The sequence below is a fragment of the Arenimonas metalli CF5-1 genome (assembly GCF_000747155.1).
In the GTDB taxonomy this organism is placed as follows: domain Bacteria; phylum Pseudomonadota; class Gammaproteobacteria; order Xanthomonadales; family Xanthomonadaceae; genus Arenimonas; species Arenimonas metalli.
In genome coordinates this window covers 114666-230008 of sequence record NZ_AVCK01000012.1, presented here as the reverse complement: position 1 = coordinate 230008, position 115343 = coordinate 114666, and the positions used below count along the sequence as shown (strand labels likewise).

Genomic DNA, 115343 nt, shown 5'->3' with positions numbered 1-115343 from the left:
GCGGCCGCGCCGCCCTCGGCGCGGATCCACTTCAGCACCAGGCCCAGCACGTACCAGGCGAAGGTGGGCGGCGTGTTGAACATCGAATCGTTGTTGGCCTGGTTGAGCAGCTCGAAGATCGGCGGCAGCGCGCGCCCGTGCTTGCCCAGCAGGTCCTTGCGGATGATGGCGATCGACAGGCCCGAGGGCCCCAGGTTCTTCTGGGCGCCGCCGTAGAGCACGCCGAAGCGGCTGACGTCGATGGGGCGCGAGAGGAAGTTGGAGGACACGTCGGCCACCAGCGGCACGCCGCCGACGTCCGGGATGTCGTGGAACTCCACGCCGTGGATGGTCTCATTCGGCGTGTAGTGCACGAAGGCCGCGCCGGGCGTCAGCTGCCAGCCATCGCGGGCGGGAATGTCGGAATAGCCGCCGGCCTTGCTGCTGGCGGCGATGCTCACCTTCATCGAGGGCTGGGTGTTGTCGACCGCCTTTTCGCCCCAGTGGCCGGTCAGCACGAAGTCGGCGACCTGGTCCGGGCCGGCCAGGTTCAGCGCCAAGAGGGCCGAGAGCGTGGTGGCGCCGCCCTGCAGGAACAGCACGTGATAGTCGTCGGGGATCGCCATCAGCTCGCGCAGGTCGCGCTCGGCGGCGGCGGCGCACTCGACGAAGGCGGCGCCGCGATGGCTGACCTCCATCACCGAGGCCCGCTCCCCCTGCCACTCCATCAATTCGGCCTGGACCTGGCGCAGGACGGGCTCGGGCAGCGCGGCGGGGCCGGCGCTGAAATTGAAGGCGCGTGACATCGGGAACACCTCGGGGGAAGTCGTTGGCAGGCTAGCACGGCGAAACCGCGCCTCGGAAGCAGCTCAGCCGACGATGCGCGCACTCGCCAAGAGCTTTTGCTCGAACTGCTCCGCCGGCAGCGCGCGCGAGAACAGGTAACCCTGCCCGAACTGGCACCCGACCGACTCGAGCAGCGCCCGCTGGCCCTCCGTCTCGATGCCTTCGGCCGTCAGCGCCAGGCCCAGTTCGTCGGCGAAACCGGTGATGGTGCGGACGATGGCGCGGTGCCGGCGGTTGGTCTCGATGTCGCGGATGAACACCTGGTCCATCTTCAGCGCATCGAACGGCGAGGCCGCGAACGACTCCAGCGACGAGTAGCCGGTGCCGAAGTCGTCCACCACCAGCCCGACGCCCAGCGCCTTGAGCGACAGCAGGCGTTCCTCGGCCTGGCCGCGGCCGGCGCGGAAGGCGGTCTCGGTGACCTCGAGCCGCAGCGAGGCCGGCGGCAGCTGGTGCTCCTGGATCAGCCGGAACACCTCCTCGACGATCTCGGGCGACACCATCTGCCGCTCGTCCACGTTGACGTTCATGCTCAGCTGGCCCAGCTCCGGATAGCGCCGGCGCCACTCGCCCAGCTGGCGGCAGGCCTCGCGCAGGGCCCAAGCATCCATGTCGACGATCAGCCCGGTTTCTTCGGCGATCCCGAGGAACTCGGCCGGCGGCAGCAGCCCGCGGGTCGGGTGGCGCCAGCGCACCAGCGCCTCGGCGCCGACCAGGCGGCCGCTGGCCAGTTCGATGATCGGCTGGTAGTGCAGCCGGAACTCGGCGCGCTCGAAGGCCAGCCGGAAGTCGGTCTCGAGCTGCAGCCGCGCCAGCGCCTCCTGGTGCATGCCCTCGTCGAAGATCACGAAGCCGGACTTGCCGGCGGCCTTGGCCCGGTACATCGCGGTGTCGGCGTCGCGCAGCACCTGGTCGGGCGAGGCGTATTCGCGGCGGCCGATCACGATGCCCAGGCTGGCGGCCGAGAACACCTGCTGGCCGCCGATGTCGAAGGGCTGCTCGAACAGCCGCAGCACGCGGCGGGCGATCTCCACCGCGCGGTCGTGGTCGCAGTCGCCGTCCGGCAGCAGGGTGAACTCGTCGCCGCCGTAGCGGGCGATCAGCACGTCCTCGAGCAGGCCGTCCTCGAGCCGGCGCGCGATCTCGCACAGCAGGCGGTCGCCGGCACCATGGCCGAGGCTGTCATTGACCCACTTGAAGCCATCCAGGTCCAGGAACAGCACCGCATAGCGCCGGCGCCGCCGGTCGCTGGCCTGGCTGACCTGCAGCATCGCCTCGGCCAGCCGCTGGTTGAACAGCATGCGGTTGGGCAGGCCGGTCAGCGGGTCGTGGGTGGCGTGGAAGCGCAGGCGCTGCTCGGCCTCGCGCTGCCGGGTGATGTCGAGCACGGTGCCGGTGAGGTGCTCGACGCCATCGAGAAGCACGGGCCCGATGCTCACCCGCACGTGCACGCGCCGGCCATCGCGGTGCAGCAGGCAGGTCTCGAAGTCCGGCGCCACCGCCTGGCCTTCGCGCCGCTGGCGGTCGCGCAGTTCCGATTGCGGCACCGATTCGGGCGCCATGATCTCGCGGTAGTTGCGCCCCTCCAGCGCCCCGTCCTCGAGGCCCAGCATCGCCGACAGCGCCTGGTTGGCGTAGGTGTAGACCTCGTCGCGCATGATGAACACGCCGACCTGGCTGTGCTCGACCAGGGTGCGGTACTTGCCTTCGGAGCGCTGCAGGGCCTGCTGCATCGCGTGGTGCTCGTCGATGTCGAGCACCGAGCCGGTGAAATGCACCGGGTTGCCGGCCTCGTCGCGGATCAGCAGCACGCTGGCGCTGACCCACTTCTCGCCGCCGCCGCGGGTGCGCACCCGGGTTTCGTGGTGGCTGAAGGCGCCGTCGCGCACCGCCCGCGCCACCAGGCCCTCGCGCTCGCCGGGATCGACGTAGACAGCGCCCATATCCGGCACCCGGGCCTTGAGCTGCTCCGGGCTGTCGTAGCCGAGGATGCCGGCCATCACCGGGTTCACCTCCATGATCCGTCCGTCGAGGCTGGTGCGGAACAGGCCGGCCGGCGAGCTTTCGAACAGCTCGCGGTAGCGCCGCTCCGCCTCGGCGATCGCGCGCTGGCGCCGGCGGTCCTCGGTGACGTCGCGCAGCGTGCCGGTGGAGGCGATGTCGCCCTGGTACTCGACGGCGTCGGCGCGCACCTCGCACAGGATGCGTTCGCCCGACTTGCGCCGCAGGTGGATCTCGTAGACCTGCGCGCTGCGCGAGCCGGCCTCGCGCTCGGCCCGGCGGCCCGCCTGCGCGTCCCGGTCGACCGGATCGACCAGGGCCATGTATTCGCCGCCCTGCAGCTCGCCGGCGCCGTAGCCCAGGATCCGTTCCATCGCCCCGTTCGCGAACACGATGCGGCCGCGCTGGATCAGGAACACGCCGTCGCGGCTGTTCTCCACCAGCACCTGGTAAAGCGCCTGCGACTGCCGCAGCGCCTGCTCGGCCTCGACCTGGGAGGTGATGTCCACCAGCGAGCCCTCGAAGAACCGCACGGCGCCGCCGGCGTCGCGGATGGCGCGGGCGTTCTCGCTGATCCAGATGATGCGGCCGTCGCGCCGGTGCACGCGGGCGCGCTGGCGCTCCAGCCGCCCGCCGGCCAGCAGCTGCTGCCGGAAGGCTTCGGCCTGGCCCGGGTCGGCGTAGAGGTGGTCGGTGTCGCGCGAGAGTTCATCGAGCAGCTGGCGTGGCGAGTCGTAGCCCAGCAGGCGCGCCATCGCCGGGTTCACGTCGAGGAAGCCGCCGTTGGGCAGGCTGCGGTAGATGCCCTCGGACGCGGCCAGGTACAGCGAGCGGTAGAGCGCGTTGTCGGGCCCGGGCCCTTCCACCGGCGTGTCCTCGGGCAGCAGGGTCAGCAGGCAGAACAGCACCGGCTCGCCGTCCTCGGTGGCGAACTCGACCGAAAGATGACCCGGGACGATGCGCCCGTCGGCGCGGGCCAGGCGCATGGGCAAGGCCGAGATGCGGCGGTCGGCGCGCAGCAGGCTCCAGAGGCGGGCGCGGAAATCGGGTTCGGGCCACAGGCCCACTTCCACCGGCAGGCGCCCTGTCACCTGGTCGCGACGGTAGCCGGTGCTACGCTCGAAGGCATCGTTCACCGCCAGGAACACGCCGTCCGCGGCCCGCATGACCGCGACCACGCTTTCCGATGAAGCGAACGCGTCGACCAGGCGCATCCTTTTCCCCGGTGGCCCCCTCTGGTCAGGAGTATAGCCACCGAAACCGGCCCGGATGGGCCCCGCTGGAGACCCGCGCGTGAAGACCAAACTGCCCGACCTGCCCGCCCACCTGATCACGCCCGAGCCGGTGTACCGGGCCCGCCGCCAGCTGATGCAGCTGGGCCTGGCCAGCCCGCTGCTCGCACTCGCCGGCTGCGCCGGGGCGGAGGATGCCGGCACTCCTGCGCCGGCCGCGACGGCCGCCGCCGGGGCCAGCGGCGCGGCGCCCGGCAGCGAGGAGCTCACGCGCTTCGAGGACGCGAGCAGCTACAACAACTTCTACGAGTTCGGCACCGGCAAGGCCGACCCGGCGCGCTACGCCGGCACGCTGGAGCCGTCGCCCTGGTCGGTGGTGGTCGGCGGCGAGGCCGAGGTCACCGGCACCTTCCCGCTCGAGGACCTGCTCAAGATCACCGCGGTGCAGGACCGCACCTACCGCCTGCGCTGCGTCGAGGGCTGGTCGATGGTGATCCCGTGGCAGGGCCTGCCGCTGGGCGAGGTGCTCAAGCGCTTCAAGCCCACCTCGCGCGCGAAGTACGTCGCCTTCACCACCCTGGCCGATCCGCGCCAGATGCCGGGCCTGCGCTATCCGTCCATCGACTGGCCCTACCGCGAGGGCCTGCGCATGGACGAGGCCATGCACCCGCTCACCCTGCTGGCCACCGGCATGTACGGCAAGCCGCTGCCGAACCAGAACGGCGCGCCGCTGCGCCTGGTGGTGCCCTGGAAGTACGGCTTCAAGAGCATCAAGTCGATCATCCGCATCGACTTCACCGAGGCGATGCCGCCGACCAGCTGGAACATGCTGCAGCCGGAGGAATACGGCTTCTATTCCAACGTGAACCCCGACGTCGACCACCCGCGCTGGAGCCAGCGCAGCGAGCGCCGGATCGCCGGCACCGCCAGCAAGCTCTTCGCCGAGCGCATCCCCACCCTGCCCTTCAACGGCTACGGCGACCAGGTCGCCGGCCTCTATGCGGGCATGGACCTGCGCCAGTGGTACTAGCGCGCGGCGGCGTCGACTGGCGCTGGGTCGGGCTGAAGGCGCTGGCGCACGCGCTGGCCCTGCTGCCGCTGGCCTGGCTGGTGCGCGGCGTCGTCGGCGACGGCCTGGGCGCCGACCCCGTGGCGGCGCTGACCCACGCCACCGGCGAGTGGGCCCTGCGCCTGCTGCTGCTCGGGCTGGCGCTGACGCCGCTGCGGCGGTTGACCGGGCAGGCCTGGCCGATCCGGTTCCGGCGCCTGGTGGGGCTGTACGCCTTCTTCTATGCCTGCCTGCACCTGGCGGTGTTCCTGGTGCTGGACCTGCAGGGGTTCTGGACCCAGATCTTCGAGGACATCGTCAAGCGGCCCTACATCACCGTGGGTTTCGCGGCCTGGCTGCTGCTGGTGCCGCTGGCGTTCACGTCCACCCGCGGCTGGATGCGGCGGCTGGGACGACGCTGGGCGCAGCTGCACCGGCTGGTCTACGCGATCGGCGTCCTGGCCGTGCTGCATTTCCTCTGGCTGGTGAAGTCGGACCTGCGCGAGCCGCTTGTCTACGCCGCGATCCTGGCCGGCCTGCTCGGCCTCCGGCTCTGGTGGCGGCTGCGCCGCCCGGCGACTCAGGCGCCGGCGCGCGGCGCGTAGACCAGCAGCGCGGTCAGCGCCGCGGCCAGCACGGTGGCCGCGGCGATCAGCCACCACAGCGCGCCGGGATCCTTGCGCGGTGGTTCGATCGCCGCCGGCTCGGGCGCCGGCACCGGGTCACGCGCCACGGGCACCCGCACGGCCTTCATCGTCTGCGTGTGGGTGGTCGTGGCTGGCTTGGCGGCGTCCATCTGGCCGCGCAACGGCAGCCCGGGCGCCTCGAGCTGGAAGCGGTGCTGGTCGATGACCACCTGGTCGCCCGGCGACAGCACGGCGTCAAGCACCGGCACGCCGTTCACCAGGCTGGCGTCGTTACCCATGGCGCGCAGCACCACGCGATCGGCGTGCAGCTCGACCACGGCATGGCGTTCGGCGACACCGGCGTCATCGAGGCGGATGTCGGCCGACGCCGAGCGGCCGATCAGGCGGGGTTCGGTCAGCGTGTAGCTGCGGCCATAGTGCTGGCCCGACAGCCCGCGCAGCACCACGCGGGCGGCGGCGACCCGCTGCGCCTCGCTCATCGCCACCGGCGCGGTGGCCGGGATGCGGCGCTCGATGGCCGGCTCGTCATCGGCGCGCACCACCACCCGCACCTTGTCCAGGCAGACGAGGTCGCCGGGACGCAGCTGGGCCAGGCGGCGCACCGGGCGGGCGTTGAGGTGGACGCCGTGGACGCCGGCGGGCACCCGCAGCCAAAGGCCGCGGCGGTCGCGCTGGAAACTGGCGTGGTGGGGCGCGAGGCCGGCGTCGGGCAGGCAGACCCGGCTGCCGGCGCGGCTGCCCACGATCACTTCCCCCCGAAGGGCCACGTTGGCGTGCTCACCGTTGGGGAACGTCAACTGCATCAGGATCCTCCGGCCGCGAATCTAACATGGCAGGCTGCGGCCTCGCCCTTGGTGGTTACGCCAAAGCAACGCAGAATAGGCCGCCGAGGAGGGCACCCATGTCCAATATCGATATCCGCCGCAGCCATTCGCGTCCGCTCAAGGAAGCCCGCGCCGCCATCGAGCGCGTCGCCGAGCACATCGCCGAGAAGTTCGACGTCGAGTACGGGTGGAACGGCAACACGATGGAGTTCTCGCGCGGCGGCGTCGACGGCCACATCGCCGTCAGCCCCAAGGACATCCACGTCACCGCGACGCTGGGCTTCCTGCTCGGCGCCATCAAGGGCCCGATCGAGCGCGAGATCCAGCGCTACCTCGACGAGGAGTTCGGCTAGCGCCGGTCGCGAACGGGTCCGGGTCGCCGGCGAACAACCGGGCCGAGGCCTGGCGCTCGCGGTGGCCGATGGCCTCGAGGAATTCGCCGGCGCCGTCGAGCGCCTCGAACGCCCCGAAGCCGCGCTCCAGGAACCCCTGCAGCTCCGACAGCCCGGCCGCCCGCGCCGGCAGCCGCGACGCCCGCAGCAGCTTGAACACGCCCCGCTGGTGCACCGCACCGTCCAGGGTCCAGCCCACGCCCAGGATCAGCTCGATCTGCAGCCGCCGCAGCCGCGGCAGGCCGACGGCGCGGTAGGCGACGCCGTAGTCGGCCAGCGTGATCTCGGCCTCCGGCGCCTTGCGGCGCGCCAGCTGCTCGGCCATCCGCAGGTCGAAGGCATGGCTGAGCACGGCCAGCCCGATCGCATCGGCGGCCGCCTCGAGCAAGGTGTCGGGAAGCAGGCGGGACATCAGCGGCATGATCCGCGCCACGTCGCGGTCGCGGGCCGAGAAGTCCTTCTCCCCGTAGAGGTCGCTGAGGAAGAACTCGGCCGCCGGCCGCATCCGCGGGTTGGCCAGGAAATCCTCGAAGCTCGCCGCCAGCCGCCGCGTCTGCCAGGCGCGCAGCCGCGCCAGCACCGGCAGCCGGTTGCGCGGGTCGCGGACCGGGTCGTGCACGTCGCGCTGCCAGGCCAGGCGCCGGGCCAGTTTCTGGCGCAGGGGCGAGGCGCTCACGCTGCGCACCGTGGCCCGTGAAGGCCGGGTAAGGAACTGCGATCGCTCACACTTGTCCGGGGTCTGGGGCGGGCTACAATCGCCGCGCCTTCGTAGGAGTTCCCCCATAGCATGCTAGTTCTGCAGCCCGCCCGGAAGCGCCGCCAGCCCAGCGAGGGCCGGATCGGCCTCGCCATCGCCGGCGGCGGGCCGATCGGCGGCATGTATGAACTGGGCGCGCTGCGCGCCCTGGACGTCGCCATCGAAGGCCTGGACCTGACCAAGCTCGAGGTCTACGTCGGCGTGAGCTCGGGCGCCTTCCTGGCCGCGGGCCTGGCCAACCGGCTCGACACCGCCGAGATGTGCCGCATCTTCATCACCGGCGACAGCGACCAGGTCAAGTTCCGGCCCGAGATGTTCCTGCGCCCGGCGTTCCTGGAATACGCGCGACGCGCGGCCGCCCTGCCCCGGCTCGCCTTCGACTGGTGGAAGGACGTGCTCACCGACCCGACCGGCTCGCACCTGAGCGAGCTGATCAGCCGCTTCGGCGGCGTGATCCCGACCGGGCTGTTCGACAACCGCGGCATTGAGCGCTTCCTGCGCGAAGTCTTCACCATCCGCGGCCGCAGCAATGATTTCCGCGAGCTGGCGGCCAAGCTCTACGTCGTCGCCGTGGACCTCGACAGCGGCGAAGCCGTGCGCTTCGGCAGCCCGGGCTGGGACGACGTCAGCATCTCGCGCGCGGTGCAGGCCAGCTCCGCCCTGCCCGGCCTGTATTCGCCGGTGGACATCCGCGGCCACCATTTCGTCGACGGCGCCCTGCGCCGGACCATGCACGCCTCGGTGGTGCTCGACCACGGCATCGACCTGATGCTGGGCATCAACCCCTTCGTGCCCTTCAACGCCAGCCGCGGCGGCCGCCCGCCGGAAGGCATGGACAAGCTGGCCCAGGGTGGTTTGCCGGTGGTGCTGTCGCAGACCTTCCGTACCATCCTGCAGTCGCGCATGCAGGTCGGCCTGGCCAAGTACGCCCAGCAGTACCCGGATACCGACCAGGTGGTGTTCGAACCGAACGAGGACGACGGCGAGATGTTCTTCACCAACGTCTTCAGCTATTCCTCGCGCCAGCGGGTGTGCGAGCACGCCTTCCACTCCACCCTGGCCGACCTGCGCCGGCGCCGCGAGCAGCTGGGCCCGGTGCTGGCGCGCCACGGCCTGCGCCTGCGGGCCGAGGTGCTGGACGACCCGTCGCTGTCGATCATGGACGGGCTGGGCATCGCCCCGCGCACCACCGACGCCACGGCGCGCCTGCGGGTGGCGCTGGACGACGTCGAATCGATCGTCAAGGCGCGACGCCCCAACCGTCGCCGCGCCGCCGCCGCACGCCGACGCTGAACACTGCGCGCGGCGCGCCGCGCGTTGGTGTGAATGCTCTAGACACGCGGCGCAAATTGGCGCCACTCGGGCGTCGTGCCCAACCCCTTACCGAACGGAGTCACCTCGCGATGGCCAAGCTCAAGAAGACCGTGCGTGCCAGGAAGGCCGCCCCGAAGTCGAACGCCGACCTGCAGGCCAAAGCCGAACAGATGTCGCGCTCGATCGTCGAGTCCGCCCAGCAGATCTGGATGGCCGGCGTCGGCGCCTTCACCCGCGCCCAGGGCGAGGGCTCGAAGTTGTTCGAGGCGCTGGTCAAGGAAGGCATGACCATCGAGAAGACCACCCGCCAGCTGGCCACCGGCCGCGTGGACGCGGTGCGCGACGCCGTCGAGGACCGCGTGGGCGTGGTGCGCGAGCGCGCCGTCGACACCTGGGACCGCCTCGAGTCGGTGTTCGAGACCCGCGTCCAGCGCGCCCTGAACCGCCTCGGCGTGCCGGGCCGCGAGGACCTCACCGAGCTCAACGCCCGCGTGAACGAACTCAACGCCGAGCTGCGCAAGCTGGGCAAGGGCGGCGCTGCGCCGCGCGCCAAGGCGGCCGTCAAGCCGGCCGCGAAGAAGGCCGCGGCGAAGAAGCCCGCCAAGGCCGCGAAGCCCGCCGCGCGCAAGGCCAAGCCGGCCGCCAAGCCGGCCGCGCCCAAGCCGCGCGCCAGCCGCAAGCCGGCGCTGCCGAAGGCCCCGAAGCCGGAAGCGCCGCAGGCCGAGTGACCCGTTTCATGTCCGCCAGCCAGTAACCGGAGTCCGTACGCTCCCTCCCCTTGCGGCTTCCCGGCTGGCGGACATCTTCCCGTGACAGACAAAGGCCCGGCCCACGCCGGGCCTTTGTCGTTGCGGGCCTGCGGCGCACGTTTTCCGCGTTATCCTCTGGCACCCCCCGCAGATTGAGTTCGGAGCCATCGGATGTTTGGTGTCAGCCCCTGGATCGCCGCCGTCGTCACCGCCGCCATCGCGCTGCTGGCCAGCACCTGGTGGTTCGGCATCCATCGCCGCCGGATGGCCGAGAACAGCGCCGGCGTGCAGGCCCTGGCCGGCATGAAATGGCGCGAGTGCGCGGGCCTGGTGCTGCAGGCCATGGCCGAGAAGGGCTATACCGAGCTGCCCTCGAGCCGCCAGCCGGGCGATGGCGGCGCCGAGTTCCTGCTGGTCAAGGAAAACGAGCGCTGCCTGCTGGGCTACAAGCACGGCACCGCCTACCGCCTGGGCGAAGCCAACGTCCGCGACTTCGCCAACGCCGTGCAGCTGCAGGGCGCCACCAGCGGCATGCTGGTCACGCTGGGCAGCGCCGAAGGCTTCGCGCGCGACCTGGCGCGCCGCTACGGCGTCGACCTCGTGGACGGCCGCAGCCTCTGGCCGCAGGTCGAACCCTTCGCGCCGGCGCACCTGGTCGAGGACATCCGGCACCAGGCCGCCGCCGGCATCCGCCGCGGCCAGCAGATGGGCGCGGTGGGCAGCCTGATCCTGGGCATGGTGGTGTTCGGCCTGGCCCAGCTGGGCGTCGACGAGGCGCCGGTGCCGGTCGTGGCGGGCGCCCCGTCCGCTATCCCTGAAAGCATCCAGTCGCCGGCCGCCGCCGGGACGGCGAGCGAGGAGACGGTCGCCGCGGCACCGGCGCCCGCCCCCGCCCCGGTGGCCGAACCCACGTTCCAGGACGAGGCATCGCGCCAGGCCAGCGACGCCATGAAGGAACTCGCGGCCGTCGCCCAGCTCAGCGACGAGGAGCGCGCGCTGCGCCGCAGCCAGGCCGCCAGCCGCGTCGCCGACCTCGACCAGGCCAACCGCGCGCACTGGTCCACGCAGTCCACCATGGTGGTCAGCATGGTGCGCGAGGACGGCATCGACACCGGCATCGTCAACGAGGCCTGCGCGATCCTGGTCGAGTACGAGGAACTGCGCTACACGCGCCTGCAGCTCGAGCCGCCCTCGGACTCGACGGTCCCGGTGCGCTGGAGGCAGTGCCAGTAAAGCCGGCGCCGCAGGCCTCCCCCGCCCGATGGCGAGGGAGGCGCGGGGGTCACCAGTGCACGCCGCGCATCAGCGCCGCGAAGGCCACCTGCTCGTTGGTCGGCTTCTCGTCCTTGAGCGCCTTGCGGTCGCCCTTGGCGGCGGCCGAGTCCGGGAACATCTCGAACGCGGTGTTCATGATCACCTCGTAGGCCTTCGGCGCCACCGCGTTGAGCGTGGCGGCGAAGATGCCCATGCGGGTGGCGACGCGGCTGGGACGCTCGATGATGGCCTTGACCACCAGGTCGGCGGCTTCTTCCGGCGTGAGCGTCGGCACCGAGTCGTACATCTTGGTCGGCGCGATCATCGGCGTCTTCACCAGCGGCATGTTGACCGTGGTGAAGGCGATGTTCTTGCCGCTGAACTCGGCCTGGGCGCAGCGGCTGAAGGCGTCGAGCGCGGCCTTGGACGCCACGTAGGCCGAGAACCGGGCCGAGCTGGCCAGCACGCCGATCGAGCTGATGTTGATGATGTGGCCCTTGCGGCGCTGGGTCATCACCGGCAGGAAGCCCATGATCAGGCGCAGGCAGCCGAAGTAGTTCAGCTGCATGGTGCGCTCGTAGTCGTGGAAGCGGTCGTAGCTGAGCTCGACCGAACGGCGGATCGAGCGGCCGGCGTTGTTGACCAGGATGTCCACGGCCTTGTGCTCGTCGAGCACGGTCTTGACCAGCGCGTCGCAGCTGGCCAGGTCGGTGAGGTCGCAGGTGTAGGCCCAGCACTTGCCGCCGGCGGCGATGATCTCGTCGCGGGTCTTGAACAGCTCTTCCTCGCCGCGCGCGACGATGATGACCTTGGCGCCGGCCTCGGCCACCTTGATGGCGGACGCGCGGCCGATGCCCGAGGAGCCGCCGGTGATCACCACCACCTTGTTGGCGACGTGGCCGCGCAGGGTGCGGTCGACGAACAGGTCCGGGTCGAGGTGGCGCTCCCAGTAGTCCCAGATCCGCCAGGCGTAGCCCTCGAGGTCGGGCACGGCGATCTTGCTGCCCTTGAGCGCGCGTTCGGCCACGCGGGTGTCGAAGCGCGTCGGGTAGGTGATGAAGGCCAGCGTGGCCGGCGGCAGCTTGAGGTCGCGCAGCAGCATGCTGGTGAAGCGCTTGACCGGCGGCAGGTTGGTGACGGCGCTGCGCACCGCGCCCGGCACCACGGCCAGCATGCGGGCGTCGAGGCGCATCGTCATTTCCGGCGCATGCGCCGCGCGGCAGAAGGTGTTCATGAGCTCGCCGAAGCGCATCGGCTCCGGGTCGACCAGGTGGAAGCACTGGCCGTCCAGGCCCTTCTTGTGGGCGATGTGGTCCATTGCGTCGGCGACGAAATCCACCGGCACGACGTTGATGCGGCCGCCCTCGATGCCCAGCGTCGGCACCCACTGCGGCAGCGTCTGGCGCATCTTCTTGATCAGGGTGAACAGGTAGTACGGGCCGTCGATCTTGTCGATCTCGCCGGTCTTGGAATGGCCGATGACCATGGACGGGCGGTAGATGCGGAACGGCACCTTGCATTCCTTGCGCACGATGCCCTCGGACTCGTGCTTGGTGCGCAGATAGGGATCCTTCAGGCCCTCGGCTTCGTCGAACATGTCCTCGCGGAACACGCCCGGGTAGAGGCCGGCCGCGGCGATGGAGCTGGTGTGGTGGAAACAGCCGGCCTTGATGGCGGCCGCGAGTTCGATGGCGTGGCGGGTGCCGTCGATGTTGGCGACCTGCTGCGAGGCCGCGTCGGCGGAAAGGTCGTAGATGGCCGCGAGGTGGAAGAAGTGCTGCACCTTGCCCGCCAGCGCCTTCACCTGCGCCGCGCTCAGCCCCAGCTTCGGTTTGGACAGGTCGCCCGCCACCGGCACGATGCGCTTGCGGTCCCAGCCCATCTTGGCGGCGATGGCCTCGAGCTTCTTCTCCGAGCCCTTGCGGACCAGCACGTGCACGGTGCCCTTGCGCTTGAGCAGGTTGCTGACCAGATAGCGCCCGATGAAACCGGTGGCGCCGGTGACGAAATAGCTCATGACCTCTCCCTGCCCTGTGCCCCGGACCGCCCGGCTGGACGGTCTCCCTTCGCCTAACTTGCCAGACCGCCCGCGCGCCGGCAAACGTCGCGTTGACCGTCCCGGGGGGCCGTGATATCACCCGGGGTTCAACCCGGGGGCAAGAAATGGCAGACCTGAAAGAACAGTTCCAGAAGGCCGCGCAGGACGTGATGAACCTGGCCGAGCGGCCCGACAACGACACCATGCTGCGGCTCTACGGCCTGTACAAGCAGGGCTCGGAAGGCGACGTCAGCGGGCCCAAGCCCGGCTTCTTCGATTTCGTGGGCACCGCCAAGTACGAGGCCTGGGAGAAGCTGGCCGGCACCAAGCCCGAGGACGCGATGAAGAAGTACGTCGACCTCGTGAAGAAACTGCGCGGCTGAGGCCGCCCCATGGCCCGCCAGACCCGCCAGCGGATCCTCGACACCGCCCTGCGCATGTTCAACCAGCAGGGCGAGCCGAACGTCACGACCAACCACATCGCCGACGAGCTGGAGATCAGCCCGGGCAACCTCTACTACCACTTCCGGAACAAGGACGACATCATCGAGCAGCTGTTCCAGCGCTACGAAGAGCGCATGGACACGGCCCTGGTGTCGCCCGACAGCCGGCTGCGGGACCTGGAGGACATCTGGCTTCAGCTGCACCTGGTGTTCGAGTGCATCTGGGAGTACCGGTTCCTGTACCGGGACCTGGTGGACATCCTCAGCCGCAACCGGCGCCTGCGCCTGCGCTTCGCCCGGATCCTGAAGCGGGCGGCCGACGGCGCGTCCTCGGGCATGAAGGGCCTGGTCCAGGCCGGGGTGATGCGGGCCTCGGCCGCCGAGGTCGAGGCCACGGCCACCAACATCCTGGTCATCGCCACCTTCTGGATGAACTACGCCAGCGTCCGCGGCGACAAGGACGAGGACGAGGCCATCCGCAGCGGCATCGTCCAGGTGATGATGCTGCTCTCCCCCCTGCTCCGCGATGCCGAGCGCGTCCACCTCAACACCCTCACCCAGGCCTACCTGCGCTGACCGCCCTTGCGGGATGGCCTGTAGGAGGGCCTTCAGGCCCGAAGCTTTTCGGCCAAGGGCTTCGGGCCTGGAGGCCCTCCTACAGGCAGCCAACGGGTTGTATTGCAAGCGGTTTTCGAGTGGGCTATACTCCCGCTTCTTTATCGCCCCAACCCCATTCCAAGGAACTGCCATGAAAGTGCTCTCGTCCCTGAAGTCGGCGAAGACCCGCCATCGCGACTGCAAGGTCGTGCGCCGCCGCGGCAAGGTCTTCGTGATCTGCAAGTCCAACCCGCGTTTCAAGGCCCGCCAGCGCTGAGCGCAGGCCGCCTGGGTTGATCGAAGCGCCGGCGAAAGCCGGCGTTTTCGTTTCCGGCCCTCGCCGGCGCGCCGCCCGGCCGGGACATGGCGCGCCCGCGCGGGTTTTGCGATGATCCCCGGCCTACCCGTCATCCCGACGACCGTGGAGGTGGACCATGAAGGCCCTGACCCTTTCCCTCGCCCTGACCGCCGGCCTGCTGCTGCAGGCGCCCGCCCAGGCCGACACGCTGCTGGTCGAGCGCGTGCAGGCCGAAGCCAGCCAGTCGATGCCGGCCCGTGGCCAGACCATGGCCCAGGTCGAAGCCAAGTTCGGCGCCCCGCAGCAGAAGCACGCCCCCGTCGCCGGCCCGGGCGACCGCGCCCACAACCCGCCGATCACCCGCTGGGATTACGCCGGCTACTCGGTCTACTTCGAGCACAGCCACGTGGTGGACGCCGTGGCCATCAAGGCGACCCCGACCGAGGCCGGCCCCAAGCCCGTCCAGTAAGCCACGATGCCGAACAACCTGCGCTTCCCGGCGGAATGGGAACCCCAATCCGCCGTCCTGCTCGCTTGGCCGCATGAAGGCACCGACTGGGCGCCTCGCCTGGAAGGCGTCGAGCGGACCTACGTCGCCCTGGTCGCGGCGATCGCCCGCTTCCAGCCCGCCCTGGTCTGCGTCGCCGACGCCGCCCTGAAGGCGCGTGCCGGCGCGCTGCTGGAGGCCGCCGGCGTCGACCTGGGCCGCGTGCGCTTCTTCGAAGTGCCGTACGACGACACCTGGCTGCGCGACTCGGGCCCGATCACGCTGCGCGAGGGCGGCGGCTTCCGCCTGCTCGACTTCCACTTCACCGCCTGGGGCGGCAAGTTCGAAGCCGGCCTCGACGACCAGCTGGTCGGCAAGCTGCACGCCTCGGGCCTGCTGGCGCCGGCGCGGCACCAGCGCATCGATTTCGCGCTGGAAGGCGGCGGCATCGAGACCGACGGCGCCGGCACCCTGCTCAGCACCTGGACCTGCCTGCACGAGCGCCACCCGGACAAGTCGCGCGCCGAGATCACCGCCACGCTCGAGAAGGCGCTGGTGCAGGAGCGCACGCTGTGGCTCTTCCACGGCTACCTCGAGGGCGACGACACCGACGCCCACATCGACACCCTCGCCCGCTTCGCCGGCCCCGAGGCCATCGTGTTCCAGGCCTGCGACGACGAAGCGGACACCCATTACGCCCCGCTGCAGGCCATGGCCGCCGAGATCGAAGCGCTGCGCCGGCCGGACGGCAAGCCCTACCGCCTGTTCCCGCTGCCGTGGGCGCGCCCGATTCTGGACGAAGGCCGGCGCCTGGCCGCGTCCTACGCCAACTTCCTGATCATCAATGGCGCCGTGCTGATGCCGGCCTACGGCGATGCCGCCGATGCCGAGGCCGCGGCGGTACTGGCGCGCGCCTTCCCCGGCCGCGAGATCGTCCGCATCGACTGCCGCCCGCTGATCTGGCAGAACGGCAGCCTGCACTGCGTCACCATGCAACTTCCCGAAGGCCTGCTGGCATGAGCAAGAAATCCCTCACCGTCGCCCTGGTGCAGGACCGCGACCAAGGCAGCGTCGAAGCCAACCTCGCCAACATCGAGACCCGCGTCGCCGAAGCGGCCTCGCGTGGGGCCAAGCTGGTGCTGCTGCAAGAACTGCACAACGGCGCCTACTTCTGCCAGCACGAGTCCACCCACGAGTTCGACCGCGCCGAGCCGATCCCGGGCCCGAGCACCGAGCGCCTGGGCGCGCTGGCGAAGAAGCACGGCGTGGTGCTGGTGTCGTCGCTGTTCGAGCGCCGCGCCGCCGGGCTGTACCACAACACCGCGGTCGTCTTCGAAACCGACGGCAGCATCGCCGGCAAGTACCGCAAGATGCACATCCCCGACGACCCGGGCTTCTACGAGAAGTTCTACTTCACGCCGGGCGACCTGGGCTTCGAGCCGATCAACACCTCGGTCGGCCGGCTCGGCGTGCTGGTGTGCTGGGACCAGTGGTATCCGGAGGCCGCGCGCCTGATGGCGCTCGCCGGCGCCGACCTGCTGCTCTACCCCACCGCGATCGGCTGGGACCCGGACGACGCCCAGGACGAAAAGGACCGCCAGCGCGGCGCCTGGCTGCTCAGCCACCGCGGCCATGCGGTCGCCAACGGCCTGCCGGTACTCAGCTGCAACCGCATCGGCCATGAGCCCTCGCCCCTGGCTTCCGAGAAAGCCGTGGGCGCCTCGGGCATCCGCTTCTGGGGCTCGAGCCACGTGCTGGGCCCGCAGGGCGAATTCATCGCCGAAGCCGGCACCGACGACGCCGAAGTACTGCTGGCCGAGGTCGACCTGGGCCGCAGCGAGCAGGTGCGCCGCATCTGGCCCTTCCTGCGCGACCGCCGCATCGATGCCTACCAGGACCTGCTCAGGCGGTACCGCGATTGAACATTTCCACCGAGGCCGGCTACGACGGCCTGCATGACCAGCCGCACGCCATCGTCGAGCGCGAGGGCGTGCGCTACACGCTGCTGGGCACGGCCCACGTCTCGCGCGCCAGCGTCGACGCGGTCGAGGCCGCGCTGGCCACCGGCCGCTACGACACCATCGCGGTGGAGCTGGACGCCCAGCGCCACCGGGCGATGACCGACCCGGACGCGCTGGCCAAGCTCGACCTGTTCCAGATCCTGCGCGAAGGCAAGACCGGCCTGGTCGCGGGCAACCTCGCGCTCGCCGCCTACCAGCGGCGCCTCGCCGAGCAGCTGGGCGTCGAGCCGGGCGCGGAGCTCAAGGCCGCCGCGGTCGGCGCCGAAGCGCGCGGGCTGCGGCTTTCGCTGATCGACCGCGACGTCGGCACCACGCTCAAGCGCGCCTTCGCGGGCCTCGGTTTCTGGGGCCGCACGAAGCTGATCGCGGGCCTGGGCGCCAGCCTGCTGGCCGACGACGAAGTCGAGGCCGGCGAGATCGAGAAACTCAAGCAGGGCGACTACCTGGAATCGAGCTTCGGCGAATTCGCCGCCGGCAGCCCGCCGCTGTATCGCGCGGTGATCGCCGAGCGCGACGTCTACATGGCCAACCGCCTGCGCCAGGTCGGCGCGGAGGGCGCCCGCGACGTCCTGGCCGTGGTCGGCGCCGGCCACCTCAAGGGCCTCGAACAGCATCTGCGCGACGACGTCGCGGCCCCGGCGCCCGTGCTGGCCGAACTGGACGCCGTCCCTGCCGGCAGCAATATCCCGTGGTTCACGATCCTGCTGGTCGTGTTCCTGTTCGGTGGCTTCGCCTGGGGCTTCTGGCAGGGCGGCGCCGAGCTGGGCGGCGAACTGGTGCTGCAGTGGGTGCTGATCACCGGCATCGGCGGTGCGCTGGGTTGCCTTGCCGCCGGCGGCCATCCGCTGAGCATCCTGGCGGCCTTCATCTCGTCGCCGCTGACGCCGCTGCACCCCGCCCTCGCCTCGGGCACCGTCAGCGCCGCGGTCGAGGCCTGGGTGCGCAAGCCGACCTACGCCGACTTCCTGCGGCTGCGCGACGATACCGGCAAGCTGTCGGGCTGGTGGCGCAACCGCGTCGCGCGCGTGCTCGTGAACTTCTTCCTGACCAGCCTAGGCACCGCGATCGGCGTCTGGACCGCGGGCGCCAACATCATCGGCAAGCTGGGCTGAGGCCCGGGCCAGGCGGCCCGGGCACGCCACTCATTCCGCCACTCATTCCGCCGCGCGGCCCAGCCTCAGGCCCGCCAGCGGCGCCTTGGCGCGGCCGCGGCGCAGGGTCTCCGACGTCCACTCGCGCATGTCGTCCATCACCGCATAGATGGTCGGCAGGAACAGCAGGCTGACGAGGGTGGAGAACACCAGGCCACCGGCGATCGCGCGCGCCATCGGGTAGTAGGCCGGGCCGTCTCCACCAAGCTGGGTGCCGCCCATGCACAGCGGCAGCATCGCCAGCACCGTGGTGCAGGTGGTCATCAGGATCGGGCGCAGGCGCTCCTTGCAGCCGTGCACCAGCGCATCGGTGCGACTCAGGCCCGAGCGCCGCTGCGCGTTGATGTGCTCGAACAGCACGATGCCGTTGTTCACCACCACGCCCATCAGCACCAGGCACCCGATGAAGGCCATGATGGTGAAGGTGGTGCCGGTGAAGGCGAAAAGCCAGAACACGCCCAGCGCCGAGAACAGGATCGAGCTGATGATCGCGGCCGGGAACAGCATCGACTCGAACACCGCCGCCATCACCAGGTAAACCATCACCAGCGCCAGCAGCAGGTTGAAGATCATCTGCTTGCCGGCCTCGTCGTCCTGCTGGAAGGAGCCGCCGAAGCTGTAGCGGTAGCCCGGCGGGAAGGTGGCCGAGGACAGCACCTCCTCCATCGCCTTGCGCGCGTCGGGCACGGTGACGTCCTTGGCCAGGTTGGCCTCCAGGGCCAGCGAGGTCTGGCGGCTTTCGCGGGTGATCTGCGAGGCGCCCTTGCGGACGTTGACGTCCACCACCGAAAGCAGCGGCACGCTGGTGCCGTCGGCGCGGCGCAGGGTCAGCGCCGACATGTCCTCGACCCGGAAGTCTTCGGAGCCGGCGAACCGCACCCAGACCGGCAGCTCGGCGTCGCCGGAGCGGAACTCGCGCAGCGGCGTGCCGCGCAGGGCGATGCCGATGTAGCTGGCCACTTCCTGCGCGCTGAAGCCCAGGCTGGCGGCGCGCTCGCGGTTGACGCTGACCTGCACCTCGCTGTTCTCGTCGCCCGAATCCACGCGGACATCGCGGAATTCCTTGCGCAGCGCCAGCATCGGCACCAGGTTCTCGGCCAGTTCGTTGAGCGTGGCGGAGGAATCGCCCTGCAGGAACACCCGGATACCCTGCTCGTCGCCGCCACCGCCGCCGCCATCGCCGCCGTTGAAGCCGATCTCGGCCCGGGCGGTGCGCGGCAGGTCCTTGCGGATCATCTCCTGCACTTCCTCGGCCGACATCAGGCCCGGCTCCTGCTTGCGCAGCAGCAGCTTGTCCACGAAGCTCGGGTTCGGGTCCACCAGCGTGACCTGCATGCCGGCCCAGCCCCGCTCGCTGAACCACGAATAGAGCTGCTTGATCTGGTACTTCTCGCGGTTGGCGTCCAGGAACTGTTCGACCCGCAGCACCTCTTCCGAGATCTGTTCCAGGCTGTAGGCGCCCTTCCAGTCGAAGTACAGCTCAATGCGGCGGCCGACGTCGTTCTTGAAGAAGTCCATCTTGGTCATGGTCACCGGCACGAAGCTGACCAGCACCAGCAGCATCATCGAAAGCACGGCCTTGGCGCGGTTGGCCAGGGTCCAGCGCAGCAGCGAGGCGTAGCCACGGGTCAGGCGCGGCACGAAGCCGTGCTCGGCGGTCACCGCCGGCGGGGTCTTCAGGCGCGCCGAGATCATCGGGATCAGGCTCACCGCGACGATCCACGACGCCAGCAGCGAGATGGTGATGGTCATCGCCACCTGGCCGAGGTAGATCGAGATGAAATTGCGCTCGCCGAACAGGTTCGGCATGAACACGATGATGCTGGTGAGCGTGCCGGCCGTGATCGCCACCTGCACGCTGCGGGTGCCCTCGATGGCGCAGCGCATCGGGTCGTTCGGGTACTTCTCGCGGTACTGGTAGATGCTCTCAACCACCACCACGGCGTTGTCCACCAGCATGCCGACGCCGATCAGCAGGCCCATCATCGACAGGATGTTGAGGGTCATGCCGAAGAAGTACATCGCGCCCAGCGTCATCACGATGCAGATCGGGATCGCCAGGGTCACCATCAGCGTGGACGGCCAGTGGCGCAGGAAATAGAACAGGATCAGCAGCGACAGCAGCGAGCCGATCAGGCCGGCCTCGACCAGGCCGTTGATCGAGCTGGTCACGCCGACGGCCTGGTCGTCGATGATGTTGAGCTGGATGTCGCGGAACTCCGGCTCCTGGTTGATCAGGGCCAGCTCCGCCATCGCCAGGCGCGAGACATCCACGAGGTTGGCGTTGCGCTCGCGGAAGATGTCCAGGCCCACGGCCGGCCGGCCATCGAGCCGCCGGCCGTAGTCGACTTCCTGCGGCTTCTCGCGGATGACGGCGACGTCGGACAGGCGCAGTCCCTTGTCGTTGAGCACGAGGTCGCGCATCTCGTCCAGGCTGGCCGTTTCGCCGATCGGCTGCACGCGCAGGCGCTGCCGGCCCTCGTTGATCTGGCCGGCCGAGACCGAGAAGTTCACCGCGCGCAGGCGCGCGGCCAGTTCGTTCAAGCCAAGGCCATGGGCGCTGAGGCGGTCGGCCGAGATCGCGATCTCGACCTCGGGCGGCGAGGCGCCGGAGATATCCACGCGGGCGACGCCCGGCACCCGCTCGAGGCGGCGCTGGAACTGCTGCTGGATCAGGGTGTACTCGCCGGTGAAGTCACGGTCACCGGCGAAGCGCACGCGGATCACCGGCTGGTCGCTGGGCGAGAACTTGAAGACGAAGTAGCGCTGCAGGTCCTCCGGCAGCTCGCCGCGGATGGCGTCGAGCCGGTCACGCGCCTCGCTGGCGGTGATCTCGATGTCGCGGTCCCAGTCCGAGAACTGCATCTGCACGCTGGAACCGTCCGGGCGGCTGGTGGACCGCATCCGGGCGATGCCGGTCAGCGTGGCCAGGGCCTCCTCGGCCGGACGCGTGATCGTGCGCTCCACCTCTTCCGGCGTGGACCCCGGGTAAGGCAGGTCCACGAAGATGAAGGGCACGTTGACGTCGGGGAACTGCTCCAGCGGCAGCCGGAAGGCGGCGATCAGTCCGATCACCACCAGCGATACGTAGAACATCACCGCCGTCACCGGACGGCGGAGGCTCAGCTCGGCCAGGCTCATGCCGCGTCTCCCAGGGCCGCCGCCGCGCGCAGGCGCTCGAGCGCGCTGGCCCGCTGGCCACGCTCGACATAGTGCGCGTCGGACTTGCGGTCCATCAGCTTGTACATCACCGGGATCACCACCAGCGTCAGCAGCGTCGACACCGCCAGGCCGCCGATCACCGTGATCGCCATCGGCGCGCGGACCTCGGCGCCTTCGCCGCCGAAGAAGGCCAGCGGCGCGAAGCCGAACAGCGTGGTCGCCGTGGTCATGATGATCGGGCGCAGGCGGGAATACGCGCCGCGCATGATCGCCTCGTCCTTGGCCACGCCTTCCTCGCGCAGCTGGTTGACCTTGTCGATCAGGATGATGGCGTTCTTGACCACGATGCCGCAGAGCAGGATCAGGCCGATGAACACCACCACCGAGACCGGCGAACCGCTGATCCACAGCGCCATCACCGCGCCGACCATGGCCAGCGGGATGGTGAACATGATCACGAACGGATGCAGCAGCGACTCAAACTGCGAGGCCATCACCAGGTAGACCAGGAAGATCGCCAGCGACAGCGCGAAGATCAGCGAGCTGATCGAGGCGTCGAGCTCCTCGCCCTGGCCACCGATGTGCATGCGCACGTCGGCGCCCAGCGGGTCCGCCGCCACCATGTCGCGCACCTGCTGCACGGCCGTGCCGAGGTCGATGTCGCGCAGGTTGGCCGAGACGATGGCCACGCGGATCTGGTCGACGCGGTTGATCTCGCTCGGCCCGATGGTGGCGACGACGTCGGCGACCGCGTCCAGCGTGACCGGACGGTCGCTCTGCGGGTTGACGATGATCTTGCGGATGCTTTCCAGCGACTCGCGGTCGGCTTCCTGCGCCCGCACCAGCACGTCGATCTTGCGGTCGCGGAAGCTGTAGCGCGTCGCCACCTCGCCGCGCACCTTGCGCACGACCTGGTCGGCGATCTGGCGGCTGGTCAGTCCCAGCGCCGCGGCGCGCTCCTGGTCGAAGCGGATCTGGATCTCGGGGAAGCCCTGCTCCACCGTCGACTTCACGTCGGCGAAGCTGTCGTTGCCCTCGAGCATCGCCGCCAGCTTGCGGCCGGCGCGCTCCACCGCCTCCAGGTCCTGCCCGCGCAGCTCGATCTCGAGCGGCGTGGAGAAGCTGAAGAGCTGCGGCCGGCCGAACTTCACCTGCACGTCCGGGAACTGGGCCATCGTGGCGCGCATGCGCTCGGTCTGGCGCTCCTCGGAGGCGCGGCCGAAATCGCCGCCCATCACCACCGTGAGCTTGGCGATGTTCTCGCCCGATTCGGTCGGGTTGGCGTCAAGCCGCGTGCCGCTGCCGCTGACGCCATACAGCGCCTGCACGCCCTCGTCGCCGTCGTGCACCTGCTGGATCTGCTTCACCAGCGCATCGGTGTCGCGCAGCTGGGTGCCGGGCGGCAGCTTGGCCGTCATTTCGAAGCGATCCTGCGCGAACTGCGGGATCAGGTCGGTACCCAGCGTGGAAGCCACGAACAGCGCCAGCACGAAGGCCACGCCCGCGGCGCCCAGCACCGGCAGCGGGTTCGACAGCGCGCTCGGCAACAGCCGGTGGTAGCCGGCCTCGGCCCAATCGTAGGGCTTGAGCACCCAGCCGCCGACGCGGCCCAGCCCCCGCCCGCCCACGCCCAGCACGCGCGCCAGGGTGGCCACCAGCCAAGTCACGGCGAACACCAGCAGTGGAACCAGGAAGGCGAACGGAATGGCGAGCAGCAGCAGCACGAGGCAGAACGCCCACACCGGCGCCAGCACCAGCGCGGCAAGCGCGGCACCGATGCCGCGGCCAGTGCCCCGGCCAAACGCAGCCTGCACGCGACGGAACGGCAGCTTGGCGAAGTCGATCGCCTGCGCCAGCACCTGACGCCAGACCGGGCCGCCCGGACCTTCGCCGCCCGGCGAATCCGCGAAGGCCATCGGCGACTTTGCCTTGAGCGCCGACAGCATCGGGATCAGGGTCAGCGACACCACCAGCGAGATCACCAGCGCGATCGACACCGTGAGCGCCTGGTCCTTGAACAGCTGGCCGGCCACGCCCTGCACGAACACCAGCGGGAAGAACACCGCCACCGTCGTCAGCGTCGAGGCCACCACGGCCATGCTCACTTCCTTGGTGCCGACCACCGCCGCCTCGAGCACGCCCAGCCCGCGTTCGCGCGCCTTGGCGATGCTCTCCAGCACCACGATCGAGTCGTCCACCACCATGCCGGTCGCCAGCGCCAGGCCGGCCAGCGACATGACGTTGAGGTTCAGGCCGAACTGGCCCATGAAGAAGAAGGTCGCGATGATCGAGACCGGCAGCGACAGGCCGATCACGAAGGTGCTCCAGCCGTCGCGCAGGAAGAAGAAGATCAGCAGGATGGCGAACACGCCGCCCATCAGCGCTTCCTTCTTCACTTCCGACAGCGCGGCCTCGATGAAGACCGACTGGTCCTCGATCGTGGTCAGGGTCGCGCCCTGCGGCAGCTGGTCCTTCAGGCGCTCGAGCGCGACCTTGATCGCGTCGGCCACGGCGACGGTGTTGGCGTCGCCCTCCTTGTAGATGGCCAGCTCGACGGCTTCGCCGCCGCCCAGGCGGATGATCGCCTCGCGTTCCTTGTAGCCCTGGCTGACGCTCGCGACGTCGCGCAGGCGCACCGGCACGCCGTCGACGTTGGCCACGAGCAGCTCGCGCATCTGGTCCAGGCCGGTGAACTGGTTCACCGTGCGCACCAGGTAGCGCTGCGAGCCTTCCTCGATGCGGCCGCCGGAGATGTTGACGTTCTCCAGGCGCAGGCGCTCGATGACGGTGTTCACGTCGAGGTTGAGCTGGGCCAGGCGGTCCTGGTCGATCAGCACCTGCACCTCGTCCTCGAGGCCGCCGGCGACCTTGACCGCGGCGACGCCGCCGACCGGCTCCAGACGCTTCTTGAGCTCTTCCTCGGCGTAGCGGCGCAGCCGCATCAGCTCGGCCTGCTCGCTGCCGGCAGGGGCGTCGGTGGCGGCCAGCACGAGGCGCATCACCGGCTCGGTGGACGGGTTGAAGCGCAGCAGCACCGGCTGCTTGGCTTCCAGCGGCAGGCGCAGTACTTCGAGCTTGTCGCGCACCTCGAGGCTGGCCTGGTCCATGTCCGTGCCCCAGGCGAACTCGAGAACCACGTCGCTCTGGCCGGTGCGCGAGACCGAGCGCAGCTTGCGCAGGTTCTTGACCACGCCCACGGCCTCTTCGACCGGTTCGCTGATCAGGGTCTCGATCTCCATCGGCGCCGCACCGGTGTACTCGGTGCGCACCGTCAGGGTCGGGTAGCTGAGGTCGGGCAGCAGGTTGACCTTCAGGCTCGACAGCGCGATCAGGCCGAAGATCACGAAGGTCACGGTGACCATCGCCACCGTCACCCGCCGGCGGGTGGAGAATTCGACCAGGCTCATTCGACGGCAACCTGCGCGACGGCGGTTTCAGTGGAGGCTTCCGGCGACGCCGGGTTGATGATTTCGACCTCGGAGCCATCGCGGATCGCGACCTTGCCGGCGGTGACGACGTCGTCGCCTTCCACCAGGCCCGAGCGCACCTCGGCCACTTCGCCGTTCACGTAGCCCAGCTCGACCGGCACGCGGACGGCCTTGCTCTCGCGCACCACGAACACCGCCGGCTCGCCCTCGTCCTCGAGCAGCGCGACCCGCGGCATGGTCAGCGCATCCACGCGCTCGTCGTAGACCACTTCGATGCGGCCGAACATGCCCGGGCGCAGCGTGCCGCCGCCCTCGAAGGCGCAGACCACGCGGAAGGTGCCGCTGCCGGAATCCACCACCGGGCTGATGCGATCGACCTTGCCCTCGAACACCTGGCCCGGCACCGCATCCACCACCATGCGCAGCGGCATGCCGGGGCGCAGGGTGGCGAGTTCACGCTCGGGCACGTTCAGCACGCCCTCGAGCTGGGAGATGTCCACCACGCGGAAGGCCGGCGCGTTCAGCGCCACCAGGTTGCCGACCTTGACCATGCGCTGGGCGACCACGCCGCTGATCGGCGCGACGATGTTGGTGTGCGAGAGCTCCAGCTGGGCGAGGTCGTAGCTGGCCTTCGCCGACTCGAGGTCGAAGCGGATCTGCTCGACCGATTCGGCGCTGACGAGCTTGGACGCGAGCAGTTCCTGCGCGCGGCGGAAGTTGTTCTCGAGCTTGCGGACGGTGGCGCGCGAGCGCTCCATCTCGAGGCGGGCGCGGTCGGGGTCGATGCGCGCCAGCACCTGGCCGGCCCGCACCTGGTCACCCTCCTCCACCAGCACCTGCAGCACGACGCCCGAGGACTTCGCGACCACCTGGGCTTCGGCCGGCGCCTCGAGGCTGGCGGTGCCGCTGTAGCTGGCCGAGATCACCTGCTTGGTGACGCGGGCCACTTCGACCGGCACGGCCGGCGCCTTTTTCTCGACCGGCTTGCCGTCGGGGCCGGTGGCGGCGGTTTCGGCAGCCTGCCCCTCGGGCGGCTGGCCGCCCCCGCAGCCCGCCAGGGCCAGGGTGATGGCAAGCGCCAGGACGGCGGTCGTACGGGCCAGCGGGAACGTGCGGAGAGTCTTCATTGTCGGGGCTTCTGGCGGGGGTGTTGTAGTTGAATAGAACAGTACAGGACGGGCGTGAAGACCCGCATATGCCGGAAGTCTGGATGCCCACCGGTGACGGTCGCATGCGCGGCGCCCCCCGGCCCCCTGTCTGCCTTGGGATGCACCGGCTATAATTTCGGTTTAGTGCCGCCCGCCCGACCCTTTCGAGCCGGAAAAAAAGACCGATGAAGCGAATCCTGTTGCCCGCCGCCAGCCTCGTGCTTGCCCTCGCCACCGCGCCCGCGTTCGCCAAGGGCGATCCGGAAAAGGGCAAGGCCCTGTTCTATACCTGCACCGGCTGCCACGGCATCGCCGACTACAAGAACGCCTACCCGACCTACCGCGTGCCCAAGGTCGGCGGCCAGAACGAGGCCTACCTGGTCGCGGCGCTGACCGGCTACAAGACCGGCGACCGCGAACACCCGACCATGCAGGCGCAGGCCGAGAGCTTCTCCGACCAGGAGATCGCCGACATCGCCGCCTATCTGTCCAGCCTCAAGCCGGCCAAGTGAGAATCGACCCCATGACCCTGCGCCTGCTCGCCGCCTCCGCCCTCCTCGCCCTCGCCGCCCCGGCCTTCGCCGCCGGCCCGGTCGGCAACATCGCCGCCGGCCAGGAGAAGTCCAAGACCTGCGCGTCCTGCCACGGCGCCACCGGCAACGAAAGCCTCGACGACACCTATCCGAAGCTGGCGGGCCAGCATCCGGAGTACCTCGTGCGCGCCCTGCAGGAATACAAGTCCGGCAAGCGCAAGAACGCGATCATGGCGGGTTTCGCCGGCGCGCTCAGCGACGAGGACATCAACGACCTCGCGGCCTTCTACGGCAGCCAGGCCGGCGACCTGCACGACCTGAGCAAAATCGACGAGCGCTGATCGCTTCGTCCGATTCCAGTAAAAAGCCCGGCGAACGCCGGGCTTTTTCGTTGCGGCCCGCTAGCCGTCCTTCGGTGCCGGCACGTCCGTGGGCTTGGCCAGCGGCTTGCGGCAGTGGAAGTCGTAGAGTTCGCGGGTGCCCTTCCACGCGGCCTGGCTGGTGGCGTTGGTGATCTGGTCCCACCACGCGGCGCACTGCGCGGCTTCCTGTTCGTTGAGCGTCTCCGGGTCGTCGAGTTCGACCACGTAGCCGTCGTTGTTGTGGCGGATGCCGCAGCCGCCGCCCGCCGCCAGGATCGACACCGTGCACACGAGCTTGGAGCCGGGCTTCCCGGGGATGGGGATCTCGACCGTGCCGGTGGTGGCCTCGACCGCCTTTTCCAGCACTTCGGTGAGGATGTCCTTTTCGGGGATCCAGTATTCGTCGAAGCGCGTGGGCTCGTAGACGAGCGCCGGCTGCCGACGCATGAAGCTGCCGGAATCGAGCAGGCCCGGCTGCTGGAAGCTGAACTCGCGGGTGTCGTCGGTGGCGCCACGGAGCTGGTCGCGCAGGTCGTCGGGCAGGTCGAGCGAACCGTCGGGGTTGTACAGCCGCAGCGATCCACCGGCCAGCGGTGCATCGACGGCCTGCATCGCGCCGTCACGGCTCGCGGGCGGCGCCAGGAAGTCATCGGACAGGGCCGGCGCCGAAGCCGGCGCCTGGGCGGCCGGTGCGGATTCCGGCGCCGAGGGAACCGCGGCGGTTTCCGGCACCGGCGCCTGCGCGGGGGATTCCGGCGCAGTCGGGTCTTCCGACTCGGGCGCGGGCAGTTCTCCGAATGCGATGTCCAGCGCGGGCTTCTGGACGCGGATCGGTTCCGGGCGCAACACATCCACGGTCGGTGCGGCGGGCCGATCGATCTCGACCTGGGCGGGTTGGATCACTTCGGCGAACGCGGGTGCGGTGATGTCGACGCGGATCTTTTCCGGCTCGGTCGGCGACGGCTCGCTCACCGGCATCGGCACGCGCGCGATCTCGGTTTCGGGCAGGGGCTCGGGGCTGGGTACCGGCGCCAACGGCAGCTCGCGCAGCGGGATCGGCGCCGGTTCGGGGTCTTCCACCGGGACGAACACGAGCGTCGAGTCGATCGACGGCGCCGGATCCTCGGGCAGGTCGACTTCCTCGGCCGGATCCGGATCGGTGGCGGGCTCGACGATGGGCTCGGGGAGCGGTTCGGGCTCGACCACCGGCTCGGGTTCCGGCTGCGGCTCGGGTTCGGGCTGCGGTTCGGGCTCGGGTTCGGGTTCGGGCTCCGGCAGCGGTTCGGGCTCCGGCAGCGGTTCGGGCTCGGGCTGCGGCTCGGGCTCGGGCTCGGGTTCCGGCTGCGGCTCTGGCTCCGGCTGCGGCGCGGGTTCGGGGGCCCGCACAGGCTCGGGTTCGGGCGCCTCAACGGGCTCTGGTTCGGGCTCTGGCTCCGGCTCCGGCAGGGGCTCGGGCTCCGGTTCGGGGAAGATCAGGATGGTGGTGATCTCGCGCTCGGGCGTCGGGGCGGCGACGAAGCTGCTGCGGTCGAAGACCCAGAACACCACCGCATGGCCGATCGTGACCAGGCCCATCAGCAGCAGGCGCAGGCCAAGCGGCAAGTCCTCCGGTGCGCGCGCCGGCCGCCAGCGGTGGCCGGACTCGTTGAGCGCCTCTGCGGGATCGTAGGTCTCGCGTGGATCGCTCACGGGCACCGCGTCGTCGGGAAGGGCCGGGCGAGAGTAACCGCACCGCCCGGGAAAAATTGGTTAAGCGGCGCGGGCGCGGCGCGGACCATTCAGCCGCGGGCTATGTAGGGCGCGCTGCCGGTGCTGTGGTCGGTGGCATCGCGCACGGCGGTGACCTCGGGGATCTTCGCCTTCATCGACTTCTCGATGCCCTGCTTCAGGGTCACGTCCACCATGCCGCAGCCGTGGCAGCCGCCGCCGAAGCGCAGGTACACCACGCCGTCGGCATCGATCGAATCGAGCGCGACGCGGCCCTTGTGCGAAGCCAGCTGCGGATTGATCTCGGAGTCAATCAGCCACTGCACGCGTTCCACCAGCGAGGCGTCGCCGGCGGGCTGGTCGCCCTTGATGCGCGGCGCCTTGATGGTGAGCTGGCCGCCGGTGGCGCTGGCGACGAAGTCGATGTCGGCCGAATCCAGGAACGGCGCGCTGGGCGCGTCGACGTAAAGCGTGAAGCCGGCGCATTCGATCGACCACTCGTCGCCGAGCAGGTCGCCGTCGTCGCAAAACTCCAGCCGCGCATCGGCGCGGGGCGTGCCCGGGTTGACGGCGGAGAGTCGGATGCCGACGGCGTCGCCGCCCTGGGTCTGGAGCAGGCGCTGGAAATAGGCCTGCGCGGATTCGGTGATGTTGATCATGGCGCGCATTGTAAACCCCCGGCCTATACTTCGGCCCTACCGCCCTGGAACGCAGACATGACCACGATCAGTGAACTCGCCGCCCGCCGCTGCACGCCGCTCAAGGGCGAACAGCACCGCCTGCCGGCCACCGATGTGAAGGCCTTCCTCGCCGCCCTGCCCGGCTGGGAACTGGTGGAGGACGGCGCGGCCATCCGCAAGACCTTCCGCTTCCCGGACTACTACCGGACGATGGCCTTCGTGAACGCGCTCGCCTACGTCGCCCACGCCGAAGACCACCACCCCGACCTGGGCGTGCACTACGACCGTGCGGTGGTGCGCTTCTCCACCCACGACGTGGGCGGGCTGAGCGCAAACGACTTCATCTGCGCCGCCAAGACCGAACAGCTGGCCTGAAGCAAATGAACCAGGTTCATTTGCCCGGGCTGCGCCGCGTCAACCTCGGACCGAACTCGGCCGGGTAAATGAACCTGGTTCATTTGCTTCAGGCGAGGCGGTCCAACACGGCGGTGAGTTCTTCGCTCAGGGGCGCGTTGATCAGGTAGGGCGTCTTGCCCTTGTCGAGGGCGAACTCGATCGAGGCGGCGTGCAGGAACAGGCGCTTGAGGCCCACCTGCTGCGCGAGTCGCTTGTTGGCCTCCGGGTCGCCGTACTTATCGTCGCCGGCGATCGGGTGGCCGAGGTGGGCGGCATGCACGCGGATCTGGTGGGTGCGGCCGGTCTCGATCCGCACCTCGCAATAGCTGTGGCCGCCGCGGCGCTCGAGCACCTTGAAGTGGCTGACCGAGGGCTTGCCCGCCGGGTCCACCCGCACCTGCCGCTCGCCGCCCTGCATCACCGACTTCTGCAGCGGCGCGTCCACGGTCAGCGTGCCGTTCGGGACGCGCCCGACCAGCAGCGCCAGGTAGCGCTTGCCCGGGCCCTCGTCGTCCTCGCCCGCACGCATCAGGGCCTGCAGCTCCAGCAGGGCCGAGCGCTTCTTGGCCACGAGGATCACGCCCGAGGTGTCGCGGTCGAGCCGGTGCACCAGTTCCAGCGGCTCGCCCGGTCGCAGGGCCCGCAGGGATTCGATCAGGCCGTGGCTGATGCCGCTGCCGCCGTGGGTGGCCAGGCCGCTGGGCTTGTTCACGGCCAGCAGGGCCTTGTCCTCGAAGACGATGCTGGCGGCGAGCCGGTCCAGCAGGCCCTTGGGCACGGGCCGGGCCTCCCCAGCCTCGTTCAGCTTCACCGGCGGGATGCGGACCTCGTCCCCTCCGGCCAGGCGGCTGTCGGCCTTGGCCCGCTTGCCGTTGATCCGGACCTGGCCGCTGCGCACCAGCTTGTAGACCAGGCTCCGGGGCGCCCCCTTGAGCTGCAGCAGCAGGAAGTTGTCCAGGCGCTGGCCGTCCCGGTCCTCGGGGACCTTGACCATCTTCACGCCGGTTGAGACTTCATTTGCCGCCATGGGGGTTGCACCTATACAATCGCTTCGCGAGATAACGTCCTGATTTCCCTGGGGTGCCGGCCGAAAGCCGATCCCAGGTGAATCCTGAGGAACCGCTACCACACCCCACGGGGGTGACCATGTTAGCCGGTACCGAAGGCGGACGGATATCGCCGTACACCTTACAAGTGCACGACAGACCGGAAAACGCTCGGCGGTTTCCGGCCCCAATGACCGAACACATGTACAACAAGCGCTCCCGTGGGTACGCCCAAGGTTTAGAAGCGCTGGAAGTTCCTGCCAGGCCTGGGTGCGCGGTGCGCCCCTAGCCGGAAACATCGGGCGCGGACCCCGGCGTTCCTCGCGGTAAGAGCGCGTGAGGACACCAGACAATGAAGCGTATGTTGATCAATGCCACGCAGGCCGAAGAGCTGCGCGTGGCGATCGTCGATGGCCAGAACCTGTACGACATCGACATCGAGCAGCCCTCGAAGGAACAGAAGAAGTCCAACATCTACAAGGGCCGCATCGTCCGCCTGGAGCCCTCCCTCGAGGCCGCCTTCGTCGAGTATGGCGGCGAGCGCCACGGCTTCCTCCCCCTCAAGGAAATCTCCCGGGACTACTTCGTCCCCGGCGTCGACCCGAACAAGGCCGGCCTGAAGGAATTCCTGCGCGAGGGCCAGGAAGTGGTCGTCCAGGTCGACAAGGAAGAGCGCGGCAACAAGGGCGCCGCCCTGACCACGTTCATCTCGCTGGCCGGCCGCTACATGGTGCTGATGCCGAACTCGCCCACCGCCGGCGGCGTCTCGCGCCGGGTCGAGGGTGACGACCGCCAGGCCCTGAAAGAGGCCATGGACGCGCTGACCATCCCCGACGACATGGGCGTGATCATCCGCACCGCCGGCGTCGGCCGCGCGGCCGACGAGCTGCAGTGGGACCTCGACTACCTGCTCCAGGTCTGGAAGTCGATCACCGACGCCGCCCTGGCCAAGCCCTCGCCCTTCCTGATCTACCAGGAATCGCGCCTGATCATCCGCGCCCTGCGCGACTACCTGCGCGCCGACATCGGCGAGATCCTGGTCGACACGCGCGAGATGTACGACGAAGCGCGCGATTTCATGCAGTCGGTGATGCCGCAGAACCTGCGCAAGCTCAAGTTCTACGAAGACCCGACGCCGCTGTTCAACCGCTACCAGATCGAAAGCCAGATCGAAGGCGCCTACGAGCGCCAGGTGCGCCTGCCCTCGGGCGGCAGCATCGTGGTCGACCAGACCGAAGCCCTGACCGCCATCGACGTAAACTCCTCGCGCGCCACCAAGGGCAGCGACATCGAGGAAACCGCGTTCAACACCAACCTCGAGGCCGCCGACGAAGTGGCCCGCCAGATGCGCCTGCGCGACCTCGGTGGCCTGGTGGTGATCGACTTCATCGACATGTCCTCCGGCAAGCACCAGCGCTTGGTCGAGGAGCGCCTGCAGAACGCGCTCAAGCAGGACCGCGCGCGCGTGCAGATCGGCCGCATCTCGCGCTTCGGCCTGCTCGAGATGAGCCGCCAGCGCCTGCGCCCGTCGCTGGGCGAGTCCAGCCAGATCGTCTGCCCCCGCTGCGAGGGCCATGGCCGCATGCGCAGCGTCGAATCGCTGTCGCTGAGCATCCTGCGCCTGGCCGAAGAGCACGCGATGAAGGAGAACACCGGGCAGGTGCTGGTGCAGGCCCCGCCGGAAATCGCCAACTACCTGCTCAACGAGAAGCGCCGCGCCCTGGTCGAGATCGAGACCCGGCACGACGCGCCCGTGGTCGTCGTCGCCGACGACCAGCTCGAGACGCCGCACTTCAACATCAGCCGCCTGCGCGAGAACGAGCTGGGCGAAGAGTCCGGCAAGCCCAGCTACCACCGCACCACCCCGCGCAAGCAGGCGGTGCATTCGCTGACCAAGGCGCACATCAACGTGCCCGACCTGCCGGCCGTGACCGCCGTGCGCCCGCCGAACCCGGCGCCGGTGCGCGAGGAAGCCGAGGTCGAGGTGGCGCCGCCGCCGGTGTTCTCGAACAAGCCGGCCGCGCCCAAGCCGGGCTTCTTCGCCCGCCTGGCCGCGCTGTTCACCGGCGGCGATGCCTCCGGCGAAGAAGCGCCGGCCAAGAAGTCGCGCGAAGAGCGCGGTGACCGCGGCGAGCGCGGCGGCGACCGCGGCCCGCGCGGCGGCAACGACGGCCGTCGCGACCGCAATGGCCGTGGCCGCGACCGCGGCGAGCGCGGTTCCCGCGGCGGCGAGCGCAACGAGCGCCATGACCGCGGCGACAAGGCCAAGGACACCGGCAAGCCGCAGCAGCCGCCGGCCGCCGCCCAGGCGCGCCCGCCCAAGCAGGAGCGCACCGAGGAACAGAAGAAGCAGGACGAACAGCGTCGCCTCGAAGGCCAGCAGCGCCGCGAAGAGAACCAGAAGAAGGAAGCCGAGCGCCGCGAGCAGCAGCGCCAGGAAAACCTGAAGCGCGAAGCCGAGCGTCGCGAAGCCCGCGCCGCCAGGCTGGCCGCGCAGGCCGCCGCCGGCGGTGCCGCCGTGGCCGAGGGTGAAGCCCCGGCCGCTGCCGTGGACGTGGCTGAAGGCCAGGTCGCTGCCGGCGTCGAGAACACCGCCGAAGGCGGCAGCGAGGCCGCGGGCGCCGAGGGCACGGGCCGCCGTCGCCGCGGTCGTCGCGGTGGCCGTCGTCGTCGTCGTCCGGAGGACGCCGCCAACGAGGGCAATGGCCAGGACGCGTCGCAGGACAGCGAATCCGATTTCGATGACGAAGAGCCGGGCCAGTCGTCCGGCAACCGCCCGGCCGCTCCGGCGGCCACGGTAAGCGCCGCCGAATCCGACTTCGACGACCTCGGCCCCGCGCCGACACCCGCCCCGCGTCCGGTGCCGGTTTCGGCGCCCGTGGCGGCGATGGCGGCGGCTCCGGCCGTGGTGCCCGCACCTGCGGTCGTGCCGACGCCGGCCGCCGCGCCTGCACCGATGCCGGAGGCGGCTGAAGCCCGCGCCGAGGCCCCGGTGGCGGCTGCGCCCGAGCCGCGCCCGTTCGTGGAGATCGTCCCGGCCCCGGCGGTGGAAGCCGTCACCGTGGCGTCCCCCTCCGCCAGCGAGCCCACCCCGGCCGTCGAGCCGGCGCCCGTGGTTGCGCCCGTGATCGTTCCGACGCCGGTGGCCCCTGCCGTCGTCGTCGCGGCCGAGCCCGCGCCGTTCGCGCTGTCCACGCCGGCCGCCGCGCCGGTGCAGGCCAGCCTGATCCCGGCCGAGCCGGAAATCGTCGCGCCGGCGGCGCCGGTCAACCCGTTCCTGCGCACGCAGCCGGCGGTGTTCGACGCCCCGCCGGTGGCTGAGGCCAAGCCGATCCTCGCGGCCAACCTGCCCGAGCCGACCGCCGAAGCCGAGCCGGAAGCGGTATCGCCGGAAGCCCCGCCCGCCCCGAACTGGTCGCTGGAAGGCCAGGACGAAACGAAGCCGGGTAATCCGAACTAAGACGAAGGGCGCCGCGAGGCGCCCTTCTTCTTTGGTTCTTCTCCCAACTGAGGGGAGAGAGGCGCACGGCCGACCCGGCAGAATTGTTGTTCTCGAGGCAACAAAACGGGGCCGGCCGTGGCCGAAGTGGATTGTATGTCCCAGCTGGGCGGCTGGGTGGGGTATCGCGTCTGGGACTGGCGCCAGGAGCTTCGGGGTAGCCAGTCCTGGTTGGTGCTGGAGTTGGCGCCGGAAGACGGGGCGGAGCGCTTCTGTTCGGGTTGCGACGCGCCGGTGGCGGCCATCCACGACCGCACGCTGCGCCGGATCCGGGACCTGCCGATGTTCGAGCACGCGGTGGAGCTGTGGGTACCCCGGCTGCGGCTGGCCTGCCCGCGCTGCGGACCGCGGCTGGAGCGGCTGGATTGGCTCGACCCCCATGTCCGGGTGACGCGGCGGCTGGCGCAGAACGTCGCTCGGCTCTGTGCGGGCACGTCGGTAAGGCATGCCGCCCGGTGGTTCGGGCTGGATTGGAAGACGGTCAAGGCGATCGACTTTCGCCACTTGGATCGCACGCTGGGCCCGCCGGACCTGGACGGCGTGCGCCTGCTGGCGATGGACGAGTTTGCGATCCAGAAGGGCCATCGCTACGCGACAGTAGTCGTGGACGCCGAACGCAAGCGGGTCCTGTGGGTGGGTCGCGGTCGTTCGAGAGCTGAAATAAAGCCGTTTTTTGAGCTGCTTGGTCCCGAGCGTTGTGCGCAGGTGCGGGCCGTGGCGATGGACATGAACACGGCGTACGACCTGGAAGTGCGGGCGCACTGCCCGAACGCCGAGGTGGTCTACGACCTGTTCCACGTCGTGGCGAAGTATGGCCGCGAGGTGATCGATCGGGTCCGCGTGGACGAGGCAAACCGGCTGCGGGCCGACAAGCCGGCCCGGCGGGTGGTCAAGACATCGCGCTGGCTGCTGCTTCGCAACCGGGAGAACCTGCCGGCCGATCAGACGGTGCGGCTGGAAGAGCTACTGGCGGCCAACAAGGCGCTGCTGACGGTCTACCTGCTGAAGGATGACCTGAAGGAACTGTGGCGCTACCGCCGCGAGGGCTGGGCATGGAAAGCCTGGAAAAGCTGGAAGCGACGAGCCCTGCGCAGCGGCCTTCAGCCGCTGCGGATGTTCGTACGCCGCCTGGAACCCTACCTGGCCGGCATCCTGGCCCACTGCCGCTGGCCGCTGGGAACGAACCTGGTCGAGGGGATCAACAACAAGATCAAGGTCATCAAGCGCGTGGCCTACGGCTACCGCGATGACGCCTACTTCTTCCTGAAGATCCGGGCGGCCTTCCCCGGACTTGGGTGAAGAACCTCTTCTTTGCGGCCTCAGATCGCGTAGACCGGATCCGAGATGCCGTGCTGCCCCGCCATGCGCGCCAGCGCCACGGTGTCCTTGATGCCCAGCTTTTCGTAAAGCCGGTATTTGTGCGTGGCCACGGTCTTGCCGCTCAGGCTCAGGCGCCGGCCGATTTCCTCCATGCGCATGCCCTGGCACAGCATCCGCGCCACCTCGAGCTCGCGCGGGGACAGCAGGTCGAAGGGCGAGTCGTCGCCACCCAGGCGCGACAGCGCCATCCGCTGCGCCACCTGGCTGGCGAGGTAGCGGCGGCCGCGCGCCACTTCACGGATCGCCCGCAGCAGCTCGTGTGCGTCGCAGGCCTTGCCGAGGTAGCCGCTGGCGCCCGCCTCGATCAGCCGCCGCGGCATCGGCCCGTCCTCCTGCACCGACACGATCAGCACGCGCGAGCCGTACTCGCCGCGGACGATGCGCTCGGTGATGTCCAGGCCGCTGATGCCCGGCAGGTGCAGGTCGCAGATGACGACATGCGGCTTGAGCTTGCGAATGGCGGGCAGGCCCTCCTCGCCGCTGCCGGCCTCGCCCACCACCTGGAAATCAGCCTCGCGTTCCAGGATCAGCCGGTAGCCGGTGCGGACCAGGGCGTGGTCGTCCAGCAGGAATACTCGGATCATCGCGCTCTCCCCAGAGCTTTTGAACCAACCTACGCGGCCCGCCGCGGGCGGCGGCATCGCCATCCGCCACGGACTTCGGTAGGAATTCGCCTCTCGGAATCGAAAATATCGAAGGCACGCGCGGTTTGGAGAAGCCACCGTCATTTCGCCCCGAATCACTAACGACGTAAGGGGCCCGCCCGCAACCGCGGCCGCTATCCTTGCCGCGCACCGGGGAGGTGCACGGGGGAAACCGCATGCCACTGCACCGCCGCTTCGCGCTGCTGCTGCTCGCGCTGTGCCTGCCGCTGGTGCACGCCGTCGCCATGCGCGGCTTCATGCTTGCCGACCTGCACACCGCCGGTGCCGACCGCGCGCTGGTCTGGGTCGAAGGCACGCCCGCGCAGCTCGACGCACTGGCGTCCGTGGTGGACGCGCGCCACGGCCGCGTCCCGGCCGGGCGCGTGCGCCGCGCTTCGGACGACGTCCGCCCGCCGAAACCCTGCGGCCCCGGCGCCCGCGAGTACTCCATCGGCGCCCTGCACGGCGACCAGAACCATCCCGCCCGCCAGCTGCTGGAGAGTCTGGCCGCCGAAGCCGGCGCCACCGTCTGCCGCAGCCGCATGTTCGTCTTCAACGAACTCGACGTGCCGCGCGAACGCAGCCTCGGCGAAACCGCCGCCGCGATGGCGATGCAGTCGCTGCTGTTGCCGGCGGGCTTCGTGATCGCCGGCTACTGGGCCTTCGCGCGCCAGCTGTCGCTGCCCGGACCGAACGCCAGCCCGCTTCCGCTCTGGCGCCAGCTGGCACTCGGCCTCGCGGTGGCGGTGCCCGCGTGGATCGCGCTGAAATTACTGGGTCTGGTGGCGCCGGATGCCGGCATCGACAGCGGCTACACGGTCGCGGCCATCGGCTGGCCGATCGCGATCTCGATCGTGCTGCTCGAACCCTTGATGCAGGAGCTGGCCCTGCGCCTGTGGCTGGTGACGCTGGCCGAGCGCGCACTCGGCACCTGGCCCGCCGTCGCGCTGTCCGGGCTGGTGATCATGCCGATCCACTACACGCTGGACTGGCAGGACACCCTGCCCTCCGCCGTCGTGGGCTGCGCCATCGCCGCGCTCTTCGTGCGCACCCGATCGCTGTGGGCCTGCCTGGCCGCGAATTCACTGCTGGGATTGGCCTTGTTCCTTCCCTGATCCGGCAGTGGCTCGCCGGTTGGGTCAGGAGGGGACGCGACCGATGTGGGCGCCTGACTCCGTTGTAACTGATGCAGGGGACCAACCATCAGTACGGAGTGGTGCCATGGCAAAAATGGCCAGTGGAAAATCGGACTGTGACTGCCCGGGCGGCAGCGCGGAAGGGGAAGGCCGCTTCCAGTTGCTCACGCAATTGGTACGGGTCGACTACGGTGACGGCAGTGCCGTGATCGCGCCGGTGGGCGAAGCGACCATCTCGGCGCGATCGACCGCGGATACCGTCGGCGACATCATCAGCATCGCCTGCAAGCTCTTCCCGAAGCTCTGCGGCGGGGGCGGCGGCGGAGGTGGTGGCGGCGGTAAGCCGGGGTGCTACATCATCATCGGACCGGACGGTACCGAGATCCGGATCTGCCCACCGCCCACCAAGATCGCCTGAAGTAAAAACGCTCCAATGCCACTCCAGCGTGCTCCCATCCAAGGGCCAGGGCGCTGGGGTGGCGGAGAGAGTGGGATTCGAACCCACGGAAGGTTTGACCCTTCGGCGGTTTTCAAGACCGCTGCCTTAAACCACTCGGCCATCTCTCCGGATTTGGAACTTCATGCGCGGAGCATCGGGGTTGGAATCCCTCCCACAAGGTGGGATCAGGGCGGGCACGGGACGCCGCCCTTGGTGCCGCACTTGAGGCGGATGTCCTCGATGATGCCGGGAAGGCGCTCGGCGAGGAAGTCGATGAACACGCGTACCGCCGGCAGCAGGCCGCGGCGGCTGGGGTAGATGGCGTGGCAGATGCCCTGCGGCAGGCTCCACTGCGGCAGCACCACCTCGAGCTCGCCGCGGCGGATGGCTTCGGCGCAGGTGAGTTCGGGCAGCAGCACCACGCCGAGGCCGTCGCGGGCGGCGGCCATCAGCAGCGGGAAATCGTGGGCCATCAGCAGCGGCTGCAGCTCGACCTTCTGCACCTGGCCCTCGGGGCCGTGCAGGGTCCAGCGCTGGCGGCTGTCGTCCTCGCTCATGCTCAGCGTGGTGTGGCCGGCCAGGTCGGCGGGCACTTCGGGGCGGCCGATGCGGTCGAGGTACTTCGGGCTGGCCACCAGCAGCTCGCGCAGCTGGCCGAAGCTGCGCGCCACCATCTCGCCGTCGTCGGTGAGCTGGCTGCGCACGCGGATGGCCACGTCGAAGCCTTCCTGGATCACGTCCACGCGGCGGTTGCTCACGTGCAGCTGCAGGCGCACCTGCGGGTGCTTCTTCATGAAGTCGGGCAGGATCGGGCCCAGCACCTCCTGCGCGATCGACACCGGGCAGCTGACCTTGATGCTGCCGCGCGGCGCGGCGCTGACGCGGTCCACGGCCTCGCGCGCGGCCTGGGCCTCGGCCAGCATCGTCTGGGCGTGGCGGTACACGCTCTGGCCGACGTCGGTGACGGCGAACTTGCGCGTGCTCCGCTGCAGCAGGCGCACGCCGAGCTCGTTCTCGAGCTGGGCGATGCGGCGGCTCAGGCGGCTCTTGGGGATGCCCAGCGCGCGCTCGGCCGCGGCGAAGCCGCCGTGCTCGACCACCATGGCGTAGAACTGCAGGTCGTTGAGATCCGGATGGTTCATGCGCCGATCCTTTCAAGGCCGCCGAGGTAGGGACGCAGCGCGGCCGGCACGGCGATGCTGCCGTCGGCCTGCTGGTGGTTTTCCATCACGGCGATCAGGCAGCGGCCGACGGCCACGCCCGAGCCGTTGAGCGTGTGCACCGGCTCGGGCTTGCCGGTGGCCGGGTTGCGCCAGCGCGCCTGCATGCGCCGGGCCTGGAAATCGCCGCAGTTCGAGCAGCTGCTGATCTCGCGGTAGGTGCCCTGGCTTGGCAGCCACACTTCCAGGTCGTAGGTCTTGGTGGCGCCGAAGCCCATGTCGCCGGTGCACAGCAGCACCTTGCGGTAGGGCAGCTCGAGCTGTTCGAGGACGACTTCCGCGCAGCGGGTCATGCGCTCGTGTTCCTCCGCGGATTCGTGCGGCCGCGCGATGGAGACCAGCTCCACCTTCTCGAACTGGTGCTGGCGGATCATGCCGCGCGTATCGCGGCCATGGCTGCCGGCCTCGGCGCGGAAGCACAGCGAGTGGGCGGCCATGCGCAGCGGCAGGCTGGCGTCGTCCACGATCTCGTCGCGGACGATGTTGGTCAGCGGCACTTCGCTGGTCGGGATCAGGTAACGCCGGCTGTCGCCGAAATCGGTGGCGAACAGGTCCTCTTCGAACTTCGGCAGCTGGCCGGTGCCGCGCAGGCTGTCGGCGTTGACGATCAGCGGGACGTTCACTTCGAGGTAGCCGTGCTGGCGCGTGTGCAGGTCGAGCATGAACTGCGCCAGTGCGCGATGAAGGCGCGCCAGCTCGCCGCGCAGCACGGTGAAGCGGGCGCCGCTGAGCTTGGCGGCGGTGTCGCCGTCGAGCCAGCCGTCGCGGGCGCCGAGCTCGACGTGGTCCTTCACCGGGAAATCGAACTGGCGCGGCTCGCCGTGGCGACGCACTTCCACGTTGTCGTTTTCATCCTTGCCCGCCGGCACGCTGGCGTCGGGCAGGTTGGGCACCGCCATCGCGATCGCGTCGATCTCGGCGCGGATCACTTCCAGGCGCGCCTCGCCGGCCTTGAGCTCGTCGGCAATGCCGGCCACTTCGGCCATCAGCGCGGTGGTGTCCTCGCCCTTCCCCTTCGCCATGCCGATCGCCTTGGACCGGGTGTTGCGCAGGTTCTGCAGCTCCTGCGTGCGGGTCTGGATCTGCTTGCGCTCGGCCTCGAGGCGCTCGAGCGCCGGAACGTCCAGCGCGAACCCGCGGGTGGCCTGCAGGCGCGCGGCGGTCTCGGCGAGCTGGCCGCGCAGGAGGGTCGGGTCGAGCATGGGTCATTCCAAAATTGAAACAGGTGGGCGGATTATCCAACGGGCGCTTCCAGGCGCGCAACGACTTGTCGGGCCGGACGCCCGCGGCGGAATCATCGGGGGAGTGGCCACTCCGCCCCGCTCTTCACGTTCTCTTGATCGCGAGCCAACCGGCCCGCCACCCGCCCAACCCACCCCGGAGCACCCCATGAACAGCCGCGTCGTCCTTCCCCTTGCCCTCGCCAGTGCGATCCTGCTGGGCCTGGGTGCACCCGCCCTGGCCGCCCAGCCCGGTCCGGGCCCGCTACAGCCGGTCGCGGCCGACACCGGCGAGCTCAGCCCCGCCGAGCGCGGCGAACTCACCCGCCAGCTGGTCCTGAAGTGGGGTCATTACGTCGAGCGCGTCCACGGGGTGCCGCTGGCCACCTGGGCCGAGCGCATGGTGCCCAACCTGGTCGTGGCCGATTCCGACAATTTCCGCAACGCGCTCCAGCGCGACACCTTCGAGGGCACGATGGCCGAGCTGGGCGGCGGTGGACAGCTGCTCTCGGATGAACAGGTCATCGAACAGCTCGCCGCGGGCCGGGAGGACGGCACGCTGACCCTCGGCGCCCTCGGCAACGACCTGGTGTACACCCCGGTCGCGCCCTGCCGCATCCTCGACACGCGCAACGTGGCCGCTGGCGCCATCGCGGCAAATTCCACCCGCAACTTCGTCGCGTTCGGCGTCAGCAGCTTCGCCAGCCAGGGCGGCAGCGCCACCAACTGCGGCGTCAATCCGCTGTCCGCCACGGCGGTCGCGATCAACCTGACGGCCGTCAACCCGGGCGCCGCCGGCTACGCCACCGCTTACCCGTTCGGCAGTCCCCAGCCGCTGGCCGCCAGCATCAACTACGCGGCCGGCACGATCGTCAACAACGCGCTGATCGTGCAGACGCCGAACCCGATCTCTTCCTTCGACTTCACCCTCTACACCTTCGCCCAGGCGCACTACGTGGCCGACATCGTCGGCTACTTCGCGCCGCCGGTGGCCACGGCGCTGCAGTGCGTGGAAACCACGAAGACCATCGTGGCGGACATCGGGCCGGGCGGCACCGCGAATGCGAATGCCCCGGCATGCGCGGCGGGCTACACCCAGACCGCGACCAACTGCGAGACCTCGAGCTGGCTGATGCCGATCGTGTTCTCCAACGCCGGCACCTGCTCGGCGCGAAACAACGATGCGTCGCCGCAGGACCTCCGCGCCTCGCGCACCTGCTGCCGCGTGCCGGGCCGCTGATGGTCAATGCGTGAACCAAGGCCCGGGCATCGTCGATGCCCGGCCCTTTCAATTGGCGTCGTCAGGACGCCGCGCCGGTCGCCACGGCGCAGGCACGCATCACGCGGGCCGGATGCCTTCCGCGAGGCGCGCGCCTGCCGCCACCAGCGCCAGGCCCGCGACCAGGGTCAGGCCAAGGTAGGCCACCAGCATTCCGGGGCGTGCGCTGCGGGCGAAGACCAGGCACTCGAGCATCAGGGCGGAATACGTGGTCAGGCCGCCGAGCACGCCCACGACGAGGAAGGCGCGCAGCGCCATCGCACCGGGACCGCGCTCCTCCAGCCACACCAGCAGGAAGCCGGCGGCGAAGCTGCCCAGCAGGTTCACCGCCAGCGTGCCCCAGGGCAGGCCCTCGCCGGCCTGGCGCAGCAGCCAGCCGCCGATGAGGTGGCGACCGCCGGCGCCGAGCGCGCCGCCCGCCATCACCAGCCAGAGCAGGGTCCAGTTCATGGCGGAAGCCTAACCGAAACTTGTAGGCTTCGGCTTTCGATTCCGCCGTGAGATATCCATGCGCTGCCTGCTGCCGCTGCTGCTCGCCGTCGCCCTGCCCGCCTTCGCCGCGGAGCCCCTGGCCACCCTTTCGGAGCAATCCGGCTTCACGCGCACGGGCCGCTACCAGGAGGTGATCGAACTCTGCGATGCGTTTGCCTCGCGGTATCCGAAGGCGGTGCGCTGCCTGGACTTCGGCACCACGCCGCAGGGCCGGCCGATGAAGGCGCTGGTCGCGTCCACGTCTGGCGCGCTCGATGCCGCCGCGGCCCGCAAGCGCGGGCTGCCGGTGGTGCTGGTGCAGGGCGGCATCCACGCCGGCGAGATCGACGGCAAGGACGCCGGCTTCCTGGCGCTGCGCGAAGTGCTGGAAGGCAAGGCCGCCGCGGGCGCGCTCGACCGGCAGGTGCTGGTGTTCGTGCCGGTGTTCAACGTGGATGGCCACGAGCGCTTCGGCGCCTGGAACCGCCCCAACCAGCGCGGCCCGGTGGAGATGGGCTGGCGCACCACCGCCCGCAACCACAACCTCAACCGCGACTACCTCAAGGCCGATTCGCCCGAGATGCAGGCGATGCTCGCCCTCGTCGAGGCCTGGGACCCGCTGGCGGTGGTCGACCTGCACGCCACCAACGGCGCGCAGTTCGAGCACGACATCGCGATCCAGGTTGAGCCGATGCACGCCGGCCCGGCGGCGCTGCGCGCGATCGGCAGGCAGTGGCGCGACGGCGTCATCGCCGACCTGGCCGCCGCGGGCTCGCTGCCGCTGGCCTTCTATCCCTCGTTCGTCACCGACGACGACCCGATGTCGGGATTCAGCGACTCGGTGGCGCCGCCGCGCTTCTCGACCGGCTACTTCTGGCTGCGCAACCGGCTGGCGATGCTGGTGGAAACCCACTCCTGGCGCCCCTACCCCGAGCGCGTTCGCAGCACCCGCAACACGGTGGTCTCGGTGCTCGAACACATCGCCACGCACGGCCCGGCCTGGCAGCGCGCCGTGCGCGAGGCCGACGCGGCCGCCAGCCAGCCCGACGCCGCGCCGGTGCCGCTGGCGTTCGCGGCCACCGACAAGGTGCGCATGATCGACTTCCGCGGGTATGCCTACACGCGCGAACGCTCTGAGGTTTCCGGCGCGCTGATGACCCGCTACGACGAGTCGACGCCGCAGGTGTGGACGGTGCCGATGCGCGACGACGTCCAGCCCGTGCTGACCGTGGCCATGCCCGGCGCCGGCTATGTGGTTCCGCCCGAGCACGCCGAGGCCGTGGGCGCGAAGCTGCGGACGCACGGCGTCGGGTTCCGCCTGTTGCCGGAAGCGCTTGAACTGGAGGTCCAGGCCTTCCGCGCCAGGACCCAGCAGTTCTCCGCCGGCTCGGTCGAAGGCCGGCAGACGCTGGCGGTCACCGGCGCCTGGGCGCCCGAGCGCCGCACGGTCGGCGCCGGCGCGCTGTTCGTGCCGATCCGCCAGCCGAAGTCGCGCCTGCTGATGGCGATGCTGGAGCCACAGGCGCCGGACTCGCTGCTGGCCTGGGGCCACTTCAACAACCACTTCGAGCGCAAGGAATACATGGAGGCCTACGTCGCCGAGGACGTGGCGCGCGCGATGCTGGCGAAGGATCCGGCGCTGCGGGCCGAGTTCGGGCAGCGGCTGGCGGAGGACGCCGCGTTCGCCGCGAGTCCGTCGGCACGCCTGGAGTTCTTCTACCGGCGGCACCCGTCGTGGGACGAGCGCTACGGTCTTTATCCGGTGCTGAGGGTGGACGTCGCGCCGCGCTGAGGCCCGCTGGCGGGCGGGTCGAACCAGGCGGCGGGCATGCGGATGTTGCGCAGGTGCGCCGTGGCGAGGTGCGATTCGTAGACCGGCGCGGCGAAGAAGCTCATCAGCAGGCTGCGGCGGCGACCGCCGGTGACGTTCAGGCTGCCGGCGTGCACGAGGTCGGCGGTGAAGACCAGGATGTCGCCGGCGCGGCCCGACAGCTGGACCGCCCGGGACGTGTCGCTGAAATCGAAGGACGCCAGCGGGTGGCTGCCCGGCACGACGCGGGTCGCTCCGTTGGCCGGGCCGTAGTCGTCCAAAAACACGATGGCGAGCGCCGTGTCGCCCGGCCGCTGCGCCGACAGGTCGCGGTGCAGGCCCTGGTGGCCGCCGCCGGGCAGCGGCTCGCGGCCTTCGACCTGGGCGAGGAAGAAACGTTCGCCGATCAGCGCGCCCACGGCGGCAAGCACCGCGGGCAAGCGGCACACCGCCTGCACGCCGGGCTCGGTGTCCAGCAGCGCATGGCGCCAGTCCGCGCCGCGCGGCACCGGCCAGTCGTGGTTCGGCAGCACGCCGGCATCGAAGGTGGCCTGCAGGCCCGGGATCGCTTCGGCCGGAATGGCGCCGCGCAGCAGTACGAAGCCGTCGCGCTCGAGGGCGTCCCGGTCCCCGAAGGCCGGCACCGGCATGGCGTCGCGCTCAGTCACGCGTTTTCCTGGCCGCGGCGCGGGCCTCGCGCAGCCGGTCGAGCTTGTCCTTGAGCTTGATCTCGAGGCCGCGGTCGACGGGTTCGTAGTACACGCGTTCGCCCATCGCCTCGGGAAACGCGGTCTGGTCGAGGGCGATGCCGTCGGGCGCATCGTGGTCGTACTGGTAGCCGCTGCCGTAGCCGAGCTGCTTCATCAGCTTCGTGGGCGCGTTGCGCAGGTGGATCGGCACCTCCTGCGTGCCGCCCTCGCGCACGTCGGCCTGGGCGGCCTTGAAGGCGACGTAGGCGGCGTTGGATTTCGCGCAGCTGGCGAGGTAGATCACCACCTGCGCCAGCGCCAGGTCGCCTTCGGGGCTGCCGAGGCGCTCGTAGGCGTCCCAGGCCTCGATCGCCATCTGCAGCGCGCGTGGGTCGGCCAGGCCGACGTCCTCGACCGCCATGCGCGTGAGCCGGCGCGCGAGGTAGACCGGGTCGCAGCCGCCGTCGAGCATGCGCGCGAACCAGTACAGCGCGCCGTCCGGGTTCGAGCTGCGCACGGATTTGTGCAGGGCCGAGATCTGGTCGTAGAACTGCTCGCCCTGCTTGTCGAAGCGGCGGGTGCGGTCGGCCAGAACCTGCACCAGGGTGGCTTCGGTGATGCGGCCGCCTTCGTCGGCGGCCAGTTCGGCGGCGATCTCGAGCAGGGTCAGTGCGCGCCGCACGTCGCCATCGGCGGCGCCGGCGATCTCGCGCAGGCGCTCGTCGTCGACTTCGATGCCCTGCCCGCCCAAGCCGCGCGCCTCGTCGGCCAGGGCGCGGCGCAGCGCCTCGGCGATGTCGTCGGGCGAGACCGCCTCGAGCACGTGCACGCGGCAGCGCGAGAGCAGCGCGGAGTTGAGCTCGAAGCTCGGGTTCTCCGTGGTGGCGCCGACGAACAGGATGCTGCCGCGCTCGATGTGCGGCAGGAAGGCGTCCTGCTGGGTCTTGTTGAAGCGGTGCACCTCGTCCACGAACAGGACGGTCCGGCGTCCCTCGTTGAAGCGCTGTTCGGCGGCGGCCAGCACCTCGCGCACCTGCGGAAGGCCAGACAGCACGGCGGAGATCGCGACGAACTCGGCCTCCGCGTAGCGCGCCAGCAGCAGCGCCAGCGTGGTCTTGCCGCAGCCCGGCGGGCCCCAGAGGATCATCGAATGCACGCGCCCCGACTCCACCGCGCGCCGCAGCGCCGAACCCGGCGCCAGCAGCCGGCGCTGGCCCACCATGTCGTCGAGCGAGGCCGGGCGCATGCGCTCGGCCAGCGGCTTCAGGCCCTCGGCGGGCTGGAACAGCGGGTCACTGGCGGGCTTGCCCTTGCGCATGCCGCCATTCTAGCGGGGTCAGGTTCGGAACCTGACCCCGCTGTTCAATCGCGCAGGGGGATGACCTGGGCGGACTCGGCCACTTCGCCGATCTGGTCCACGCCCTCGGGCTTGACGAAGGTGAAGGTGCCGGCGGCGAAGGCCGGATTGCGCTTCCAGGACGAGAAGCCCATGACCGTGCGCTGGCCCAGGCCGTCGAACATCTCCATCCGCGCCAGGCCGGCCGGACCGAAGCCCAGGCGCGCGCGGTCGAACGGCGCCTCGTCGGGCTTGCGCGGCACCAGCTCGAGCCAGGCCAGGCCCTGGCCCTGCCCGCCCTCGGTGACCTTGAACTGGCGCTCCATCTGGCCGATGTCGATCAGCATGGCCAGCGGGCTGTTCTGCTCTTCCAGGCTTTGCTGGCGGACGGTGACCTGCTCCATGTCCGGGTCGTAGATCCAGATGTGGTCGCCATCGGCCACGATCAGCTGCGGGTACGGCTTCACGTACTCCCAGCGGAACTGGCGCGGCGCCTGCAGCTGCACGGTGCCGGAAGAGGTTTCCTTCAGCGTCCCGTCGGCGTCGTACACGCGCTGCTCGAAGCTGGCCGCCAGGCCCTGCACGCCATTGCTGAAGACATCCATCTGCTCGCGCGCGCCGGCGTGGGCGACGCCCGCGGCGAAGGCCAGGAACAGGACGAGGAGCTTGCGCATGGCGGGTTCCACCGGTGGTTTCGTTGGGCAGGAGTCTGGCCGAAGCCGGCTGAACGGCACGAAACGGGGTCAGGTTCCGAACCTGACCCCGCGCTTCAGCGCGGGGGCGGCGGGGCGATGACAGTGCGGTCGCCGTTGTGCTCGGGGCCGGAGACGATGCCGGCGGCCTCCATGGCCTCGATCAGGCGGGCGGCGCGGTTGTAGCCGATCTTCAGGCGGCGCTGCACGCCGGAGATGGAGGCGCGGCGGGTCTCGGTGACCACCTTGACCGCCTCGTCGTACAGCGGGTCGGACTCGTCGCCCGAGCTGCTGGCCTCGGGCAGGCCGCCGGGGCCGACCACGACGCCGTCGCCCATCGTCTGCACTTCCTCCAGCACGCCCTCGATGTAGTCCGGGCCGCCGCCGTTCGCGCGCAGGTGCGCCACCACGCGGTGCACCTCGTCGTCGCTGACGAAGGCGCCGTGCACGCGCTCGGGCATGGCGGTGCCGGGCGGCAGGTAGAGCATGTCGCCGTTGCCCAGCAGCGTTTCCGCGCCGGACTGGTCAAGGATCGTGCGCGAGTCGATCTTGCTCGAGACCTGGAACGCGATGCGGGTCGGGATGTTGGCCTTGATCAGGCCGGTGATCACGTCCACCGAGGGCCGCTGCGTGGCCAGGATCAAATGGATGCCGGCGGCGCGGGCCTTCTGCGCCAGGCGCGCGATCAGCTCCTCCACCTTCTTGCCGACGATCATCATCATGTCGGCGAATTCGTCGATGAACACGACGATGAAGGGCAGCTCCTCCAGCACCCGCGGCGCCTCGCCCAGGTCCGGGTTCGGGCGGAACAGCGGGTCCATCAGCGGCTGGCCGGCGTCGCGCGCGTCCTTGACCTTGCGGTTGAAGCCGGCGAGGTTGCGCACGCCCACGGCGCTCATCAGCTTGTAGCGGCGCTCCATCTCGGCCACGCACCAGCGCAGGCCATTCGCGGCCTCCTTCATGTCGGTGACCACGGGCGCCAGCAGGTGCGGGATGTTCTGGTAGACCGAGAGCTCGAGCATCTTCGGGTCGATCATCAGCATCCGCACTTCCTTGGCGGTGCTCTTGTAGAGCAGGCTCAGCACCATCGCGTTCACGCCCACCGACTTGCCCGAGCCGGTGGTGCCGGCCACCAGCAGGTGCGGCATGCGCGCCAGGTCGACCACGATCGGGCGGCCGGCGATGTCCTTGCCCAGCGCCATTGCCAGCGGCGAGGCGACCTTGTCGTATTCCTTCGAGCGCAGGATCTCGCTGAGGTAGATGGTCTCGCGGTGCGAGTTCGGGATCTCCAGGCCCACCACCGACTTGCCCGGGATCACGTCCACCACGCGCACCGACTTCACGCTCAGGCCGCGGGCGATGTCCTTGTCCAGCGAGCTGATCTGGCTGCCCTTGACGCCCGGCGCCGGTTCCATCTCGAAGCGGGTGATGACCGGGCCCGGGTAGGCGCCGACCACCTGCACTTCCACGCGGAAGTCCTTGAGCTTGAACTCGATCTGGCGCGACAGGGTTTCCAGCGTCTCTTCGGAATAGCCCTTGGGCTGCTCCTTCGGATCGTCCAGCAGCGACAGCGGCGGCAGGCCCTCGCCGCCACCGGCGTTGAACAGCGGGATCTGCTGCTCGCGCTGGGCGCGCTCGGATTTCTCAATGACGGGCTTGGGCGGCGGCTCGATGTAGACCGGCTCGCGCTTGGCGCGCTTGACCGTCTCGACCTTGCGCACCACCTCGCGCTCTTCGCGCATGGCCCGGGCGCGCTGCCACTCGGCCGCCTGGCGGGTGCCCTCGCCCAGGCGCCCGAACAGCTGCAGCACCTTGCCACCGATCCAGTCCATCAACGCAAACCAGCTCAGGCCGGTGGCCAGCGTGACCGACATCAGCACCAGCGCCAGCAGGAACAGGTTGCCGCCCATGCCGCCGAACACGCCGCGCATGGACGAGCCGACGATCTGGCCCAGCAGGCCGCCGGACTCGGCCGGCAGGCTCGGCGCCGAACCGCCCAGGGTATGGGCCAGGCCGCAGGCGCTGACCAGGAAACCGACGATGCCGATCAGCCGCAGCGCCGGCCCGAAATCCACCCGGCCATCGCCGTCGGAATCAAGCCCGAACAGCGCGATCCAGGCGATGCCGCCCAGCACCACCGGGATGGTGTAGGCCACGTAGCCGAAGAACCAGAAGGCCAGGTCCGCCAGGTAGGCGCCGACCAGGCCACCGAAATTGTGCAGCGGCCCGGTGACGCTGCCGGTGCGCGACCAGCCCGGATCGTCGGTGTGGTAGCTGAGCAGGCTCGCCAGCAGGTACAGCAGCAACGGCGAAATGGCGACCAGCGCGAGCTCGCGCCAGAGTTTCTGGCGACGGTCGAGGCCGGCGGTGGTGCTACGGTCTGGGGATCGCGCCACTGAGAGAAAAGACCTCAGGAAATCTTTATAGACGGCTGTTTATACAGTAATTCACGCGAACTGGCCCGTGCCTTCACGGCCCCCTGCCGCAACGCACAGGCCCGGGGCCTTGCCTTGATTTGCCCTGCCCCGGCCGCCAAGCTTACCCACTCCGCGAAACGCCCCGGACGCCTGTCCGCGCCGTCGCCGCGCAGCCCCTTCAACGGACGAAGAATCATACATGACCGCCCCCAAGCACTGCCGCCTGCTCATCCTCGGTTCCGGCCCCGCCGGCTACTCCGCCGCGGTCTACGCCGCCCGCGCCAACCTCAAGCCGGTGCTGGTCACGGGCCTGCAGCAGGGCGGCCAGCTGATGACCACCACCGAGGTCGACAACTGGCCCGGCGACGCCCACGGCCTGATGGGCCCGGACCTGATGGCGCGCATGCAGGCCCATGCCGAGCGCTTCGAGACCGAGATCATCTTCGACCACATCCACACCGTGGAGCTGGGCCGCCGGCCGTTCCGGCTGGTCGGCGACAGCGGCGAGTACACCGCCGACGGCCTGATCATCGCCACGGGCGCCAGCGCCAAGTACCTGGGCCTGCCGTCCGAGCAGCAGTTCATGGGCAAGGGCGTGTCGGCCTGCGCCACCTGCGACGGCTTCTTCTTCCGCGACCAGGACGTGGCGGTGATCGGCGGCGGCAACACCGCGGTCGAGGAGGCGCTGTACCTCTCGAACATCGCCCGCAAGGTCTACCTGGTGCACCGCCGCGACAAGCTGCGCTCGGAGAAGATCCTGCAGGACAAGCTGTTCGCCAAGGCCCAGGCCGGCAAGGTCGAGATCATCTGGGACCATTCGGTGGACGAAGTACTGGGCGACGATTCCGGCGTCACCGGCATGCGCATCCGCTCGACCAAGGACGAGTCCACGCGCGAGATCGCGGTGCAGGGCTTCTTCGTGGCGATCGGCCACACGCCCAACACCTCCCTCTTCGAGGGCCAGCTGGAGATGCGCAACGGTTACCTGACCATCAAGTCGGGCCTGGAGGGCAATGCCACCGCCACCTCGGTGCCGGGCGTGTTCGCCGCCGGCGACGTGGCCGACCAGGTCTACCGCCAGGCCATCACCTCGGCCGGCTTCGGCTGCATGGCCGCCCTCGACGCCGAGAAGTTCCTCGACAAGGAAGGCTGAGCCCCCACCCCGAGGCATCCGTCCTGGACTGAGTGAAAGCGTTTAGACGCGGATTTGCGCGGATGAACGCGGATAGAGCAAGAGACAGGTGGGCAGCGCGCGGGCGCCCGGTCAACGGCGTAGACCGAAGCATCCCTTTGCATTTGCCCTATCCGCGTTCATCCGCGTAAATCCGCGTCTGAAAATCGAGAGACGCCTCGCACGGCGGCATCACGGGGGCGTCGAGTAAGCTGGCGGCATGCCTGAGTTGCGACTGCACGCCACGCTCGACGAGATCCCCGCCGCCGCGTGGGATGCGCTGCATGACCGCCGCAATCCGTTCGTCGAACATGCCTTTCTGTCGGGGATGGAGCGCGAGGGTTGCCTGCGGCCGCGCTGGGGCTGGACGCCGCGGCATGCCTCGCTCTGGCGCGACGGCGAGCTGGTGGCCGCGGCACCGGGCTACCTCAAGACCAATTCGCACGGCGAGTTCGTGTTCGACCATGCCTGGGCCAATGCCTACGCCCGCTTCGGCCGCGAGTACTTCCCGAAGTGGCTGGTGGGCGTGCCCTACTCCCCCGTCACCGGGCCGCGCCTGCTGGCCCGCGAGGACGCCGATCGCCGCGAGCTGCTGGCGGCGATGGCAGCGCGCGCGACGCGCGACGGCCTGTCGTCCATCCACGTCAACTTCCACCGCGCCGAAGAAGCCGCCGCCTTCGACGGCGACTGGCTGGCGCGCGAGGACGTGCAGTTCCACTGGCGCAACCGCGGCTGGCCCGACTTCGACGCCTTCCTGGCCGCGCTGCAGCCCAAGAAGCGCAAGAACCTGCGCCAGGAGCGCGACAAGGTGCGACGCGCCGGCTACGCCTTCCGCACCGTGCACGGCGACGAGGCGACCGATGACGACCTGGCGGCGATGCACTTCTTCTACTGCCGCACCTTCGGCGACTACGGCAACCATCCGGCGCTGACGCTCGACTTCTTCCGCCACCTGGCGAGGACCATGCCGCGCCAGCTGGTGCTGTTCCTGGCCGACCGCGAAGGCGAAGCGGTGGCCGGCGCGCTGTGCCTGCGCGGTGGCGACACGCTCTACGGCCGCTACTGGGGCAGCAGCGAGCCGGTGCCGGCGCCCGGCCTGCATTTCGAGACCTGCTACTACCAGGGCATCGACTACTGCCTGCGCGAGGGCCTGCAGGTGTTCGAGCCCGGGGCCCAGGGCGAGCACAAGGTCGCGCGCGGCTTCCTGCCCGTCGCCACGCACAGCCACCACTGGCTGGCCGATCCGGAATTCTCCCGGGCGATCGGCGAATGGTGCGCACAGGAGCGCGCGGGCACGGCAAGCTATCGGCAGTCCGTCCTGGCGCACAGTCCCTATCGCGATGCCGATCCGCCTGCCGCTGCTGCCTGCTGATCCCGAGGCCCCGTTCCCGCCCGCCGACGCGGCGCACCGGGTGCCGGACGGACTGCTGGCCATGGGCGGCGACCTGTCGCCGCCCCGGCTGCTCAATGCCTACCGGCACGGCATCTTCCCTTGGTTCTCCGAGGGCGAACCGATCCTATGGTGGTGCCCGGACCCGCGCATGGTGTTCGACACCGGCGCGTTCCGCCTGGCCTCCCGCTTCCGGCGCAGCCTGCGCGCCAGCGCCTGGGAGGTCCGCGCCGACACGGCCTTCGATCGCGTGGTGCAGGCCTGCGCCCTGTCTCCCCGACCGGGCCAGGACGGCACCTGGATCACGCAGGACATGATGGACGCCTACGGCGCACTGCACCGGCTCGGCCACGCGCATTCGGTCGAGGTGTTCGACGGGCCGCGGCTGGTCGGCGGCATCTACGGGGTGGGCATCGGCCGGATGTTCTTCGGCGAAAGCATGTTTAGCGGGGTATCGGGCGGGTCCAAGGTCGCGCTGGCCGGGCTGTGCCGGATCCTGGCCAGGGGCGGCTGCCCCCTGCTGGACGCCCAAGTGGAGAACCCGCACCTGGCCTCGCTGGGCGGCCGGCGCCTGCCCCGCCCCGCCTTCCTGGCCGAGGTGGCCCGGCTGGTCGCCGAGCCGCCCCCCGCGGGCCTCTGGGCCCCGGAGAACGCGGTTTTCCCGGCCTCGGCCTTGGCCGGCGTGGCCCGCGATTAACCAAATTTTTGCAAGCCCGGCAAGGGCATGGCAGAATGCGCGGCTTCCAAGGCCGGCTTCCCCGTCCAGCGAAACCAAGAATGTCCAAAGACGATTCCATCGAATTCGAAGGCACGGTGCTCGAGACCCTTCCGAACACCATGTTCCGGGTCAAGCTCGAGAACGGCCACGTCATCACCGCCCACATCTCCGGCCGCATGCGCAAGAACTACATCCGCATCCTGACCGGCGACAAGGTCAAGGTCGAGATGACGCCCTACGACCTGACCAAGGGCCGCATCACCTACCGCATGAAGTAAGCGGTCGGCGGCAAAAGAAACGGCGGCCCTTCGGCCGCCGTTTTCGTTTGCCCGCCTTCTGTAGGAGGGCCTTCAGGCCCGAAGCCTTTCGCCGAAGAGCTTCGGGCCTGAAGGCCCTCCTACAGGGTCAGACGGTGGCGGGCAGGAGCTTCTCGGGCTCGGGCTGGGTGATGACCACCAGGTCGCCGTCCTTGACGTCCACGGTGACCTTGCCGCCGTTGGCCAGCTGGCCGAACAGCAGCTCGTCGGCGAGCGGGCGCTTGATCTTGTCCTGCAGCAGGCGGGCCATCGGGCGGGCACCCATCTGCGGGTCGAAGCCGTGCTCGGCCAGCCACTGCCGCGCCGCCGGCGTGGCCGACAGGCTGACGTGCTTCTCGTGCAGCTGCGCCTCGAGCTCGATCAGGAACTTGTCCACCACGCGCAGGATGTGGTCCATGCCCAGCGCACCGAACTGGATGATGGCGTCCAGGCGGTTGCGGAACTCCGGCGTGAAGGCCTTGCGGATCACTTCCATCGCGTCGCTGGTGTGGTTCTGCTCGACGAAGCCCATGGTGCGGCGCGCCGCCTGCGAGGCACCGGCGTTCGTGGTCATCACCAGCACCACGTTGCGGAAGTTGGCCTCGCGCCCGTTGGTGTCGGTGAGCACGCCGCGGTCCATGACCTGCAGCAGGATGTTGAACACGTCCGGGTGCGCCTTCTCGATCTCGTCGAGCAGCAGCACGCAGTGCGGGGTCTTGACGATCTTCTCGGTCAGCAGGCCGCCCTGGTCGAAGCCGACGTAGCCCGGGGGCGCGCCGATCAGGCGGCTCACCGAATGCGACTCCATGTACTCGGACATGTCGAAGCGCACCAGCTCGATGCCCAGCTGCATCGCCAGCTGCTTGGTGACCTCGGTCTTGCCGACGCCGGTGGGGCCGGCGAACAGGAAGTTGCCGATCGGCTTGTCGGGGTTGGACAGGCCCGAGCGCGCCAGCTTGATCGCCGAGACCAAGGTCTCGATCGACGGATCCTGGCCGAAGATGACCATCTTCAGGTTGCGCTCGAGGTTCTGCAGCACGTCCTTGTCGGAGGCGCTGACCTGCTTGGCCGGGATGCGGGCCATCTTCGAGACGATCAGCTCGATCTCCTCGACGTCCACCACGTGCTTGCGCTTGTCGGCGTCGAGCAGGCGCTGGCGGGCGCCGGCCTCGTCGATCACGTCGATGGCCTTGTCGGGCAGCAGGCGGTCGTTGATGTGCTTCACCGACAGGTCGACCGCGGCCTGGATCGCGTCGGACGCGTACTCCACGTCGTGGTGGGCCTCGAAGCGGGTCTTGAGGCCGTTGAGGATGGCCACGGCCTCGGCAATCGTCGGCTCGACCACGTCGATCTTCTGGAAGCGGCGGGCCAGCGCGCGGTCCTTCTCGAACACGCCGCGGTATTCCTGGAACGTGGTCGAGCCGATGCAGCGCAGCTCGCCGTTCTGCAGCACCGGCTTGATCAGGTTGGAGGCATCCATGGTGCCGCCCGAGGCCGAGCCGGCGCCGATGATGGTGTGGATCTCGTCCACGAACAGGATCGCGCCCGGTTCCTTCTTGATCTGCTGGATGACGGCCTTGAGCCGCTTCTCGAAGTCGCCGCGGTACTTGGTGCCGGCCACCAGCGCGCCCAGGTCGAGCGAATAGATGACGGCGTCCTTGAGCACGGCCGGCACGCGGCCCTCGACGATGCGCCAGGCCAGGCCCTCGGCCAGCGCGGTCTTGCCCACGCCGGCTTCGCCGACGTAGAGCGGGTTGTTCTTGCGGCGGCGGCAGAGCACCTGGATGGTGCGCTCGACTTCTTCCTCGCGGCCGATCAGCGGGTCGATCTTGCCTTCCTTCGCCAGCTCGTTGAGGTTGGCGGCGAATTCCTGCAGCGGGTTGCCCTTGGCTTCGCCGCCCTCCTCGCCCTCGGGCTTGGCTTCCGGCGCCGGCTTTTCCTCGGGGCCGTCGCCGATCTTGGCGATGCCGTGGGAGAGGTAATTGACCACGTCCAGGCGCGTGATTTCCTGCTGGTTGAGGAAATACACGGCGTGGGAATCTTTCTCGCCGAAGATCGCCACCAGCACGTTGGCGCCGGTGACTTCCTTCTTGCCCGACGACTGCACGTGGTAGACGGCGCGCTGCAGCACGCGCTGGAAGCCCAGCGTGGGCTGGGTGTCGCGCGGGTCGTCGGCCGGCAGCACCGGCACGGTGTCGGCGATGATCTGGCGCAGCCCGGTGGCGAGCTTGGGCTGGTCGGCACCGCAGGCCTTGAGCACGCCGGCCGCCGACGGGTTGTCGAGCAGGGCCAGCAGCAGGTGCTCGACCGTCATGAATTCATGGCGGGCTTCGCGGGCCTGCTTGTAGCACTGGCCGATGGTGTACTCGAGGTCCTTGCTGAACATTGGGCGTCTCCGGAACGTTTGCTCCGTTATGGGGCCAGCCTAGGTCTTTTCCATGGTGCACAACAGGGGGTGCTGGTGTTCCCGGGAAAAGTCGTTGACTTGCGTCACCTTCGATTCAGCCACCTCGCGCGTGTAGACACCGCAAACGCCCTTGCCGCGGGTGTGGACCTGGAGCATGACCTGGGTGGCCTTCTCGCGGTTCATGGCAAAGAAGCTCTGCAGGACCTCGACGACGAAGTCCATCGGCGTGAAATCATCGTTCAGCAGCAGCACCTGGTAGAGCGGCGGGCGCAGCACTTCCGGGCGGGAGGCCTCGATGGCCAGGCCGCGTTCGTGTCCGTGTTCGGGATGGGGGTCTTGTGCCATGGCGGCAGTATAAATCGGGGCGGGTGCGCGCGGCGGCAAGGCCTTCACCCGCCGTGGACGCCGCGCGGCCTTTGCGCCGACAATGCGCGGGCCGGACCGCCGGCGCCCAACGTCCGAGGAATGCCCATGTCCCTGCGCGCCGCCTGCCTTGCCGCCGCCCTGCTCGCCCTGCCGCTCGCCGGCCAGGCCTCCGAACCCGACCCGGTGGTGAAGGCCCAGCTCGAGAGCAAGGGCACGCCCTTCGAAGTGGACGAGGACGGCGACTTCCGGATCGTGGTCCGGCTCGAGGACGACCGCACCCAGCTGGTGTGGGTGCGATCGGCGGTCTCGGAAACCGATTTCCACAAGGTGCGCGAGATCTGGTCGCCGGGCTACCAGTCCAGCACCGACCAGTTCCCTTCCTCGGTCGCCAACGACCTGCTCTCGCGCAGCGACGAGCTGATCCTCGGCGCCTGGGTCAAGCAGGACCGGGTGGCCATGTTCGTCACCAAGATCCCGGCCGACGCCAGCGCCGATGCCTTGGACGAAGCGATCGACCTGACCGCGGTCTCGGCCGACGCCACCGAGCTCGACCTCACCGGCAAGGACGAGCTTTGAGCTATCGCAGCGGTCGCTTCTGGCAGCCCGACGTCACCGTCGCCACCGTCGTGGTGCGCGACGGGCGGCTGCTGGTGGTGGAAGAGAGGGTTCGCGGCGAGCGCGTGATCAACCAGCCCGCCGGCCACCTCGAGCCCGACGAGAGCCTGCTCGAGGCCGCGCGCCGCGAGACGCTCGAGGAAACCGGCTGGGACGTCACCCTCACCGCCTTCATCGGTGCCTACCAATGGAAGGCGCCGTCCGACGGCCGCCATTTCCTGCGCATGGCCTTCGCCGCGGAGCCGCTGCGGCACCACCCCGGGCGCGCGCTCGACGACGGCATCCTGCAGGCGCTGTGGCTGACCCCGGCCGAACTGGCCGCGGAATCGGCGCGCCACCGCAGCCCGCTGGTGTGGCAGGTGGTCGAGGATTTCCTGGCCGGCCGCCGCTTCCCGCTGCAGGTCCTGAACCACACCGCATGAGCCCGGCGCGCGTCATCGTCGGCCTGTCCGGCGGCGTCGATTCCTCGGTCGCGGCGCTGCTGCTGCAGCGGCAGGGCGAGTCGATCGCCGGGTTGTTCATGCAGAACTGGGATGACGATGCACAAGGAAGTGCAAGTGTCGCGGGAGGCAGGATGCCGGGAGCGACGGCGACCAGTGATTGTCGCGCGGAGGACGACCGGCGCGATGCGCTGGGCATCGCCGGCCGGCTGGGCATCCCGTTCCATGCCCGCAATTTCGCCAAAGAGTATTGGGCGGGCGTGTTCGAACACTTCCTGGCCGAGTACCGCGCCGGGCGCACGCCCAACCCGGACGTGCTGTGCAATCGAGAGATCAAGTTCAAGACCTTCCTCGACGAAGCCCGGGCCCTGGGCGCGGAAAAGATCGCCACCGGCCACTACGCCCGCGTCGCCCACCGCGACGGCCGCTGGCAGCTGCTGCGCGGCGTCGACCAGGACAAGGACCAGAGCTACTTCCTGCACCAGCTGGGCCAGGATCAGCTGGCCGCGACCCTGTTCCCGGTCGGCGACCTGCCCAAGGCCGAGGTCCGCCGCCTGGCCGCCGAGGCCGGCCTGCCGACCGCGGCCAAGAAGGATTCCACCGGCATCTGCTTCATCGGCGAGCGCGATTTCCGCGAGTTCCTCGGCCAGTACCTGCCGGCGCAGCCGGGCGAGATCCGCAGCGTCGATGGCGAGGTCGTGGGCCGGCATTCCGGCGTCTGGTACTACACGCTGGGCCAGCGCGAGGGGCTGCAGGTCGGCGGCGTGCGCGGCCGGCCGGCCGCGCCCTGGTTCGTGGTCGGCAAGGACGTTGCGCGCAACCTGCTGTTCGTGGACCAGGGCACGGACACCCCCTGGCTGCTGTCGAACCGGCTGTGGACCGAACCGGCGCACTGGATCGCCGGCGCCGCCCCGGGCGAGTGGTTCGCCTGCACCGCCAAGACCCGCTACCGCCAGCCCGACCAGGCCTGCGAGGTCCGGGTGGACGCCGACGGGTCGCTTTCCGTAGCCTTCGCCGTCCCGCAGCGCGCGGTCACGCCGGGCCAATCCCTGGTGCTGTACCGTGGCGAGGAATGCCTCGGCGGTGCGGTGATCGCCCGCACCGATGCCCCCACGATCGAAACGAAGACCCCCGACGCATGAAGGATCGCGCCCTCGCCCTCGCCGGCCTGCTCCAGGCCGTGCAGCTCGTCCAGCAGATGGCCCAGAACGGCCAGGCCGAATCGCAGCCGCTCTCGGCCTGCATCGAAAGCCTGTTCCGGTTCGACGCCGAGTCGCCGGAGGCGGTGTACGACGGCGCGGCCAACCTCGCCCCGGGGCTGCGCCGCCTCATCGGCCAGCTCGAAGGCGGCGCCGGACGCGATCCGGCCCTCACCCGCATGGCGATGACCGTGCTGCACCTCGAGCGCGCCTTCATGCGCCACCCGAACGCGCCGCAGGCGGTGCACGACGGCCTGGAGCAGATCGCCCGCCAGCGCGAGCACTTCGGCCCGACCCACGCCACCGTGCTGGGCCGGCTCGGCGAGCTCTACGCCAAGGAAGTGAGCCCGGTGGGCCCGCGCGTGCTGGTGCAGGGCAACCCGGTCTACCTGGGCCAGCCCGACCTGGTCGGCGAAGTGCGCGCCACCCTGCTCGCCGCGCTGCGCGCCGCGGTGCTGTGGCGGCAGCTCGGCGGCAGCTACTGGGATTTCCTGTTCGGGCGCCGCGCCATGGTGCAGGCGGCCCGCGACTGGCTGGACGGCCCGCGCTGAGCAGGCGCCGCGCGGTCCCCGGAGCGGACGGCGGGGTATGGTTTGGGGCATAATACGGGGCTGACGCGGCTGCCTTGCGCGCCACTCCCAGCCCCTCTTCCAAGCCCCGGAGCCTGTCCATGAGCGACTCCTTCGCCACCCGCGACCAATTGGCCGTCAACGGCACGTCCTACACCTTCTTCAGCCTGGCCAAGCTGGGCCAGCGCTTCGACCTCAAGCGCCTGCCGTACTCGATGAAGATCCTGCTCGAGAACCTGCTGCGCTGCGAGGACGGCGGCATGACCGTCGGCAAGGAGCACATCGAGGCCGTCGCCAACTGGAATGCCAAGGCGGAGCCGGACACCGAGATCGCCTTCATGCCGGCGCGCGTGGTGCTGCAGGACTTCACCGGCGTGCCCTGCGTGGTCGACCTGGCCGCGATGCGCGACGCCGTGGTCAAGCTCGGCGGCAACGCCGACCAGATCAACCCGCTGATCCCGTCCGAGCTGGTCATCGACCACTCGGTGCAGGTGGACGTGTTCGGCAAGCCCGAGGCGCTCGACCTCAACGGCAAGATCGAGTTCGAACGCAACCAGGAGCGCTACAGCTTCCTGCGCTGGGGCCAGAAGGCCTTCGATAACTTCAAGGTGGTGCCGCCCAACACCGGCATCGTCCACCAGGTCAACCTCGAGCACCTGGCGCGCGTGGTGATGGAGCGCGAGATCGACGGCGTGAAGTACGCCTTCCCGGACACCGTGTTCGGCACCGACTCGCACACCACCATGATCAACGGCATCGGCGTGCTGGGCTGGGGCGTCGGCGGCATCGAGGCCGAGGCCGCGATGCTGGGCCAGCCGAGCTCGATGCTGATCCCGCAGGTCGTCGGCTTCCGCCTCACCGGCAAGCTGCCCGAGGGCGCCACCGCCACCGACCTGGTGCTCACCGTCACCCAGATGCTGCGCAAGCACGGCGTGGTCGGCAAGTTCGTCGAGTTCTTCGGCGACGGCCTGGACCACCTGCCGCTGGCCGACCGCGCCACCATCGCCAACATGGCCCCTGAATACGGCGCCACCTGCGGCATCTTCCCGGTCGACGAAGAGTCGCTGAACTACCTGCGCCTCTCCGGCCGCAGCGACGAGCAGGTCGCGCTGGTGAAGGCCTATGCCCAGGCCCAGGGCCTGTGGCGCACGCCGGGCCAGCCGGAAGCCGAGTACAGCGCCGTGCTGCAGCTGGACATGTCCGAAGTGCTGCCCTCCTTGGCCGGCCCGAAGCGTCCGCAGGACCGCGTGCTGCTGAGCGACATGAAGGCCAACTTCAACGCCAACCTCGGCGGCCTCACCGCCAACCGCAAGCCGAAGAACGGCGAAGTCGCGCGCATGGATGCCGAGGGCGGCCACCAGCCGCAGGCCGACCACCTGGCCGCCAAGCCGAAGTCGAAGATCCGCATCAAGGACCAGGACGCGCACCTGACCGATGGCTCGGTGGTCATCGCCGCCATCACCTCCTGCACCAACACCTCCAATCCGGCGGTGATGCTGGGCGCCGGCCTGCTGGCGCGCAACGCCGTGGCCAAGGGCCTGACCGCCGCGCCGTGGGTCAAGACCTCGCTCGGCCCGGGCTCGCTGGTGGTCACCGATTACCTGAAGAAGGCCGGCGTGCTCGGCGACCTCGAGCAGCTGGGCTTCCACGTGGTCGGCTACGGCTGCACCACCTGCATCGGCAACTCCGGCCCGCTGCCCGAGGAAGTCTCCAAGGGCATCGCCGAGAACGACCTGGTGGTCACCTCGGTGCTGTCGGGCAACCGCAACTTCGAAGGCCGCGTGCACGCCGAAGTGAAGATGAACTACCTGGCCTCGCCGCCGCTGGTGGTCGCCTACGCCATCGCCGGCACCACCGACATCGACCTGACCTCCGAGCCGCTGGGCACGGGCAAGGACGGCCAGCCGGTGTTCCTGAGGGACATCTGGCCGACCAACAAGGAAATCGGCGACTTCATCGCCAAGACCGTCGGCCCCGAGATGTTCAAGGCCAACTACGCGAACGTCTTCGGCGGCGACACCCGCTGGAACCAGATCGCCTCGCCGGACGGCGCCAAGTTCGCCTGGGACGACGCCTCCACCTACATCAAGAACCCGCCCTACTTCGACGGCATGAAGATGTCGGTCGGCAGCATCGCCGACATCGAGGGCGCGCGCGTGATGGGCGTGTTCGGCGACTCGATCACCACCGACCACATCAGCCCGGCCGGCAACATCAAGGCCAGCTCGCCCGCGGGCAAGTTCCTGCAGGCGCGCGGCGTGCAGCCGGCCGACTTCAACTCCTACGGTTCGCGCCGCGGCAACGACGACGTGATGGTGCGCGGCACCTTCGCCAACATCCGCATCAAGAACCTGATGCTGGGCGGCGAAGAGGGCGGCAACACCATCCACTACCCGTCGGGCGACAAGCTGGCGATCTACGATGCGGCCATGAAGTACAAGGCCGAGGGCGTGCCGCTGGTGGTGTTCGCGGGCAAGGAATACGGCACCGGCTCGTCGCGCGACTGGGCGGCCAAGGGCACCAACCTGCTGGGCGTGAAGGCGGTCGTGGCCGAGAGCTTCGAGCGCATCCACCGCTCCAACCTGGTCGGCATGGGCGTGCTGCCCTGCCAGTTCCTGGACGGCCAGAACGCGCAGACGCTGGGCCTGAAGGGCGACGAGGTGGTCTCGATCACCGGCCTCGAGGACGGCGCCGCCAAGCTGGCCACCGTCGTGGCCAAGCGCCCGGACGGCACCGAACTGCGCTTCCAGGTGCAGGTGCTGCTGCTGACGCCGAAGGAAGTCGAGTACTTCCGCCACGGCGGCATCCTGCACTACGTGCTGCGCCAGCTGGCGAGCCGCAAGGCCGCCTGATCGCGCATCCTGTAGGAGGGCCTTCAGGCCCGAAGCTCTTCGCCAAGAGCTTCGGGCCTGAAGGCCCTCCTACATTGTTTTGGGGCAGCTACAGCGATTCTTCCCACTCGGCGGAGATGAGCTTCCAGTCGTCGCCCTCGAGCCGCCAGCCGGTGCGCACCTGGTACACCTGGGCGCTGTCGGGCAGGAAGCCGTCGCCGCCGGCGGTGGCCGCGGTGAAGTTCACGCGGGCGCGCTCGCCCACCAGCTCGACCTCCAGCGGGCCGAGTGTCACCCCGACCTCGCGGTTGCGCAGCCAGATCAAGGCCACGTAGCGCCGGAACTGGTCCCGGTCCATGTTGCCCGGCCCGGCGAAATCCTCGGCGAACACCTCCACCAGCGCCTCGGCGTCGCGCGCCTCGGCGGCCGCCTCCATCGAAGCGATCGTGGCCCGCAGCGCCTCCTCCGGCGGGGTCCGGGAACAGCCCGCGGCAAGCACGAACAGCGCCGCGAACAGGCCCGTGACGACGGCGCGAAACCATACGCCCGCCGCCTTGCCTGTGCTTGGGGCGTATGCTCCAATCGAGCGAATACTCCAATCCGGCACCGGGCCCTGCCCTGCGGCCCGGCGCGGATGGCGGACATCATTCAACGGGGGGTTTTTCATGGGTTCCGAGCGTCCTTGGCTGGCGAATTATCCGAAGGGCATCCCGGCGGAAATCGACCTGGAGAAATACCCTTCGATCGTGTCGGTGCTCAACGAAGCCTGCCGCGACTACCGCGCCAACCCTGCGTTCGCCAACTTCGGCAAGGTCATCACCTACGCCGAGGTCGATCGTCTCAGCACCCAGTTCGCAAACTACCTCCTGCACGAGCTGAAGCTCAAGAAGGGCGACCGCGTCGCCCTGATGATGCCGAACGTGCTGCAGTACCCGATCGCGATCTTCGGCGTGCTGCGCGCCGGCCTCACCGTCGTCAACACCAACCCGATGTACACCGCGCGCGAGCTCAAGCACCAGCTCGTGGATTCCGGCGCCAGCGCCATCGTGGTGCTCGAGAACTTCGCGCACGTGGTGGCCGACGTGGTCGCGGAAACCCAGGTGAAGCAGGTGCTGGTGACCGGCGTCGGCGACATGCTGGGCTTCCCGAAGGGTGCCCTGGTCAACTTCGTGCTGCGCCACGTCAAGAAGCAGGTGCCCGAATACGACCTGCCCGGCGCCATCCGCTTCGGCGATGCCGTGGCGATGGGCGCTAAGCACCAGCTGCCCGACATCGACATCCGCGGCCACGACATCGCCTTCCTTCAGTACACCGGCGGCACCACCGGCGTCGCCAAGGGCGCCATGCTGACCCACCGCAACCTGGTGGCGAACATGCAGCAGTCCTCGGTGTGGCTGGGCTCGAACGCCAAGCCCGGGCACGAAGTCATCATCACCGCGCTGCCGCTTTACCATATCTTCGCGCTGACGGCGAACTGCCTGGTCTTCATGAAGTTCGGCGGCCTCAACCACCTGATCACCAACCCGCGCGACATGAAGGGCTTCGTGGCGGAGCTGAGCAAGATCCCGTTCACCGCCATCACCGGCGTCAACACGCTCTTCAACGGCCTGCTCAACACGCCGGGCTTCGACAAGATCGATTTCTCGAACATGCACCTCTCGCTGGGCGGCGGCATGGCCGTGCAGCGCGCGGTGGCCGAGCGCTGGAAGAAGGTCACCGGCATCACCCTGGTCGAGGCCTACGGCCTGACCGAGACCTCGCCCGCGGCCTGCATGAACCCGATGGACCTCGAGGACTTCAACGGCGCCATCGGCCTGCCGATCCCGTCCACCGACGCCTGCGTCAAGGACGATGCCGGCAAGCAGCTGCCGGTCGGCGAAGTCGGCGAGCTCTGCATCCGCGGCCCGCAGGTGATGGCCGGCTACTGGCAGCGCCCCGAGGAAACCGCCAAGGTCATCGATGCCGAAGGCTGGCTGCACACCGGCGACATGGCCAAGATGGACGCGGGCGGCTTCTTCTACATCGTCGACCGCAAGAAGGACATGATCCTGGTCTCGGGCTTCAACGTGTACCCGAACGAGGTCGAGGACGTGATCGCCCTGATGCCCGGCGTGCTGGAAGTGGCCGCCGTCGGCGTGCCCGACGACAAGTCCGGCGAGGCGGTGAAGGTGGTCATCGTCCGGAAGGACCCGGCGCTGACGGCCGACCAGGTGCGGGCCTTCTGCAAGGAAAACCTCACCGGCTACAAGCAGCCGCGCCTGGTCGAGTTCCGGACCGAGCTGCCGAAGTCGAACGTGGGCAAGATCCTGCGCCGCGAGCTGCGCGACGCCCCCAAGCCGGCGGCCTGACCCCCGCCGGGCCGGTGTAAGAAAGCTCTTAGGGCGGCACAACGCCGGCTGAAGTTCGGGTGTAGCATGGCCGGGCCGCCCTTGCGTTTCCGGACGTTAGCGTGTAGGGCGACGCCCCTACCCTTGCCCGGAGAGCCGCCATGTCCATGTCCATCGTCGAGAGCATCAACCGCGACCCCAGCTTCAGCCTGATCGAGCACAAGACGGAAGCCGAGGCCGGCATCGAATGGTGCTACATGCACCAGAACCCGCGCCCGGGCTACCGCCCCTGCTTCTCCGAGCCGCTGCTGGTGGAACTGCGCGAGTGCCAGCGCCAGATCGCCGCGCGCATGGCGAACGAACCCGCGAGCAATGGCGAGATCCGGCACCTGGTCCTGGCCTCGAAGGCCGACGTGTTCAACCTCGGCGGCGACCTCGAGCTGTTCAGCCGCCTGATCCGCACCGGCGACCGCGCCCGCCTGCTGGCCTATGCCCAGCTCTGCGTCTCGGTGGCCTTCCATTTCGCGCGCCTGGCCGACGACCGCGTGCACAGCGTCGCGGTGGTCCAGGGCGACGCCCTCGGCGGCGGCTTCGAGGCGGCCCTGTGCTGCCACACCATCATCGCCGAGGAAGGCACCGGCATGGGCTTCCCGGAAGTCCTGTTCGACCTCTTCCCCGGCATGGGCGCCTACACCTTCCTCTCGCGCCGCGTCACCCCGGCGCAGGCGGAACGCATGATGCTCGACGGCAACATCTACTCGAGCGAAGAGCTCTACCGCATGGGCGTGGTCGACATGCTGGTGCCGCGCGGCGAAGGCCTGCAGGCCGCGCGCGAGCTGGTGCGGCGCCGGCGCCGGATGGGCAATGCGCTGCGCTCGCTCAACACCGTGCGCGCCACCTGCAACCCGGTCAGCCTGGACGAACTGATGAGCGTGACCGCCACCTGGGTCGATGCCGCCATGCGCCTGAGCGAGCGCGGCCTGCAGAACATGGAGCGCCTCGTGCGCGCCCAGAAGCGTCGCGTCGGCGAGGCCCCCGACCTGCGCCAGGTGGTCTGATCCCCGGGATCGCGGTGGCCGCCGTGCAAGGGCGGCGGCCATCGCCTGGCCCGCGTCAGCCGGACTCGTGGTCCGGTGGCCGGGACGCTTCCCCTTGCGGCTGGGCGGCGATGCGCACCAGCTCGCGCCGGACCTGCTCCGCCGTGGCTTCCAGCATCGAACCCAGCATCCCCAGGTAACGCCGCCATTCCTTGGCCAGCACGGCATCGCTGGCGCGCATGATCTCGGTGCTGCGCTCCACCAGCGCCTGGGCCCCGATGTTCTCGGACACGCCCTTGAGCGCATGCGCCGCCTCGCGCACCGCCTCCCACTTCGACGTCGCCGCGCCGCGTTCGGCTTCGGCCAGGCAGCGGCTGGCGTCGCGCAGGCACTGGTCCACGAAGTCGTCGAGGAAATCCTTGCCCAGGCCCATGCCTGCGAGTTCCTCGAGCACGTCGGTGCGCAGCGTGGGCACCAGCCGGTCCTTGCGGACGACCGCGGCCGACTCTTCCTGGCCGCCGCCGGCGATATCGGCCAGCGTCTCGAGCAGGCGCGAAGCCACCACGGGCTTGGTGAGGAAGGAATAGGCGCCGGCCGCTTCGGCGTCGCGCACGGCGTCCACCGTGGCGTCGGCGCTGAGCACCAGGATCGGCGTGCGCGGGCCGCCGGCCTGCATCACCCGCGCCTGCTTGATCATCTCCAGGCCGTCCATCACCGGCATGTGCAGGTCGACGATGGCGGCGTCGATGGTCTCCTCCTCCAGCCGCTCCAGCGCCTGCTCGCCGTTCTCGGCGAACACGGTGGAATGGCCGGCGCGCTCGAGCAGGCGCTGCAGCACGAGCCGGTTGGCCGGCTGGTCGTCGGCGACCAGGATGCGCAGCGGGCGCACGCGGGCGCGGTGGCGCACGAAGGGATCGTCGAAGGCGATGATCTTTCCGCCGCCGGTCGCAGGCACCGCCACCTCCGCCGCCTCCGCGACGCGGAACTCGAGGTCGAGCCAGAAGTGGCTGCCGCCGCCCGGGTTGTCCTCGACCGCGATGGTGCCGCCCAGCAGTTCGGTCAGCGTCTTGGCGATGGTGGTGCCCAGGCCGGTGCCGCCGAAGCGCCGGGTCGGCCCGCCGTCCACCTGCTCGAACGCGGTGAAGATGCGCGCCTTGGCCTCGTCCGGGATGCCGATGCCGGTGTCGCGCACGGAGAAGCGCAGGCCCACCGTTTCGCCCTTGCGCTCGCGCACTTGCACTTCCAGCTGCACGCTGCCGGCTTCGGTGAACTTGATGGCGTTGTGCACCAGGTTGAGCAGGATCTGGCTCAGGTGGCCGACGTCGCCGTGCAGACGGGCCGGCACCGCGTCGGGCAGGTCGATGTTGAACTGCAGGTTCTTGCCCGCCGCCATCGGCTGCAGCATGGTGCGGATCCGGCGCGCCATCTCGCGCGGGGCGAACTCGCTGTCCTGGCGCTTGAGCTTGCCGGCCTCGATGGCCGAGATGTCGAGCACGTCCTCCACCAGCAGCAGCAGCGACTGCGCCGAGGTGTGGATGACATCGGCGCACTCGCGTTGCTCGGGCGCGAGCCGCGTGCTGGAAAGCAGCTCGGCCATGCCGATGATGCCGTTGAGCGGCGACCGGAACTCGTGGCTCATGTTGGCCAGGAAGCGGCTCTTGGCGGCGTTGGCGCGACGCGCTTCCTCGCCGACCCGGCGCAGGTCGCGCAGCAGGCTGATCAGGTAGCCGGGAATGGCGACCAGGCCGACCAGCAGGCCCCAGGCGAGGTAGGGATTCTGCTGCCAGTACGGGGTGAACTGGATGATGCTCAGGAAGGTGAGCGTCGCCAGCCCCATCGCCGCGAACAGGTAGTGGGTGCCGTAGCGCAGGCCGTTGCCCACCGTGACCCACATGATGATCACGTACAGCGGCGCCAGCACCTCGCCCTTGATGATCATCATCGCCGCGAGCGTGCCGTAGTCGGCCAGCATGCCGATCACGCGCCGCGGGTGCGACACCCCGGGCGACACCATGATGGCGATCACCAGGCCGAGGCCCAGCACGGTCTCGGCCAGCAGGATCAGCAAGCTGAGCCGCACCTCGTCCCCGGCGCCGGCGCTGCTGGCGACGCCCGCGAGGTAGAGCAGCAGCATCGCCGCGATGACCAGCCGCACCAGCGCCTGCGCGTGCTCGCTGTCGGGGCGGTTGGCGAAAGCGCGGATCATCGCGTCATGGGGCGGCTGGCCGGACGGGCCGCGCGCTGGCTCAGGCGGCGGCCTGGGCCGGCGCGAAGTAGCGGTGGATTTCCTCGATGCGGTCGCGGCGCGCCAGCACCGCATCCACCACCGCCGGGTCGAACTGCAGGCCGGACTGCGACTTCACGTAGTCGAAGGCGGCGGCCAGGGTCCAGGGCTCCTTGTAGGGACGCGGCGTGGTCAGGGCATCGAACACGTCCACCACCGCGACGATGCGCGCCGGCAGCGGGATGGCTTCGCCCTGCAGGCCGTCGGGATAGCCGGCGCCGTCCCAGCGCTCGTGGTGGTGCTGGGCGATGGCCGCGCCGACCTGCACGAAGCGGCTGCTGGAATCGCTGAGGATCTCGTAGCCCAGGCGCGGGTGCTGCTTGGCCTGCGCGTATTCGGCGGCGTCGAGCTTGCCGGGCTTGAGGAGGATGGCGTCGGACACGCCCAGCTTGCCGATGTCGTGCAGCGGCGCCGCCAGCTCGATCATCTTGACCTCTTCCTCAGGCAGGCCCATGGCCTCGGCGATCAGCGCCGAGATTCGCGCCATCCGCTCGAAGTGGTTGCCCGAGCTGCCGTCGCGGAAGGCGGTGGCCTTGGCAAGGCGGTGCAGGACTTCGCGCTCGCGCTCATCGAGCTCGTGCATGCGCGCCAGCAGCTGGCGCTCGAGCTCGTGCGCGCGCGACTTGAGGTTCTGCTGCTGCTGGCGCAGGGCCAGCAGGTTGCGGCAGCGCGAGCGCAGTTCGCGCGGGCGCACCGGCTTGACCAGGAAATCGATCACGCCGGCCTCGAGCGCGGCGTTGCGGATCGGCTCGTCGCCGACCACGGTGATCAGGATGATCGGCACGTCGCGGTGCGAGAGCGGGCGGCGGAAGCGGCGGGCGAACTCCAGCCCGTCGAGCTTGGGCATGCGGTAGTCGAGCAGCAGCAGGTCGGGCGAGCTGCGCTGCGACCACAGCAGGGCTTCGACCGGGTCGCCGAAGTCGGTGACCTTCACCTCGGGACTGATGTCCTCCAGCAGGTGGCGGAACATGGTCCGCTGGGACGGCTGGTCGTCGACGATCAGTACATTCACTTTGGAGCTCCCGGGTGCGCACACCGTGATTGCCGCGGGGACCCGCGGCTCGACTCCAGCTTACTCCCGGTATTTCAGCCCCGGCAAGGTGTTAGCGGGGCTTCTTTGTCCAGTGCAGCAGGACCCGGATCAGGCCTCGGGCCGCATGTACGGGAACAGAAGGACGTCCCGGATCGAGGCCGAATCGGTGATCAGCATGACCAGGCGGTCGATGCCGATGCCCAGGCCGCCGGTCGGGGCCATGCCGTACTCCAGCGCACGGATGTAGTCGGCGTCGAAGTGCATGGCCTCGTCGTCGCCCCCATCCTTGGCCTCGACCTGGGCCAGGAAGCGCGCCTTCTGGTCCTCGGGGTCGTTGAGCTCGGAGAACCCGTTGGCGATCTCGCGGCCGCCCACGAACAGCTCGAAGCGGTCGGTCAGGCCCGGATCCTTGTCGCTGGCGCGGGCCAGCGGGCTCACTTCGACCGGGTGGTCGGTGATGAAGGTCGGCTGCACCAGGGTGTGCTCGACGGTCTTCTCGAAGATCTCCAGCAGCAGCTTGCCCCAGCCGTAGCTGGCCTTGAACTTGATGCCGAGGCGCTGGCAGTGCGCGCGCATCGCGTCGAGGTCGCGCAGCTCTTCGCGCCTGATCTCCGGGTTGTGCTCGAGCACCGCGTCGGTCATCGACCAGCGGCGGAAGGCCGGGCCGAGGTCGATGGCCATGCCTTCCCATTCCAGCGCCGCGGTGCCGCGCGCCTTCACCGCCACGTCGCGGATCAGGCCCTCGGTGAGGTCCATCACCTCGTGGTAGGTGGCGTAGGCCTCGTACAGCTCCAGCATCGTGAACTCGGGGTTGTGCCGGGTGGACACGCCCTCGTTGCGGAAGTTGCGGTTGATTTCATACACGCGCTCCATGCCGCCGACCACCAGGCGCTTGAGGTAGAGCTCGGGCGCGACGCGCAAGTACAGGTCGAGGCCCAGCGCGTTGTGGTGCGTCGTGAAGGGCTTGGCCGTGGCGCCGCCGGGGATGTAATGCATCATCGGCGTTTCCACTTCGAGGAAGCGGCGGGCATCGAGCCAGGCGCGCATCGCCGAGACGATGCGCGAGCGCTGCACGAACACCTCGCGCGCCTCCGGGTTCATCACCAGGTCGACGTAGCGCATGCGGTAGCGCTGCTCGACATCGGCCAGGCCGTGGAACTTGTCCGGCAGCGGGCGCAGCGACTTGGTCAGCAGGCGCAGCGACGTAGCCTTCACCGACAGCTCGCCGGTGCGGGTGCGGGTGAGGCCACCCTGCACCGCCACGATGTCGCCGACGTCCCAGCCCTTGAAGGCGTCGTAGCTCTCGCCGAGATCGCTGCCCTGCAGGTAGAGCTGGACGCGGCCGCTCATGTCCTGCACCTGGGCGAAGCTGGCCTTGCCCATCACGCGCTTGGCCATCAGGCGGCCGGCGACGGCGACCGTGCGGTCCAGCGCCTCGAGCTTCTCCGCGGTCCATTCGTCCTTGTCGGCGAACTCGGCCTGCAGGTCGCCGGCGTAGTCGGCGCGCTGGAAGTCGTTCGGGAAGGCGATGCCCTGCCCGCGCAGCGCCGTGAGTTTCGCGCGGCGCTCGGCGATCAGGGTGTTTTCGTCGGCGGCGGGCGGGGTGTCGGTCATGGCGGGAGTCATCTGGCTGCGTGGATGGGGTTTTCCGTAGGAGGGCCTTCAGGCCCGAAGCTCTTCGCCGAAAAGCTTCGGGCCTGAAGGCCCTCCTACAAGGGAGCGTCAGGCGTCGGAGCGTTTGGCGCCGACGGCCAGGCCGGCCTTCAGGCTGGCCTCGATGAATTCGTCGAGGTCGCCGTCGAGCACCTTCTGGGTGTCGCTTCGCTCGATGCCCGTGCGCAGGTCCTTGATGCGGCTCTGGTCGAGCACGTAGTTGCGGATCTGGCTGCCCCAGCCGATGTCGGACTTGGTGGCCTCGACCGCGTCGCGCTCGGCGTTGCGCTTCTGGATCTCGAGCTCGTAGAGCTTGGCGGCCAGCATCTGCATCGCCATGTCGCGGTTCTGGTGCTGGCTGCGGCCGTTCTGGCAGGCCACCACGATGCCGGTGGGCACGTGGGTGATGCGCACCGCCGATTCGGTCTTGTTCACGTGCTGGCCGCCGGCGCCGGACGAGCGGTAGACGTCGGTCTTGAGGTCGGCCGGGTTGATGGTGATGTCAATCGAGTCATCGACCACCGGCGACACGAACACCGAGGTGAAGCTGGTGTGGCGGCGGTTGTCGGAATCGAACGGCGACTTGCGCACCAGGCGGTGCACGCCGGTCTCGAGCTTGAGCCAGCCGTAGGCGTACTCGCCCTCGACCTTGAAGGTGGCCGACTTGATGCCGGCGACGTCGCCGCCGCTGACTTCCATCAGCTCGGTCTTCCAGCCGCGGGCTTCGCACCAGCGCAGGTACATGCGCAGCAGGATCTCGGCCCAGTCCTGGGCCTCGGTGCCGCCGGCGCCGGCCTGGATGTCGACGAAGGCGCTGCAGGCATCCATCTTGCCGGAGAACATGCGCCGGAATTCGAGCTGCTCGACTTCCTTCGCGGTCTTCTCGACGTCCTCGACCACGGACGCGACCGTGTCGGCGTCGTCCTCCATCTCGGCCAGGTCCACCAGCTCGGCGCCGCCCACCAGGTTGTCGGTGAGGGTGCGGATGCCGTGCACCACCTTCTCGAGCGCGGCGCGTTCGCGGCCCAGGGCCTGCGCGCGCTCGGCGTCGTTCCAGACGTCGGGGCTTTCCAGCTCCCGGTTTACTTCCTCGAGACGTTCGACCTTCTGGTCGAAGTCAAAGATACCCCCTGAGCGAATCCAGCCGGCCCTTGAGGTCGGCGATTCGCTGGCGGATGGGATTGAGTTCCATGGTGTTCCGCAGTGGCTTGGATCGGCCGGCAATGATACCGCAGCGAACCCCTTGGAAGGGACTCCAGTCCCTCCCACGGGGGTTGGCGGCGCCGGCCTCAGCGGACCTCGGCCCGGAGGCGGAAGCTGCCGCTGCCGCCGCCGAAGGCGGCCGCGACGACCTCGTACTCGCCGGCCTCGAGCTCCAGCTCCAGGCGCGCGTTCGAGCCGCCGCCGCTGTCGTCGTCGCTGGCCAGCTCCTCGCCGTTGCGCTGGATCTTGAGCAGGCTGTCGAGGCCGTCCGACTCCATCGTCAGCACGTAGTTGGCCGTACCGGGCACCGACAGGCGATAGCGGCGCTGCTCGCCCTCCACCAGCGTGCCCTGCTGGGTCGAGCCGGGCGACAGCGCCAGGGACTCGCCGGCGGCGGGTTCGGCCCGCGCCTGCAGCTTGAACACGCCGGTGTTGTCGTCGCCCAGGTCGACCGCGCTCACCGTGTAATTGCCGGCCTCGAGCACCGTCACCAGGCGCGAGTCGGTGTCGTTGCCGCCGTCGTCGTCGCTCAGCTGCACGCCCTCGCCCTCGAGGTCGAGGCGGGTGTCGAAGTCATCGCTGCCCAGCGACAGCACCACGCGCGAGCGCTCGGCCAGCGCCAGCTGGTAGCGGGCCGGCTCGCCCTGCAGCATGCCGGTGACCTCACGGCCGACCGGCAGCTCGCCGCCCGACTGCAGGTCGCCCGGCGGCACGCCGTCGCGCTTGCGCACCGACAGCCGGTACAGGCCGCCGCTGCCGCCGAGGTGGCCCAGCGCCAGCTGGTAGTCGCCGGCGGCCAGGTAGGTGGTGATGCGGGCATCGGTGCCCTCGCCGTCGTCGTCGCTCTCGCGCGAAACGTCCGGGCCCTCGAGGCCCAGGGTGGCGTCGAACTCGCTCGAGCGCAGGTCGATCTGGTAGCGCCCGGCCTCGGTGATCTTCAGCGCCAGCGACTTCTCCCCGCCGAGCAGGCCGGTGACCTCGTCGCCGGCCACCAGCCCGCGGTCTTCGTCCAGCGCCAGCGCCGACAGCGACACGCGGTAGGGGCCGAAGTGGCCGGGCTCACGGCCGCTGAGCGCCAGCAGGTAGCGCCCGTCCTCGGGGCTGACGCGCGAACGGGACTGCACCTGGCGGCCGTCCTGCTCGGTGCAGTTGCCGTCGCCGGCGGACTGCAGCACCGGGCGGCCTTCCGAATCGATCGCGTACAGCGACAGGCGGCCGCAGAACGCGGCGGCGGCCTCGATCACCACGGCCTCGCCGGCCTCCATCTCGAACGCGAACAGCGCGGTGCGGGTGCCGTCGCCATAGTTCACCCGGTCGCCCAGGGTGATCTCGCCGGTGACCGGCTTGCCGATCGCCAGCGAGGCCGGCTTGGGCTCGCCGTTGCCGCCCGAAAGCTGGCAGCCGCCCAGCGAAAGCGCGATGCCGACGGCGATCAGGAAAGAGGTGAGGCGGGTTGCTCGAATCACGGGTTCGTCCGGTGCGGGGGGTGGGCAAAGAGCGTGGCAGTCCGCGTGAATACTGACAAGTGGGATCGGGCTAGGCCGGCAGCCAGTGGCGCACGAGCAGTTGGATGCCGCGGCGGCCACCCCAGTCGTCGAGGTCGAGCTGGTAGGCGGCGTGGATCCGCGCCGGCATCGGCGCGCCGGTCCAGCCGCCAAACTGGATCGCCGACAGCGGTGCCCCGCCCTGCTCCGGCAGCAGGCTGAGCTTGAGATGGCGCGAGGCCACCGGGCGCGCCTGCAGCACCTTGAACACGCCGTCGAACACCGGCTCCGGGAAGCCCTGCCCCCACGGGCCGGCGAGCCGCAGCTGCTCGGCCAGCGGCCGGCCCAATTCGTCCACGCCCAGCTCGCCGTCGCTGTGCAGCTCGGACTGGAGCTGTTCCGGCGTCAGCATCGCCGCGACCTCGCGCTGCAGCGCGTCGCGGAAGCGTTCGAAATGCGCGGCCGGCAGGCTCAGGCCGGCCGCCATCGCGTGCCCGCCGAAGCGGCCGACCAGGCCGGGATGGCGCGCGTCCACCGCGGCCAGCGCGTCGCGGATGTGCAGTCCGGGGATCGAGCGCGCCGAGCCCTTAAGCTCCTCGCTGCCCGGTTCGGCCGGCGCGAACGCGAACACCGGGCGATGCATGCGGTCCTTGAGCCGCGAGGCCACCAGGCCGACCACGCCGGGATGCCAGGCCGGATCGAACAGGCACAGCGCCGCCGGCAGCGCACCGGCATCGAGCGGCACGGTCGCGACCAGCGCCTCGGCCTCGTCCACCATCTGCTGCTGCAACTCCTTGCGCTCGCCGTTGATGCGGTCGAGCACGCTGGCCAGTTCGTGGGCACGGGCCGTGTCGTCGCAGAGCAGGCATTCGATGCCCAGCGCCATGTCCTCGAGCCGGCCCGCGGCGTTGAGCCGCGGCGCGAGGCCGAATCCGATATCACCGGCGGTGAGCTGGGCCAGGTCGCGCCCGGCCAGTTCCGCCAGCGCGCGCAGGCCGGGCTGGCACTGGCCGTTGCGCAGGCGCTTGAGCCCGGCCGACACCAGCAGCCGGTTGTTGTAGTCCAGCGGCACGAGGTCGGCGACGGTGCCGACCGCGACCAGGTCGAGCAGGCAGGACAGGTCCGGGCCCTGCCCTTCGAATGCGCCGCCCGCACGCAGATGGCGGCGCAGCGCCAGCAACAGGTAGAACACCACGCCGACGCCGGCCAGCGCCTTGCTCGGGAACGCGTCGCCGGCGAGGTTGGGATTCACGATCACGTCGGCCGGCGGCAGCGCGTCGCCGGGCAGGTGGTGGTCGGTGACCAGCACCTGCCAGCCGCGCGCCTTGGCCGCGGCGATGCCGGCGTGGCAGGCGATGCCGCTGTCGACCGTGAGCACCAGGTCCGGCGCGACCGCGGCGAGGTCTTCGACCAGCGCCGGCGACAAGCCATAGCCGTGGGTCACGCGATGCGGCACCTGGTAGCTCACCCGGGTGGCGCCGAGCAGGCGCAGGCCGCGCACGGCGACCGCGGTGCCGGTGGCGCCGTCGCAGTCGAAGTCGCCGACCACGACGATGTGGCCATTCCCGGCGATCACTTCCGCCAGCAGCGCCGCGGCGCGATCCACCTGCCCCAGCGCGTCGGGCGGCAGCAGCCGCGCCAGCTTGAGCTCCCCCTCCTCCGGCGTGCGCACGCCGCGCGCGGCGTACACGCGCTGCAGCGCCGGCGCGACCGCGTCCGGCCAGGGGCCGTGGTCGGGGATCGCCCGGCGCAGGATCCGGATCGGCGCCGGCGTCACGCCAGCCGCGCCATCGGACGGCGCCAGAATCGCCAGCGCTGGCCGGCGCGCAGCAAGAAGCCGGCGCCATCGGCGAAGTCCAGCCGCATGGCCTCGCTGCCGAGGCCGGCCAGCGCGGGCTGCAGCCGTGACGCCACCGCGGCCCAGTCGCGCGCGCGGCGCAAATCGAGCAGCTGCGGGCCGTCGCCATTCGCGCCGATGCCGGCCAGCGCGGCCAGCGACAGCAGCTCGGCGTCCTCGCTGGCCACCGCGGCGAAGGGCGTGCGCACGTGGTCGGGCAGCCTGCCGGCGCCCCAGAAGCACAGGCTGTTCACCGGCGGCCTGCCGGCGGCGACGCGCGCCGCATTGACCGGATGGTTGTGCAGCAGTACCTGCGCCTCGTTGAGCAGCGCGCGCCAGCGGCGGCCCTCGGGGCCATCCGGCAGATGCGAGAACAGGTCGTCGCCCAGCACCGCCTCGGGCGGCGAGAACGCGGGGACGCGCGCTTCGATCGGCAGCGCCACGTACCAGCGCGACGGCGTCGGTGCCGACACCTGGAAGCCGGTGTCGCCGAACAGCGGCCGCAGCGGCGCGACGAGCGCGTCGGCCTCGGCCTGCGACAGCCCGAGTTCGCCGATGGCCAGCACGCGTGCGCCGGTCATGTCGGGCCGCACGTGCGCCGGGTCGGCGCGCAGCCACTGGTGCAGCACGGCGTCACCCGCGTCGCGCTGGCGGGTGATCGCGGCCATGGGCCAGCCGCGCGGCAACAGGTCGAAACAGCGCAGCAGTTGGGCGCGCTCCCCCGGCTCGGCGTCGGGCAACGCATCGGCGCGGGCCAGCGCGTTTCCGAAGGCCTCGCCCAGCGGCTGGCCGGCGAAGCGGCGGCGCTCGGGCAGCAGCACCGCCAGCGCCGGCACCGCCCCGGGCATCGCGGGCGCGGCCACGGCCTCAGCCCTCGTAGCGGACGGCGACGATGTCGAAATCGCGGGCGCCCGCGGGCGCCTGGATGGTGACCGTGTCGCCCTCGTGCTTGCCGATCAGCGCGCGCGCCAGCGGCGAGGAAATCGAGATCAGGCCCTGCTTGATGTCGGCTTCCAGGTCACCCACGATCTGGTAGGTCACCTCGTCGCCGCTGTCGCAGTCGGCCAGCTCGACGGTGGCGCCGAACACCACGCGGGTGCCGGCGTTGAGGCTGGCCACGTCGATCAGCTGGCAGTGCGAGAGCACGAACTCCAGCTCCTGGATCCGGCCCTCGATGAAGCCCTGCTGCTCGCGGGCCGCGTGGTACTCGGCGTTCTCCTTGAGGTCGCCGTGGGCGCGGGCCTCGGCGATCGCGGCGATCACCGCCGGGCGCTTCACCGACTTGAGCTCCTCGAGCTCGCCCCGCAGGCGCTGGGCGCCCTTCGTGGTCAGGGGTGCAATCATCCGTGGACTTCCTTGTGCAGTTCCTGCAGCGACCACACGCGCGGGTTGCCGCGGGTGTCGGTGGCGCGGATCAGGGCGCGCGCGCCCGGGATCGTGGTGGAGTAAGTGACGCGGTGCTGCAGCGCCTCGCGCCGGATCGAGAACGAGTCGGCGATCGCCTGCTTGCCCTCGGTGGTGTTGACGATGTAGCAGATCTCGCCGTTCTTGATCAGGTCGACGATGTGCGGGCGGCCCTCGATCACCTTGTTGATGCGCTCGCAGGCGATGCCCTGCTCCTGCAGGAACTTCGCGGTGCCTTCGGTGGCCACCAGCGTGTAGCCGCGCTCGATCAGGTCGTTGGCGACCGGCAGCAGGCGCTTCTTGTCCGGATCACGCACCGAGACGAAGGCCTTGCCCGGCATCGGCGCCTTGATGTTGGCGGCTTCCTCGGCGCGGCCGAAGGCCTCGGCGAAGGTGCGGCCGACGCCCATGACCTCGCCGGTCGAGCGCATCTCGGGGCCGAGGATCGGATCCACGCCCTGGAACTTGGCGAACGGGAAGATGGCTTCCTTCACCGAGAAGTAGTCCGGCACGATTTCCTTCGTGGCGCCCTGCTCGGCCAGCGTCTTGCCGGCCATGCAGCGCGCGGCGATCTTGGCCAGCGGGATGCCGATGGCCTTGGACACGAAAGGCACGGTGCGCGAGGCGCGCGGGTTCACTTCCAGCAGGTAGATGGTCTCGGCGCCGTCGCCGTCGGTCTGGATCGCGAACTGGGTGTTCATCAGGCCGACCACGTTCAGCGCGCGGGCCAGCTGGGCCACCTGCACGCGCAGCTTGTCCTGGGTCGCCTTCGACAGCGTGTACGGCGGCAGCGAGCACGAGGAATCGCCCGAGTGCACGCCGGCCTCCTCGATGTGCTCCATGATGCCGCCGATCAGTACGTTGCCCTCGCGGTCGGCGATGATGTCCACGTCCACCTCGACCGCGTTGTCGAGGAATCGGTCGAGCAGCACCGGCGAATCGTTCGAGACCTGCACCGCCTCGCGGATGTAGCGCGAGAGGTCGGCGTCGGAGTACACCACCTCCATCGCGCGGCCGCCGAGCACGTAGCTCGGGCGCACCACCAGCGGGTAGCCGATTTCGTTGGCCAGGGTGATGGCCTGCTCGGCGTTGCGGGCCGTGCGGTTGGGCGGCTGCACCAGGCCGACCTGCTCGACCAGCTTCTGGAAGCGCTCGCGGTCCTCGGCCAGGTCGATGCTGTCGGGCGAGGTGCCGATGATCGGCACGCCCGCGGCTTCCAGCGCGCGCGAGAGCTTGAGCGGGGTCTGGCCGCCGTACTGCACGATCACGCCCTTGGGCTTCTCGATCTCGACGATCTCGAGCACGTCCTCCAGCGTCACCGGCTCGAAGTACAGGCGGTCGGAGGTGTCGTAGTCGGTGGAAACCGTCTCGGGGTTGCAGTTGACCATGATGGTTTCATAGCCATCCTCGCGCAGCGCCAGCGAGGCGTGCACGCAGCAGTAGTCGAACTCGATGCCCTGGCCGATGCGGTTGGGGCCGCCGCCGAGCACCATGATCTTCTCGCGGCTGGTGGGCAGCGCCTCGCACTCGTCCTCGTAGGTCGAGTACAGGTAGGCGGTGGCGGTGGCGAACTCGGCCGCGCAGCTGTCCACGCGCTTGTAGACCGGGCGCACGCCGAAGGCGCGGCGCAGGGCGCGCACGGCGCTCTCGTCGGTGCCGGCCAGCTGGGCCAGGCGCGCGTCGGAGAAGCCCATGCGCTTGAGCGCGCGCAGGCGGGCGGCGTCGAGCCCGGCCAGGCCCGCGGCGGCGACTTCCTTCTCGGTCGAAATCAGCTCCTCGATCTGGTCGAGGAACCACGGGTCGATGAAGCTCAGGCCGTACACGTCTTCGACGCTGAGGCCGGCGCGGAAGGCCTCGGCGACCTGGAACAGGCGCTCCGGGCCCGGCTCCTTCAGCTCGCGTTTGATGCGCAGCAGGCCATCCTCGCCGTCGCCGGCGCAGCCGGTCGGGTCGAAGCCGACCTTGCCGGTCTCGAGGCCGCGCAGCGCCTTCTGCATGGATTCCTGGAACGTGCGGCCGATCGCCATCACCTCGCCCACCGACTTCATCTGGGTGGTCAGGCGGGCATCGGCGGCCGGGAACTTCTCGAAGGCGAAGCGCGGGATCTTGGTGACCACGTAGTCGATCGCCGGCTCGAACGAGGCCGGGGTGGCACCGCCGGTGATGTCGTTGCGCAGTTCGTCGAGCGTGTAGCCGACCGCCAGCTTGGCGGCGATCTTGGCGATCGGGAAGCCGGTGGCCTTCGAGGCCAGCGCCGAGGAACGCGACACGCGCGGGTTCATCTCGATCACGACCACGCGGCCGTTCTGGGCGTTGATGCCGAACTGCACGTTCGAGCCGCCGGTGTCCACGCCGATCTTGCGCAGCACCGCGATCGAGGCGTCGCGCAGGCGCTGGTACTCCTTGTCGGTGAGCGTCTGCGCCGGGGCGACAGTGATCGAGTCGCCGGTGTGCACGCCCATCGGGTCGAGATTCTCGATCGAGCAGACGATGATGCAGTTGTCGGCGGTGTCGCGCACCACCTCCATCTCGAATTCCTTCCAGCCCAGCACCGACTCCTCCACCAGCACTTCGCCGGTGGGCGAGAGCTCGAGGCCGCGGCTGACGATCTCCACCAGCTCCTCGCGGTTGTAGGCGATGCCGCCGCCGCTGCCGCCGAGCGTGAAGCTGGGGCGGATGATGGTCGGATAGCCGACGGTGGCCTGGATGCGGATGGCTTCGTCGAGCGAGCGCGCGACCTCGGCCTTGGGGCAGTCCAGCCCGATCTCGCGCATGGCGACGCGGAACAGCTCGCGGTCCTCGGCCATGCGGATCGCTTCGCGCTTGGCGCCGATCAGTTCGACGTTGTACTTGTCGAGCACGCCGGCGTCGGCGAGGTCGAGCGCGCAGTTGAGCGCGGTCTGGCCGCCCATGGTCGGCAGCAGCGCGTCCGGCTTTTCCTTGGCGATGATGCGCTCGACCGTGGCCGGGTTGATCGGCTCGATGTAGACGGCGTCGGCCATCTCCGGGTCGGTCATGATCGTGGCCGGGTTCGAGTTCACCAGCACCACCCGGTAGCCCTCGTCGCGCAGCGCCTTGCAGGCCTGGGCGCCGGAGTAATCGAACTCGCAGGCCTGGCCGATGACGATCGGGCCGGCGCCGATGATCAGGATGGTCTTGATGTCAGTGCGCTTGGGCATTTCGTCACTCTGGGAAGGCTTTGGATCGGGGAGGGCTGGGGCGTGCTTATTCGAACAGCACGTTGACGGGCACGTCGCAGTTCGACATCGCTTTCATCATGACCCGCGTGGCCAGGTCGGCACCGGCGTCCTCGCCGGCGGACTCGTTCTCCTCGGCGGACCGCTCGGCGGCGTAGGCGTTGCCGATGCCCAGCAGCTTACGGAGCCCGGTTTGGTCCGGCGCGGTCATCATCTGCATGAAGGCCGCCAGTTCCTCCGGGCTGGACTCGCCCATGATCGTCGCCTCGTCGACCGGCACGCCGCTGCGCTCCTGTTCGACGCCGGCCATCATCAACCGGCTCATCATTCTCGCGCCTCCATCCTCGAGCACGGCGATGTCCGCGTCGGCCTGGCCCGGGTTCTCGGCGACGTAGGCAACCACCTCGGTGCGCTTCATGCGGCGGTAGCCGGCTTCGCTGAGCTCGTCGCGCAGGCAGGCCAGCTGGCCTGCGCTAACCGCGCCCGGCTTCTCCTGCAGGGGCCAGTCGGAGCTGGTGGCGGCGAGCGTCTCGAAGATCTCGCCCATGGGCACGGTCTGGACCACCAGGTCGGTCAAGCGGGCGACCCGGTCGCCGGACGACTGGGCGAAGGCAGACAGGGCCGCGAGGCAGCCGGCGGCGGACAGCATCAGGGCGATCAGGCGGCGACGGGCGATGCGGGTCATGTCGGGTCCTCGGTCGGTGGTCTGGGGAGGCCGGCGGCTCAGCGGGCCGCCTGCATCAGGTCGATGAAACGGTCGAACAGGCCGGCGACGTCGCGCGGGCCCGGGCTGGCTTCCGGGTGGCCCTGGAAGCTGAACGCCGGCACGTCGGTGCGGGCGATGCCCTGGTTGGAACCGTCGAACAGCGAGCGGTGGGTGACGCGCAGGTTCGCCGGCAGCGTCGCCTCGTCCACCGCGAAGCCGTGGTTCTGGCTGGTGATCATCACGCGCTGGGTGTCGAGGTCGATCACCGGGTGGTTGGCACCGTGGTGGCCGAACTTCATCTTCAGCGTCTTGGCGCCCGAGGCCAGGCCCAGCAGCTGGTGGCCGAGGCAGATGCCAAACACCGGCACGCGCGCGGCGAGGATCTCGCGGATGGCGGCGATGGCGTAATCGCAGGGCTCCGGGTCGCCGGGGCCGTTGGACAGGAACACGCCGTCGGGCTTTTCGGCCAGCACCTGAGCGGCGGGCGTCTGCGCCGGCACCACGGTGACGCGGCAGCCGCGGTCGGCCAGCATGCGCAGGATGTTGCGCTTGACGCCGAAGTCGTAGGCGACGACGTGGAAGCGGGCATCCGGCCGGGCGAAGGCGTCGGTGTCGAGGTCGAGCGAGCCTTCGGTCCAGCTGTAGCGCTCGCGCGTGCAGACGTCCTTGGCCAGGTCCATGCCCTTGAGGCCGGGGAACTTGCGGGCCAGCTCGATCGCCTTCTCGCGGTCGATGCCCTCGCCCGCCATCAGGCAGCCGTTCTGGGCGCCGCGGTCGCGCAGCAGGCGCGTCAGCTTGCGGGTGTCAATGCCGGAAATGGCGACCACGCCGCGCGCGGCCAGCCACTCGGGCAGCGGCGCCTGGCTGCGCCAGTTGCTCGGGCGGCGCGGCACGTCGCGGACGATCAGGCCGGAGGCCCAGACCTTCTCGGCCTCGTCGTCCTGGGCGGTGAAGCCGGTGTTGCCGATGTGCGGATAGGTCAGCGTCACCAGCTGGCGGGCGTAGGAGGGGTCGGTGACGACCTCCTGGTAGCCGGTCATGGCGGTGTTGAACACTACTTCGCCGACGCTGGCGCCGGGCGCGCCTACGGAAACGCCCTCGAACACGGTGCCGTCTTCGAGAGCGAGGATTGCGGGTTGGGTCACGGGCTAATCGCCTTGCGATGGGGGAACCCGTTCGCTGGATGTGCGAGCACCCGCGGACAGGGGTTGACCGTGTCCGTACGGGCGAGGGTTCAGGCGAGCCGGAATTTTAGCGACACGGGCGGCAAAAGGGAAACGCCGCGGCCCCTGCCCCGGCTCAGCGCCCCGCGCCGGGCAGCATCAGGCGCCCGAACTCATGCCGCCCCGGGCCCAGCCGGGCCAGGCGCAGCGCGGCTTCCAGCGCCCCGCGGGCGAAGATGTCGCGGTTGGTGGCGCGGTGGATGAGCTCCAGCCGCTCGCCCGGGCCCGCCAGCTGGACGGTGTGCTCGCCGACGATGTCGCCGGCGCGCAGGCTGGCATAGGCCGGCCCGCGGCCGCGCCCGGCCGCCACCGCCGCGCCCAGCTGCAGGGCCGTGCCCGAGGGCGCATCTTTCTTGTGCACGTGGTGGGCCTCGACCACGTCGGCGTCCCAGCCCGGCAGCGCCGCGGCGGCCTGCCGCACCAGTTCGGCCAGCACGGCCACGCCGGCGCTGAAATTGGCGGCCCACAGCACCGGGATGCGCCGGCCGGCGGCATCCAGGGCCGCGAACTGATCGGCCGACAGCCCGGTGGTGCCGCTGACCAGGGCTGCGCCACGTTCCTGGCACAGGCCCAGGACCGCCTCAAAGCCCGCCGGCTGGCTGAAATCGATGGCCACGTCGAAGGGCGGTGCCTTGGCCAGCGCGTCGGCGGCCAGCACCGGCGTGTCGCGGGCTTCCTCCGGGGCGCGGCCACTGCCGGTGACGGCGGCGACCACGAACAGGCGGGCGTCCTCCGCGGCCAGGCGCAGCAGCGCGCGGCCCATGCGGCCGGAGGCACCATGGATGATCAATCGAACGGGTGTACTCATGCCGCCACGCTAGCCGATGCGCCCGGAGGCAGGCAATCGCCGGCGCGGGGCGCTGCGGGGCCGGGAATCGAACTGCTACGCTGCGCTGCACCCGAGCCGCCGAGACCCGCATGCCCCAGGCCAAGCCCGCCCCGCTCCGCTTGCCGCTGCTGGCCCTGGTGCTGCTGGCCGCGGCGCTCTGGCTCGCCGGCATCCTCGAACGCGCCGACAACGCCCTGGGCGACGTGACGCTGCGCTGGCATTCCACCGGGCGCGCACCGCCGGACGACATCGTGCTGGTCGCTATCGACCAGTACAGCCTCGAAGGCCTGGAGCAGCTTGCCGGCCCCTGGCCCTGGCCGCGCTCGGTGCACGGCGAGCTGATCGAAGGCCTGGCCCGCTGGCGTCCGAAAGCGGTGGCGTTCGACGTTCTATTCAACGAGCGCGACAGCTTCCAGCCCGACAACGACCGCGTGCTGCGCGAGATCGCGCTCACGCAGGACAATCTTTTCTTCCCGACCCAGCGCATGCCCGACGGAAACCCGCACCCGATGCACCTGCTGCCGCCTTCGCTTGGCGCGGTCCAGGTCAACCCGGCCTCGACCGAGCCGGCGCCAGTGCTGGTGCTTCCCCACGTGCTCGATGAGCGCAACTGGCAGGGCGGCCTGGTCAACTTCGAAGCCGACCCGGACGGCCTCGGGCGTCACTACCGGCTCTACGACGAAACCGGCGGCTGGCGCATCCCCTACATGGGCGCGAGCATCGCCCGCTTCAGCGGTGCGAACCTGCCCCCGGACCAGCGCATCCGCCTGAACTGGCACGGCCAGCCGCCGCGCACGATTTCCTATTCGGACCTGTTCGAGGACCTCGGCGCGCGCGAGCCGAAGATCGGGCCCACGCTGACCGGCCGCATCGTGGTCATCGGTGCCACCGCCACCGGCCTGAACGACATGCGGCCGACGCCGCTGACGGCGCAGACCGAAGGCGTGCTGGTACCGACCACCGCGCTGGCCAACCTGCTCGCCGGCGACTGGCTGCGCGACCTGCCCAGCCGCTGGCCGCTGGCCGGCCTGCTCGCGTTGGCGATCACGCTGGGCTTCCGGCGCCGGCTCAGTCCGCTGGCGCTCGGCCTCGGCCTGGGCGCGGCCACGCTGGCCGCGATGGCCGCCAGCTACGCGCTGCTCGGCGCCGAGCGCTACGCGCCGGTAGGCGCGGCGCTGCTGCTGGCGTGGCTCGCGTTCGGCATGTTCACCCTGCAGGCGCAGTGGCTGGAGCGGCGCGAGCGCGAGGCCACGATCGGCATCTTCGGGCGCTTCCTGGACCCGCGCGTCGTCGCCGGCCTGGTGGAAACCGGCGAGCTGGCCCGCGACCAGAAGCCGGTGGCGCGCGAAATCACGATCCTGTTCTCCGACATCCGCGGCTTCACCACGCTGTCTGAAACGCGCACGCCCGAGCAGGTGGTGCACCTGCTGAATCGCTACTTCTCGCGCCAGGTGGACGTGATCTTCCGGCACGGCGGCACGCTCGACAAATTCATCGGCGACGCGGTGATGGCCTTCTGGAACGCGCCCACCGATACACCGGGCCACGCCTCGCGCGCGGTGGCCGCGGCGATCGAGATGACCCAGGCGCTGGACGACTTCAAGCGCGAACTGGCGGCGGGCGGCGAAGGCCTCGGCGATTTCGACATCGGCATCGGCCTGCACACCGGGCCGGCCGTGGTCGGCTTCCTTGGCAGCGACTCGCGGATGGAGTACACCGCCATCGGCGACACCGTGAACCTGGCCAGCCGGATCGAGAGCGCCACCAAGGGCGTGGCCCGCGTGCTGGTTTCAGACGCCACCCGCACCGGCTGCGGCGGCGACGGCCAGGGCCTGAAGTTCATCCACCGCGGCCAGTTCCACGTCAAGGGACGGGAGCAGCCGGTGGAGCTGTACGAACCCATGCAAGACCCCACGCAACACTGATCGAGAGGATCGCCCATGAAACCGCTCCGCCCACCCCAATCCCCCCGGCCGCGCGTGTTGGCGCTGGCGCTGGCGGCCGCGCTCGCCGCCGGCGCCGTGATGGCCGAATCGGGCACCGTGCTCCGGGCCACCGAGCTGCGCAGCGAGCCGCTGGCCTCGGCCGATGTTATCGGCAAGCTGGCCGCGCAGCAGCCGGTCGAGATCACCGCGCGCCAGGGCGCGTGGGCCGGGCTGAAGACCGAGGACGGCCAGGAAGGCTGGGCCCGCATCCTCAACCTGCGCACCGGCGCGGGCCAGGGCAACGCCGGCAGCAGCGACCAGCTCGCCGCGGTGTTCAAGACCGGTTCGCGCGGCTCCTCGGTCGCCACGGCGGTCAAGGGCCTGTCGGCGGAAGAGCTGATGTCGGCCTCGGCCAACCACGCCGACGTCGCGCTGCTCGACGAGTACGCGGCCTCGCCGGGCGAGGCCAATGGCTTCGCCGCCGAAGTCCCGCTGGCCACCCACCAGGTGGCCTACCTCAAGGAAGAACGCAGCAGCCGCCGGAGGAACCGATGAACGCCCGTCTCCTGATCGCCGCCGCGCTCGCGCTGGCACTGTCCGCCCCGGCCGCCGGCTTCGGCCGCCTGGGCGACGCCGAGAACCTGCTGCGCATCGGCAAGCGCGCCGCCGAGGCCCAGAAGGACATCACCACCGAGGAAGAGATCGAGCTCGGCCGCGGCATCGCCGCGAACGTGTTCGGCGCCGCGCCGCTGGTGCGCGACGAGGCGCTGCAGCGCTACGTCAACCGCGTCGGCAGCTGGCTGGCGATGCACACCGAGCGGCCGGACCTGCCCTGGCGCTTCGGCGTCATCGACAGCTCGGACGTGAACGCGTTCGCGATGCCGGGCGGCACCATCGTCATCACCGCCGGCCTGTACGACCGCCTGCGCGACGAATCGGAGCTGGCCGCGGTGCTGGCGCACGAGATCTCGCACGTGGTCGAGAAGCACCAGGTCAAGGCGATCCAGAAGGCCATGGGCCAGGACTTCGCCAACGAGATGGCCAGCGAAGCCACGGGTCGCAGCGACAACGCGCTGGTGCGCCGCTTCGGTGGCAAGGCCTTCGCGGCCGGCACCCAGGTGCTGGCCCGCGGCCTGGACAAGCAGGACGAATACCAGGCCGATTCGCACGGCATGGTGATCGCCGCGCGCGCCGGCTACAACCCGTTCGCGATGGCCGGCGTGCTGCAGACGCTCGACGCCAGCGGCCCGCAGGACCGCGCGATGGCGCTGATGTTCTCCACGCACCCGACCGCGGCCAGCCGCCTCGAGATGCTGGAAGCCCGCGTGGGCACGAAGCTGGATGCCTACGCCGCGGCGCCGGCGCCGGATCGCATGTACCGCCCGCGCTGAGTCGTGCCAGCTGACTGGAAACGGAACGCCCGGCTTTTGGCCGGGCGTTTTTCGTGGTGACCGCTGGAGCGAGGAAATAGTGAAGAGGAGTTAGAAGGTAGTGGGAAGCAGGCTTTTACTAACTCCTAACTCCTCTCCACTATCTCCTTTTTCTTCCCTCACGAAGTCATTCGATCCCAGAACGCCTTGACGCCATCGAGGAAACCGCTGGACCGCGGCGAATGCCGCGCCCCGTGCTCGCCCTCGAAGGTCGCCTCGAATTCCTTGAGCAGATCGCGCTGGCGCGCCGTCAGGTTCACCGGCGTTTCCACCACCACGCGGCACAGCAGGTCGCCGTGGCTGTGGCTGCGCACCGACTTGACGCCCTTGCCGCGCAGGCGGAACTGCTTGCCGGTCTGGGTCTCGAGCGGCACCTTGATCAGGGCCTCGCCGTCGAGCGTGGGCACCACGATGTCGGCGCCCAGCGCCGCCTGCGAGAAGCGCACCGGCACTTCGCAGTAAAGGTCGTTGCCGTCGCGCTGGAAGATCGGGTGCTCGCGCACGCTCACTTCCACGTACAGGTCGCCCGGCGGACCGCCCGGGGGACCGGCCTCGCCTTCGCCGGAGAGGCGGATGCGGTCGCCGTTGTCGACGCCCGCGGGGATCTTGACCTGCAGCACCTTGTCTTCCTGCACGCGGCCGTTGCCGTGGCAGGTCTTGCAGGGCTTGGCGATGGTCTGGCCGCGGCCGCCGCAACTCGGGCAGGCCTGCTGCACCGCGAAGATGCCGCGCTGCATGCGCACCTGGCCGTGGCCCTGGCAGGTCTTGCAGCGCTCGGCCTTGCCGTCCTCGGCGCCGCTGCCGTCGCAGGGCCGGCAGGCCACCAGGGTGGGCACGTCGATGCGCTTCTCGACGCCGAACACGGCCTCCTCGAGGTCCAGTTCGATCACGTAGCGCAGGTCGGCGCCGCGGCGCGGGCCGCGCTGGCGGCCACCGCCGAAGATGTCGCCGAAGATGTCGCCGAAGATGTCGTTGACGTCGCCGAAGCCGGCGCCGCCGTTGCCGCCGCCCATGCCGTGCTCGAAGGCGCGGTGCCCGTGCTGGTCGTACATGCGGCGCTTGCCGCCGTCGGACAGCACCTCGTAGGCCTCTTTCGCCTCCTTGAAGGCGGCTTCGGCCGAGGCGTCGCCGGGGTTGCGGTCGGGGTGGTGCTTTTGGGCGGCGCGCCGGTAAGCCTTCTTCAGCTCGTCCTCGGTCGCGTTGCGGGCCACGCCCAGCACTTCGTAGTAGTCACGCTTGCTCATCGGAAATCCTGCTCAACCCCTGACAACAAAGCGCCCGCGCCCGCCGGAATCACCGGCCCGACGCGGGCAGCCAGCCCGCATGCCCGGAGGCATGCGGGACGGACGCATCACTTGCGGTCTTCGTCCTTGACCTCGGTGAACTCGGCATCCACCACGTCGTCGGCCTTGGCCGACGGACCCGCGTCGCCCGCGTCCTGCGGGCCCTGGTTGCCGGCCGCGGCCGCCGCGTACAGCGACTGCGCGGCCTGCTGCAGCGCGGTGGTCTTCGCCTCGATCTGGGCCTTGTCGTCGCCCTTCATCGCGGTCTCGAGCTCGGACAGCGCGGTCTCGATGCCGGCCAGCACGTCGCCGGCGACCTTCGAGCCGTGCTCGGTGACGGCGGTGCGGGTGGTGTGGATCAGGCCGTCGGCGGCGTTGCGGGCGGTCACCAGCTCGTGGAACTTCTTGTCCTCCTCGCGGTGCTGCTCGGCGTCGCGGACCATCTGCGCGATCTCTTCCTCGCTCAGGCCCGAACCGGCCTTGATCTCGACCTTCTGCTCCTTGCCGGTCTTCTTGTCCTTGGCCGACACGTGCAGGATGCCGTTGGCGTCGATGTCGAAGGACACCTCGACCTGCGGCATGCCGCGCGGCGCCGGCTCGATGCCGCTGAGGTCGAACTTGGCCAGCGACTTGTTGAAGCGGGCCTGCTCGCGCTCGCCCTGCAGCACGTGCACCGTCACCGCGGACTGGTTGTCCTCGGCGGTGGAGAAGGTCTGCGAGGCCTTGGTCGGGATGGTGGTGTTCTTCTCGATGATCTTGGTCATCACGCCGCCCAGGGTCTCGATGCCCAGGCTCAGCGGGGTGACGTCGAGCAGCAGCACGTCCTTGACGGTGCCGGCCAGCACGCCGCCCTGGATCGCGGCGCCGATGGCGACGGCCTCGTCCGGGTTCACGTCCTGGCGCGGATCCTTGCCGAAGAACTCGGCCACCGCGGCCTTCACCTTCGGCATGCGGGTCTGGCCGCCGACGAGGATGACGTCGCTGATGTCGCTGGCGCGCAGGCCGGCGTCATTGAGCGCGACGCGGCAGGGCTCGATGGTCTTCTTGACCAGGTCGTCCACCAGCGCCTCGAGCTTGGCCCGGGTCAGCTTGATGTTCAGGTGCTTCGGGCCCGAGGCATCGGCGGTGACGTACGGCAGGTTCACTTCGGTCTGCTGGTTCGAGGACAGCTCGATCTTGGCGCGCTCGGCGGCGTCCTTCAGACGCTGCAGGGCCAGCGGGTCGCGGCGCAGGTCGATGCCCTGCTCCTTGTTGAACTCCTCGACCAGGTAGTCGATGACGCGGGCGTCGAAGTCTTCGCCGCCGAGGAAGGTGTCGCCGTTGGTGGCCAGCACCTCGAACTGCTTCTCGCCGTCGATCTCGGCGATCTCGATGATCGAGACGTCGAAGGTGCCGCCGCCCAGGTCGTAGACCGCGATCTTGCGGTCGCCGCCCTTCTTGTCCATGCCATAGGCCAGCGCGGCCGCGGTCGGCTCGTTGATGATGCGCTTGACGTCGAGACCGGCGATGCGGCCGGCGTCCTTGGTGGCCTGGCGCTGGCTGTCGTTGAAGTAGGCCGGCACCGTGATCACGGCCTCGGTGACCGTCTCGCCCAGGTAGGCCTCGGCGGTCTTCTTCATCTTCTCGAGCACCTTGGCCGAGATTTCCTGCGGCGCCATCTTCTTGGCGTCGGCGGTGGCCACCCAGGCGTCGCCGTTCTCGTGCGCGACGATGCCGTAGGGCACCAGGTCGAGGTCCTTCTTCACTTCGGCGTCGGTGAACTTGCGGCCGATCAGGCGCTTCACCGCGTAGAAGGTGTTCTTGGGGTTGGTGACGGCCTGGCGCTTGGCCGAGGCGCCGACGATGACTTCGCCGTCCTTGGTGAAGGCGACGATGGACGGCGTGGTGCGGTCGCCTTCGGAATTCTCGATGACCTTGGCCACGCCGCCTTCCATGACCGACACGCAGCTGTTGGTGGTGCCGAGGTCGATGCCGATGATCTTGCCCATGGGGATGCTCCGTAATTTTTTGGTGTTGGCTGCGGCGTGGGCCGCGGATGGTTCTAAAGTGGGGCTGCGGGTCGGGCCTTCAAGTGGCCGTCACGCATTCATTCAGCGGCCACGACCACGAGGGCCGGGCGCAGCAGGCGGTCGTTGAGGGCGTAGCCCTTCTGGAACACCTGCACGACGGTGCCGGCCGCGTGGCCGGGCGAGGCGATCTGGCTGATGGCCTGGTGCCACTCGGGGTCGAAGGGCTTGCCGAGCGGATCGAGCTGGGCCAGGCCGTTGTCCTCGCCCACCTTCAGCAGCTGGCGCAGAGTGAGCTCGAGGCCATCCTTGAGCGGTCCGGTCTCGGCGCTGGCGGCCGTCAGGCCGGCGTCGAGGCTGTCGAGCACGGGCAGCAGCTGGGACAGCAGCTTCTCGTTGGCGAAACGGCGAGCCTGGTCGACATCGCGGGCCAGGCGCTTGCGCTGGTTGTCGAGTTCGGCGCGCTCGCGCAGGGCCTCCTCGCGCAGGCTGGCCATGGCGGCGCGCAGCTGCTCGAGCTCGTTGTCCAGGCCGTAGTCGTCTTCGGGCGCTTCCGCGCCCGGGGTCGGGTTCTCGTTATGCATGGTTTTCCACTGGCTTCCCCGCGCGGCCCGCGGGCTCGCCCAGCCTTATGGGGCCGGGGTTTCGGGATTCAAGGCGGCCCCGAGCAGGTCGGCGGTGGCCTGCACCATCGGGATCACGCGCTCGTAGGCCATGCGGGTCGGGCCGATCACGCCCAGCACGCCCAGCACCCGGCCGTTCGAGCCATAGGGCGCGGTCACCACGGTGCAGCCGTCCATCGAAGCCAGGCCGGTTTCCTCGCCGATGAACACGCGCACGCCCTGGGCATGGATGGTGCGCTCGAGCAGCTGCAGGATCTCGCGCTTGCGGGCGAAGGCCTCGAACAGCTCGCGCAGGCGGTCGAGGTCGGACAGTTCCTGCACCCCCATCAGCCGGGTCTGGCCGGCCAGCAGCATGTCGTCCTGGCCGCCCTCCCCCAACGCCTGCTCGGACAGCTCGACCGCGGCCGACAGCAGGCGCTCCATCTCGCTGCGGGTGTCGCGCAGGTCGCGCAGCAGCGTCGCCCGGATCTCCTTGAGGCTGCGGCCGGCGAAGTGGGCGTTGAGGAAGTTGGCGGTCTGCTCGAGCTCGGACGGGGTGTAGGCCCGGCGCGGGGTGATGATGCGGTTCTGCACCTCGTTGTCGGTGAACACCAGGATCACCAGCACCCGCTGACCGTCCAGCGGCACGAAATCGATGTGGCGGAAGGCGAACTGGCCGCGCTGCGGCACCGTGACCACGCCCACGAACTGGCTCATGGCCGACAGCAGCTCGGTGGTGTTCGAAAGCAGGGCCTGGGTGCCGGCGCCCGGCGCCAGGTTGGCGCGCATCTGGCTGAATTCGGCTTCCTGCACCGGCTTGACCTGCAGCAGGCTGTCCACGAACACCCGGTAACCCTGGGGCGTCGGGATGCGCCCGGCCGAGGCGTGCGGCGCCGCCACCAGGCCGATCTCCTCGAGGTCGGCCATGATGTTGCGGATGGTGGCGGGGCTCACGTCCAGGCCCGAGCTGCGCGCCAGCGTGCGCGAGCCCACCGGCTCGCCGTCCCGGATGTGCTGGGAAATCAGGGTGCGCAGCAGGTGGCGGGCGCGCGGGTCGAGGCTCAGGTCCATCCGCCATAGATAAGGCCGGGCGCCCGGGGGCGCAAGCGCGCGTTTCCTACCCGCCCGCGGGCGGCCTGCCGCTGGCCTTCGCGGCGGGGGCAGCTAAACCTCGGGGGATTCAGGCAAAATCGCCCGGCCCATGATCAGCCATCTCACGCTCAAGGATTTTGCCGTCGTCAGCGCCGCCGAACTGGCCTTCGGGCCCGGCATGACCGTGGTTTCCGGCGAAACCGGCGCCGGCAAGTCGCTGCTGGTGGACGCCCTGATGTGGCTCACCGGCGCCCGCGCCGACGCCGGCATCGTCCGCTTCGGCGCCGAGCGCGCCGAACTGGCCGCCGAATTCCGCCTCGACGACGCCCCCGCGGCGCTGGCCTGGCTGCGCGAGAACGAGCTCGACGACGGCGACGGCTGCCAGCTGCGCCGGGTCATCCGCGCCGACGGCGGCTCCCGCGCCTGGATCAACGGCCGCCCGGCCACCCTGGGCCAACTCTCGGAGCTGGGCCAGCGGCTGGTGGAAATCCACGGCCAGCACGAACACCAGGCCCTGCTAGACCGCGGCCAGCAGCTGGCCCTGCTCGACGCCTTCGGCCAGCACGGTGCCCGCCTCGGCGAGGTGCAGCGCCTGGCCCAGCAGTGGGCCGCGCTGGACCGCGAGCTGGCCGACCTGGCCCGCGCCGGCGACGTCGGCGAGCGCGTGGCCTGGCTTCAGCACCAGGTCGAGGAACTGGCCGCCGAATCGCTGGACCTCGCCGACCTCGAGGAACTGCAGGCTGCGCACCGCCGCCAGGCCAACGCCGCCGGGCTGCTGCAGGGCTGCGAATCCGCCCTCGCCCGCCTGGCCGGCGACGACGGCCTGTCGCTGGGCCGTGCCCTGCACCAGGTCGGCGCCGAGCTGGGCCGCCTCAGCGGCGACGAGCCGCGCCTGGCCGAGGTGGTTTCACTGATCGAATCGGCCGGCATCCAGCTGGCCGAAGCCGGCGCCGGCCTCGAGCGCATCCGCGACGATTTCGACCTCGATCCGGCCCGGCTGGCGCAGCTGGAAGACCGGCTCTCGCGACTGCATGAACTCGCCCGCAAGCACCGCGTGCCGCTGGACGGCCTCGCCGCCCGCCGCGATGCCCTGCAGGCCGAACTGGAAGGCCTGGCCGGCGCCACCGAGCGCGGCGAGCGCCTGGCCCGCGAGCTGGCCGCGGCCGCCCGCGCCTGGCAGGCCGCCGCCGCCGCCCTCACCCGCGACCGCGAGGCCGCCGGCCAGCGCCTCGGCGACAGCGTCGCCGCGCTGATGTCGGAGCTGGGCATGGGCGGCGGCGTCTTCAGCGTGCGGCTCGAACCGCTCGACAACCCGCGCCCCAGTCCGCAGGGCGCCGAGCGCTGCGAGTTCCTGGTCTCGGCCAATCCCGGCCAGCCGCCGCGCGCACTTCGCAAAGTCGCCTCCGGCGGCGAACTCGCCCGCATCAGCCTGGCCATCGAGGTCGCGGCCCTGGGCCTGGACGCGGTGCCGACCATGGTCTTCGACGAAGTGGACACCGGCATCGGCGGCGCCGTGGCCGAGGTCGTGGGCCAGAAGCTGCGGGCGCTGGGCGCCGAGCGCCAGGTGCTGTGCGTGACCCACCTGCCCCAGGTCGCGGCCCAGGGCCACCATCACTTCCAGGTCAGCAAGGCCGTGGCCGGCGACAGCACCCACAGCGCGGTCGTCCCGCTGGACGACAAGGCCCGCATCGAAGAACTGGCCCGCATGCTGGGCGGCGTCGAAATCACCAAGGAAGTCCGCGCCAACGCCCGCCAGATGCTCACCCGCGCGCAGCAGGCCTAGTCCGTTTTTGGCCACGGATGAACACAGATAAACACGGATAAAAGCGAACTAAAGACGTTTTTTCTCGTCTTTCGCTGTGCAGGTTCGCACTGGCGACTCTCAGGCCTAAATCGCTTTTGCCTTATCGGTGTTCATCTGTGTTCATCCGTGGCAAAAAATCATTTCTTCTTTTTCGCGCGGACGTACAGCACCAGGGCATGTTCTTCGATGACGTAGCCGTGCTTGGCGGCGATCTCGTGCTGGAGGCGCTCGATCTCGGGGCTGGTGAACTCGATGATCTTGCCGGTGTCGACGTCGACCATGTGGTCGTGGTGCTGGCCGCGGTCGAGTTCGTAGACGGCCTGGCCGCCCTCGAAGTTGTGCTTGAGCACCAGGCCCGCGGCCTCGAACTGCGTGAGCACGCGATAGACCGTGGCCAGGCCGATGTCGTCGCCGTTCTCGAGCAGCTGGCGGTAGATGTCCTCGGCCGTCAGGTGGCGGGGGCTGGAGGTTTCCAGCACGTCGAGGATGCGGATCCGGGGGTGCGTGACCTTGAGGCCGGCCTTGCGCAGGTCCGTCGATTCCATGGGAACTCCTGAATGCTGTCCGTCGCGGTGTGGCGCGTGGCCGGCTGGCGGCCGCGGGGCTTAGTGTATCATCGGCCCGTCACCGTTCCGGATCAGCACGCAATGCGCAAGGCCTTGACGCTCCTCGTCTTCACCCTGTTCTTCACGGGTTGTGGACTCATCTACCGGCAGCCCGTGTTCCAGGGCAACCTGCTCGAATCCAAGAACGTCGAGCAGCTGCAGGCCGGCATGACCCGCCAGCAGGTGTTCAGCCTGCTCGGCTCGCCGCCGGTCGCCGATCCGTTCCACCAGAACCGCTGGGACTACGTCGCCACCGAGCGCCGCCGCCGCGGCGACACCGAGATCAAGAACCTCACGCTCTGGTTCGAAGGCAACACGCTCGCGCGCTGGGAAGGCGAGTATTTCCCGGAGGCCGACCAGGCCCTCGCCGCCGAGATGCGCCGCTTCGGCAACCTCGCCCGCGACAAGGACAAGCCGCGCCAGCCGCGTCCGCAGCAGACGCCGCCGCCGGCCAACTGATCCGCCCGCAGGTTCCGCCCGAAACGCCCTGGTCGCGCGACCGGGGCGTTTCAGTTCCTGCCGGCGGTTTTGGCGCGCTCGCGCCGCGCCTGCTTCGGGTCGGCGCGCAGCGGGCGCAGCACTTCCACGCGGTCGCCGTCGTGGAGCAGCGACTCAGGCGTGGCCGTGCGGCCGAAGATCGCCAGCATGTCCGGCGCCACCACCAGCCCCGGCACCTTGCGCGGCAGGTCGGCCGCCGCCAGCGCATCGGCGACCCGCGCCCCGGCCGGCAGCACCACGGCCACGCGCCAGCAGCGATCGGGCAAGGCGTAGGCCACTTCGACGCGCAGTTCGCCGGCCATGCTCAGGCCCGGTCCGCCTCGCGGCAGAAGTCGTCGACCATCTTGTCGGCCAGGCCCTGGAAACCTAGCGCCAGCGCCGTGCCCAGCACCGCGCCCGCGACGTCGAAATCCAGCGTCAGCGAGACCTTGCAGGCATCCTCGGCCAGGCTGTGGAACTGCCAGAGGCCGGTGAACTTCCGGAACGGGCCCTCGACCAGCTGCAGCTCGATGCGCGTGGGCGGCTCCAGCGTGTTGCGGGTGGTGAAGCTGGTGCGCAGGCCGGCGACGGTGAGGTCGAGCCGGGCCAGCATGTGCTCGTCGCTGGACTCGATGACCTCGGAGCCCTCGCACCAGGCGAAACGCTTGGGGTAGCTGGCCACGTCATTGACCAGGGTGTACATGCGCAGGGCCGAATGGCGGACCAGGGCGTGGCGGTGGATGCTCGTCATCGGGCCTCGGGTGCTCTGCCCTCCCCCAGCCGGCCCGCGATGGGCGACAATGCCCGCCAAGGAAGGAACATGTCGAAGAACAACGCCAAGAATACCGGAAGCGGCAAGGACAAGGCGGGCGCGCCCAAAACGATCGCCCTGAACCGCAGCGCGCGCCACGATTACCACCTCGAGGACCGCTACGAGGCCGGCATCGCCCTGCAGGGCTGGGAGCTCAAGTCCATCCGCGCCGGCCGCATGAACATGGGCGACGCCTACGCGATCGTGAAGGGCGGCGAGATCTTCCTGTTCGGCTCGCAGATCACCCCGCTCAGCCAGGCGTCCACGCACGTCATCGCCGACGACCGCCGCACCCGCAAGCTGCTGCTGCACCGGCACGAGATCGACAAGCTGGTGGGCTACGTCGAGCGCGAGGGCTACACCCTCATCCCGACCGCGGTGTACTGGAAGGGCAACAAGGTCAAGCTCGAACTGGCGCTGGCCAAGGGCAAGCAGGCGCACGACAAGCGGCAGGCGAGCAAGGACCGGGACTGGCAGCGCGACAAGCAGCGCGTCATGCGCAAGCACAACAAGGACGCCTGACGCGTCCCGCCAGGGAGCCGGCGCTCAGCGCGCGCGCACCCAGGCCTCGAAGGCCGGCAGCGGCACGGGCCTGCCGAACAAATAGCCCTGGAAAACCCGGCAGCCTCGCTCGGCGAGGAACTCGCGCTGGACCTCGGTTTCCACGCCTTCCGCCACCACCGCCAGGCCCAGGTTGCTGGCCAGGGCGATGATGATCTGGACGATGGCGGCGTCGCTTTCGCTGAGCAGGGCCTGGTCGACGAAGGAGCGGTCGATCTTGAGCTCGTCCATCGGCATCCGGCTCAGGTAGCCCAGCGACGAATAGCCGGTGCCGAAATCGTCGATCGACAGACGCACGCCGGCGTCACGCAGCGCCTCCATCCTGTCCACCACCATCGCCATGTCTTCGGCGAACAGCGACTCGGTGATCTCGACCTTGAGCCGGCCCGGGGCGACCTGGGACCGCTCCAGCATGGCCAGCACCTGGGGCAGGAAGTCGGGATCGCTGAACTGGCGGACGCTGACGTTGACCGAGAGGGCCACCCCCGAGAGCACCGGATCCCGGCGCCACTGCGCGAGGGTGTGGCAGGCCGAATCGATCACCCAGCGGCCCAGCGCCAGGATGGCGCCCGTGGACTCGGCGACGGGAATGAATACGGCCGGCGAGACCCAACCGCGCGTCGGGTGCTGCCAGCGCATCAGCAGCTCGGCCCCGATGACGCGCCCGTCCAGGTCCACCTGCGGCTGCGCGTGCAGGCTGAGCTGGCGCAGCGCCAGGGCCTGCCTCAGGTCGCTCTCCAGGGCGATCCGTTCGTCGGCGACGCGCTGCATCTCCTGGTCGAAGAAGCGCAGCGTGTTCCGGCCGGCGGCCTTGGCCTGGTACATGGCCAGGTCGGCGTGGCGTAGCACGCTGTCGGCCGCCATCGGCACGTCCTCGAACAGGGCGATGCCGATGCTCAGCGTGCGATGGTGGATGCGCTTGGCGACCCGGAACGGCCGGGTAAGCGCGAGCCGGATGTTGCGGGCCACGCCCTCGGCGATCAGGAGCGCTCCCGCCGCATCCTCGCCCAAGCCCTGCAGCACCACCACGAACTCGTCGCCGCCGAGACGGGCCACCACGTCGCTGGCGCGCACGCACTGCTTCAGCCGGCGCGCGACCATCCTCAGCAGCGCATCGCCGGCCGCGTGGCCCTGGGTGTCGTTGAAGGTCTTGAAGTCATCGAGGTCGATGAACATCAGTGCGCCCCGCTGGTGCGTGCGCTGGCTGGTCGCCACGGCCGTGCCCAGCAGATCCATCAACAGCTGGCGATTGGGCAGGCCGGTGAGGTTGTCGTAGTACGCCAGCTTCTGGATCTCCCGCTGGGCTCGCTTGCGCTCGGTCAGGTCGGTATTGGTGCCGGAAATGCGGACCGCCTTGCCCTTTCCGTCGCGCAGCACGAAGCCACGCGAAAGCACGGGCACGTAGTGGCCGCGCCTGTGCCGTAGCCGGAACTCGACTTCGTAGCTGGTTTGCGGACCGGCCAGGACTTCCTCGAGGAATGCGCCGACGTGGCCACGGTCGCGCGGATGGCAGAGCCGGCGCCAGAGCGCCGAATCCACGGGCAACTCACCGTCCCCATAACCCAGCATCTGCCTCCAGCGGGGCGAATAATAGAGTTCGTCGCTGCGCAGGTCCCAGTCCCAAGCCGCGTCGGTGCTGCCGCGCAGGACAAGCTGCAGCCGCTCCTCTGATCGGCCCAGCGCATCCTGGGCCTGCTTGAGCTCGGTGACGTCGGTGAAGGTGACCAGCACGTGGGTGGGCACGCCCTCGCCGTCCAGCTTCGGATACGCCGTGCACATCAGCCAGACCAGCTTGCGGTCGCTGACGCGATGGATGCCGATCACCAGGTTGCTGACGACGCCTCGGCTGCGGACCGCGGCGTTGACCGGGTAGTCGTCGATCGCCATTCGTTGCCCGGCGTTATCGATGAAGCCCCAGCGCGGATCGGTGTTGATGGCGCCGATGATGTTGTCGGGGCCGACGCCCAGTAGTTCGCAGGCCAGCCGGTTGGCGTAGACGATCTCGGTAGTGGCCCGGTGCAGCACGATGCCGGCCTGGGCATGGTCGAGCAGGTACTGGCCGTGCTGTTCCAGCGCCTGGAAGTCCGCCTCCAGCTTTCGCTGCTCGCTGACGTCGCGGACGATGCCGAAGTAGCCGCTGGGGCGATCGTCGGCGTCGCGAATCGGGACGATGCTGACCTCGTTCCAGAAGCGCTGGCCATCACGGCGGTAGTTGAGCAGCTGGCCCTGGAACCGTTCGCCCTGCGCCAGCGCCTGCCCCATCGCGGCGATAGCGGCGGGGTCGGTGTCGGGGCCCTGCATGAAGCCGCAGGGCTGGCCCACCGCCTCCGCCGGCGGATAGCCGGTGATCCGGGAAAAGGACGAGTTGACGAACTGGATGCGCCGGTCGAGGTCTGCCAGGACCACGCCCTCGCTTAGCGCGTCGACGACTGCCTGCATCTCGAGCGCGTGCATCAGGACCTCCCGGTCCCTTGAGTGGGGCGCCACACGGTCTTTCTGGCCGCATCGTTCACACGCCCTTGACGCCAAGCTAGCACAACGGCGACGCGCCGCCGTGACGCCGTTCGCGGTCCCTGGTCGGGCCGCGCTGCCGCCGGGCCGGCACCCGCGACAACCCCGGCTGAAGGCGGCGCGGCCCGCGGCTTGTGGCGCCCGCGCGGCACCCCCATACTTGCCCCGTCGGTTGATCGATGTGTTCCCAACGTTTCCGGGGGTGTCCTGGCTTCGACGGGGGTTGCAAAGTCGACTGGTGCATGCCGAGGGGGCCGCTTTCCTCGTTAATCCAGCAGCAAACTTTAGTTGCCAACGACGACAACTACGCTCTCGCCGCTTAAGGCGTAAGCCCCGAACCCACTTGTGCCCGTGCTCGTGGATGTAGGGTCATTATCACGGAACAGCTGCCGGCGGCGACCCGCCAACCGGTAGTGAACTTAGCGGGTGTGGACGACGGTGTGCCTCGCACGTTGTGTTGCCGTCGTACGAGAACCAACAACGAGCTAAGCATGTAGTACCGGAGATGGCGTGCTCTCGGACGGGGGTTCAACTCCCCCCACCTCCACCAAACACGACAACGCCGCCCTTGGGCGGCGTTGTCGTTTCTGCGCCCGCGAAGGTTTATTCCGCTGGCGAGGTCTCGGCGGCCTGCCCGGCCTCCGCGGCCGGTTCGGCGCTGGCCGCGTCATCGGCGGCCGGCGCGTCACCGAGGTAAGCCGCGGCGCTGGCGCTGGCGGCGTCCACGGCGGACTTGGCGGCCATCAGGGTTTCCTGACTGGCGGTGATGTCGGCTTCGGCGGCCTGGATCTCGATGCGGACGGCGTTGACGGCGGCCGAGGCGGACTCGGCCAGCTTGCGGTCGCGGTCGACCTGGTTGCGGGTGAGGCGGCCGCGGGCGGCGGCGGCTTCGGTGCGGGCCAGCTTCTGCTCGGCTTCGTCGCGGGCCTGCTCGGCGGCCTCGAGGTTGGCGCGGGCGGTGGCCAGCTGGGCCTGGCCGCGGGCCAGGGCCTCCTTGGCGGCGGCCACGGCGGTGGCGGCCTCCTGCAGCTGCGCCTGCACCCGGGCCAGGTCCTCGGGGGACCCGGCCGGCGACTGCGCGTGGGTGGCACCGGCGCACAGCGCCAGCATCAGGATGAGTGCGGCCGAACGCCGCGTCGAATTCTTGTCCAAGCCCCTACTCCGGTGAATTGGCAGGTCGCCCCCAACGAACCAAGCCGGTGCCGGGAGTCTAGCCGGTTTTCACGCCGGCGCGACGGGCTCAGTCCACGTACACGGTCTTGATGTTGGTGAACTCGTGGATGCCGTGCTCGGCCAGCTCGCGGCCGAAGCCCGAGGCCTTGGTGCCGCCGAAGGGCAGCCGCACGTCGCTGCGGACGATGGCGTTGACGAAGCAGGCGCCGGCCACGATCTTCCGGGCCACCGCCTCGCCGCGATCGCGGTCCTGGGTCCAGACGCTGGCGCCGAGGCCGAAGGCGGTGTCGTTGGCCATCGCGACCGCCTCGGCCTCGTCCTTCGCGCGCAGGATGCTGGCCACGGGGCCGAACAGCTCCTGGTCGTAGGCGGGCATGCCGGGCCGCACGTGGTCCAGGATCGACGCCGGATAGTGCGTGTCCCCTGCCCCGGGCGCGCAGCCCAGCGCGGCTTTCGCGCCCGCCGCCAGGCTGGCCTCGACCTGCTTGTGCAGTTCGTCGCGCAGGTCGGCGCGGGCCATGGGCGCCAGGCCGGTGGCGTCGTCGTTCGGGTCGCCCACCGCCAGCTTCGCGCTGGCCTCGGTGAAGCGGCGCACGAACTCCTCGGCGATCGCGGCGACCACGATGAAGCGCTTGGCCGCGATGCAGGTCTGCCCGGCGTTGCCGAAGCGCGACTGCACCGCCGCCGGCACCGCCTTGTCGAGGTCGGCGTCTTCGAGCACCACGAAGGGATCGCTGCCGCCCAGCTCGAGCACGCATTTCTTGAGGTGCTGGCCGGCCGTCGCGGCGACCGAGCGCCCCGCCCGCTCGCTGCCGGTCAGGCTGACGGCCTTGACCCGCGGGTCGCCGATCACGGCGGCGGCCTGCTCGTTGTCGATGTGCAGCACGCCGAACACGCCCGCGGGAATACCGGCCTCGTCGAGCACGGCCTTGATGACGTCGGCGCAGCGCGGCACGTTGGTGGCGTGCTTGAGCAGGGCCACGTTGCCCGCCATCAGGCACGGGGCGAGGAAGCGGAAGACCTGCCAGACCGGGAAGTTCCAGGGCATCACCGCCAGCACGGGGCCGATCGGCTCGTAGCTGACGAAGCTGCGCTTGGCCTCGGTGCGCACCGCGGTGTCCTCGAGATAACGGGCGGCGTGGTCGGCGTAGTACTCGCAGGCGGCCGCCGACTTCTCGATCTCGGTGAGGGCCTCGCGCCGCAGCTTGCCCATCTCGGCGGTCATGACCGTGGCGATGCCGTCCTTGCGGGCGCGCAGCGCGGCCGCCACCTTGCGCAGGCCGTCCCCGCGGCGCGCCACGCCGAGCCGGGCCCAGCCCGGGAACGCCTTGTCGGCCGCCGCCAGCACGCGCTCGACCTCCGCGGCCGACTGCTTGGCATGCCGGCGGACTTCGCCGGTCCAGGGGTCGCGGTTCTCAACGCTCATGGCCTCATCCTTTCTGCAGGGCCAGCTGCATGTCGCGCTGGCGCTTCTTGTCCTCGCGGGTCATCACCCACCAGCCGATCACCGCCGCCACCGTGACCGCGAGGATCATCAGCGACGCCAGCGCATTGATCTTCGGGCTCACGCCCAGCCGCACCGAGGAGAATACCTTCATCGGCAGCGTGGTCGAGGACGGGCCCGACACGAAGCTGGCGATCACCAGGTCGTCCAGCGACAGCGTGAACGCCAGCAGCCAGCCCGAGATCAGCGCCGGCGCGATGATCGGCAGCGTGATCACGAAGAAGACCTTGATGCGGTTCGCGCCTAGGTCCATCGCCGCTTCCTCCAGCGAGCGATCCAGCTCGCCCAGCCGCGAGCTGATGACCACGGTCACGAAGGCCATGCAGAAGGTGACGTGGGCGATCCAGATGGTGAGCATGCCGCGCTGCTCGCCGATGCCGATGATCGGCCCGATCGAGACGAACAGCAGCAGGATCGACAGGCCGGTGATGACCTCGGGCATCACCAGCGGCGCGGTGATCAGGCCGCCGAAGATCGTCTTGCCCGGGAAGTCGCGGAAGCGGGTCATGATCATCGCCGCCAGCGTGCCCAGCACCACCGAGGCGCAGGCGGTCCAGAACGCTACCTGCACGCTCACCCAGGCCGCGTCCATCATCTGCTGGTCGCGGAACAGCTCGACGTACCACTTCACCGAGAAGCCCGACCACACCGTCACCAGCCGCGACTCGTTGAACGAGTAGATGATCAGGCTGAGGATGGGCGCGTACAGGAAGACGAAGCCGAGCACGAGCATCGCCAGGGTGAACTTCGAGTTCTTGCCCTGGTTCATGACAGCCGCGACTCCATTTCCCTCGACTGGTAGCGGTGGAAGATGGTGATGGGCACGATCAGCAGCACCAGCATCACGATCGCCACCGCCGAGGCCACCGGCCAGTCGCGGTTGTTGAAGAACTCCTGCCACAGCACCCGGCCGATCATCAGCGTGTCGGCGCCGCCCAGCATCTCCGGGATCACGAACTCGCCCACCACCGGGATCAGCACCAGCATCGCGCCGGCGATGATGCCGGCCTTCGACAGCGGCAGCGTGACCGTGAGGAAGGCCTTCCAGGGCCGGGCGCCGAGGTCGTTGGCGGCCTCGATCAGCCGGAAATCGTGCTTGACCAGGTTGGCGTACAGCGGCAGCACCATGAACGGCAGGTAGGCGTAGACGATGCCGATGTAAACCGCCACCGGCGTGTGCAGGATCTGCAGCGGCTGGTCGATCAGCCCGATATTGATCAGGAAGTTGTTGAGCAGGCCGTTGTTCTTGAGGATGCCGACCCAGGCGTAGATGCGGATCAGGAACGAGGTCCAGGACGGCAGGATCACCAGCATCAGGGCGATGTTGCGGTTGGCCGGCGACATCCGCGCGATGGCGTAGGCGATCGGGTAGCCCACCAGCAGGCACAGGAAGGTGGAGATCACCGCGATCTTGAGCGAGCTCAGGTAGGCGTTGACGTACAGGCTGTCGCGCACCAGGTACAGGTAGTTGCCGGCGTTGAGCGTCACCTGCAGCTTGTCGCCGGTCCAGGTGAACAGGTCGGTGTAGGGCGGCATGGCGATGGCCGCGCTGGCGACGCTGATCTTGAGCGCGATCGCGAACGGGATGGCGAAGAACAGCAGCATCCACAGATAGGGCACCGCGATCACCAGCCAGCGCGGGCCGGGCAGCCGCTTGCGGAGCGAGCGCAGGAGCTTGCTCACGAGGTCAGCACCACGCCGGCCTGGTCGTCCCAGCTCAGCCAGACGGCGTCGTTCCAGGTGAACTTCTCGCTGGCCCAGCGCTGGCTGTTGATCATGTTGGCCAGGATCTTGGTGCCGCCGGGCAGGCGCACGTGGAACACCGAGTGGCTGCCGAAGTAGGCGATCTCCTCGATGATGCCGCGCACCTTGTTGTGCGGCTGGGCCGGCTCCTCGGCGCTGACCTGGATCTTCTCGGGCCGCAGCGCCAGCGCCACGTCCTGGCCTTCGAAGCCGGTGACGCCGTGGCCGACGTAGGCCAGGCAGTCGAGCGCCGGGCTGGCGATGGTGATGAAGTCCTTCTCGTCGTCCTTGATCTTGCCCTCGATCAGGTTCACCGAGCCGATGAACTCGGCGGTGAAGCGGCAGCTGGGCTGCTCGTAGATCTCGTCGGGCGTGCCCAGCTGCCGGATCCAGCCGGCGTCCATGATGGCGATGCGGTGGGCCATGGTCATGGCCTCTTCCTGGTCGTGCGTCACCATCACGCAGGTGACGCCCAGGCGCTCGACGATGTTCACCAGCTCGAGCTGCATCTGCGAGCGCAGCTTCTTGTCCAGCGCGCCCATCGGCTCGTCGAGCAGCAGCAGCTTGGGGCTCTTGGCCAGCGACCGCGCCAGCGCCACGCGCTGCTGCTGGCCGCCGGAGAGCTGGTGCGGCTTGCGCCGGGCGAACTTCTCCATCTGCACCAGCGCCAGCATCTCCTGCACGCGGCGGGCGATGTTGGCCTTCGGCATGCCGTCCTGCTTCAGGCCGAAGGCGATGTTCTGCTCGACCGTCATGTGCGGGAACAGCGCGTAGGACTGGAACATCATGTTGATCGGCCGCTCGTAGGGCGGCAGCTCCGTGATGTCCTGGCCATCAAGCACCACCCGGCCCTTGGTCGGCTTCTCGAAGCCCGCCAGCACCCGCAGCAGGGTGGACTTGCCGCAGCCCGAGGCGCCCAGCAGGGCGAAGATCTCGCCCTGCCGGATGGTCAGGCTGACGTCGTCGACGGCCACGAAGCCGTCGAACTCCTTGCGCACCGTCTCGATCCGGAGGTAGTCGTCGGCGCCGAGCTTTTCCAGCCTCGGCGCGCCGGGGGACCCGCCGTTGGGTACTGCTGCCATGCGTGGTTTTCCGGTTGCGGGGCCGCTTACTGGCCGGTCTTGAGCGTGGTCCAGTGGCGGGTGAACAGGCGGTCCACTTCCGGCGGCAGCACCGCCAGCGTGAACAGGCCCTTCTTGGCTTCCTCGGTCGGGTAGATGCCCGGGTCGTTGAGGATGGCCTCGTCCACCATCGGCAGCGCGGCCTGGTTGGCGCTGGCGTAGGCGACGTAGTTCTGCACGCCGGCCATCACCTCGGGGCGCATCAGGTAGTCGAGGAACAGGTAGGCGTTGTCGACGTTGCGGGCGCCCTTGGGGATGGCCAGCATGTCGAACCACATCGGCGCGCCCTCCTTCGGGATCACGTAGCTGATCTCGACGCCCTTGCCGGCCTCGTCGGCGCGGGCCTGGGCCTGGATGATGTCGCCCGACCAGCCGATGGTGACGCAGATGTCGCCGTTGGCCAGGTCGTTGATGTACTGCGAGGAATGGAAGTAGGTGATGCTGGGCCGCAGCTCGGCCAGGCGGTCCACGGCCTTCTGGATCACGGCCTCGTCGAAGCTGTTGGGCTCCTCGCCCAGGTAGCGCAGCACCGGCGGGATGATCTCGGAGGGCGTGTCGAGGAAGGCGACGCCGCAGCCCTTGAGCTTGGCGAGGTTCTCCGGCTCGAACACCAGCGCCCAGCTATCGACCGGCGCATCCTCGCCCAGCGCCTCGCGCACCTTGGCGACGTTGTAGCCGATGCCGGTGGTGCCCCACAGGTAGGGCACGGCGTGGGCGTTGCCCGGGTCGTTCTGCGCCAGCAGCGCCATGAACTCCGGATCGAGGTTGGCGTAGTTGGACAGGCGCGACCGGTCGAGCTCCTGGAACACGCCGGCCTGGACCTGGCGCGAGAGGAAGGTCAGCGACGGCACCACGATGTCGTAGCCGGTGTTGCCCGACATCAGCTTGGCCTCGAGCACCTCGTTCGAGTCGAACACGTCGTAGGTGACCTTGATGCCAGTCTCCTTCTCGAAGTTGGCGATGGTGTCCTCGGCGATGTAGTCCGACCAGTTGTAGACGTTCAGGACCTTGGCGGGCTGGGCGGGCGCGGGCTCTGCGCCGGCCGGGGCATCGGTGCCGGCGTCGCGGGCGCAGCCGGCGGCCAGGCCGGCGAGGACAAGTGCGGTGAGTGCGGTCAGTCGGTGCGTCATCTCTTCCCCCAAGTCGGTGAATGAAACGTTGGACGGCGGTCGAACCACGAAAAGCATCATACACACGCGCCCCGCCCGCGCCTCCCCGCGCGGGCCGGGCGGATCAGCCCGTCGGCATGCCCAGCTCGCGGGCGGTCATGTCGAGCGATTTCCAGGCCTTCTCGGCGAGTTCATCCACCTGCGCGCGGCTGATGACGAGCGGCGGCGAGAGCAGCATCGAATCATAGGTGGCGCGCAGGATCAGGCCGTTCTTCAGCGCGATGTCGCGGCACAGCTGCCCCACCCGGCCGCGGTCCTCGAAGAAGGCGCGCGAGGGCTTGGACGGCACCAGCTCGAGCGCGCCGACCATGCCGGCGATGCGGGCCTCGCCGACCAGCGGGTGCTCGCCGAGCTGCTTCCACTTCTTCGCAAGATACGGCCCGGTGTCGGTGCGGCAGGTGTCGACGATCTTCTCGTCCTGCAGGATGCGGATGTTTTCCAGCGCCACCGCGGCGCAGACCGGGTGGCCGGAGTAGGTGTAGCCGTGCGCCAGTTCGCCGCCCTTTTCATGCAGCACCTTGGCGATGCGGTCGCTGAACATGGCCGCGCCCAGCGGGATGTAGCCGCTGGTGATGCCCTTGGCCAGGGTCATGATGTCGGGCTGGAAGCCGAAGTAGTCGGCGGCGAACCACTCGCCGGTGCGGCCGAAGCCGCAGATCACTTCGTCGGCGATCAGCAGCACGTCGTGCTTGCGGCAGATGCGCTCGATCTCCTTCCAGTAGTTCTTCGGCGGGATGTAGACGCCGATGGCGCCCATGATCGGCTCGCCGATGAAGGCGGCGACGCGGTCGGCGCCGAGTTCCAGGATCTTGTCCTCCAGCCGCTGCGCGCAGTGCCGGCCGTAGGTTTCCTCGTCCATGTCGCCGCCGTCGGCGAACCAGAACGGCGGGTCGATGTGGTGGATGTCCGGGATCGGCAGGCCGCCCTGCTTGTGCATGCCCTTCATGCCGCCGAGGCTGGCGCCGGCCACGGTGGAGCCGTGGTAGCCGTTGTGCCGGCCGATGACGATGTTCTTCTGCGGCTCGCCCTGCACCGCCCAGTAATGCCGCACCAGGCGCAGGATGGTGTCGTTGGCCTCGGAGCCCGAGTTGGAGAAGAAGGCGTGGTTGAGGTCGCCCGGGCACAGCTCGGCCAGCTTGGCGGCCAGGCGCACCGTGGGCTCGGTGGTGCAGCCGAAGAAGCTGTTGTAGTAGGCCAGCTGCGTCATCTGCCTCGACGCCGCCTCGCCCAGCTCGCGGCGACCGTAGCCGATGTTCACGCACCACAGGCCGGCGAAGGCGTCGAGCAGCTGGTTGCCTTCGGAATCCCAGACGTAGCAGCCCTCGCCCCGGGTCAGGATGCGGGTGCCCTTCTTGGCCAGCGCGGCGTTGTCGTTGAACGGGTGCAGGTGGTGCGCGGCGTCGAGCTGCTGCAGGCTGCGGGTGTCGATCGATTCCATGCTCACTCCTTTAGACGTTCAGCAGCAGGAACTCCCGTTCCCACGAGCTGATGACGCGCAAATAAGTCTGGTGTTCCTTTTCCTTCACCGAGGTGTAGGCCTTGACGAAGCGCTCGCCCAGCAGCCCGCGCAGCGGCTTGCACTTGCGCAGCAGCACGATGGCCTCCTCCAGCGAGCGCGGCAGGTCGTAGCCCTTGGCGTGGGCGCTGCCGGCCATCGGCGCGGTGGGCTCGAGCTTCTCGACGATGCCGAGGTAGCCGCAGGCCAGGGTCGCGGCCAGCGCCAGGTAGGGATTGACGTCGGAGCCGGCGAAGCGGCTTTCCACGCGGGTGTTCTCGGGCGTGTCCAGCGGCACGCGCAGGCCGCAGGTGCGGTTGTCGTAGCCCCACTGCACGTTCTTTGGCGAGACTTCACCGAAGGCCAGGCGCCGGTAGGAATTCACGTTCGGCCCGAAGATGGCCATCGCCGCCGGCACGTACTTCTGCAGGCCGCCGAGGTAGTGCATGAACAGCTCGCTGTGCACGCCCTTGCGCGCACCCGCGAACACGTTCTTGCCGGTCCGCGCGTCCACCAGGCTCTGGTGGATGTGCATCGAGCTGCCCGGCTCGTTCTCCATCGGCTTGGCCAGGAAGGTGGCGTAGATGCCGTGGCGCATAGCCGCCTCGCGCATGGTGCGCTTGAACAGGAAGACCTGGTCGGCGCGCGACATCGGGTCGGCGTGCTCGAAATTGACCTCCAGCTGGGCGGCGCCGGACTCGTGGATCAGCGTGTCCACGTCCAGCTCCATCGCCTCGCAGTAGTCGTACATCAGGTCGAGGATGGGGTCGAACTCGTTCACCGCGTCGATGGAGTACGACTGCCGCGCGGTCTCGGGGCGGCCGTTGCGGCCGGCGGGCGGCTGCAGCGGGAAGTCCGGGTCGGTGTTGCGCTGGACCAGGAAGAACTCCAGCTCGGGCGCGATCACCGGCTGCAGGCCGAGGCCGTCGTAGAGGTCGAGCACGCGCCGCAGCACGTTGCGCGGCGCCAGCTCGTGGCGCTTGCCTTCCTTGGTGTAGCAGTCGTGGATCACCTGCGCGGTCGGGTCGGTGGCCCAGGGCACCATGCGCACGGTGTCGGCATCGGGCCGCAGCTGCATGTCCGAATCGGACGGCGACACCAGGTCGTCGTAGTTGTCGGGGTATTCGCCGGTGACGGTGGTGGCGAAGATGCCCTCGGGCAGGCGGGTGCCGTAATCGTGCGAGAACTTGGCGGCCGGGATGATCTTGCCGCGGGCGTTGCCGGTGATGTCCGGCACCAGGCACTCGACCTCGGTGATCCGGCGCTCCTTGAGCCAGCGCTTGAGCGTGCTCTCCTGCTGTTCCTCGGGGGTCTGCTTGGGCTCTTTCTTCTTCGACATAGGCTAGGTTCTTTGCTTGGCGCGTTCGCGGCAGGCGGCCGCGAAGGCTTGGAAGATGCCCAGGTAGAAGGGATTCTCGCCGACCCTCCACTCCGGGTGCCACTGCACCGCGAGCAGGAAGGGCCCCGGGTCATCGAGTCGCACCGCCTCCACCAGCCCGTCGCGCGCGGTGGCTTCCACCACCAGCCCGCGGCCCAGCGTGCGCAGCCCCTGGCCGTGCAGGGAATTGACGTGCGCGACCGGCGCGCCGGCGATGCGCGCGAGCAGGCCGCCCGGCGCCAGGTCGATCGGGTGCGAGGGCGCGTATTGCGCGTCCAGCGGGTCGTCGGGGTTCTCGCGGTGGTCGTCCAGGCCGGGCTGCTCGTGCACCTTCTGGTACAGCGTGCCGCCCAGCGCCACGTTCACTTCCTGGCAGCCGCGGCACAGCGCCAGCACGGGCACGCCCATTTCGATCGCCAGCGGCACGATGCCCAGCGTGGTGGCGTCGCGGGCCGGGTCATGCGGGTTGCCGTCCCAGCTGGGTTCGTCCGAGTAGTGGTGCGGCTCGATGTTGCTGTAGGCACCGGTGAGCAGCAGGCCGTCGAGATGGGCCAGCACCGCCCGCAGGTCCAGCGGCGGCGACAGCGACGGGATCATGAGCGGCAGGCAGCCGGCGCCGTCGACGACCGCGCGGAGGTATTTCTCGCCCACCGCCTGGAACGGATGGGGCCCGATCTGTTTGCGGTCCGAAGGCAGGCCGACCAGCGGGGACTGACGCATGGGACGCCTCACAAGGGGATGCCCGACCTTACTCCGGGCGTTTGATTTCATCAACAGGGGATGATTATTTTTTACAGCTTCAGGCGGAATGCTAGACTCCGCCGACCCCAGCGGATGCCCGTCCCATGACCTCCTCCTACCTCCCGTCGGCCGACGCCGACGTCCTCGCGCAGATCCCGGACTGCGAGCAGATCGACCTGCTGCTGCCCGACATGAACGGCCTGCTGCGCGGCAAGCGCATCACCCGCGACGCGCTGGACAAGGTCTACCGCGACGGCGTCTGCCTGCCGATGTCCCTGGTCGCCACCGACATCACCGGCAACACGGTCGAGGAAACCGGACTGGGCTATGACATCGGCGACGAGGACCGGATTTGCCGTCCGGTGCCGGGCAGCCTGCGCCCGATCCCGTGGCAGCATCGCCCGATGGCGCAGCTGCTGCTGCAGATGGAGGACGGCCGCGGCGGCCTGTTCGAGGCCAACCCGCGCGAAGTGCTCAAGCGCGTGGTTGCTCGCTTCAAGGAACGCGGCCTGACGCCCGTCGTCGCCGTGGAGCTGGAGTTCTACCTGCTGGACGCCGAACTGACCCACGACGGCCGCCCGCAGACCTCGGTCAACCCGGCCACCGGCGAGCGCAACCGCAGCACGCAGGTCTATTACATGCAGGACCTGAACGACTACCAGGCCTTCACCGACGCCGTCGCCGACGCCTGCGCCGCGCAGGGCATCCCGGCCGACACCGCGGTGGCCGAGTACGCGCCCGGCCAGTTCGAGATCAACCTCAAGCACCGCGCCGACGCCGTGGCCGCCTGCGACGACGCGCTGCTGCTGCGCCGTGCGATCAAGGCCACCGCCGAGGAACAGGGCATGATCGCCAGCTTCATGGCCAAGCCCTTCGTGGACCAGGCCGGCAGCGGCACCCACATCCACGTCAGCGTGCTCGACGCCGCCGGCAACAACCTCTTCGCCTGCGACCCGGCCACGCCCTCGGCCACCCTGCGCCACGCCGTGGCCGGGCTGCAGAAGGCCAGCCGCGACTGCATGCTGCTGTTCGCGCCGCACGCCAACAGCTACCGCCGTTTCGTGCTCAACGCTTTCGTGCCGCTGAACGACGCCTGGGGCTTCAACAACCGCACGGTGGCGATGCGCGTGCCGCACAGCGACCCGGCCAACACCCGCATCGAGCACCGCATCGCCGGCGCCGACGCCAATCCCTACCTGGTCACGGCCGCGGTGCTGGCCGGCATCCTGCAGGGCCTGGACGACCAGGGCGACCCGGGTGCGCCGGTCGTGGGCAATGCCTACGAGCAGACCGAGCACCGCGAGCTGTTCTGGCACGACACGATCCGCGATTTCCAGGGCAGCGAGTTCGCGGCCCGGCACTTCGGCGAGTCGTTCCGGCACATCTACGGCCAGCAGAAGCTCAAGGAACTGCGCAGCTTCTGCCGGGAAGTGACCACGCTCGAGTACGACTGGTACCTGCGGACGGTCTGACGATGACGGTGCGCTCGCCCGCCGCGCACGTGGATTCCTGGTATTCGCGCAGCGCCCACCCGGCGCCGGCGCATCCGCGCCTGCAGGGCCGCGAAACCGCCGACGTGGTGGTGCTGGGCGCCGGCCTGACGGGCCTGTCCGCGGCGCTCGAGCTGGCGCAGGCCGGGCTGAGCGTGATCGTGGTCGAGGCCCGGCGCGTGGGCTGGGGCGCCTCCGGGCGCAACGGCGGCCAGGTCATCTTCGGCTTCGGCTGCGAGCAGCCGAAGATCGCGGCGATGGTGGGGCCCGAATTGTCGCGCCGGATGTTCGACTGGTCGATCGAGGGCGTGCGCCTGGTGCGCGAACGCATCGCCACGCACGGCATCGACGCCGGCTGGCGCGACGGCCATGCGCACGTGGCGATAAAGCCCAGGCACATCGACGAACTCAATGCCTGGCAGGACGACCTGGCCACGAACTACGGCTATGCCCTGCCCTGGTGGGATCGCGAGCAGCTGCGGGCGCAGCTCGACAGCCCGCGCTACCTCGGCGCCCTCTACGACCCGGCCTCGGGCCACCTGCATCCCTTGAACTACACGCTGGGGCTGGCGCGCGCCGCCGTTGCCGCCGGCGTCCGCATCTTCGAGCACTCGCCCGTGGTGTCGCTCACGCGCGGCGCGCGCCCCGTGCTGCGCACGGCGGAGGGCGAAGCCGAAGGCGCGTTCTGCGTGCTGGCCGGCAATGCGCTGGTGCACGGCATCGCGCCCGAGCTCGACGACAAGATCATGCCGGTCGGGACCTACGTCGGCGCCACCGCGCCGCTGGGCGAGGAACGCGCGCGTGCGCTGATCCGCAACGGCATGGCCGTGGCCGACATCAACTGGGCGCTCGATTATTTCCGCCTGAGCGAAGACCACCGCCTGCTGTTCGGCGGCCGCGCCAGCTACTCCACCCTGCCCCCGCCGAACCTGCCGGGCACGATGCAGCGGCGGATGACGCGCGTGTTCCCGCAGCTCGAAGGCGTGAAGTTCGAGCAGGTCTGGGGCGGGCTGATCGACATCAGCCTCAACCGCGCGCCGCACTGGGGCCGGCTGGGCGACAACGTCTACTTCGCGCAGGGTTTCAGCGGCCACGGAGTTGCGGCCACCGGTCTCGCGGGCCGCATCGTGGCCGAAGCGATCCGCGGCCAGTCCGAACGACTGGATGCCTTCGCGAAGATCGGGCACCGGAACTTCCCCGGCGGCCGCGCCCTGCGCACGCCGCTGCTGGTGGCCGCGATGGCCTGGTTCAAGCTGCGCGACGCGCTGTGGTGATCCTGGCGGGTGCAGCCCCGGGGCAGCTCTCGTAAACTGCCGCCCGGGCCCTTCGCCCCGCACTGGAAACCCGCTTTGAGTATCTTCTCCCGACTGGGCCAGGAATGGTTCGGCAATGTCCGTGGCGACGTGCTCGCCGGGCTCGTGGTCGCGCTGGCCCTGATCCCGGAAGCCATCGCCTTCTCCATCATCGCCGGCGTCGACCCCAAGGTCGGGTTGTACGCCTCGTTCTGCATCGCGGTGGTGATCGCCTTCTTCGGCGGCCGCCCGGGCATGATCTCCGCGGCAACCGGCGCCATGGCGCTGGTGATGGTCGACCTGGTGAAGGACCACGGCCTGCAGTACCTGCTGGCGGCCACGCTGCTGACTGGCGTGTTCCAGATCATCGCGGGCGCGCTGAAGCTGGGCAGCCTGATGCGCTTCGTCTCGCGCTCCGTGATCACCGGCTTCGTCAATGCGCTGGCGATCCTGATCTTCATGGCCCAGCTGCCCGAGCTGATCGGCGTGCCCTGGACGGTGTACGCGATGTGCGCCGCCGGCCTGGCCATCATCTACGGCTTCCCCTACCTCACCCGCGCCATCCCCTCGCCGCTGGTGGCCATCGTGCTGCTGACCGGCGTGGCGATCTGGCTCAAGCTCGACATCCGCACCGTGGGCGACATGGGCGAGCTGCCCGACAGCCTGCCGGTGTTCCTGTTCCCGCAGGTCCCGCTGACGCTGGAGACGCTGTGGATCATCCTGCCGGTGTCGGCCACGCTGGCCGTGGTCGGCCTGCTGGAGTCGCTGCTCACCGCGCAGATCGTCGACGACCTGACCGACACGACCAGCAACAAGAACCGCGAATGCGCCGGCCAGGGCGTGGCCAACATCGCCGCCGGCTTCATGGGCGGCATGGCCGGCTGCGCGATGATCGGCCAGTCGGTGATCAACGTGAAGTCCGGCGGCCGCGGCCGGCTCTCGGCCTTCGTCGCCGGCACCGTGCTGTTGCTGATGGTGGTGTTCGGCAGCGAATGGGTCCGCCAGATCCCGATGGCGGCGCTGGTGGCGGTGATGATCATGGTCTCGATCGGCACCTTCAGCTGGAGTTCGGTGCGCGACCTGGCCACGCATCCGCGCACCTCCAGCGTGGTGATGATCGCCACCGTGGTGGTCACCGTGTTTACCCACGACCTGGCCAAGGGCGTGCTGACCGGCGTGCTGCTGTCGGCGCTGTTCTTCGCGCGCAAGGTCGGCCGCGTGCTGCACATCGGCTCGCAGCCGCAGGACGACGGCAAGGCACGCACCTACACCGTGACCGGCCAGGTCTTCTTCGCCTCGGCCGATGCCTTCGCCGCCGGTTTCGACTTCAAGGAAGTGCTCGAGCGCGTCACCATCGATGTCTCCCGCGCCCACTTCTGGGACCTGAGCGCCGTCGGCGCCCTCGACAAGGTGGTGCTGAAGTTCCGCCGCGAGGGCACCGCGGTGGATATCATCGGACTGAACGAAGCCAGCGCCACGCTCGTCGACCGCCTCGGCGTGCACGACAAGCCCGACGCCGAACGCCTGATGGGCGGCCACTGAGGACCCACGCATGAGCCAAGCCCTGATCCATGCCGAAGGCCGCGTGCTGGCCGCCATCGACGCCTCCGTCTACGGCCGCAGCGTGGCCGGACTCGCCGCCTGGGCCGCTTCCAGGCTGTCGGCGCCGCTGGAGCTGCTGCACACCCTCGAGCGCGGCCAACAGCCGCCCATGGCGGACCTGAGCGGAAATCTTTCGCTGGGCGGCCAGGAACTGCTGCTGGCCCAGCTGGCCGACCTGGACGAACAGCGCAGCAAGCTGGCCCAGGAGCACGGACGCCTGCTGCTGGAGCAGGTTCGCAGCCACCTGTCCGACGCCAGCGGCGTCGCGGCGAAGGTGCTGCAGCGCCACGGCGGCCTGGCCGACAGCCTGCTGGAACTCGAGCAGGGCGTCCGGCTGTTCGTCGTGGGCAAGCGCGGCGAGCACGCCAACTTCGAGACCGGCCGCCTGGGCGGACAACTCGAGTACGTCCTGCGCGCGGTGCACCGTCCGGTGCTGGTGGCCTCGCGTGCCTTCAAGCCGCCGCAGCGCTTCCTCATTGCCTTCGACGGCGGCGCCACCACCCGCCGCTGCGTCGAGATTGTCTGCGCCAGCCCGCTGCTCAAGGGCCTGGCCTGCGAGCTGCTGATGGTGGGCGAGGAAGGCAACGCGGCGCTGCGCGAGCACCTGGACTGGGCGGAGGCGCAGCTCGAGGCGGCCGGATTCGCCCCGCGGGCCAGCCTCGTGCCCGGCCACCCGGAAGCGGTGATCGCCCGCGAAGTCGGCGCCCGCGGCATCGACCTGCTGGTGATGGGCGCCTACGGCCATTCCCGCATCCGCACCATGATCCTGGGCAGCACCACCACCCAGGTGCTGCGCAGCTGCCCGATCCCGGTGCTGTTGCTGCGCTGAGGCCGCGACTCAGGGGTCGAGGTTGAACCAGGTCGCCTTGACCTCGGTGTACTTCTCGAAGGCGTGCAGCGACTTGTCGCGGCCGTTGCCGCTCTGCTTGTAGCCGCCGAAGGGCGCGGTCATGTCGCCGCCGTCCCAGTAGTTCACCCAGACGCTGCCGGCGCGCAGCTTGCGCGCCACGCGGTGGGCCCGGTTGAGGTCGGAGGTGAAAACGCCGGCGGCCAGCCCGTAGTCGCTGTCGTTGGCGATGCGAAGCGCCTCTTCCTCGGTGTCGAAGGCGATGACGCTCAGCACCGGTCCGAAGATTTCCTCGCGGGCGATGGCGTGGTCGTGGCCGACGCCGTCGAAGATGGTCGGCGCGATGTAGCAGCCGCCTTCCACCGTCTGCAGCCGCTCGCCGCCGATCACCACGCGGGCGCCCTGCTCGCGGCCCTTGGCGATGTAGCCCAGCACGCGTTCGGTCTGGCCCTCGTCCACCATCGCGCCCATCGCCGCGCCGGGCTCCAGCGGGTGCTGGGGCTGCATCTTGCGGCCGAACTCGGCCACCTTGGCGACGAACTCGTCCTTGATGCGGCGCTCGACCAGCAGGCGCGAGGCGGCGGTGCAGACCTCGCCCTGGTTGTAGAAGATGCCGCTGGCGGCGGCCTTGGCGGCGCGCTCGAAGTTGGGCGCGTCGGCGAACACCAGGTTCGGGCTCTTGCCGCCGCACTCCATGTAGGCGCGCTTCATGTTCGAGGTGCCGGCGCAGACCATCAGGTGCTTGCCGACCGCGGTGGAGCCGGTGAACACCAGGCCATCCACATCCATGTGCATCGCCAGCGGCTCGCCGGCGCCGCGGCCGAAGCCCGGCACCACGTTGAACACGCCCTCGGGGATGCCCGCCTCGATCGCCAGCTCGGCAATACGCAGCGTGCTCAGCGGGGATTTCTCGGAGGGCTTGAGCACGACCGAGTTGCCGGTGGCCAGCGCCGGCGCGATCTTCCAGCAGGCCATCAGCAGCGGGAAGTTCCAGGGCACGATGGCGCCGATCACGCCCAGCGGCTCGCGCGTGACCAGGCCCAGCTCGTCGTGCCCGGTGGGCGCGACCTCGCCGTAGACCTTGTCGATGGCCTCGCCGGTCCAGGCCATGCAGCGCACCGAGGCGGCCACGTCCACGTGCAGGGCGTCGTTGACCGGCTTGCCCATGTCGAGCGCGTCGAGCAGCGCGAGTTCGTCGGCGTGCTGCTGCAGCAGCTGGGCGAAGCGCAGGATCACCTTCTTGCGCTGCGCCGGGCGGGCGTTCGACCACTTGCCGGCGTCGAAGCTGCGGCGGGCCGCGGCCACCGCGCGGTCGATGTCGACCGAGCCGCATTCGGCCACGCGGGCCAGCACGCGGCCGTCGATCGGGCTCAGGCAGTCGAAGGTCTTGCCGCTGGCGGCGTCGACGTACCGGCCGTCGATGAAGGCCTGGTGGCGGAGGCTGAGGCCGGAGGCGAGGAGTTCCCAGTCTTGGCGGGTTTTGGGCTTGGTCATGGCGGAGTCCGGTGGTGGGCGGGGCCCTCTCCCCAACCCCTCTCCCGGGGGGAGAGGGGCTTCAGAAAGTTGGCGGGGTGTTGGCGCTGACGAGGATGGCGGTGTCTGGGCCGACGTTGCGGAAGCGGTGGGGCTGGCGGCTTTCGAAGTAATAGGCCTCGCCGGGGCCGAGCACGCGCACCTGGTCGCCGACGGTAACCTCGACCCGGCCCTGCACGATCACCCCGCCCTCTTCGCCGTCGTGGCTGAGCATGGTCTCGCCGGTGTCGCTGCCCGGCGGCATCACCTCGCGCAGGATGCACATTTGCCGGTTGGCGCGGTGCTGGCCGACCAGGAAGTAGTGGATCTCGTGGTTGCCGAGGTCGGGCTGCTCGTCGGCCGGGTAGAACGGGCTGTCGCCGGTGTCGCCCAGCTCGAGGGTGAAGAAATCAGCCAGCGAGATCGGGATCCCGTCCAGCACCTTCTTCAGCGAACTGATGGACGGGCTGACCTTGTTCTGCTCGATCAGCGAAATGGTGGAGTTGGTGACGCCCACGCGCTTGGCCAGCTCACGCTGGCTGAGGTTCTTGCTCTTGCGTACGGCCTGCAGCCGGATCCCGATATCCAATGCGCCCACCTCCGGATGTTGCGGAATATTTAACACCCGCCCCCTCCAAGGTCAATGAAATCGCGGGATTCGGCGCCGTTGTAAATTTTAATCAACACGGTAAGCTGGCCGGCAACCGCTCCAGGAAGCTCGCCATGTCCCCCTCCGACGACCTCGCCCACCAGGCCACCGCCGCGCCCGAGCACACCGACGCGTTCTGGATGCCGTTCACGGCCAATCGCCAGTTCAAGAAGACGCCGCGCCTGCTGGCCAGCGCCGAAGGCATGTACTACCGCAGCACCGACGGCCGCGAGATCCTCGACGGCACCGGCGGCCTGTGGTGCTGCAACGCCGGCCACGCCCGCCCGCGCATCGTCAAGGCGATCCAGGAGCAGGCCGTCACACTGGATTTCGCGCCGACCTTCCAGATGGGCCACCCCCTGCCCTTCGTGCTGGCCGAGCGCCTGAAGGCGATCGCGCCGGAGGGGCTGGACCATGTGTTCTTCACCAACTCGGGCTCGGAGTCGGTGGACACCGCGCTCAAGATCGCCCTGGCCTACCACCGCGCCCGGGGTGAGGGCCAGCGCACGCGCCTGATCGGCCGCGAGAAGGGCTACCACGGCGTCGGCTTCGGCGGCATCGCGGTCGGCGGCATGGTCAACAACCGCAAGTTCTTCGGGCCGATGCTGCCCGGCGTGGACCACCTGCGGCACACCCTGGACATCGCCCGCAACGGCTTCAACCGCGGCCTGCCCAAGCACGGCATCGAGCTGGCCGAGGACCTGGAGCGGCTGGTGCAGCTGCACGACGCCAGCACGATCGCGGCGGTCATCGTCGAGCCGATCTCCGGCAGCGCCGGCGTGGTGCTGCCGCCCGAGGGCTACCTCAAGCGCCTGCGCGAGATCTGCGACAAGCACGGCATCCTGCTGATCTTCGACGAGGTCATCACCGGCTTCGGCCGCGTCGGCAAGGCCTTCGCGGCGCAGCGCTTCGGCGTCACGCCGGACCTGATCACCACCGCCAAGGGCCTGACCAACGGCGCCGTGCCGATGGGCGCGGTGTTCGCCAGCGGCAGGATCCACGACGCCTTCATGCACGGGCCGGAGGGGGCGATCGAGCTCTTCCACGGCTACACCTATTCCGGCCACCCGCTGGCCTGCGCCGCCGCCCTGGCCACGCTGGACACCTACCAGGAAGAGAACCTGTTCGAGAAGGCGATCGAGCTGGGCGGCTACTGGGAAGACGCCATCCATGCCCTGAAGGGCCTGCCGAACGTGATCGACATCCGCAATTTCGGCCTGATCGGCGCCGTGGAGCTGGCCGCCCGCGAGGGTGCCCCGGGTTCACGCGGCTACGACGCCTTCCAGCGGGCCTTCCACGAGCAGAACCTGATGGTGCGCTGCACCGGCGACGTTTTGGCCCTTTCGCCGCCCCTGATCCTCCAAAAAGAGCACATCGACCGGATTTTCGACCGCTTGGCCGCTACCATACGCGCCACCGCCTGACCGGGCGGAAGACCCCAAGAACAGACCGCCCCGGGAGGGCAGCTCCATGCTTATCGGCGTCCCCAAGGAAATCAAGAACCACGAGTACCGCATCGGCCTGACCCC

Annotated in this window: 97 protein-coding genes, 1 tRNA gene, 1 other RNA gene and 1 pseudogene (2 of these 100 cut by a window edge); 46 read left to right on the top strand and 54 right to left on the bottom strand. The window is 69.7% G+C overall.

All coding sequences use genetic code 11. The features are described from left to right. Both serC and N787_RS14235 read right to left on the bottom strand, forming a co-directional pair. Window positions 1-785, bottom strand: partial view of a 3-phosphoserine/phosphohydroxythreonine transaminase gene (gene serC / locus N787_RS04705; RefSeq protein ID WP_034211094.1) — the 5' portion only. Its footprint begins 301 nt before the window's first position; only the first 785 of its 1086 coding nucleotides appear in the window; its start codon is at window positions 783-785; its stop codon lies off the left edge, out of view. Window positions 786-848: 63 nt separating this feature from the next. Next, complete coding sequence (locus tag N787_RS14235) at window positions 849-4040, bottom strand: PAS domain S-box protein (RefSeq protein ID WP_052575129.1); 3192 nt, start codon at window positions 4038-4040, stop codon at window positions 849-851. Window positions 4041-4194: 154 nt separating this feature from the next. On the opposite strand from N787_RS14235, the gene msrP reads away from it, so the two are divergent. Together msrP and N787_RS04690 are read left to right on the top strand one after the other, a co-directional pair. Then, on the top strand, window positions 4195-5088 hold the full coding sequence (msrP, locus tag N787_RS04695) for a protein-methionine-sulfoxide reductase catalytic subunit MsrP (RefSeq protein ID WP_425387848.1): 894 nt from the start codon (window positions 4195-4197) through the stop codon (window positions 5086-5088). After that, entirely contained in the window at window positions 5079-5711 is a 633-nt protein-coding gene (locus tag N787_RS04690; RefSeq protein WP_084590619.1) for a protein-methionine-sulfoxide reductase heme-binding subunit MsrQ, read from the top strand. The genes msrP and N787_RS04690 overlap by 10 nt, the downstream gene beginning before the upstream one ends. Here the strand turns inward: N787_RS04690 and N787_RS04685 are convergent. Further along, window positions 5687-6556, bottom strand: coding sequence for an FHA domain-containing protein (locus tag N787_RS04685; protein WP_034211091.1), 870 nt, complete (start codon window positions 6554-6556; stop codon window positions 5687-5689). The genes N787_RS04690 and N787_RS04685 overlap by 25 nt on opposite strands. Before the next feature lie 98 nt (window positions 6557-6654). On the opposite strand from N787_RS04685, the gene N787_RS04680 reads away from it, so the two are divergent. Next, a complete protein-coding gene (locus N787_RS04680; protein WP_034211089.1) occupies window positions 6655-6930 on the top strand; it encodes a polyhydroxyalkanoic acid system family protein in 276 nt (91 codons plus the stop codon). On the opposite strand, the gene N787_RS04675 is transcribed toward N787_RS04680, so the two are convergent. Beyond that, the gene (locus N787_RS04675) at window positions 6875-7645 is read right to left on the bottom strand and encodes a DUF8198 family protein (protein ID WP_034211439.1); all 771 of its coding nucleotides are present in this window, start codon (window positions 7643-7645) and stop codon (window positions 6875-6877) included. The two genes, N787_RS04680 and N787_RS04675, sit on opposite strands and share 56 nt — an antisense overlap. Before the next feature lie 111 nt (window positions 7646-7756). Here N787_RS04675 and N787_RS04670 point away from each other — a divergent pair, with 111 nt between their 5' ends. The 3 genes from N787_RS04670 to N787_RS04660 all read left to right on the top strand — a co-directional run bounded on the left by N787_RS04670 (window position 7757) and on the right by N787_RS04660 (window position 11022). Then, the gene (locus N787_RS04670) at window positions 7757-9019 is read left to right on the top strand and encodes a patatin-like phospholipase family protein (protein ID WP_034211087.1); all 1263 of its coding nucleotides are present in this window, start codon (window positions 7757-7759) and stop codon (window positions 9017-9019) included. A gap of 110 nt (window positions 9020-9129) precedes the next feature. After that, window positions 9130-9768: a phasin family protein gene (locus N787_RS04665; RefSeq protein WP_034211085.1), complete on the top strand. Its 639-nt coding sequence runs from the start codon at window positions 9130-9132 to the stop codon at window positions 9766-9768. Between the two features lie 192 nt (window positions 9769-9960). Next, entirely contained in the window at window positions 9961-11022 is a 1062-nt protein-coding gene (locus N787_RS04660) for a restriction endonuclease (RefSeq protein WP_034211083.1), read from the top strand. A 49-nt stretch (window positions 11023-11071) separates the two neighbouring features. Here N787_RS04660 and N787_RS04655 read toward each other — a convergent pair whose 3' ends face one another. Continuing rightward, on the bottom strand, window positions 11072-13060 hold the full coding sequence (locus tag N787_RS04655) for an SDR family oxidoreductase (protein WP_034211082.1): 1989 nt from the start codon (window positions 13058-13060) through the stop codon (window positions 11072-11074). A 146-nt stretch (window positions 13061-13206) separates the two neighbouring features. On the opposite strand from N787_RS04655, the gene N787_RS04650 reads away from it, so the two are divergent. From N787_RS04650 to N787_RS04620, 7 genes are all read left to right on the top strand, one after another. After that, the gene (locus tag N787_RS04650) at window positions 13207-13464 is read left to right on the top strand and encodes an acyl-CoA-binding protein (RefSeq protein WP_034211080.1); all 258 of its coding nucleotides are present in this window, start codon (window positions 13207-13209) and stop codon (window positions 13462-13464) included. A 9-nt stretch (window positions 13465-13473) separates the two neighbouring features. Next, on the top strand, window positions 13474-14100 hold the full coding sequence (locus N787_RS04645) for a TetR/AcrR family transcriptional regulator (RefSeq protein ID WP_034211078.1): 627 nt from the start codon (window positions 13474-13476) through the stop codon (window positions 14098-14100). Window positions 14101-14272: 172 nt separating this feature from the next. Then, the gene (ykgO, locus tag N787_RS04640; protein ID WP_005913193.1) at window positions 14273-14398 is read left to right on the top strand and encodes a type B 50S ribosomal protein L36; all 126 of its coding nucleotides are present in this window, start codon (window positions 14273-14275) and stop codon (window positions 14396-14398) included. Window positions 14399-14555: 157 nt separating this feature from the next. Further along, window positions 14556-14888: a hypothetical protein gene (locus N787_RS04635; RefSeq protein ID WP_034211077.1), complete on the top strand. Its 333-nt coding sequence runs from the start codon at window positions 14556-14558 to the stop codon at window positions 14886-14888. Between the two features lie 6 nt (window positions 14889-14894). Beyond that, entirely contained in the window at window positions 14895-15926 is a 1032-nt protein-coding gene (locus N787_RS04630) for an agmatine deiminase family protein (protein WP_034211076.1), read from the top strand. Next, window positions 15923-16828, top strand: a complete 906-nt coding sequence (locus N787_RS04625) for a carbon-nitrogen hydrolase (RefSeq protein WP_034211074.1) — start codon at window positions 15923-15925, stop codon at window positions 16826-16828. The genes N787_RS04630 and N787_RS04625 overlap by 4 nt, the downstream gene beginning before the upstream one ends. Beyond that, entirely contained in the window at window positions 16825-18039 is a 1215-nt protein-coding gene (locus N787_RS04620; protein ID WP_034211072.1) for a TraB/GumN family protein, read from the top strand. Before N787_RS04625 ends, N787_RS04620 begins: the two co-directional genes overlap by 4 nt. 42 nt (window positions 18040-18081) lie before the next feature. Here N787_RS04620 and N787_RS04615 read toward each other — a convergent pair whose 3' ends face one another. The 3 genes from N787_RS04615 to N787_RS04605 are packed head-to-tail and all read right to left on the bottom strand — an operon-like array spanning window position 18082 to window position 25795. Continuing rightward, window positions 18082-21219, bottom strand: coding sequence for an efflux RND transporter permease subunit (locus tag N787_RS04615; RefSeq protein ID WP_034211070.1), 3138 nt, complete (start codon window positions 21217-21219; stop codon window positions 18082-18084). Continuing rightward, window positions 21216-24647 (bottom strand): efflux RND transporter permease subunit, encoded by a 3432-nt coding sequence (locus tag N787_RS04610; RefSeq protein WP_034211068.1) that lies wholly within the window; start codon window positions 24645-24647, stop codon window positions 21216-21218. Before N787_RS04610 ends, N787_RS04615 begins: the two co-directional genes overlap by 4 nt. After that, window positions 24644-25795, bottom strand: a complete 1152-nt coding sequence (locus N787_RS04605) for an efflux RND transporter periplasmic adaptor subunit (RefSeq protein ID WP_034211066.1) — start codon at window positions 25793-25795, stop codon at window positions 24644-24646. Before N787_RS04605 ends, N787_RS04610 begins: the two co-directional genes overlap by 4 nt. A 206-nt stretch (window positions 25796-26001) precedes the next feature. Here N787_RS04605 and N787_RS04600 point away from each other — a divergent pair, with 206 nt between their 5' ends. Continuing rightward, a complete protein-coding gene (locus tag N787_RS04600) occupies window positions 26002-26328 on the top strand; it encodes a c-type cytochrome (RefSeq protein WP_052575127.1) in 327 nt (108 codons plus the stop codon). 11 nt (window positions 26329-26339) lie between these two features. Next, window positions 26340-26690 (top strand): c-type cytochrome, encoded by a 351-nt coding sequence (locus tag N787_RS04595; protein WP_034211064.1) that lies wholly within the window; start codon window positions 26340-26342, stop codon window positions 26688-26690. 60 nt (window positions 26691-26750) lie between these two features. Here N787_RS04595 and N787_RS15195 read toward each other — a convergent pair whose 3' ends face one another. Together N787_RS15195 and N787_RS04585 are read right to left on the bottom strand one after the other, a co-directional pair. After that, a complete protein-coding gene (locus tag N787_RS15195) occupies window positions 26751-28400 on the bottom strand; it encodes a hypothetical protein (protein ID WP_211252127.1) in 1650 nt (549 codons plus the stop codon). Between the two features lie 89 nt (window positions 28401-28489). Continuing rightward, the gene (locus tag N787_RS04585; protein WP_034211062.1) at window positions 28490-29077 is read right to left on the bottom strand and encodes an NfuA family Fe-S biogenesis protein; all 588 of its coding nucleotides are present in this window, start codon (window positions 29075-29077) and stop codon (window positions 28490-28492) included. A 57-nt stretch (window positions 29078-29134) separates the two neighbouring features. On the opposite strand from N787_RS04585, the gene N787_RS04580 reads away from it, so the two are divergent. Continuing rightward, window positions 29135-29473 (top strand): 4a-hydroxytetrahydrobiopterin dehydratase, encoded by a 339-nt coding sequence (locus N787_RS04580; protein WP_034211060.1) that lies wholly within the window; start codon window positions 29135-29137, stop codon window positions 29471-29473. Between the two features lie 88 nt (window positions 29474-29561). On the opposite strand, the gene N787_RS04575 is transcribed toward N787_RS04580, so the two are convergent. Beyond that, window positions 29562-30488 (bottom strand): RluA family pseudouridine synthase, encoded by a 927-nt coding sequence (locus N787_RS04575; RefSeq protein WP_245593958.1) that lies wholly within the window; start codon window positions 30486-30488, stop codon window positions 29562-29564. 404 nt (window positions 30489-30892) lie between these two features. On the opposite strand from N787_RS04575, the gene N787_RS04570 reads away from it, so the two are divergent. Continuing rightward, window positions 30893-34000, top strand: coding sequence for an Rne/Rng family ribonuclease (locus N787_RS04570; protein ID WP_084590618.1), 3108 nt, complete (start codon window positions 30893-30895; stop codon window positions 33998-34000). A 135-nt stretch (window positions 34001-34135) separates the two neighbouring features. Continuing rightward, window positions 34136-35338: an ISL3 family transposase gene (locus N787_RS04565; protein WP_034211058.1), complete on the top strand. Its 1203-nt coding sequence runs from the start codon at window positions 34136-34138 to the stop codon at window positions 35336-35338. Window positions 35339-35358: 20 nt separating this feature from the next. Here the strand turns inward: N787_RS04565 and N787_RS04560 are convergent, their stop codons facing one another. Further along, window positions 35359-36003 carry a response regulator gene (locus N787_RS04560; protein WP_034211057.1) on the bottom strand — a complete coding sequence of 215 codons (645 nt, stop codon included), beginning with the start codon at window positions 36001-36003 and terminating at the stop codon, window positions 35359-35361. 236 nt (window positions 36004-36239) lie between these two features. Here N787_RS04560 and N787_RS04555 point away from each other — a divergent pair, with 236 nt between their 5' ends. Then, on the top strand, window positions 36240-37178 hold the full coding sequence (locus N787_RS04555) for a CPBP family intramembrane glutamic endopeptidase (protein WP_034211055.1): 939 nt from the start codon (window positions 36240-36242) through the stop codon (window positions 37176-37178). A gap of 106 nt (window positions 37179-37284) precedes the next feature. Beyond that, window positions 37285-37617, top strand: coding sequence for a hypothetical protein (locus tag N787_RS04550; RefSeq protein ID WP_156968897.1), 333 nt, complete (start codon window positions 37285-37287; stop codon window positions 37615-37617). 59 nt (window positions 37618-37676) lie between these two features. Here the strand turns inward: N787_RS04550 and N787_RS04545 are convergent. The 3 genes from N787_RS04545 to serS form a co-directional block, all read right to left on the bottom strand. Then, window positions 37677-37766 (bottom strand) — tRNA-Ser (locus tag N787_RS04545). Between the two features lie 57 nt (window positions 37767-37823). Continuing rightward, window positions 37824-38780: a LysR substrate-binding domain-containing protein gene (locus N787_RS04540; RefSeq protein ID WP_034211051.1), complete on the bottom strand. Its 957-nt coding sequence runs from the start codon at window positions 38778-38780 to the stop codon at window positions 37824-37826. Continuing rightward, window positions 38777-40060, bottom strand: a complete 1284-nt coding sequence (serS, locus tag N787_RS04535; protein ID WP_034211049.1) for a serine--tRNA ligase — start codon at window positions 40058-40060, stop codon at window positions 38777-38779. The genes N787_RS04540 and serS overlap by 4 nt, the downstream gene beginning before the upstream one ends. A gap of 187 nt (window positions 40061-40247) precedes the next feature. Between serS and N787_RS04530 the strand changes: the two genes are divergently transcribed. Then, window positions 40248-41318 (top strand): hypothetical protein, encoded by a 1071-nt coding sequence (locus N787_RS04530; RefSeq protein WP_034211047.1) that lies wholly within the window; start codon window positions 40248-40250, stop codon window positions 41316-41318. A 99-nt stretch (window positions 41319-41417) separates the two neighbouring features. Here N787_RS04530 and crcB read toward each other — a convergent pair whose 3' ends face one another. Then, window positions 41418-41807, bottom strand: a complete 390-nt coding sequence (gene crcB / locus N787_RS04525; RefSeq protein WP_034211045.1) for a fluoride efflux transporter CrcB — start codon at window positions 41805-41807, stop codon at window positions 41418-41420. A 58-nt stretch (window positions 41808-41865) separates the two neighbouring features. On the opposite strand from crcB, the gene N787_RS04520 reads away from it, so the two are divergent. Beyond that, window positions 41866-43620, top strand: coding sequence for a M14 family metallopeptidase (locus N787_RS04520; protein ID WP_034211043.1), 1755 nt, complete (start codon window positions 41866-41868; stop codon window positions 43618-43620). Here N787_RS04520 and N787_RS04515 read toward each other — a convergent pair. From N787_RS04515 to N787_RS04500, 4 genes are all read right to left on the bottom strand, one after another. After that, on the bottom strand, window positions 43584-44306 hold the full coding sequence (locus N787_RS04515) for a phytanoyl-CoA dioxygenase family protein (RefSeq protein WP_211252126.1): 723 nt from the start codon (window positions 44304-44306) through the stop codon (window positions 43584-43586). The two genes, N787_RS04520 and N787_RS04515, sit on opposite strands and share 37 nt — an antisense overlap. Continuing rightward, entirely contained in the window at window positions 44299-45645 is a 1347-nt protein-coding gene (locus N787_RS04510) for a replication-associated recombination protein A (RefSeq protein WP_034211041.1), read from the bottom strand. The genes N787_RS04515 and N787_RS04510 overlap by 8 nt, the downstream gene beginning before the upstream one ends. 44 nt (window positions 45646-45689) lie before the next feature. Continuing rightward, window positions 45690-46337 carry an outer membrane lipoprotein periplasmic chaperone LolA gene (gene lolA / locus N787_RS04505; protein ID WP_052575124.1) on the bottom strand — a complete coding sequence of 216 codons (648 nt, stop codon included), beginning with the start codon at window positions 46335-46337 and terminating at the stop codon, window positions 45690-45692. Window positions 46338-46432: 95 nt separating this feature from the next. After that, window positions 46433-48751 (bottom strand): DNA translocase FtsK, encoded by a 2319-nt coding sequence (locus N787_RS04500; RefSeq protein ID WP_425387845.1) that lies wholly within the window; start codon window positions 48749-48751, stop codon window positions 46433-46435. Between the two features lie 220 nt (window positions 48752-48971). Between N787_RS04500 and trxB the strand changes: the two genes are divergently transcribed. The 4 genes from trxB to infA all read left to right on the top strand — a co-directional run bounded on the left by trxB (window position 48972) and on the right by infA (window position 52329). Then, window positions 48972-49925 carry a thioredoxin-disulfide reductase gene (gene trxB, locus N787_RS04495; protein ID WP_034211038.1) on the top strand — a complete coding sequence of 318 codons (954 nt, stop codon included), beginning with the start codon at window positions 48972-48974 and terminating at the stop codon, window positions 49923-49925. Between the two features lie 238 nt (window positions 49926-50163). After that, the gene (locus tag N787_RS04490; protein WP_034211036.1) at window positions 50164-51315 is read left to right on the top strand and encodes a GNAT family N-acetyltransferase; all 1152 of its coding nucleotides are present in this window, start codon (window positions 50164-50166) and stop codon (window positions 51313-51315) included. Further along, complete coding sequence (gene aat / locus N787_RS04485) at window positions 51284-52030, top strand: leucyl/phenylalanyl-tRNA--protein transferase (RefSeq protein WP_034211034.1); 747 nt, start codon at window positions 51284-51286, stop codon at window positions 52028-52030. The genes N787_RS04490 and aat overlap by 32 nt, the downstream gene beginning before the upstream one ends. An 80-nt stretch (window positions 52031-52110) precedes the next feature. Beyond that, window positions 52111-52329: a translation initiation factor IF-1 gene (infA, locus tag N787_RS04480; protein ID WP_034211033.1), complete on the top strand. Its 219-nt coding sequence runs from the start codon at window positions 52111-52113 to the stop codon at window positions 52327-52329. A 127-nt stretch (window positions 52330-52456) separates the two neighbouring features. Here the strand turns inward: infA and clpA are convergent, their stop codons facing one another. Next, complete coding sequence (gene clpA, locus N787_RS04475) at window positions 52457-54733, bottom strand: ATP-dependent Clp protease ATP-binding subunit ClpA (protein WP_034211031.1); 2277 nt, start codon at window positions 54731-54733, stop codon at window positions 52457-52459. A 39-nt stretch (window positions 54734-54772) separates the two neighbouring features. Next, entirely contained in the window at window positions 54773-55099 is a 327-nt protein-coding gene (clpS, locus tag N787_RS04470) for an ATP-dependent Clp protease adapter ClpS (RefSeq protein ID WP_034211029.1), read from the bottom strand. Window positions 55100-55225: 126 nt separating this feature from the next. On the opposite strand from clpS, the gene N787_RS04465 reads away from it, so the two are divergent. The 5 genes and pseudogenes from N787_RS04465 to acnA form a co-directional block, all read left to right on the top strand. After that, window positions 55226-55696, top strand: a complete 471-nt coding sequence (locus N787_RS04465) for a hypothetical protein (protein ID WP_034211027.1) — start codon at window positions 55226-55228, stop codon at window positions 55694-55696. After that, entirely contained in the window at window positions 55693-56157 is a 465-nt protein-coding gene (locus N787_RS04460; RefSeq protein WP_034211026.1) for an NUDIX hydrolase, read from the top strand. The genes N787_RS04465 and N787_RS04460 overlap by 4 nt, the downstream gene beginning before the upstream one ends. Further along, a complete protein-coding gene (mnmA, locus tag N787_RS04455) occupies window positions 56154-57317 on the top strand; it encodes a tRNA 2-thiouridine(34) synthase MnmA (RefSeq protein WP_034211024.1) in 1164 nt (387 codons plus the stop codon). The genes N787_RS04460 and mnmA overlap by 4 nt, the downstream gene beginning before the upstream one ends. Further along, window positions 57314-57925 (top strand): high frequency lysogenization protein HflD, encoded by a 612-nt coding sequence (hflD, locus tag N787_RS04450; protein ID WP_034211022.1) that lies wholly within the window; start codon window positions 57314-57316, stop codon window positions 57923-57925. Before mnmA ends, hflD begins: the two co-directional genes overlap by 4 nt. A gap of 119 nt (window positions 57926-58044) precedes the next feature. After that, window positions 58045-60720, top strand: a pseudogene (gene acnA / locus N787_RS04445) (aconitate hydratase AcnA); the annotation flags it as partial. Window positions 60721-60883: 163 nt separating this feature from the next. Here acnA and N787_RS04440 read toward each other — a convergent pair. Beyond that, a complete protein-coding gene (locus N787_RS04440) occupies window positions 60884-61210 on the bottom strand; it encodes a hypothetical protein (protein ID WP_052575123.1) in 327 nt (108 codons plus the stop codon). Between the two features lie 229 nt (window positions 61211-61439). Here N787_RS04440 and N787_RS04435 point away from each other — a divergent pair, with 229 nt between their 5' ends. Together N787_RS04435 and N787_RS04430 are read left to right on the top strand one after the other, a co-directional pair. Continuing rightward, window positions 61440-63122, top strand: a complete 1683-nt coding sequence (locus N787_RS04435) for a long-chain fatty acid--CoA ligase (protein ID WP_034211018.1) — start codon at window positions 61440-61442, stop codon at window positions 63120-63122. Between the two features lie 140 nt (window positions 63123-63262). Then, on the top strand, window positions 63263-64159 hold the full coding sequence (locus N787_RS04430) for a crotonase/enoyl-CoA hydratase family protein (protein ID WP_156968896.1): 897 nt from the start codon (window positions 63263-63265) through the stop codon (window positions 64157-64159). Window positions 64160-64214: 55 nt separating this feature from the next. Here the strand turns inward: N787_RS04430 and N787_RS04425 are convergent, their stop codons facing one another. The 12 genes from N787_RS04425 to dapB all read right to left on the bottom strand — a co-directional run bounded on the left by N787_RS04425 (window position 64215) and on the right by dapB (window position 80970). Further along, complete coding sequence (locus N787_RS04425; RefSeq protein WP_084590617.1) at window positions 64215-66344, bottom strand: hybrid sensor histidine kinase/response regulator; 2130 nt, start codon at window positions 66342-66344, stop codon at window positions 64215-64217. A gap of 40 nt (window positions 66345-66384) precedes the next feature. Continuing rightward, window positions 66385-67434, bottom strand: a complete 1050-nt coding sequence (locus N787_RS04420) for a response regulator (RefSeq protein ID WP_034211015.1) — start codon at window positions 67432-67434, stop codon at window positions 66385-66387. Window positions 67435-67563: 129 nt separating this feature from the next. Beyond that, window positions 67564-69069: a lysine--tRNA ligase gene (gene lysS, locus N787_RS04415; RefSeq protein ID WP_425387844.1), complete on the bottom strand. Its 1506-nt coding sequence runs from the start codon at window positions 69067-69069 to the stop codon at window positions 67564-67566. Window positions 69070-69177: 108 nt separating this feature from the next. Continuing rightward, window positions 69178-70300 (bottom strand): peptide chain release factor 2 gene (prfB, locus tag N787_RS04410; RefSeq protein WP_156968895.1). Its coding sequence is split into 2 segments (ribosomal slippage): window positions 69178-70227 and window positions 70229-70300, totalling 1122 coding nucleotides; the frame shifts between segments, so codons are not numbered across the junction. A 97-nt stretch (window positions 70301-70397) separates the two neighbouring features. Next, window positions 70398-71777, bottom strand: a complete 1380-nt coding sequence (locus tag N787_RS04405) for a hypothetical protein (RefSeq protein ID WP_034211013.1) — start codon at window positions 71775-71777, stop codon at window positions 70398-70400. Between the two features lie 70 nt (window positions 71778-71847). Continuing rightward, a complete protein-coding gene (recJ, locus tag N787_RS04400; protein ID WP_034211012.1) occupies window positions 71848-73572 on the bottom strand; it encodes a single-stranded-DNA-specific exonuclease RecJ in 1725 nt (574 codons plus the stop codon). Then, window positions 73569-74468: a phosphoglycerate mutase gene (locus N787_RS04395; protein WP_425387847.1), complete on the bottom strand. Its 900-nt coding sequence runs from the start codon at window positions 74466-74468 to the stop codon at window positions 73569-73571. Before N787_RS04395 ends, recJ begins: the two co-directional genes overlap by 4 nt. Window positions 74469-74499: 31 nt before the next feature. Further along, complete coding sequence (greA, locus tag N787_RS04390; RefSeq protein WP_034211011.1) at window positions 74500-74976, bottom strand: transcription elongation factor GreA; 477 nt, start codon at window positions 74974-74976, stop codon at window positions 74500-74502. Further along, window positions 74973-78215, bottom strand: coding sequence for a carbamoyl-phosphate synthase large subunit (gene carB, locus N787_RS04385; RefSeq protein ID WP_034211010.1), 3243 nt, complete (start codon window positions 78213-78215; stop codon window positions 74973-74975). Before carB ends, greA begins: the two co-directional genes overlap by 4 nt. 46 nt (window positions 78216-78261) lie before the next feature. Beyond that, window positions 78262-78918 (bottom strand): hypothetical protein, encoded by a 657-nt coding sequence (locus N787_RS04380; protein ID WP_034211009.1) that lies wholly within the window; start codon window positions 78916-78918, stop codon window positions 78262-78264. A gap of 38 nt (window positions 78919-78956) precedes the next feature. Next, a complete protein-coding gene (gene carA / locus N787_RS04375) occupies window positions 78957-80084 on the bottom strand; it encodes a glutamine-hydrolyzing carbamoyl-phosphate synthase small subunit (protein WP_034211008.1) in 1128 nt (375 codons plus the stop codon). Window positions 80085-80238: 154 nt separating this feature from the next. Further along, on the bottom strand, window positions 80239-80970 hold the full coding sequence (gene dapB / locus N787_RS04370; protein WP_084590616.1) for a 4-hydroxy-tetrahydrodipicolinate reductase: 732 nt from the start codon (window positions 80968-80970) through the stop codon (window positions 80239-80241). Window positions 80971-81080: 110 nt separating this feature from the next. Between dapB and N787_RS04365 the strand changes: the two genes are divergently transcribed. The 3 genes from N787_RS04365 to N787_RS04355 are packed head-to-tail and all read left to right on the top strand — an operon-like array spanning window position 81081 to window position 84307. Then, the gene (locus N787_RS04365; RefSeq protein ID WP_052575122.1) at window positions 81081-82916 is read left to right on the top strand and encodes an adenylate/guanylate cyclase domain-containing protein; all 1836 of its coding nucleotides are present in this window, start codon (window positions 81081-81083) and stop codon (window positions 82914-82916) included. Between the two features lie 15 nt (window positions 82917-82931). Continuing rightward, entirely contained in the window at window positions 82932-83471 is a 540-nt protein-coding gene (locus N787_RS04360; RefSeq protein WP_084590615.1) for an SH3 domain-containing protein, read from the top strand. Then, window positions 83468-84307 (top strand): M48 family metalloprotease, encoded by an 840-nt coding sequence (locus N787_RS04355; RefSeq protein ID WP_052575120.1) that lies wholly within the window; start codon window positions 83468-83470, stop codon window positions 84305-84307. The genes N787_RS04360 and N787_RS04355 overlap by 4 nt, the downstream gene beginning before the upstream one ends. A gap of 158 nt (window positions 84308-84465) precedes the next feature. Here the strand turns inward: N787_RS04355 and dnaJ are convergent, their stop codons facing one another. The 4 genes from dnaJ to hrcA form a co-directional block, all read right to left on the bottom strand. Then, window positions 84466-85590, bottom strand: a complete 1125-nt coding sequence (gene dnaJ, locus N787_RS04350; protein WP_034211006.1) for a molecular chaperone DnaJ — start codon at window positions 85588-85590, stop codon at window positions 84466-84468. A gap of 107 nt (window positions 85591-85697) precedes the next feature. Beyond that, window positions 85698-87617 carry a molecular chaperone DnaK gene (gene dnaK, locus N787_RS04345; RefSeq protein WP_034211005.1) on the bottom strand — a complete coding sequence of 640 codons (1920 nt, stop codon included), beginning with the start codon at window positions 87615-87617 and terminating at the stop codon, window positions 85698-85700. A gap of 98 nt (window positions 87618-87715) precedes the next feature. Continuing rightward, window positions 87716-88219, bottom strand: a complete 504-nt coding sequence (gene grpE, locus N787_RS04340; protein WP_034211004.1) for a nucleotide exchange factor GrpE — start codon at window positions 88217-88219, stop codon at window positions 87716-87718. A gap of 45 nt (window positions 88220-88264) precedes the next feature. Continuing rightward, entirely contained in the window at window positions 88265-89308 is a 1044-nt protein-coding gene (gene hrcA / locus N787_RS04335; RefSeq protein WP_034211003.1) for a heat-inducible transcriptional repressor HrcA, read from the bottom strand. Between the two features lie 130 nt (window positions 89309-89438). Here hrcA and recN point away from each other — a divergent pair, with 130 nt between their 5' ends. Further along, a complete protein-coding gene (gene recN / locus N787_RS04330; RefSeq protein ID WP_034211002.1) occupies window positions 89439-91112 on the top strand; it encodes a DNA repair protein RecN in 1674 nt (557 codons plus the stop codon). 158 nt (window positions 91113-91270) lie between these two features. Here the strand turns inward: recN and fur are convergent, their stop codons facing one another. Continuing rightward, window positions 91271-91678: a ferric iron uptake transcriptional regulator gene (gene fur, locus N787_RS04325; protein ID WP_034211001.1), complete on the bottom strand. Its 408-nt coding sequence runs from the start codon at window positions 91676-91678 to the stop codon at window positions 91271-91273. Window positions 91679-91780: 102 nt separating this feature from the next. Here fur and N787_RS04320 point away from each other — a divergent pair, with 102 nt between their 5' ends. Beyond that, window positions 91781-92197, top strand: coding sequence for an outer membrane protein assembly factor BamE (locus tag N787_RS04320; protein ID WP_052575119.1), 417 nt, complete (start codon window positions 91781-91783; stop codon window positions 92195-92197). A 50-nt stretch (window positions 92198-92247) separates the two neighbouring features. Here the strand turns inward: N787_RS04320 and N787_RS04315 are convergent, their stop codons facing one another. Further along, window positions 92248-92538, bottom strand: a complete 291-nt coding sequence (locus N787_RS04315; protein ID WP_245593956.1) for an RnfH family protein — start codon at window positions 92536-92538, stop codon at window positions 92248-92250. A 2-nt stretch (window positions 92539-92540) separates the two neighbouring features. After that, window positions 92541-92966, bottom strand: a complete 426-nt coding sequence (locus N787_RS04310) for a type II toxin-antitoxin system RatA family toxin (protein WP_034211000.1) — start codon at window positions 92964-92966, stop codon at window positions 92541-92543. A gap of 69 nt (window positions 92967-93035) precedes the next feature. Between N787_RS04310 and smpB the strand changes: the two genes are divergently transcribed. Then, window positions 93036-93548 (top strand): SsrA-binding protein SmpB, encoded by a 513-nt coding sequence (gene smpB / locus N787_RS04305; protein WP_034210999.1) that lies wholly within the window; start codon window positions 93036-93038, stop codon window positions 93546-93548. A gap of 24 nt (window positions 93549-93572) precedes the next feature. Here smpB and N787_RS04300 read toward each other — a convergent pair whose 3' ends face one another. Next, complete coding sequence (locus tag N787_RS04300; protein ID WP_052575118.1) at window positions 93573-96041, bottom strand: sensor domain-containing protein; 2469 nt, start codon at window positions 96039-96041, stop codon at window positions 93573-93575. A gap of 255 nt (window positions 96042-96296) precedes the next feature. Here N787_RS04300 and ssrA point away from each other — a divergent pair. Further along, window positions 96297-96648, top strand: a transfer-messenger RNA (tmRNA) gene (gene ssrA / locus N787_RS14625). A 53-nt stretch (window positions 96649-96701) separates the two neighbouring features. Here ssrA and N787_RS04295 read toward each other — a convergent pair. The 9 genes from N787_RS04295 to N787_RS04255 all read right to left on the bottom strand — a co-directional run bounded on the left by N787_RS04295 (window position 96702) and on the right by N787_RS04255 (window position 106401). Continuing rightward, window positions 96702-97250, bottom strand: coding sequence for an efflux RND transporter periplasmic adaptor subunit (locus tag N787_RS04295; protein ID WP_156968894.1), 549 nt, complete (start codon window positions 97248-97250; stop codon window positions 96702-96704). Between the two features lie 88 nt (window positions 97251-97338). Beyond that, entirely contained in the window at window positions 97339-98697 is a 1359-nt protein-coding gene (locus N787_RS04290) for an NAD-dependent succinate-semialdehyde dehydrogenase (RefSeq protein WP_034210998.1), read from the bottom strand. 4 nt (window positions 98698-98701) lie between these two features. Beyond that, window positions 98702-99544, bottom strand: coding sequence for an ABC transporter permease subunit (locus tag N787_RS04285; protein WP_034210997.1), 843 nt, complete (start codon window positions 99542-99544; stop codon window positions 98702-98704). Then, on the bottom strand, window positions 99541-100458 hold the full coding sequence (locus tag N787_RS04280; protein ID WP_034210996.1) for an ABC transporter permease subunit: 918 nt from the start codon (window positions 100456-100458) through the stop codon (window positions 99541-99543). The genes N787_RS04285 and N787_RS04280 overlap by 4 nt, the downstream gene beginning before the upstream one ends. After that, entirely contained in the window at window positions 100455-101600 is a 1146-nt protein-coding gene (locus N787_RS04275) for an ABC transporter ATP-binding protein (protein ID WP_052575116.1), read from the bottom strand. Before N787_RS04275 ends, N787_RS04280 begins: the two co-directional genes overlap by 4 nt. A gap of 26 nt (window positions 101601-101626) precedes the next feature. After that, window positions 101627-102769, bottom strand: a complete 1143-nt coding sequence (locus N787_RS04270) for an extracellular solute-binding protein (protein ID WP_084590614.1) — start codon at window positions 102767-102769, stop codon at window positions 101627-101629. 103 nt (window positions 102770-102872) lie between these two features. Next, entirely contained in the window at window positions 102873-104246 is a 1374-nt protein-coding gene (locus tag N787_RS04265; protein ID WP_034210995.1) for an aspartate aminotransferase family protein, read from the bottom strand. A gap of 10 nt (window positions 104247-104256) precedes the next feature. After that, window positions 104257-105642, bottom strand: coding sequence for a glutamine synthetase family protein (locus tag N787_RS04260; protein ID WP_034210994.1), 1386 nt, complete (start codon window positions 105640-105642; stop codon window positions 104257-104259). Between the two features lie 3 nt (window positions 105643-105645). Beyond that, the gene (locus N787_RS04255; RefSeq protein ID WP_034210993.1) at window positions 105646-106401 is read right to left on the bottom strand and encodes a gamma-glutamyl-gamma-aminobutyrate hydrolase family protein; all 756 of its coding nucleotides are present in this window, start codon (window positions 106399-106401) and stop codon (window positions 105646-105648) included. Between the two features lie 125 nt (window positions 106402-106526). Here N787_RS04255 and N787_RS04250 point away from each other — a divergent pair, with 125 nt between their 5' ends. The 4 genes from N787_RS04250 (at window position 106527) to N787_RS04235 (ending at window position 111635) form a co-directional block, all read left to right on the top strand. Next, window positions 106527-107894 (top strand): glutamine synthetase family protein, encoded by a 1368-nt coding sequence (locus tag N787_RS04250; protein ID WP_034210992.1) that lies wholly within the window; start codon window positions 106527-106529, stop codon window positions 107892-107894. Between the two features lie 2 nt (window positions 107895-107896). Beyond that, window positions 107897-109186, top strand: a complete 1290-nt coding sequence (locus N787_RS04245) for an NAD(P)/FAD-dependent oxidoreductase (RefSeq protein WP_034210991.1) — start codon at window positions 107897-107899, stop codon at window positions 109184-109186. A gap of 75 nt (window positions 109187-109261) precedes the next feature. Beyond that, the gene (locus tag N787_RS04240) at window positions 109262-110746 is read left to right on the top strand and encodes a SulP family inorganic anion transporter (protein WP_211252125.1); all 1485 of its coding nucleotides are present in this window, start codon (window positions 109262-109264) and stop codon (window positions 110744-110746) included. A gap of 10 nt (window positions 110747-110756) precedes the next feature. Continuing rightward, window positions 110757-111635, top strand: coding sequence for a universal stress protein (locus tag N787_RS04235; protein ID WP_034210990.1), 879 nt, complete (start codon window positions 110757-110759; stop codon window positions 111633-111635). A gap of 9 nt (window positions 111636-111644) precedes the next feature. Here the strand turns inward: N787_RS04235 and N787_RS04230 are convergent, their stop codons facing one another. Both N787_RS04230 and N787_RS04225 read right to left on the bottom strand, forming a co-directional pair. Continuing rightward, window positions 111645-113147, bottom strand: a complete 1503-nt coding sequence (locus tag N787_RS04230) for an aldehyde dehydrogenase (RefSeq protein WP_034210989.1) — start codon at window positions 113145-113147, stop codon at window positions 111645-111647. A 61-nt stretch (window positions 113148-113208) separates the two neighbouring features. Then, entirely contained in the window at window positions 113209-113763 is a 555-nt protein-coding gene (locus N787_RS04225; protein ID WP_245593955.1) for a cupin domain-containing protein, read from the bottom strand. A 125-nt stretch (window positions 113764-113888) separates the two neighbouring features. Here N787_RS04225 and aptA point away from each other — a divergent pair, with 125 nt between their 5' ends. Both aptA and ald read left to right on the top strand, forming a co-directional pair. Further along, a complete protein-coding gene (gene aptA / locus N787_RS04220; protein ID WP_034210987.1) occupies window positions 113889-115238 on the top strand; it encodes an omega-aminotransferase AptA in 1350 nt (449 codons plus the stop codon). 46 nt (window positions 115239-115284) lie between these two features. Continuing rightward, on the top strand, window positions 115285-115343 hold the start of the coding sequence (ald, locus tag N787_RS04215) for an alanine dehydrogenase (protein ID WP_034210986.1). It continues 1057 nt past the right edge of the window; 59 of the gene's 1116 nt are visible here — the first part of the coding sequence; the start codon lies at window positions 115285-115287; its stop codon lies beyond the right edge, outside the window.

Coding starts and splice junctions, on each gene's coding strand:
- N787_RS14235 (WP_052575129.1), bottom strand. CDS start 4,040: ATGCGCCTGGTCGACGCGTTCGCTTCATCGGAAAGCGTGGTCGCGGTC.
- msrP (WP_425387848.1), top strand. CDS start 4,195: ATGCAGCTGGGCCTGGCCAGCCCGCTGCTCGCACTCGCCGGCTGCGCC.
- N787_RS04685 (WP_034211091.1), bottom strand. CDS start 6,556: ATGCAGTTGACGTTCCCCAACGGTGAGCACGCCAACGTGGCCCTTCGG.
- N787_RS04680 (WP_034211089.1), top strand. CDS start 6,655: ATGTCCAATATCGATATCCGCCGCAGCCATTCGCGTCCGCTCAAGGAA.
- N787_RS04670 (WP_034211087.1), top strand. CDS start 7,757: ATGCTAGTTCTGCAGCCCGCCCGGAAGCGCCGCCAGCCCAGCGAGGGC.
- N787_RS04665 (WP_034211085.1), top strand. CDS start 9,130: ATGGCCAAGCTCAAGAAGACCGTGCGTGCCAGGAAGGCCGCCCCGAAG.
- N787_RS04660 (WP_034211083.1), top strand. CDS start 9,961: ATGTTTGGTGTCAGCCCCTGGATCGCCGCCGTCGTCACCGCCGCCATC.
- N787_RS04655 (WP_034211082.1), bottom strand. CDS start 13,060: ATGAGCTATTTCGTCACCGGCGCCACCGGTTTCATCGGGCGCTATCTG.
- N787_RS04650 (WP_034211080.1), top strand. CDS start 13,207: ATGGCAGACCTGAAAGAACAGTTCCAGAAGGCCGCGCAGGACGTGATG.
- N787_RS04645 (WP_034211078.1), top strand. CDS start 13,474: ATGGCCCGCCAGACCCGCCAGCGGATCCTCGACACCGCCCTGCGCATG.
- ykgO (WP_005913193.1), top strand. CDS start 14,273: ATGAAAGTGCTCTCGTCCCTGAAGTCGGCGAAGACCCGCCATCGCGAC.
- N787_RS04635 (WP_034211077.1), top strand. CDS start 14,556: ATGAAGGCCCTGACCCTTTCCCTCGCCCTGACCGCCGGCCTGCTGCTG.
- N787_RS04630 (WP_034211076.1), top strand. CDS start 14,895: ATGCCGAACAACCTGCGCTTCCCGGCGGAATGGGAACCCCAATCCGCC.
- N787_RS04625 (WP_034211074.1), top strand. CDS start 15,923: ATGAGCAAGAAATCCCTCACCGTCGCCCTGGTGCAGGACCGCGACCAA.
- N787_RS04615 (WP_034211070.1), bottom strand. CDS start 21,219: ATGAGCCTGGCCGAGCTGAGCCTCCGCCGTCCGGTGACGGCGGTGATG.
- N787_RS04610 (WP_034211068.1), bottom strand. CDS start 24,647: ATGAGCCTGGTCGAATTCTCCACCCGCCGGCGGGTGACGGTGGCGATG.
- N787_RS04605 (WP_034211066.1), bottom strand. CDS start 25,795: ATGAAGACTCTCCGCACGTTCCCGCTGGCCCGTACGACCGCCGTCCTG.
- N787_RS04600 (WP_052575127.1), top strand. CDS start 26,002: ATGAAGCGAATCCTGTTGCCCGCCGCCAGCCTCGTGCTTGCCCTCGCC.
- N787_RS04595 (WP_034211064.1), top strand. CDS start 26,340: ATGACCCTGCGCCTGCTCGCCGCCTCCGCCCTCCTCGCCCTCGCCGCC.
- N787_RS04585 (WP_034211062.1), bottom strand. CDS start 29,077: ATGATCAACATCACCGAATCCGCGCAGGCCTATTTCCAGCGCCTGCTC.
- N787_RS04580 (WP_034211060.1), top strand. CDS start 29,135: ATGACCACGATCAGTGAACTCGCCGCCCGCCGCTGCACGCCGCTCAAG.
- N787_RS04575 (WP_245593958.1), bottom strand. CDS start 30,488: ATGGTCAAGGTCCCCGAGGACCGGGACGGCCAGCGCCTGGACAACTTC.
- N787_RS04570 (WP_084590618.1), top strand. CDS start 30,893: ATGAAGCGTATGTTGATCAATGCCACGCAGGCCGAAGAGCTGCGCGTG.
- N787_RS04565 (WP_034211058.1), top strand. CDS start 34,136: ATGTCCCAGCTGGGCGGCTGGGTGGGGTATCGCGTCTGGGACTGGCGC.
- N787_RS04560 (WP_034211057.1), bottom strand. CDS start 36,003: ATGATCCGAGTATTCCTGCTGGACGACCACGCCCTGGTCCGCACCGGC.
- N787_RS04555 (WP_034211055.1), top strand. CDS start 36,240: ATGCCACTGCACCGCCGCTTCGCGCTGCTGCTGCTCGCGCTGTGCCTG.
- N787_RS04550 (WP_156968897.1), top strand. CDS start 37,285: ATGGCAAAAATGGCCAGTGGAAAATCGGACTGTGACTGCCCGGGCGGC.
- N787_RS04540 (WP_034211051.1), bottom strand. CDS start 38,780: ATGAACCATCCGGATCTCAACGACCTGCAGTTCTACGCCATGGTGGTC.
- serS (WP_034211049.1), bottom strand. CDS start 40,060: ATGCTCGACCCGACCCTCCTGCGCGGCCAGCTCGCCGAGACCGCCGCG.
- N787_RS04530 (WP_034211047.1), top strand. CDS start 40,248: ATGAACAGCCGCGTCGTCCTTCCCCTTGCCCTCGCCAGTGCGATCCTG.
- crcB (WP_034211045.1), bottom strand. CDS start 41,807: ATGAACTGGACCCTGCTCTGGCTGGTGATGGCGGGCGGCGCGCTCGGC.
- N787_RS04520 (WP_034211043.1), top strand. CDS start 41,866: ATGCGCTGCCTGCTGCCGCTGCTGCTCGCCGTCGCCCTGCCCGCCTTC.
- N787_RS04510 (WP_034211041.1), bottom strand. CDS start 45,645: ATGCGCAAGGGCAAGCCCGCCAGTGACCCGCTGTTCCAGCCCGCCGAG.
- lolA (WP_052575124.1), bottom strand. CDS start 46,337: ATGCGCAAGCTCCTCGTCCTGTTCCTGGCCTTCGCCGCGGGCGTCGCC.
- trxB (WP_034211038.1), top strand. CDS start 48,972: ATGACCGCCCCCAAGCACTGCCGCCTGCTCATCCTCGGTTCCGGCCCC.
- N787_RS04490 (WP_034211036.1), top strand. CDS start 50,164: ATGCCTGAGTTGCGACTGCACGCCACGCTCGACGAGATCCCCGCCGCC.
- aat (WP_034211034.1), top strand. CDS start 51,284: ATGCCGATCCGCCTGCCGCTGCTGCCTGCTGATCCCGAGGCCCCGTTC.
- infA (WP_034211033.1), top strand. CDS start 52,111: ATGTCCAAAGACGATTCCATCGAATTCGAAGGCACGGTGCTCGAGACC.
- clpA (WP_034211031.1), bottom strand. CDS start 54,733: ATGTTCAGCAAGGACCTCGAGTACACCATCGGCCAGTGCTACAAGCAG.
- clpS (WP_034211029.1), bottom strand. CDS start 55,099: ATGGCACAAGACCCCCATCCCGAACACGGACACGAACGCGGCCTGGCC.
- N787_RS04465 (WP_034211027.1), top strand. CDS start 55,226: ATGTCCCTGCGCGCCGCCTGCCTTGCCGCCGCCCTGCTCGCCCTGCCG.
- mnmA (WP_034211024.1), top strand. CDS start 56,154: ATGAGCCCGGCGCGCGTCATCGTCGGCCTGTCCGGCGGCGTCGATTCC.
- hflD (WP_034211022.1), top strand. CDS start 57,314: ATGAAGGATCGCGCCCTCGCCCTCGCCGGCCTGCTCCAGGCCGTGCAG.
- N787_RS04440 (WP_052575123.1), bottom strand. CDS start 61,210: ATGGAGGCGGCCGCCGAGGCGCGCGACGCCGAGGCGCTGGTGGAGGTG.
- N787_RS04435 (WP_034211018.1), top strand. CDS start 61,440: ATGGGTTCCGAGCGTCCTTGGCTGGCGAATTATCCGAAGGGCATCCCG.
- N787_RS04430 (WP_156968896.1), top strand. CDS start 63,263: ATGTCCATGTCCATCGTCGAGAGCATCAACCGCGACCCCAGCTTCAGC.
- N787_RS04425 (WP_084590617.1), bottom strand. CDS start 66,344: ATGATCCGCGCTTTCGCCAACCGCCCCGACAGCGAGCACGCGCAGGCG.
- lysS (WP_425387844.1), bottom strand. CDS start 69,069: ATGACCGACACCCCGCCCGCCGCCGACGAAAACACCCTGATCGCCGAG.
- greA (WP_034211011.1), bottom strand. CDS start 74,976: ATGATTGCACCCCTGACCACGAAGGGCGCCCAGCGCCTGCGGGGCGAG.
- carB (WP_034211010.1), bottom strand. CDS start 78,215: ATGCCCAAGCGCACTGACATCAAGACCATCCTGATCATCGGCGCCGGC.
- N787_RS04380 (WP_034211009.1), bottom strand. CDS start 78,918: ATGACCCGCATCGCCCGTCGCCGCCTGATCGCCCTGATGCTGTCCGCC.
- dapB (WP_084590616.1), bottom strand. CDS start 80,970: ATGAGTACACCCGTTCGATTGATCATCCATGGTGCCTCCGGCCGCATG.
- N787_RS04365 (WP_052575122.1), top strand. CDS start 81,081: ATGCCCCAGGCCAAGCCCGCCCCGCTCCGCTTGCCGCTGCTGGCCCTG.
- N787_RS04360 (WP_084590615.1), top strand. CDS start 82,932: ATGAAACCGCTCCGCCCACCCCAATCCCCCCGGCCGCGCGTGTTGGCG.
- N787_RS04355 (WP_052575120.1), top strand. CDS start 83,468: ATGAACGCCCGTCTCCTGATCGCCGCCGCGCTCGCGCTGGCACTGTCC.
- dnaJ (WP_034211006.1), bottom strand. CDS start 85,590: ATGAGCAAGCGTGACTACTACGAAGTGCTGGGCGTGGCCCGCAACGCG.
- dnaK (WP_034211005.1), bottom strand. CDS start 87,617: ATGGGCAAGATCATCGGCATCGACCTCGGCACCACCAACAGCTGCGTG.
- grpE (WP_034211004.1), bottom strand. CDS start 88,219: ATGCATAACGAGAACCCGACCCCGGGCGCGGAAGCGCCCGAAGACGAC.
- hrcA (WP_034211003.1), bottom strand. CDS start 89,308: ATGGACCTGAGCCTCGACCCGCGCGCCCGCCACCTGCTGCGCACCCTG.
- recN (WP_034211002.1), top strand. CDS start 89,439: ATGATCAGCCATCTCACGCTCAAGGATTTTGCCGTCGTCAGCGCCGCC.
- fur (WP_034211001.1), bottom strand. CDS start 91,678: ATGGAATCGACGGACCTGCGCAAGGCCGGCCTCAAGGTCACGCACCCC.
- N787_RS04320 (WP_052575119.1), top strand. CDS start 91,781: ATGCGCAAGGCCTTGACGCTCCTCGTCTTCACCCTGTTCTTCACGGGT.
- N787_RS04315 (WP_245593956.1), bottom strand. CDS start 92,538: ATGGCCGGCGAACTGCGCGTCGAAGTGGCCTACGCCTTGCCCGATCGC.
- N787_RS04310 (WP_034211000.1), bottom strand. CDS start 92,966: ATGACGAGCATCCACCGCCACGCCCTGGTCCGCCATTCGGCCCTGCGC.
- smpB (WP_034210999.1), top strand. CDS start 93,036: ATGTCGAAGAACAACGCCAAGAATACCGGAAGCGGCAAGGACAAGGCG.
- N787_RS04300 (WP_052575118.1), bottom strand. CDS start 96,041: ATGCACGCGCTCGAGATGCAGGCAGTCGTCGACGCGCTAAGCGAGGGC.
- N787_RS04290 (WP_034210998.1), bottom strand. CDS start 98,697: ATGAGCGTTGAGAACCGCGACCCCTGGACCGGCGAAGTCCGCCGGCAT.
- N787_RS04285 (WP_034210997.1), bottom strand. CDS start 99,544: ATGAACCAGGGCAAGAACTCGAAGTTCACCCTGGCGATGCTCGTGCTC.
- N787_RS04275 (WP_052575116.1), bottom strand. CDS start 101,600: ATGGCAGCAGTACCCAACGGCGGGTCCCCCGGCGCGCCGAGGCTGGAA.
- N787_RS04270 (WP_084590614.1), bottom strand. CDS start 102,769: ATGACGCACCGACTGACCGCACTCACCGCACTTGTCCTCGCCGGCCTG.
- N787_RS04265 (WP_034210995.1), bottom strand. CDS start 104,246: ATGGAATCGATCGACACCCGCAGCCTGCAGCAGCTCGACGCCGCGCAC.
- N787_RS04260 (WP_034210994.1), bottom strand. CDS start 105,642: ATGTCGAAGAAGAAAGAGCCCAAGCAGACCCCCGAGGAACAGCAGGAG.
- N787_RS04255 (WP_034210993.1), bottom strand. CDS start 106,401: ATGCGTCAGTCCCCGCTGGTCGGCCTGCCTTCGGACCGCAAACAGATC.
- N787_RS04250 (WP_034210992.1), top strand. CDS start 106,527: ATGACCTCCTCCTACCTCCCGTCGGCCGACGCCGACGTCCTCGCGCAG.
- N787_RS04245 (WP_034210991.1), top strand. CDS start 107,897: ATGACGGTGCGCTCGCCCGCCGCGCACGTGGATTCCTGGTATTCGCGC.
- N787_RS04235 (WP_034210990.1), top strand. CDS start 110,757: ATGAGCCAAGCCCTGATCCATGCCGAAGGCCGCGTGCTGGCCGCCATC.
- N787_RS04230 (WP_034210989.1), bottom strand. CDS start 113,147: ATGACCAAGCCCAAAACCCGCCAAGACTGGGAACTCCTCGCCTCCGGC.
- aptA (WP_034210987.1), top strand. CDS start 113,889: ATGTCCCCCTCCGACGACCTCGCCCACCAGGCCACCGCCGCGCCCGAG.